Here is a 115,343-nt window from a genome sequence, read left to right on the forward strand (position 1 = left end):
AGTCTTAGCAGAACTCGGTAAATTTGTGATCTCAAATTTGCCATCCATGTCTGTAACTGTACCAATAGAAGTACCTTCCACTAAAATAGTAGCACCAATAATAGGCTCTCCATCGTCCGCAGACTTAACAACTCCAGTCACTTTCGAAATCTGAGCCGTCAAAAGACCTATGCTTATCAGCAAGTAGGTCAACAACAACACTATCTTCCTTTCCATAAACACTTTTTTATTTAGTTACACATTCAAAACGGTCGCAATTTAAACAAAAATATTTAAAACGCAATTTATATTGATGAAAAATGCAGGTTGAGATATAAAAAAATATTTGATATGCTATTTTTGTGAATAATTTTACGTGTATTGGAAAATGTGACTATATGATGTTTTCGAAAGCATACAACAGATAAACATTAAAATATATTACTGTAAAAGCAACAAATAATAAGTTTCTTGTTATTTGATCAGTGTTTAAAAGATTAAATTTGAAAGTTAATTATATTAAGTGTTTCGCAAACATAAAATCAATATAATACTGTAAAAATAGTGACGTAGTTCTGCTAAGACTATGGTTAAAACCATCACCTTGCAACACCCATAAACACCTCATAAACATGCGATTAAACAACATTTACCCTCACAACTTCATACAACTATCGATCAAAATATAACCGACCGTCATTTAAAGCGCCGAACCTTGATATTGCCAATCGGTTGAAACAATATCCGTAACAGTCCACACCGAACCGTATGCCCGTATCGTTTCCGTCAGGCTGGCAACCGGTTCGATATGAATTGCTTTCTTCCGTCTCATCCTTTCAAGGCTCCTACACCGCAGCCGTTGCCTACCAGCAAGACATCATCCCCGGAATAGAGAGAAGAAATCCGGTCACACAAAACATGATTAATGGCTTTGTGGTTTTCTGATTAAAATTCATGGTACTATTAATTATATTTTTATTGGTCTAATCAAAGGCGAAAATACAAAAGATATTCGAAAGGATATGCTCAAAAAAACCTAAAGTGTGCAGATTCCAGAAGAAAGTTCTTTGATATAAAGAATGTTTGATTACTTTTGCAGGTCAGTATTCAGAAGGTTAATTCGAACAAATATCCAATATAGAAATCTAATATTCCTATAATATGAGTTTAAAAATTATTGTATTGGCGAAACAGGTTCCAGACACACGCAATGTGGGAAAGGATGCGATGAAAGAGGACGGAACTATCAACCGTGCCGCTCTTCCCGCAATCTTCAACCCGGAAGACCTGAACGCATTAGAACAAGCCCTCCGCTTGAAAGATGCCTATCCGGGGACTACGGTAACCCTGTTGACAATGGGCCCGGGGCGTGCTGCAGAAATTATTCGTGAAGGTTTATACCGGGGAGCAGACGATGGTTATCTGCTGACCGACCGTGCATTTGCCGGCGCCGACACTTTGGCAACGTCTTATGCGCTTGCCACAGCGATCAAAAAAATAGGTGACTACGATATCATCATCGGAGGACGCCAGGCTATCGACGGCGATACAGCACAAGTAGGTCCCCAAGTTGCTGAAAAGTTAGGATTGACACAAGTCACATACGCCGAAGAAATCCTGAACGTAGACGAAAAGAATCGCAGTATCACAGTGAAACGGCATATCGACGGCGGTGTCGAAACAGTGGAAGGCCCGCTGCCTATCGTGATTACGGTTAATGGTTCGGCTGCCCCCTGCCGTCCGCGTAACGCTAAACTGGTGATGAAATACAAACGGGCATTGGGTGCACAGGAAAAAGCCCCCGCTCCCGCCTGCCACCCGGAAGGCGTATCGGCGCTGTCATACCCCGAACTGTATGAAAAACGTCCTTACCTAAATATTCAAGAATGGAGTGTTGCCGATGTGAACGGGGATCTCGCACAATGCGGTTTGTCCGGTTCGCCGACAAAGGTTAAAGCCATTCAGAACATCGTGTTCCAGGCAAAGGAAAGCAAGACGCTGACCGGCTCTGACAAGGATGTGGAAGATTTGATTGTTGAACTGTTAGCTAACCACACTATCGGATAAGATTATGAATAACGTATTTGTATATTGTGAGCTTGAAGGTACGACGGTTGCCGATGTAAGCCTCGAACTGCTGACCAAAGGTCGCAAGTTAGCAAATCAGTTGAACTGCCAACTCGAAGCCATCGTGGCCGGTTCCGGACTGGAAGGAATTGAAAAGCAAGTGATGCCTTATGGTGTGGACAAGGTGCATATTTTTGATGCTCCGGGTCTGTTCCCGTACACTTCGCTTCCTCATTCTTCTGTTTTGATCAACCTGTTCAAAGAAGAAAAACCGCAGATCTGCCTGATGGGAGCAACGGTTATCGGCCGTGACTTAGGCCCCCGTGTTTCTTCAGCACTGACAAGCGGTCTGACTGCCGACTGCACATCTCTCGAAATCGGTTCACACGAAGACAAGAGAGCAGGTAAGACATACGAGAACCTGTTATACCAGATCCGTCCGGCTTTCGGTGGCAACATTGTGGCGACGATCATCAATCCGGAACACCGTCCTCAGATGGCGACCGTACGCGAAGGTGTGATGAAAAAAGAAATCCTGGACGCTGATTATAAAGGCGAAGTGGTAAAACACGACGTTGCCAAATATGTTCCGGAAACGGATTATGTCGTAAAAGTCATCGACCGCCACGTAGAAAAGGCTAAACATAACCTGAAAGGTGCTCCTATCGTAGTAGCCGGCGGTTACGGAATGGGCTCCAAGGAAGGATTCGACAAGTTGTTCGAACTGGCCAAAGAACTTCATGCTGAAGTAGGCGCCAGCCGTGCAGCCGTTGATGCCGGTTTCTGCGACCATGACCGCCAGATCGGCCAGACGGGTGTGACGGTCCGTCCGAAATTGTATATCGCTTGCGGTATCTCCGGACAGATCCAGCACATTGCAGGTATGCAGGATGCAGGTATCATCATCTCTATCAACAACGACGAGAACGCTCCGATCAACACGATTGCCGACTACGTGATCAACGGCACCGTTGAGGAAGTGATCCCGAAGATGATTAAGTATTACAAACAGAACAGCAAGTAAAGAGATGGCAAATTATTATACAGACATTCCGGAACTCAAGTATCACTTGAACAATCCGATGATGGAACGTATTTGCGAACTGAAAGAACGCAATTACAGAGATAAAGAAGAGTTCGACTATGCACCGCAGGATTATGCCGATGCAATGGACTCGTTCGACAAAGTGCTTGAAATCACAGGTGAAATCACGGGCGAGATCATTGCCCCCAATGCCGAAGGTGTCGACGAAGAAGGCCCTCACTGCGCAAACGGACGTGTGGAATACGCTTCCGGGACGAAGCAGAACCTGGATGCAATGGTGAAAGCCGGCCTGAACGGTATGACGATGCCGCGCCGTTTCGGTGGCTTGAACTTCCCGATCACGCCGTACACCATGTGTGCCGAAATCGTTGCTGCTGCCGATGCAGGATTCGGAAACATCTGGTCGTTGCAGGATTGCATCGAAACATTATATGAATTCGGAAACGAAGACCAGCACAGCCGCTTCATTCCGCGTATCTGCGCCGGAGAGACGATGTCTATGGACCTGACGGAGCCGGATGCCGGTTCCGACTTGCAGTCCGTGATGCTGAAAGCAACTTTCGACGAAAAAGAAAATTGCTGGCTGCTGAACGGAGTGAAACGTTTCATCACAAACGGGGATGCTGACCTTCATCTGGTTCTGGCCCGTTCGGAAGAAGGGACGAAAGACGGACGCGGCTTGTCTATGTTCATCTATGACAAGCGTCAGGGTGGCGTGGATGTCCGCCGTATTGAAAACAAGTTGGGTATTCACGGTTCACCTACTTGCGAGTTGGTTTACAAGAATGCAAAAGCCGAACTTTGCGGAGACCGCAAATTAGGTTTGATCAAATATGTGATGGCGTTGATGAACGGTGCTCGCCTGGGTATCGCCGCCCAGTCTGTCGGTCTGAGCCAGGCCGCCTATAACGAGGGGTTGGCGTATGCGAAGGAACGTAAACAATTCGGCAAAGCTATTATCGAATTCCCTGCTGTTTATGACATGCTGTCTATCATGAAAGCTAAGCTGGATGCCGGTCGCGCATTACTGTACCAGACTTCCCGCTATGTTGATATCTACAAAGCGCTGGAAGATATCGCACGCGAACGCAAACTGACTCTGGAAGAACGTCAGGAGCAGAAAAAATATGCCAAATTAGCCGACTCTTTCACTCCGCTGGCAAAAGGCATGAACTCCGAATATGCCAACCAGAATGCATACGACTGTATCCAGATTCATGGTGGTTCAGGTTTCATGCTGGAATATGCTTGTCAACGTATCTACCGGGACGCCCGCATCACCTCCATCTATGAGGGAACGACGCAGTTGCAGACAGTTGCAGCGATCCGTTACGTGACAAACGGTTCTTATCTGGCTACCATCCGCGAATTCGAAACAATCCCGTGTTCTCCGGAAATGGAACCGCTGAAAGCCCGTTTGGTTGAAATGGCTAATAAGTTCGAAGCCTGCATGAACAAGGTGAAGGAAGCGCAGAACCAGGAATTGCTGGACTTCGTTGCCCGCCGACTGATGGAAATGGCTGCCGACTGCATCATGGCCCATCTGCTGATTCAGGATGCAACAAAAGCTCCCGGATTGTTCGCCAAATCGGCTGTTGTATATCTGAACTATGCCGAAGCGGAAGTTGAAAAACACTGCAGTTTCATCAACAGTTTCAATGCTGACGAATTAACAAGCTACAGACAATAACATCAGTTAAAAGTTGAAAAGTGAAAGTTGAAAGTGGCTACGCATCACTATTTACACTTTCAACTTTCAACTCTCAACTCTCAACTGATTGAAGGCGATGCCATAAGATCCATTGCATAATGCCACGTAAAGATAAGTAGGCCAGGAATGCCATCCATAACGCATGATTCCCCATAATCCCGAAAAAGAGGTAATAGACCAGAAAGAAAGTGCCGGAGGCGACCAGCATCGAATAGAGCATCAGGCGAGTGGCCGTCGCACCGATCAGGATGCCATCCCAAAGAAAAGCAGCAAAGCCGGCAAACGGGACGGCCAGCACCCAATAGAAATAGGTTCCGGCCTCTTGTATGACAGCAGAATCATTTGTCAGTAGGGACAAAAAACCTTTCCCCCCTACTCCATAAAGCAGGGTAAACGAAAGAGACAGGCCGATCCCCCAGCTAAACAACAAACGGATCATCCGGCTAAGGGCACTTTTGTTCCGGGCGCCGATATAACGTCCCGCCAAAGCCTCGCCTGCATAAGCAAAACCGTCCATGATATAGGAGAAAAGCGTAAACAACTGCATCAGCAATGTATTAACGGCCAAAACGATATCGCCCTGTCTCGCACCTGTAGAAGTAAAAAATGTAGTAACCGCGACTAAGCAAAGCGTACGAAAGAAAATATCGCCATTCACCTGGAAGAAACGACGCATGGCGACCTTATCCATGACCTCATGCCAGCAAAAACGAACTTTCAGCCGTTTCCGATAGAATGCGAACCACAAGAATACAGCCATCCCGAAGCCCCCATATTGGGCGATCAGCGTTCCCGTCGCAACCCCTTGCACCTTCATACCGAACACAAAAACGAAGATCAGACTTGCCACAATATTCACGATATTCTGGGTGATCGCAATAAACATCGGGAAACGGGAATTCTGCATTCCTATAAACCAACCGGAGAATCCATACAGTCCCAGCACAGCCGGTGCGCCCCAAACACAAATATTGAAATATAAGGTAGCCAAGCGTTCCACCTCATCCGTCGTATCCAACAAGGAGAAAGCTATTTCCCGTATCGGATACTGGAGCAGAAGCAAAGCCAAAGAAATCAGAATTCCGACACCGACCGACCGGAACAAAACCCTCGTTACCTCCCGTAGATCCCGTCTCCCCAAAGCCTGCGAAGTCATTCCGCTCGTTCCCATCCGCAGAAAGCCGAACAGCCAGTAAATAATATTGAACAACATCCCTCCTACCGCAATCGCCCCGATATAGGAAGCGGCTCCCAAATGCCCGACAATCGCCACATCGACCAACCCCAATAAAGGGACCGTTATATTGGAAACAATAGAAGGAATTGCTAACTGAAGTATCTTTTTGTTCATGGATTACCTATATATTATATATGCACTTAGGAAAATGGATTTGAAAAGGTCAGGATAAATGTCACCGAATAGCCCGGAACCGCCCGTTCCGCCAACCGGAGGTCTCCTCCTTGCCGCATCATCAACTGCCGCGAAAGCGACAGGCCGATACCCGAACCGCTCCGCTTGGTCGTAAAGAAGGGGATGAACATTTCACGTGCCACCTCGACCGGGATACGTGCCCCGTTGTTACTGACCCATAATTCCTCTTTCCAACGCACATCGATACGGGTTGCCCCGGCTTCGCAAGCATTCTTAATCAAGTTTATCAACACCTGACGCAACATATTCTCATCCGCCGAGAGCGTGACAGACGAATGAATAGCAATCTGCCACTCTAAGCCAGGATAGAACACCCGTATCCGCTCTAAAAAAGCCTGTAACGGAATCTCCACCAAGACCGATTCCTGCAATTCCGAGAGTTTCCGGTAGCTGTCGACAAAGAGGGACAACCCCCAGCATGTATCGTGGATGGTACGGATTCCCTCCTCGTATGCCGTCCCCGCAATGTTCGGATGTTCCAAATAGGCCTGACAAATACTGGTGATGGGGGTAGTGGCGTTCATGATTTCATGTGTAAGTACACGGGTCAGCTTTTGCCAGGACTCCACCTCGTTGCGGGCAAGCAACATGCCAATCTCCCGTCCCGTCTCATTGAAGGCCTCTTGCAATGCCCGTTCACCAAAGAACAGCCCCTTTACCGGCAACCGGAACGTGAACTCTTGGTTACGGATTGCCTCACGCATCAAATGCGCACGTTCTTTCAATAACATCTGGTGATGGTAGAACCAGCCGGCAATACCAATCACAACAATCAGAGTAATAAGCAACAAAGTCATGGTTTTCTCATTTTAGCGTAAAGCGTCTGGCGGGTAATGCCCAACAGTTCGGCCGCACGGCTGATATTGCCGTGGCAACGTTCCACCACCTTATGAACATGTTCCGTCTCGACCTGCTCCAAGGGAATGATTTCCCGGTTATTGTCAATCGCATCTTTCAAGACACGCACCAACTCATGATTGTCCCACGGCTTGGTGACAAAGTCTGCCGCCCCCATCTTCAAGCCACGCACCGCCAACTTCACATCGGCGTATGCCGTCACCAATACCACCGGAATAGCCGGATGTTTCTTATGAATCGCCTGCAACCAAAGCAAACCGTCCATGCCGGAGTTTACCCCCTGCACGAAATTCATGTCGAGCAAGATCACATCCACCACCTCCTGCGCCAATAATGTCAAAAGCGTATCGGGAACGGAGAGTGTCAATATTCTCTCAAAAGTTCCACTCAAACAAATCTTGACTGCCGTCAGGATGGCGGGATTGTCATCCACAACCAATATCGTACCGTAATTCATCCTCTCTGATTCTTTTTCGTTAAGCGAGCGTAAAGGTACGGAAAAAGGCTGTATGATTTTCATACAAGGAGGTGTATGAAAATCATACAATCTGCTCCGGCCGTGCTTTCCATCCATTGTCGAATGCCGGCAACCCTATACATTTGTAGCAAACAAAACAATAAACAAATATGAAATCGTACTTCACTTTTCTCAGCCGCAACAAGCTCTACACGGTTATCCAGTTCTCCGGTCTGGCTATCGCATTGGGAGTTGTTCTCCTCTTAACGCTATATGCTAAAACCGAATTCAATATCGGTAACAGACAGCCATACTCCCGCCAACTGTATGCCGTCGGCTATGGCGATGGTATCGGTATGACGGTCGGTACCGCCCCGGAATTATTCCCTTCTATTCCGGAAATAAAAGAATGGACACGCTTCATCAACAACGAAGAAACAGACCTAACTATTGATAACAACTACTACCAGGTGAACAGCCTTGCCGTTGACTCCAACTTCTTCCGGATGCTGGACTATCCGCTCATCGGATGCAACCGCGACAAGGGGCTGAGCGGAACAGATGAGGCCGTCATCTCCGAACCGTTCGCCCGTAAAATATTCGGCAATGAAGATCCTATCGGACGCACAATCATGTACCAAAACCAGACACCGCTACGGGTCATCGGAATTCTTCCGGCTTTCGGTCCGACAGAACTGTTGAAACCGGTCGACCTCCTAGTTCCTATCAAATTGATGGAAAAGAATTATGCCTGGATGGATAACTTCGGTTCAACCCAAACATTCGTCACGTTAGCGGAAGGGGCAACACCCGGCACCGTCACCCGAAAACTGCTCGACAGCTATAAAAGTTATTGGGATTATTGGAAAGAAGACAGCAGCACGAACACCTTTATATGGGGATCATCACTCACACGCATGGACGAAATATACTTTTCACCTTTGAATCATTACACTCCTTTCCGCAGCGGAACACGGAAACAGGTCCAAATCTTATTGACCATCGCGACGATCTTGCTCCTCTCGGCTGTCTTCAACTACATCAACCTGACCGTGTCGCAAACCGGAAAGCGGGCACATGAGATGGCGACTCGCCGATTGATGGGCGATTCTGCCGAGCAAATCGTATTGCGCTACCTCGCCGAGTCGGCAATCTTCACAACCGGGTGCTTCATCGGCGGATGCCTCATTGCTGTCATTGCCAAACCCTATTTCGAATACTTGCTCTCTACCCAAATCGCCATGTCGCTTTCTCCCGTAACAATCGCCTACACCCTGCTGTTGTTAGCCGGAATCTCCGGCATATCAGGGTTACTGCCGGCACTCATCATTCGTAAATACAGCCCGATCGATATTGTAAAGGGAAACTTCCGCTTGCAGAACAAGCAACTGTTCAGCCGCCTGTTCATCATCGTGCAGAACGTGATCAGTACGTTCCTCATTACGTTGGGGCTGACAATGGCCGTCCAAATGCACTACCTTGCTACTCTGCCGACCGGTTATAATACCGATCTGGTCTTTGTTCGGGCTTGGGATTTAGGTGCGACCTACGACAAACAAGCTATCCTCCAGAAACATTTACAGACATTGCCCCAGGTGGCAGAAGTGGCGCTGGCACGGAAACTACCTTTCATCAGCGGCCACGATGGCGTACGCCAACCGGACGAAGAGGGAATGTCATGGCTCCACCTCTCGGATATGGACAGCACAGCATTCCGGATGTTAGGCTTCGAAGTGGCAGAACGCTGGTCAGAGCCGCTACCCGGTATGGTCTGGGTAACGGAAGAGACCTGCCGCCGTTACAACCTTTCGGCCGACAACCCCCATTTCGGGAAGAACGATGACGAGGGTGGCTACCGGTATAACGTCTGTGGCGTTATACGTGATTACCGCTCACTCACGGCGTTAGACACTCCGACACCCGATTCGCACGGAGCAATCATAGTGACAGACCCGCAAGGCTATGTGATCTGCCAAGTCATCCGGACCCGAGGTGACCGGTCGGAAGCCTTAGCTGCCATCCGACGTACCTGCCGGGAAGTGTCCAATGAAATTATCGGGATGCCGAAAGACCTGAAGGCCGATTATATCGACGATTATTTAGACAAAGATTTGACACACGAAAAGAACATCGTAATACTCGTCCTTTGCTTCATGACCATCTCCATCCTCATCTCTGCCATGGGCCTGTTGGCCATGTCGATAAGCTACACCGAACAGCAAAGCAAGCGGATTGCCTTATGCAAAGTGATGGGAGCCGAAACAAGCGGTGCGGTATGGGAACTTTCCAAACGATTCATGACGCTTTCGTTGCTTGCCGCCTGCTTCGCCCTGCCCATCAGCATGAAAGCGGTTCAAATCAGTTTGGAGTCATTCTATAACCGCATCGCCTTCCCGTGGCATCTCATAGCCGTGGCTGTTTTGGCAACCGTAGTCATCGCTTTCGTGTCAATCATCAGCCAAACCTTGAAAGTCGCCCACCGCAACCCCATCGAAAGCATCCGGACGGAATAAAAGTAACACTATATAACAGATAACATCATTACAAAAAAACGAAACAAATCATGATTAAAATAAAGAACCTCTGCAAAAACTTCCGGACGGAAGAAGTAGAAACCATCGCGCTCAACGGCGTAAGCATGGATGTGAAAAAGGGCGAGTTCGTCGCCATCATGGGTCCCAGCGGATGTGGCAAATCGACCTTGCTGCATATTCTCGGTCTGCTGGACAATCCGGACGATGGCAGCTACCTGTTGGATGGGGAAGAAATGGGACACTTGAAAGAGAAAGACCGAACCCGTTACCGCAAAGGACGTATCGGGTTCGTGTTCCAAAGTTTTAACCTCATTGACGAGCTGACGGTGGAAGAAAACATAGACCTCCAACTGAAATACCTTGGCATACCTAAAGCCGAACGCAAGCAGCAGGTACTTGACATCCTGCGCAAAGTACGCCTCAGCCAACGTGCCAAACATTACCCGCAACAACTCTCCGGAGGTCAACAACAACGAGTAGCCATCGCCCGTGCCGTGGTAGGCAAACCTAAATTGATTTTAGCCGACGAGCCGACCGGTAACCTCGACTCCAAGAACAGCCTCGAAATAATGAAACTGCTCAGCCAGTTGAATATCGAAGGAACGACTATCGTCATGGTGACACACTCACAACACGATGCCACATACGCCGACAGGATCATCAACCTCTTTGACGGGCAAATTGTCAATGAGCTGGATGGAATACTTTAAAAATCGAGTAGGAGGTAAACGCTAATCGTAGGCGTCTGTCTCCTATTTTCACGTTTACCGATCTCTCACACCATCGTATCCAACAGGGAGAAAGCTATTTCCCGTATTGTCCCGATATAATAACATGATTACGCCTATGCTTCAATCATTCCACCTTCACCCTTGAATAATAAGTTCCTTTCATCATACAGCGCGAAAGGATTTTATTCTTTTGAAACAGGAGGCACGAAAATATTGCTGAAACGTCATTACTACGAGAATGTTTAGATCTCTTCTTCGGAAGTAAACCTATAACGTTCAACATTCTTTAAAGTAGCCACAGTCTGAGTTTGTCAGATCCCCGTCCCCAAACGTGAAGTGTCTACCTCTTTTGCCTTTTTCTCTTTGTAGCCACCGAAACTATACCGCAATGTCAGTGTCACATTCCGGCTATCCTGCCACAGTTTCATGCGGCTTTTCTGTCCCTGTTCATCCACGTGGGTGACGGGATTGCCTCCCTCGAACAAATCATTGCCCCGAACCGTCAGGCGCATCTTCTTTTTTGCGAATGTCCAGGTCAGGCCGGCCGACACATTGTATATCAGATCGACATCATACAATCCCTGTATGACCGGAGAGATACAATAGCCCCGCAACTCCAACGACAAGTTCCGGTCCTTGGTCAGGTAGAACGTATTGTTCAGTTCGGCCCGGCCAAACAGTTTTTTACGGTCGAAAGAGACATCATAAAGCGTCCCTTTGTTATGAATGGCACAGCCCATCAGCGTCAGCCTGGAACTCATAAAATCAAAAGGCCTGAAAGGGATGACGGCAACCGCTCCGTACATATTGTAGATATCCATATTCACCGTCTGGAATACGGACCTCAACTCATCGTGGCGCTGGTACGTCATCTGTTGTATTTTATCGGGCTGTATATTCGTAAATAAGCCGAATACATACTTGCTCTTCAGGATATAATTCAGTTGCATCGAATAAGAGAGCTGCGGCTTCAGGTCCGGGTTCCCGATTATAGAACTGTAGACATTCATATAATAGGTATTGGGAGTTGTCATCCAATAGGACGGATAGGTTTTATCACTCGAAAAGGAAAACATCAGCATACCGGACGGAGCCACCTTGTAAGTAAAATTCAATTGAGGGAAAAGGCTGACCCTGTTCCATAATGTTTTCTTCTTTCCTGCCGAATCGACGGATGCCTTATAATACTGTAAAGAGAGGGATGCATTCAATGAAACCTTTTTCCCGAATTGTTTCGTAAAACCGGCAAAAGCACCCATTGAATAGTCTTTTTGTTTAAGGCGGAAAGTTCCTTCAGGAGCTTTCCCGCCATTGATCGACTGGCCGGACTCGTTACGGGTATCGGAAAAAGAAGCATCCAATCCGTAATCCAACATCCATTCTTTTTTCAATTTACGGCTGTCGTTCATATAAAGATTAGCGCGTTGTACCTGCTGGGAAGACAGAGTTGAGATTGTCTGCTCTTCTTCTTTTTCAAAGTCATTAACCAAATGTTGCTTGTCGTCATTCTTATAAAAAGTATAATCCATCCCGGCACTGAACCCTTTATGACCGATATAATCCATCCGGGCATTATGCAGATTCGAAGCGCCGGACAATTCCAGCTCCGTCTCTACCTGCTGGATATCGACAAACTCGGTCAACGCGCCTCTTCTCGATACTTTATCCGGGTCGTAAAAACGGCCGGTATAGGAAAGTGACAAGCGGTCTTTATTCTTCAAATCGAAATCGAAAGCTCCCCGTATATTGTGAGAAAGGCTTACATTATTATACCAATCATCCTGCCTGATATCGTACGGGCGATCGTTTACAGTCGGTCGGGCAGTCATTTCCTCTTCCTGGCGTCTATGATTATAAGCGGCCGAATAAGAGATATCAGCCGAGTAATTCTTCCCGATATACGAAAGGTTCGCCTGACCGGATGGAGAAAAGAAATAGCCTTGCTTACCCGTCAAAGAGATTTCCCCCTTCAGCACGTCTTTCAAAGATTTGTCATTTTCTATTACGACATTGATGGATGCACCTTTCACGCCAAACCGGGGAGGCGTGCTATACATCACATCTATTTGTTTTACTTTGGATGAAGATGTGGATTTCAATAAGCCTGCCAATTGTTCCGCAGTCATCGAACTTTTGCGCCCGTTGATCAGGATCGAGGTCGAAGGGGTTCCGATAATCGACACCTTATCCCCTTCTTTTTGTATGCCGGGCAGTTCGCCTATTACATCAAAAGCGTTATCGACCGGTTTATCTTTTACCAGGTTCGGAATGTCGTACTGCAATTTGCCTTCCGACACCTTCACCAGCGGCCGTTCCGCTTTTACAAACACCTCCGGAAGGTCTACGGTTATGCTGTCGTTCACGAGGATGTGTTTCTTTTCCGTTGCGTTCTGTCCCCATACAGGTGCTTGCCCTGCCAGGAAAACGATCAACAAATAATGATAGAAGTGCTTCATCGTATTATTTTTTCTTGTAAAGGTTATATTCGGAAACGAGAGTTCCAAACTTTGCCTTTCTTTCGTAAGACTATATAACATCCCTCGATCCTAATGTTATTTAGTCTTACCAAATAAAGCGGATCAGATAAACTTTCCTTACATTTGTTTATATGAAATCTTCGTTCAAATATGTAATCATTCTCGTTATCCTGTCGTTGTCCGGCATCTTCATCTATCAGCTATTCTGGATAACCGGGCTCTACCACTCCCGGCAAAAGCAGAACCGGGAAGAGATCCGGATGGCGATCAAAAATGCAGATCATATCGAACTGTTCGACCGGGCCGATTTCCTCAGCAAGGTCACGCACAGGCAGAGAGAGACATCCGTCATTGCCGATACGAAAGGCGGTGCGGCTCTCAGCACCCGGTTTACGGACAAGGATTCGGTTATTCCCGAACTGAGCGTCCTACCTTTAGACACGAATATCTATCATCCCCGATACCGGAGTCAGGCACTCCGTAATGATGCGGGTAAAATGCTAAAAAACACGGCAGTGAAAGTCGGCAACGATTTCAGTTCGTTAGGAGAGTTAGGGTTACAGATGCAGCAAACCCTACATGAAGTGATCGACTCGGTCAAACCGATCGACCTTGCGAAGTTCGACAGCATCCTGTCTTCCCACCTGCAAAAAGGAGGATTGGATATTCGCCATTATACCGAAATGTGGAATTTAGAAGACAGTTCGATCATCGCCTCGTCCGTTCCGGCAAACCTGAACCGGACAGAATACGACCTGCACAAATGGGAGTACACGACCTATCATAAAAGGGCTTATCTGGTTTACACCGAACCGACCCGATGGGACACGATCCGGATGATGTCGGGCATCCTGCTCTCTTCTTTCCTGATCCTGTTGATCCTGATCCTCTCTTTCGCTTATATGTTCTGGTTCCTGATCCACCAAAAGACGGTGGAACAACTGAAAGATGACTTTACGCACAATGTCACGCATGAATTGAAAACCCCGATAGCGATCACCTATGCGGCAGTCGAAGCCATGATCCATTACAACATAACCGGCAACAAAGAAAAGACAAACAAATACCTGCATATCTGCCACGAGGAATTGCAACGTCTCGGCAATATGGTCGAACAAATCCTTTCGCTCAGCCTGGAACGTAAAAAAGATTTCAAACTCAAATACGAAAAAGTAAACCTGAACGAACTGCTCGATAAAATCGTCGAACAACAGGCCATCAAATCCTCCAAACCCTTTCATGTCCGGCAGGAATTTATACCGGACGGGATTATGCTGGAAGCCGACAGAACGCATCTTTACAACATCTTGAGCAACATCCTGGACAATGCCGTCAAATATTCCGGCAATAATCCGCAAATCCGGATAGAGGCAGAAGAAAGCGACGGTTCGGTCATCATCCGCATTACCGATAACGGCATCGGAATAGAAGAAGAACACCTGGCGCATATCTTCGATAAATTCTACCGGGTTTCGAACGGCAAGCAACCTCCCGTCAAAGGGTACGGCATCGGGCTGTTTTATGTCAGGACAATGATACACAAGCACAACGGTACGATCCGGGTAGAAAGCCAACCCGGAAAGGGTAGTCGTTTCATAATCATATTACCGCAAACACATGAAAGATAAGAAATCGATATTATTGGTTGAAGACGAAGTGAGCCTATCCATGATCATCAAAGATGCACTGGAAGAAGAAGGCTACCGGGTCATAACAGCCGGAAACGGCCTGCAGGGGATCGACTGTTTCTATAAGTATGCTCCCGACCTGATTATCGCGGATGTCATGATGCCGGAAATAGACGGGTTCGAAATGATCCGGCGGATACGGAAGGAAAACAAAGAAGTGCCCGTGCTCTTCCTGAGTGCCCGCTCCTCGACAGACGACATCGTCTCCGGCTTCGAATTAGGTGCTAACGACTATGTCCGCAAACCTTTCAGCCTGCGCGAACTGGTCGTCCGTGCCAAAGCCCTCCTGGTCAAAAATAAACAGGAGGAAGAAAGAGCCGGATTCTATGAGATCGGTCTTTACACCTTCTATCCTAAAACCCAGACCTTACTGATAGCCGGCGAAAGCAACAAGCTCTCCTACAAAGAATCCGAAATATTGAAACGCCTATGCGAAAACGAGAACCAGCCGATCTATAGCAAAGACATCCTGCTGAACCTATGGGGAGACGACAGTTTTTATAATGCGCGCAGCCTGCATGTTTTCATCACCAAGCTGCGCCATAAGCTGGACAAAGACCCTCGCATCAAGATATTGAACGTAAGAGGAATCGGCTACAAGTTAATATGCGAACTGCTTTAAGTCCTTTAATCCAGGTCTGCATATTCTATCTCCGGAAGCTATTTCTCAAATCTTCGATTGAAGGAATAAAGAACGAGGCAACTCCGATCAGCCCGACCAATACGCCACCGATCATAAAGGTGTTGCCGATCCCGATCGTATCCGCCAGAAATCCCGTACTCAACAGTCCGATCATGGAAGGAAGCATATTGACACTCATATAGAAAGAGAACACGCGCCCCATTACTACCGGATCGATACGGGTCTGGACTACAGTCGTGAAAGACGCCATATAAAGGGAACCTGATATTCCGCCGACAGCCGTCAACAGGACAAATAACGGATATCCGGAGACCGGCAAGATTCCGGACAGCACGAATGTAAACCCTAACAGGATATACATCCAGTTAATCAGTGAAATCTCATTCAACCGGAATTTCTTCAAGCCGAGGAAAGTCCCTCCCAACAGCGCCCCGATCCCCCAGGCAATCTCTACCAGGCTGATCTGATAAGCATTCCCCGAATAATGATTAAGCGTCATAAGCGGATAGAGCACACTCACCGGCATGATAAAGAATGTTCCTAAGATAGACACCAGGAATAACAATGACAATCCGTTTTGACGCCGGACTTCCATAAAAGCCTCCTTTGCCTCTTTCAGTAGCCGGACCTTCCGGGTTCTTTCCGCATTATCCGGATCAGGGATCGTCACAAATAATAGTGACGTACATGCCAATGCCGCTCCGATCACATCCAACATAAGAATATTTGTCATCTTCATAAAAGAGATGAAAAGAGCCGCCAACGCCGGACCGGCAATGTTACAAACCGACTGTATAATCTGGTTAATCCCGGCAATCCGGATCAACTCCGATTTAGGGGCCAGCAAAGGAACGGATGCCTGCATAGCCGGCATATGGAAAGCAGAACCGGCCGAACGCAGGGCCAGCAAAAGATAGACATGTCCTATCTTCGCTATATCCAGATAAAACAGGACTGCCAGGATCAGCGTACAGAAAGCGATAAAACTGTCGGCCAGGATCATCACCCGCTTTCTTTTCCATCGATCCACAAAAATACCGGTAAACAAGCCCAATACGGATTGGGGAAGCATAGCCATGATAGTAGCCAAAGCCAATACCTCCGCCGATTTAGTTTCAAAACTTAGCCATAAGACAATTGCAAAATTAACGATCGAACTGGTCAGGATAGAGAAAAACTGCCCGGTCCATATAATAGCGAATACTTTTTTCCAGTTATTCATAGGAAATGCAAGTATACGAATAAAATCCGAATTAACAAACCTGATATAAAAAAACGAAGGCCGCGGGATTCACATCCGACGGCCTCCTACACTAACCCTTAACTTTAACCAATGAAAAACAATAATCTACTTAATTAGTTTTTTAGCGAAGCGATTGCGGCTTCGTAATTCGGCTCGTTTGTTATTTCGGAAACCAGTTCCTCATAAACAACTTTACCTGCTTCGTCGACAACTATCACGCCACGGGCTAACAAACCCTTCAGCGGACCATCGACCATCAACATCCCGTACCCGTTTTCAAAACAAGAACAACGGAATGCAGAAAGTGGAATCACTTTATCGATACCTTCCGTGGTACAGAAACGTCCTTGCGCAAAAGGCAAGTCTTTTGACACGGCAAGCACCACAGTGTTCGGAAGAGAAGCGGCTTCTTTATTAAAACGTCTTACCGATGCGGCACACACAGCGGTGTCCAAACTCGGAAATACGTTAATCACGACTTTCTTACCTTTCAAATCTTTCAGATGCAATTCGGATAAATCGCTCTTTACACCTTTAAAATCAGGAGCCTCTACTCCAACTGCGGGCAATGAACCGTTCGTATTGACTTCATTACCTTTTAATGTTATCTTTGCCATCTTTTGTAGTATTTTATGTTCTTTATCAAAAGCGGCTTACAAATATAAGCTGCTTTGTATAACTTAAACAAAGGAATCTGAAGAATGTTTCTCCTTTTAACTCTTTTTAATTACTGCTCGCGATAACTCTTTTTCTATCTTTGATCCCAAAATAGAAAGAGATGGATTGGTTGATTATTTGTTTACTTGTCGTAATCATTGCTTTACAGGTCTTTTTCCGCCCTCGGAAAGACCATTCGGATATCGCGAGCGAGCTGAAACGGTTGCTCGACGAAATGCAACGCTCATTTGAACGTATCGAAAAAAACTTCCGGGAAGATTTTCGTCTGAACCGGGAAGAAGGCCGCATCGTCGCCAGGGATAACCGGGAAGAACTGACGCGCTCCATGAACGAATTCCGGGATGCTTTCGATCGGGGGATTGCTTCGTTCAACACCCTCCAACGGGAAAAGTTCGCCAACCTGGACGAACAGCAGCGCCTGCTTGTCGCCAACACGGAAAAACGGTTGGAAGAAATCCGCTTGACCGTAGATGAGAAATTACAAAAGACACTTAACGACCGGATCGGCCAATCATTCCGGCTTGTGACGGAACAACTGGAAAGCGTACAGAAAGGGCTTGGAGAAATGCAAACGTTGGCACAAGACGTCGGCGGCTTGAAACGTGTCCTCAGCAATGTAAAGACACGCGGCAACATCGGGGAAATCCAGTTAAGCATGCTTCTCGAACAAATCTTGGCGCCGGAACAATACGAGGCGAACGTACACACCCGCAAAGGATCGGATGCCGTCGTGGAGTTTGCCGTCAAACTTCCGGGGCGTGACGATGTCCGCGAATTTGTCTATCTGCCGATAGACGCAAAATTCCCCAAAGACGTCTACGAACAGCTGCTCGACGCATACGATCACGCCGACCCCCAGGCAATAGAGGTAGCCGGAAAACTATTGGAAACAACCATTAAAAAGATGGCAAAGGATATTTCCGACAAATATCTGGCTCCCCCCGCCACCACCAACTTCGGCATTATGTTCCTGCCTTTCGAAGGAATCTATGCGGAGGTCGTACGCCGTTCTTCCCTGCTGGAAGAACTACAACGCAACTATAAGGTGGTCGTCACCGGCCCGACAACACTTGCCGCGATCCTGAACAGCCTGCAAATGGGATTCCGCACGCTCGCGATCCAGAAACACTCCGGTGAGGTATGGACCATCTTAGGAGCGGTAAAGAAAGAATTCGAGAAGGTAGGCGGCATGCTGGAAAAAGCACAGAAGAACCTGCAGACAGCCAGCGGGCAGATCGAAGAAGTGTTAGGGACACGCACACGCGTGATCCAGCGCAAACTGAAAGATGTAGACACCCTCAGCGACAGGGAGGCACGTGCCATCCTTCCCGAAATCGGTTCATTAACGGAGGAAGAAGACGAAAACGGATTATGAAAAAAAGACAGATTCCACATACATACGCCATCATATTTTATATCATTCTTTTCTGTGCCGCCCTCACCTGGATCATTCCGGGCGGACAATACAAGGAAAGCATCAATGCCGCCGGAGAAAAAACGGTTGTCTACGAAGCGGTAGAACATGTTCCGCAAACCTGGCAGGTGTTCTCGGCTTTTTACAAGGGATTTGTCGACAAGGCAGATATCATCGTTTTCATCCTGATCATCGGAGGGGCGTTCTGGATCGTCAACGACAGTAAGGCTTTCGATATCGGAACCGTCAGCTTCCTGCGCCGTGCCCGCAAGATGGAAAACAACCGCTTCTTGCGTAAGATCGGAGTAGAGAATTTCTTACTTACATCCATCATGCTACTATTCAGCATATTCGGAGCTGTCTTCGGGATGAGTGAAGAGACAATCGCATTTTGCCTGGTGCTTGTCCCGATGGCGATCTCGATGGGATATGACTCCATTACAGGCGTTTGCATGGTCTTTGTCGCCGCCGGATTAGGATTTGCCGGAGCGATACTGAACCCGTTTACAATCGGTATCGCACAAGGGCTGGCAGGTATTCCGCTCTTTTCCGGGATCGAATACCGGATATTTTGCTGGGTCGTAATCAACCTGATCGGTTTCGCCTGGATACTGCGTTATGCCGCCAAGGTCAGGAAAGACCCGAAATCATCACCGGTCTACGAAGAGGACCAGTATTGGCGGGACCTGCACGGCAATAATTCGCCGGATGTAAGCTACCATACGCCACGTGCCGCCTGGATCAGTTTCGGGCTACTGGCAACCGTACAAATCATTTTCGCGGCTTATTATCCGACCACTACCTTACAAATCGGGAACAGCGTAATCAAAGGGTTGCCTCTCCTTCCCGTATTAACGGCAGCTTTCATCCTGACTTCCTTGTTCACCCTACGCAAGACAGTCCATCTTTATATCCTGAACCTCCTCTTCTTCACGATTTTTTATCTGATAACGGGAGTGATGGGATATGGCTGGTATATCATGGAGATAGCCACCCTGTTCTTTGCCCTCGGACTGGCTGCCGGCATCGCCAACAACCGGACTCCGAACGAACTGGTCAAACTGTTTCTGGACGGGTGCAAGGACATTATGAGCGCAGCCTTGGTAGTCGGCCTTGCAGGCGGTATTATCGTGATACTGAAAGACGGACTCGTCATCGACACCATTCTCTACAACCTGGCGAAAGGGATGGAAGGGCTCGGACAAGTGGCAACCGTCGGCATGATGTACGTGATCCAGACGCTGATCAACCTGATCATTCCTTCCGGAAGTGCCAAAGCGGCCCTGACCATGCCGATCATGGCTCCCTTCTCCGACTTGATCGGATTGTCAAAGCAAGCGACCGTGATGGCTTTCCAGTTCGGAGACGGATTCACCAATATGATCACCCCGACATCGGGAGTGCTGATCGCCGTTCTGGGTGTCAGCCGCATCCCTTACGATAAATGGTTTCGCTGGGCATGGAAATTCATATTGCTTCTGGTAATAGTCGGATTCCTGTTGCTAATACCGACAGTATTGGTTCCAATGAACGGATTTTAATGGAACGGAAGATCATACATATCGACATGGACGCCTTCTACGCTTCAGTAGAACAGCGGGATAATCCGGAACTTCGCGGGATTCCGCTTGCAGTCGGCCATGCGGAGGAACGGGGTGTCGTAGCGGCAGCGAGCTACGAAGCCCGGAAATTCGGCGTGCGCTCCGCCATGTCGTCACAAAGGGCAAAACGTCTATGCCCGCAACTCACGTTCGTGCCCGGACGGATGGATGTCTATAAAGCGGTGTCCCGCCAGATACACGAAATCTTCCACGAGTATACGGACATTGTCGAGCCGCTTTCACTGGACGAGGCGTTTCTGGACGTAACCGAGAATAAGCAGAATATCCCTCTTGCCGTCGACATAGCCAAAGCGATCAAGCTAAAAATCCGGGAAGAACTGCATCTGATTGCCTCGGCAGGAGTCTCGTATAATAAGTTTTTAGCCAAAATCGCCTCCGACTACCGCAAGCCGGACGGACTTTGCACCATCCATCCGTCCCAAGCGGAAGAGTTCATCAAACGCCTGCCGATCGAATCCTTCTGGGGGATCGGCCCGGTCACCGCCCAACGGATGCACTCGTTAGGCATCCATAACGGAGAACAGTTGAGAGCTTGTTCACAAGAAATGCTCACCCGGCAATTCGGAAAAGCAGGGATTTTATATTATGAGTTCTCAAGAGGGATAGACCTGCGCCCGGTCGAAGCGGTCCGAATCCGCAAATCCGTAGGCTGCGAACATACGCTTGAAAAAGACATTTCGCAGCAATCGTCCGTTATCATCGAATTATATCATGTTGCAACCGAACTGATCGAACGGCTGCAACGAACCGGCTTCAAAGGAAACACCCTTACTTTAAAGATTAAATTCCATGATTTCAACCAAAAGACAAGAAGCATCACCCAAAGCCACGAACTGACTACTTTAGCCAAAATACTTCCTTTAGCCAAAGGACTGTTGAAAGACATCGAATATACGACCCACCCGATTCGCCTGATCGGCCTTTCGGTCTCCAACCCTTACGAGAAGAACGAAGAAAAAGCCCGCTGGGAACAACTCAGTTTCGAATTCAGCGATTGGGATTACTCTAAATAAGTATATCCATACAAGCCGGAACGATAGTTGGAAAGGAACTCCTTGCCTTCTTCAACCGAAATCTTGCCTTCCTTTACAGACTTAGTCACCCAAGTTTCCAGCGTCCTCACCAGTTTTTTAGGATTATACTGAACATAATCGAGCACTTCGGCAACCGTTTCTCCGTCGATGACCTGCTCGATGTTGTAGCCTTTTTCATCCACTGTTACATGCACGGCATTCGTATCGCCGAAAAGATTGTGCATGTCTCCCAGAATTTCCTGATAGGCCCCCACCAGAAAGACACCGATATAATAAGCATCTTTTCCTTTCAGCGAATGGACCGGCAGATCATGAGAAACATTGCGCGTCGAAATAAAGTTAGCGATCTTGCCATCCGAATCGCAGGTTATATCCTGCAAAGTCGCCGTCCGGTCAGGCCGTTCATCCAACCGCTGGATAGGCACGATCGGGAAAATCTGATCGATCGCCCAAGAGTCCGGCAAAGACTGGAAAAGCGAGAAATTACAGAAATACTTATCAGCCAACAGCTTGTCCAGCTTGCGAAACTCATCCGGTGCATGTTTCAGGCCGGAAGCGATCTGGCTGATCTCGCGCGTCACAGACCAATACAACCGCTCGATCTGGGCGCGGGTCTTCAAATCGACAATGCCATGACTGAACAAATCCAATGCCTCCTCGCGTATCTGCTGCGCATCGTGCCAGGCTTCCAGCATACGGCTCTGATTCAGCTTATCCCAAATTTCATACAGTTCCTGCACAAGCTCATGGTCGGATTCACTCACTTCGAAGTCTTCATCCATTTCGGGAAGCGTAGCAGTTTCCAGTACTTCAAATATCAAAACAGAATGATGGGCTGTCAACGAACGTCCGCTCTCCGTTATAATATTCGGATGCGGGATGCCGTTCTTATCACTGACATCGACCATTGTTGAAATAGAGTCGTTCACATATTCCTGGATGGAATAATTGACACTGCTCTCGCTATTGGAAGAGCGGGTTCCGTCGTAATCGACTCCCAGTCCGCCGCCAATATCCACAAACTCTATATTGAAGCCCATTGCATGCAGCTGCACATAGAACTGCGACGCTTCACGCAAAGCCGTCTTAATACGGCGTATCTTGGTCACCTGGCTGCCGATGTGGAAATGGATCAGCTTCAGGCAATCTGCCAAATCTTTCTTTTCAAGGAAATCAAGTGCTTCCAGCAATTCGCTGGACGTCAAGCCGAACTTGCTGGCATCGCCCCCGCTCTCTTCCCATTTGCCACTGCCGGAAGAGGCCAACTTGATGCGGATGCCGATATTCGGACGGACATTCAGTTGTTTAGCCATCTTGGCGATCAAAGCCAACTCATTGATCTTCTCGACAACCAAAAAGATGCGTTTCCCCATTTTCTGCGCCAGCAAAGCCAGTTCGATATAGCTCTCATCCTTGTAGCCGTTGCAGATAATCAAAGAATCCGAATCCGTATTGACCGCAATCACCGCATGGAGTTCCGGCTTGGAACCGGCTTCCAACCCTAAGTTGAACTTCTTGCCATGACCGATAATTTCTTCCACTACCGGACGCATCTGATTTACTTTAATAGGATAGATAATGAAATTCTGCGCCTTATAACCATATTCATCGGAAGCCTGCTTGAAGCAGTTCGCTATCTTTTCAATACGGTTATCCAGAATATCTGGGAAACGGATCAGTACAGGAGCCTCCACATCCCGTAATTGCAGTTCGTCGACCAGCTCTCTCAGGTCTACACCGACGCCGTCTTTACGAGGAGTTACTACCACATGACCTTTGTCATTGATACCAAAGTACGAAGTACCCCAACCATTGATGTTGTAGAGTTCTTCTGAGTCTTCAATACGCCATTTTCTCATTTCTTCTTCAGTGCAAAAAATACATTTTTGTATTTGGAATAAATAAATAGATATTGTCCAGACGTTACAAGTCAATATATCTATCGACAAGCTCATCTTTCAAAATGGTTGTAAATATAAGCATTAGATATATAACTATGGCACATTTAGTCAAGAAAAACATCATACAGGGATAATCGTTCCATTTCAGCCGGCAACCGGCTGTCTCCCATACCTCATTCGACCTGTATCGCCTCGACCGTTTGTTGTTTCGTCACATCCATCGGTACTGCCTGATAATGAACCGAAGAGAAATCGATCGGAATGTTTAAGTTTTCGGAACGAAGATAGGTACGGACAAAAAAAGACTTTGACTACAACCTCACGGCCTGGTCAAAGTCAAACGCTTTTATGTAAAAAAAATTAATCTATCCTATTAGTCTATCCAACCTTCGTTCTGCTTCAGGTTCCCGTTCATTTGGATTTCTGTTCTCGGAATGGCCCAATTGTACAACTGGTCGCCTCCCCAAGAATAGGAATACTGGATCGTACCCCAGATCTGCTTCAAACCGGCACCTTCGTGAAACTTGCTTTCATGCAACGTCTTCCAACGCATTTCATCGAAGAAGTTGACACCTTCGCCGGCAAACTCCCAACGACGTTCGTTGCGGATACGTTCACGCATATTGTCCTGACCGGTCACCTGCGTATAGGTATTGCTGTTCAGCAACGCGATGCCGGCACGGGCACGTACCATGTTCACCCATTGCACCGCTTCGTCGGTCTTCCCCTGCTCGTTCAAGCATTCGGCCAGCGAAAGGACTACGTCTGCATAGCGGATGATAGGGATATCGATCGGTGAATACGTACGGTTCGGGATTTCAGAAGCACCCTCAGCCACGAACTTACGGAACAGATAGTAGAAACGGTTGTTTGTATCCGTCTTCACGTCGAACGGATCTGCCGTGTCATATCCTCTGTACGGCCAGCGAAGCGTATAAGTGTAGTCCGTCGCACTGTTAGCGCCGGCATACTGGGAATACGGGGTGATGACAGTTGCCTGCAAACGCGGGTCGCGGTTGGCATAAGCCGCCAAGATACGCGCCTCGTTGCCCGAATCCAGATATTTAGACAGGTCGGCACCGTCGTCCGTCATCTTCGTCTTTTCATCGTCCGTCATGCCATCGCGCAGGAAGTAGACAGAACGGGCACTTGCACTCATGCTGTTGTAGCCGGGGATATAGTCGTCCCAATCGAACGGCTTGCCGTCCACACATTCATACGTATTGACGAAGTCTGTGCTGACCAAGTAGGTATTCCAGCAAGAACCGAACGTCACACGCGAACCATAGCGGAAGGAGAATGAGTTACCGTAACCGCTCTCGCCGATGCACTGCATGGAGAAAATCATTTCATCGCTCTGCTCATTGGCTTCTTTGAACAATTGCTTGTAGCCACCCTGGAACAGGGCATATCCCAAATCGCCCACCTTGCGGAAGTCAGCTTCGGCCTTAGCCCATTCGCTCATCCACATATAGGCTTTTCCACGTAGGGCATAAGCGGCACCCTTCGTGGCACGTCCGTAGCTGGCATCGCCAGCGGCATACTTGTCGGGCAGGTCAGCCGTATTGATAGCATCCGTCAAGTCAGTGATGATCTGATTCCAGACCTCGGCTTCCGTATTGCGTCCTTTGGTAAAGTCGTCCAACTCGGTCGGTTCAAGATACAAGGGTACACCTTTGTACATCATGTTCAACTTGTAATAGAAGAATGCACGCAGGAACTTTGATTCAGCCATCAGGCGGTTCAGTTTCGATTCGCTCAGGGGCGCATTCGGCAGGTTGGCAATGGCGTCGTTGCAACGGCTGATGCCTTCGTAGTGGGCCGACCAATAGCCGGAGAACAGGCCGTCGCTCGTCGTGATGTTGCCGATAGTCAGCGCGTAGTCGCGGTCGCGGCAATCAGCCGATACGCCGAAACATTCGAACTTGTACAAATCGTAAGCGACATTGTCAGCAAGCAACCGGTTATAGATCCCCGTCACCCCCATGTCGGCCAAGTTTTCGGACGTCCACATGTTTCCGGAAGAAATGGAACTGTAGGGAGTCAAGTCCATCAAGTCTCCCCGGCAACCGGTCAACAAAGCGGTTACCACACCGATCAAACATATATTTTTAATGAGTTTCATATTCTTGATACCTTATTTTGATTAGAATGATACATTAACACCGAAAGCGAATTGTCTCAAAGAGGTGTATTCAGGAGTAGCTCCCAATTCCGGATCCTGACCTGGATACTTGGTGATATTGAATACGTTCTCGATAGACATATACAGACGCAGATTATCCATATAAGCTTTCTTGCTGATAGTAGCCGGCAATGTGTAGCCGACAGTCAGGTTTTTCAGCTTCAGATAGTTCCCGTTAAACAGATACAAAGAGCTTGTCTCTAAGTTCTGGAATCCGCTTTCCCCGTTCACCAAACGTCCGTATTTGGCATTGACGTTCGTGCGGGAATCGCTCGGATTTGTCGGATCGTAGAAGTAGTGGTCGTAAGCAATGTCCGTACCCAATGCCACCCCGACACGGGTACTCGGCGAGTTGTAGCCGGTCGAAGTGCCCCAATAGAGCTTGAATCCGGCAGCACCTGCCCAGTTCATCGAAACGTCGAATCCCTTCCAGGCGGCAGACAATTGCAAACCGAAGTTGTATTTCGGGTCTTTGGAAATGCCTTGGAACTCGCGGTCGTCCGAACCGCCATAAATACCGTCACCGTTGGCATCGGCATAGATGTAGTCACCATACCAGATCTTGTCCTTGCTGATCGTCTTGTTCGGCATCAGCGTATAGCCGGCATCGATCATGGCTTTCGCCCATTCCATATCGGTTTCCGTACGGATCATACCGTCGACCGGTCCACCGTTGATTCCGTCGGCAGCATAGCCCTTGCCACTACCCATATACGGGTTCTTCAGGAAATATTCGTTCTTGATATTCCCTTCGATAATCGGGTTTACAGCAGATGAGCTGGAAGCCACCTCACCCAAGTTACTCTTCCATTCGCCGTTTTCATCGTATCCGGCACTGAATTTGCCCTTATATTTGGTCACTTTGTTCGGCGTATAGGAGAAATTACCGCTTACCGAGTAAGAAACTTCACCAATCTTATCCTGCCATCCCAACGTCAATTCGACGCCTTTCTTCACCATCTCGGCCAAGTTCTGACGGGGAGCCGATTTACTACCGACCGTCAAGTAGATAGACGGCGTGTACAAGATACCGGTCGTATTGCTATGGAACGCATCGAACGTGAACGACAAACGGTTGTTGAGGGCATTCAAGTCGATACCGATGTTAGCCATCGTCGACGTTTCCCATGACAGCATGGAGTTGGCCAAAGAGGTACTGGCCAGACCGGAGGTCAGGATACCACCAAACGAGTAGCGGGAGCTACCATAAGTAGACTGGTATTCGTAGTTGCCCACATCATCTCCACCGTCATTACCTACGGAACCGTAAGAGACGCGGAGCTTCAAGTTATCCAACCAATTGCGCGTATTCTCCATAAAGGCTTCTTCCGAAACACGCCATGCGGCAGATGCGGAAGGGAACGTACCCCAACGGTAATCTCTGTGGTAACGGGAGTTTCCATCGTAACGCAAGTTGGCTTCAAATAAATATCTGGACTTGTAAGCGTAGTTGACACGTCCGAAGAACGAACGACGCGCCTTATCAATGGTACCACCGTTGATGCTCTGCATTTCAGTAGCCGATCCCGGCGTATGTACCGACGCATCAATCAACCCTTTCTTCTGTGCACTCCGGGTATCCTGGTTGTAGTAATATTCTTCGTAACCGGCCATGACACCCAAGTCATGATCATTCGCGATTGTCGTATTATAACGCAAAATATTCTGGATCGTATAGCTATAATCCGAACGATTGTAGAAATAGGTCGTCATCTCGGAAGGAGCTGTGGCGGGAGACATAACGGTTCCGTCACTGAAACGAACCTTTTCATACGGGTTGGTCCAAGTCGCATTGTCTTCCCAATACCGCTTGTAGTTCAGGTTGAAGTCCCACGAAAGGCCCTTCAACGGAGAGATAGTCGAATAGAGCGTAGTGTTGAAGTTCGTCTTCTGCTTCTTTCCGTCTTGCCCGTTCAAGAAAGCCCCGATGGAGTTGGCGGTAGCCGATTCTTCGGGAGCTTCCGGATAACCGTAAGCACCGTTCCATTCCGGATACAAGCCCGGCGTCGTCTGGCGCAGGTAGTTGTTGGCGTTATCGAAGTTTCCCGCCTCCTTGTCTTCCTGAGAAGCAAACGTTCGCGTTCCGACCGTCAACCAATCCGTCACCTTTGCCTCGATGTTGGCACGCAACGTATATTTCTTGATACCGGTATTTTCAACCAGACCGGGGTTATCCAAATAGCCGGCCGACATCAACACGCGGATCTTGTCTGAACCGCCGTTAACAGACACATTATGGTCGTTGATCAAGCCATGTCCGAACAGATAGTCCTGCCAGTTAGTGTTCGGGTAGGCGATGTAGTTGGGCACGCCGTTTTCGTTCACCCCGTTCGGATCTTTCGACTTCTCGCGCCAGAGGTCGATCGTGCTTTGTGCAAAGTGATTCGGCTGGCCGATGTTTTCAAACGACTCGTTGATCCATGTCATGTAGTCGGCATAATCGGTGATCTGGTCGATCAGGTTAGTCGGCTGCGCATAAGAGATACGTCCGGTATAGGAAACCGACAGTTTACCAGCCTTACCCTTTTTTGTCGTGATCAAGATAACACCATTGGCTGCACGTGAACCATAGATTGAAGAGGAAGCGGCATCCTTCAGGACGGAGATGTTCTCAATATCCTGTGGGTTCACCAAGTCCATCGAACCTTCCACACCGTCGATCAAGACCAACGGGTCCTGGTTGTTCAAGGTTCCGACACCACGGATACGGATCGTCGAACCGTCGCTACCCGGCTGTCCGGAGTTCTGCATGACCTGCACACCGGCACTGATACCGGCTAAGGCATTCGACACATTCGTGATCGGGCGAGACAAAGCCTGTTCTTCGAAGTTTACGGAAGAGACGGAACCCGTCAAATTCACCTTCTTCTGCGTACCGTAACCTACGACAACGACTTCATCCAACGCCTGAGAGTCTTCCTTCAGACTAATAGTCAGGTTCGCCTGTCCTTTTACCGGCACTTCCAGATTCTGATACCCGATATAGGATACCACTAAAATAGCATTAGCAGAAACTTCCAAGGAAAAATTACCATCCATATCAGTGATAGTCCCGTTGGTTGTTCCTTTTTCTACCACATTTGCTCCTGCAATAGGACCAAGTGCATCTTCCACCACTCCTTTGACAGTATGCTTAGCCTGTTGCGGAGAAGCAACAGGTACAGGCTCCGCAGAGCCTAATGTATCGGAGGATGGAGCAGCAGATGCTATCCCTATTGATGCCAGAAACATGGTAGCCCCTAAAAACATCGCCTTTGATACATCACAACGTTTTAAATCTTTTGTCATAATAAATCAGACTTACTCGATTAAATTTTATTAATTGATTAATTCACACAATGCTTTCCACTTTTACCCTCAGAGTATCATAGTACTCTAAGAACTATGGAATTTCTGGCCTGATTTGTACTGCGGATTTTCATTCAGGATATGGATAAATAGTTTTTACCGATTCCTTTTCTTTCGTTTTCCATTGGCTTGTTTTACCAAAAGGCCTTTTGATGATGGAATTTAAACACGCTAACAATATTTATTGAAAAACAGACTAAGCTTATTTAGTTCAAGTGAAAATAATAAAATAAGGATGCCTGTTCCAGAGGTAACCATAAATATGGTTTTATCTGTATTATTTACTTAAAGGAGAGATTTCTTGCAAATCATTTTTAGAGATATGACAATATTGGATTTGATTTAACTGTTTAAATAACAATACATTGGGAATATGTTAAAGAAATGTGTCTGGATAATTCATGCACATGAAATGGATAATTTTACACAATACTTCATCTTATTAACGACTACATTTGCAACGTTTCTACCATAGTTCTTAGAGAACTAAGAACAAACATTCACCCGATATTTTAGTGGAAAAGCCAGTATTCTTCGTCCGCTTCGAAGACTATTTGAATCATGGGGATGCGTCATCTGACCTGATTACCTTTGTATTATATCGTATCACAAAAATAATATACTTATGTGCGAACACAAAAAAAGCGCAAACTATTAACCGATAACAGTTTGCGCTTTATACAAGTGATTCCGGAGCGATTCGAACGCTCGACCCACGCCTTAGAAGGGCGTTGCTCTATCCAGCTGAGCTACGGAACCATCCTTATTTGCGGTGCAAAGGTAGTATTATTATTTAAATATGCAAAGGCTTTATGCCATTTTTTCACTTTAGAGGATATAAACCGGTTATTCCTGTCAGAAGCACTTCTGTCCCATCAATTTGGATATAACCATCATTCACAACATTCACAAAGCAATATATCGCTGAATAATAACAGGTTACAATATCTTTTCCTCAGCATTCTTTCCTTCACATCATCCACAACCTTCACACCACACTGCGATTCTATCTTCTATCCATTGCATTATCGAACCATCATATTTTGATCAGCCGGTAACAATTTCCGCGCCTGGTATGCACACAACGCAGACCGGAAGCGTTCAAGGTACGGGCAAAGGCCAATGAGGAGCGATTGCTGAATTTTCGTCCGGAAGTTACGGATATATAATCCAGCAACTCGACAGCCGTATACAATTCAAATTCCTCATCACTCCCCGGAACACGGAAATAGCTGTAGAGATATTGGATTTCAAGAGGGAGCTGCTGAAAATCCATATTCGCCTGCTCCATTGCCAACTCCTCCTCCTTGTCCAGCCAATAGCGTTCCCCGTTACGGATAGCAGCAAGCGCCTGAGCATAAAGCTGTCCATAATCGGGAGGAGTCGAGATGTCGATCGCACCGTTCACCTTCACACAAAGATATCGCCTGCTCCCGGTCGGGTCTGTCAGCAAATCCATCGGATTAGCCGTTGCCGAGAACGAAGCGAGCCGCCTCATCTGCCGGAACGTCTTTTGATGCGGAGCACGTACTTTCAAGTCAGGTTTCTGGATAAGATGTTTCAAATCGGCCTGATACTTACGGCTTAACCGATCGAACTCATCAATCGTGATCAACAGGTTACGTGCCATCAGCAACTCCGCTTCCGCCTTGTTCTCCAGATTGATACTTTCCGCATGATATTCCTGCAAAGACGGAGGCAGCAACAGACGGAAAAAAACCGATTTCGATATTCCTTGCCCGCCGACCAATACCGGAACCAAACTATTCGCATACAGCCGGTCGCGCTTATACCAATGCGCCACCATGCTGAGGAACCAGATGTAAAACCGGTCACGCCACAGCCGGTCACCCGTCGGCACCGTGTCGGCAAGCGGACGTATCCGGTCTTTACCGTCCCATTCCGGCAACTGGCCTAAAAACGATTCCAGCGGATTATAGGCCGGAACCCGCGGGGAATAGAGATACCGGCGCACATCCTTATCCCATATTTCCAGGCCTTCTTCCATCGCATTCAGACAAATCCCATTCAGCACCTCAGGCGTAACCGGACGGAAATGGAAACAAAACGATTGCCGTTCACGATATTCCACCTCGTCACGTATCTCATTCTTACGAAACTCATACCGGCGTTTCAGGAACTCCTCCATCCTGACCAGCAAATTCATGGAGGGCGGGACACAAGGTTTCCGCCCGAACACCTTCCGGCTGTCATACACATTATGCACGGTCAGCCGTACCAGCCGTTCATCGCTCCTATAATAAGTATGGAAATAGACCCATTTCACCACATCTTCTTCCGGGATTCCGGAAGCAAAACACAATTCCGCCACAGCAACCAGAAACCCTTTCGGCTCCTCCTCCTGCCAACCGGCCCCTTTCTCGCGAATCACTTGCGCCAGACAGTTCTCAAACATCATCTCAATCTTTTTATGCCGTTCGAATCCCGGCAGGACACGGTCGAGCGGATCGTCCGAACGCTCGACCAGCTCTGTGTACCCCGGTTCCTCAGGCATCCCTGCGGGTTGTTCCATCCGTACGGGCTGCGCTTCGGGATTGTAGAAACATCCCGGATCGAAAGAGAGGCGACACCCCCCGTCAAGCAGAGGTTCCCGATGTGTGACGGCACGCTGCAACTGCGTCTCGAAATGCAGCACCGCACGCCGATAAGCGTGGGCATGAAAGCAAGCCGCTTTTTCCTCCGTCTCCGGCAGGCGCCCGTCCGGCAACGTGTACCTCACAACCACTTTCACGCTCTGTCCGCCGGCCCCGACAAAAGCCAATAGCGGTTGGTTATACAAAACCAGGCGATCCCGTATCCGCCCGGCCTCCTCCACACTTGCCAAACGGTCTATCACAACCAGCACCAACCCGTTGTAATGACGCCAAAGACGATCCTTATAACCGGAAGAGAAAATTACAGACGGGATTTTCCCCGCTTCAACCGGACGGCTACCAGGCGAGCAATACGGAATCGACTGCCGTAAGGACAACACGGCGTTTTTCCTTTTCTCGTCTTTCAGCATTTCTACTACAGCCTGTAGCTCCATCAACTTATGGCTGCCGCCATTTCCTTTTACCCACGTAACTTTCATTTGGCCTCCTCCTTATTCGCCAATACATAAACCGCCACTTTCGGCCCCCCCAACCGCAGGATATTCCCTCCGGCTTTCAAGCGGTTCAAATCCGCCTGTGCCTGATAGCGTGAGCAAGCATTCAGTCCCATGCAGGTAGAGCTTCTGATTTCTCCGTTTCGCTGGAGATGCCGCAAGATACGCGCCAGCCGCTCTTCCTCCGGAAACGCATCCTGCTTCCGGAAGCCGGAAGCCCGTTCGAACTTCATCAGGTTCATTCTACGCCTCAACGATTTGGCAGCCCTGAATACCACACGCGAAAAACGAATACTTTCCGCCCGTATATCCTTTGCATCGGAAACAGGCGGACAAGAGGCCGTCGCCTCGAATATTCCGATATCTTCCAGTTCGACACGGTCTCCATCGGAGAGGGCGCTGACCATCTCTTCTTTGAACAGGGACATGATACCTTCCACTTCACCGGCATTAAAGGTGCTTCGTCCGGCAATCCGCCAGCATAAATCCTTAAAGGACAGCACATCCCGGTTCACGATCCGCACATGTAAAACAGGTTTCGCGCCTGTTTCGACCAGAGAGGAAGGGGGATTTTTGAAAAACTGATACTTTGCAGCCATTCTTTGTTGTTATTTGTTTACTCCCTATATCCTAAGACATTACGAGTTTATTTATATTGATTTAAGATCAACACCACATGTCATTCGATTTGCGACCTATATGGAAAAGCTTTGCGATATATATGGAGAAAGAAAGCGACATAGATCGTTAAGCTTTGCGACATGGGAGACAAGGCGACTCATACGTGTGTAAAGATATAAAATATACCGGACAAATCCTTAGATTTTCAAGAGAAATGCAATAAATAACAGAAGTTTCCGGGAATGTGAAAGTAGTGAAGGACGTGAAGGTTCGCATAGGGGTTAAAACAGCATATATCTGCATGATTAACAATTGCTTATATATGTGTGAAAGATGTGAATGATAAAAACAGATAAAAGATTGATATTGCCTTCTTTTAGGCGTATCAAAAAATAAAACATTTGCAAATAAAGACGATTTTTTGTTTCAGAACGGATATCCCACCGCAAAATGCCAAGCAAAGTTATTATGGAAGTTCGGATGCAGGATGGCCCACTTCCTTTTGCCGCTTTCCTGCGGGTTATAGGCTTTCATACCGGTATCGAAGCGGATCAGGAAGAAATCGAAATCGAGGCGGAGACCTAATCCATAAGAGACGGCAATCTCTTTGTAGAAGCGGGAGAAATCGAAGTTGCCGTTCGGACGGCTCTCATCCTTATGGAAAGTCCAGATATTACCGGCATCGATAAAGGCGGCCATTTCGAATTTCCAAAATAGCTTCGTGCGGTATTCCAGATTCAAATCCAGGCGGATATCACCGATCTGCTGGGCAAAGGACTTGACCGAATCGAGCGGCATACTACCGGGACCGAGCGAACGGACAGACCAACCGCGGACACTGTTTGCACCTCCTGAGAAATAGCTGCGCTCGAACGGCAGCATCTTCGAATTGCCATACGGATAACCGACTCCGACACCGACATGGAAAGCTAACTTGTTACGGTTGTCCAGCACGATACTTTTGCTGAAATCGATATCCCCTTTCACAAACTGGGCATAATTAATTCCAAACAATTTATAACGCCCTTCGTCGTCTTTATCCGCACCGGTCAGTTTGGAAAGCCCGTACAGCAAGTTACCCGCCATCTCGAAGGAGAAGCGAACGGAATGTGTATTCCTCAAACGGTTCTGAGGATCATAATTGTTAAAAGAATAGGTATAACCGGAACCGACAATAAACTGGTCGGTAAAATTATACCGAAGTGTGGATTCCGGCAATTCGCTCTTGAACGTCGAATCTACTTTCGGCAAATATACATAATCGATGTCCAACAACTTGAAAACATGGCGCGCCTGCATATTGCTCCGTTCCTGCCAGATATAATTCCATCCGGCAGAGAGAATGGACCTTTTGAACTCCGGACGCGTCTGCATGCTGTAGCTCACCTTCAATTCGGTCGTTGCACGAATCTTACGCCGGAAATTCTCATGCAGGAAGGGGAACAGGAAACGGGGAAACAAAACAGATGCTTCCGTACCGAACTCCCAAAAGTTGTTTCCTTCCGACTGGCTACCGGTTAGCGCCTCATAAGCGCCGCGGACTTTGGCCGAGAAAACCTCCGAGCCCTTGAACAAGTTCCGGTGCTGATAGTTCAAACTCGAAGCAAAGCCAAAATCACCTGCCGAGTTCGTTCCTTCCAGGTCGACTCCGAAGCCTTGCAGCTTGGCGGGAGAAGTCAGGATCGTACAGTTGAGCTTCATCGTGTCGTTCTCTTCGACCTCCGAAAAGCGGATATTCACGTTACGCAAAGCACGCAGCGTGGCAAACGAAGAATAGGTCTGCTCCACCGTCCGCTCGTTATACAGGCGTCCCGGCATGATATAATTGCTCTTGCGCAAAACTCCCGGACGGATACTTCTGCCGTTCTTGCCGTAGAGGACATTAATACCTCCGGTCCTGACCGTATCGTAGGGCATGGCGTTGTTTTCCTCCAACGTCAACGGGTTATAATCGGTCACAATCGAAACGTCTTTAATATAATACTGGCGATGCAACGTGTCGACCACCGTCCCGTCGGGCTTTTGCAAACGGTACGGCTTCAACAGCATATCCAGGTCTACGATATTGCGGTTCAAAGAGCTATCGGCAATATAAGACAGGTAATCCCGGTTGAAGGCATAATAACCGCGCCGGCGGAACAAAGCCGTGAGGCGTTGCCGCTCCTTGTCCAGTACATCGCGGTCAAACAGGGCACTGTCTTTTATCAGCGAAGTATAATCGTCGGAATAAGTACGGAAAGCCGAAGCCAGCACGGAACGGTGGGGCGGCTTGAGCTTGGCGATACTGTCGATCTTCGGATCGCTCAAATCAACCGAATAGTCGTGGATGCGGTAAGGAGTGTTTGGGACGATCTTATAGCTCACAACAGCCTTTTTGCTTCGCGAAGTATCGATAGAAGCCGAGACTTCGGCGTTCATATATCCTTTATTGATGAAGAAGCGTTTCAGCTCGTCGACCGACTGCGTTACTAATGTCGTATCCAGGATAACCGGCGCCTCTCCCATCCGGCGAAGCTGTTTATTGATCCATTTCTTCTCGTTCCGTCCCGACCAGTCGTACACGAACAACTGCCATTTCATCAATCCGAATGCCTTAAAGTTGGGCTGCTGGCGCAAATAAGGCTTCAAGTCGCTGTTTTTATAAGTCTTGCCATCCGACACGATCTCCACTTTGTCCAGCAGGTATTCTCCCTCGCCCACATATTTCGTCGAGCTACAGGAGACTAACAGCAATAGGAAACAAATGAAATATAGTGTTTGGATTCCCTTCATCATTCAAGCTTTTACGCACGCAAATGTAACTGAATTTAAAGAAATTCCCGTACATTTGCCGCATAAAAAGAGTAAAGATGCTAAGTAAGGGGAAAGTTAAATACATCCATTCGTTAGAAATGAAGAAATACCGGAACGAACTGAATGCATTCGTTGCCGAAGGGAACAAACTGGTTGCCGACATGATGTTTGCTTTCGAATGCGAACTGGTTCTCGCCAAACCATCCTGGATGGCGATGCAGGGGAACATTCCGGCGAAAGAACTGTTGGAAGCGGAAGACGAGGATATCCGCAAAGCCAGTTTCCTGAAAAACCCGCAAGATGTACTTGCCGTATTCAAACGTCCGGACTGGTCGCTCGACGAAGCCGATCCTTCTTCCTCGCTCGTTTTAGCATTGGACGGCATACAGGACCCTGGAAATCTCGGAACCATCATACGGCTTGCCGACTGGTTCGGCATCGAACATATCGTTTGCAGCCCCGACACCGCGGATGTCTTCAGCCCGAAGACCGTGCAGGCCACAATGGGCGCACTGGCGCACGTAAAAGTCCATTATACGGAATTGGAAGACTACCTGAAAGCACAAGCGGCAAAGCAGGTTCCGTTGTTCGGCACATTCCTCGACGGAGAAAATATGTACACGAAGGAATTATCGGCAAACGGAATTATCGTGATGGGGAACGAAGGGAACGGAATACGCCCGCAAATAGAAGAACTGATCGACCGGAAACTCTACATTCCGAGTTTTCCACCCGAAAGAGAGACTTCAGAGTCTTTGAATGTAGCCATCGCTACGGCTGTCATCTGCGCCGAATTTCGCCGTCGCCAGGGAAATGCCGCCCAATAACAGCAAACAAGCCGTTTCGCCGATCGCAGCCGCTTGCGGAAGCCCCAACTCCCGACAAGCATCGAAGCCGGGTTCCTTCTGCCTGAAAAGTTTGTCCCATCGCCACGGGATTTTTATTTCACCGACCGGAAACGCCTCTCCGACTTTACCGACCGGGAAAAGGATGCCGTCGTAGAACTCGGTCCCGGCGATCTCGCCTTCCAGCGGATAGACACCGGCCAAGCGCCCTTCGTCGTCCAGCTCGACGTAATGCATCCGAAGAAGTCCGTTCCAATAAACATAATGAGAAGCGACCCTGCGCATATCGATCTATTTCTCCTCCTGTTTCTGTACGGCTGACGAATCTTTCGCCATATCGGTCAGACGACCGTAATTATATTTCATGAGGTTCAGGCTGTCCAGATAAACCTTGTAGTAAGAGGAGTCGGCATTGTTCATAAAGATATACCCATACACGCGTTTGATCTGCTTGGTCGGAACCGTCTTCAAAACGGTTTCGTGATAGCCATCGCGAAGCACCTTGTCATTGACAGTCACGATCGTATCGCCCTGGTCGGCGCTTATGCGTATTTCCGGTTTATAGGTCATTCCCTTGTTGATGCCCCAGACATTCATGCCTAATACAAACGAGCTGCCGGACGAATAGTTCGTTTCCGGTTTGATATCGAACGTCACACCGTTAAACAAAGCATCGGGCTCCAGCCTTAAAGAGGTACGGCGAGGCCAGATATCCACCGAATCCTGTTTGGAAACTGGTGCTGCCGAAGCCTGCACATCGCCCAACGCTTTCTGCCGTTTATTCAAATCGGCCAGCACGCGGTCATACACCTTCATATAAATATCCAGATGCCGTCCATACCAAACGAGCGAACTGTCGTACTCGGCCTGTGTGATATCGTATTTGCGGAAGATGGACTGATATAAAGCCTCCTTATGGGCATTATCGGGAAACGCCTTGCTGTCCAGGCTAATCATGGCTTCCGCCAATTGCATATCCACCTGTACAGCTTGCATTTTCTTTTCCGAAAGAATGCCATCCGGTACTTTGCTACAGGCAACCAGCAAGGTTCCCAACAGCAAAACGACACTATATCTATGCAGTCTGTTCCGCATTAATTCTTTTATTTTTCTTTTGAGAGACTTGTCGACAATGTGTGACGGTAGAACAGCAACAACAAAAAGACACCTACGCAGATCGCCGAGTCGGCCAAGTTAAAGATCGGACGGAAAAAGATAAACTCTTCTCCTCCCCACACCGGGAGCCAGTCGGGCAACACCGTCTGTATCAACGGAAAATAGAACATATCGACCACCTTCCCGTGCAACCAGCCGGCATAGCCGCCACCTTCCGGCATAAACGAGGCAACCTGTCCGAAGCTATGATCGAACACCACCCCATAGAATATGGAGTCGATGATATTCCCGATAGCCCCCGCAAAGATCAACGAGATACAGGCGATAAAGCCAAAGGTGTAATTCTGTTTCACCAGCTTATACAGGTAATAACCGATAAAACCGACAGCGATAATACGGAATACCGACAAAAATAGTTTACCGATCACTTCTATCCCGAAAGCCATTCCCGGATTCTCGGTGAAGTACAGATAAAACCACGGAGTGATTTCAATGCTCTCATGCAGTTGCATGTGAGTTTTAATCCATATTTTAAGAGCCTGGTCAAGAATAAGGAGCAGCATCACAATCAACGCTGCTCCCCAACCTTTGGAATATCTCATTTACTTGGCACCTCCCTGTTTAGCTTCGATACTCAACGTAGCGTGAGGCACAGCACGTAATCTTTCTTTCGGGATCAATTTACCGGTTTCGCGGCAAATACCGTACGTTTTATTCTCAATCCGGATCAATGCTGCCTGCAAGTTCTGGATAAACTTCATCTGACGCTGTGCCAAACGGCCAGCCTCTTCCTTTGATAAAGTCGCAGCGCCTTCCTCCAATACTTTAAACGTAGGAGACGTATCAGCAACATCATTGCCGTCAGAATTCGTGACACCGGATCTCAACAGGTCATAATCTTTTTTTGCTTTCTCCAGCTTTTCCAATATTATGGCGCGGAACTCCTCGAGTTCGGCATCCGAATATCTTGTCTTTTCTGCCATGGTTCATTTAAATTAATAATTAACAATTAAGAATGATTAATGAATAATGAATAATTCAACAATGAGAAAGATTCCTCCTCTCTCTTGCCCACAAATATAAGCAATTCTTCCATTGTTCATTATTAATTATTCATTATTCATTGAATATTTACGCTTTTTCAATTCGGACCGAAAGCTTGAAGTCTTCGAAATCCAACTCGGTCGCATCGCTGATCACATCCGTAATTTCCACTGATACAGCCAACACCTGGTTTGCGATATACGAATTGAAGTCTTTGATCGCTTCATCTATCACATCGTTCGAAAGGACGGTGACGGATATCTTATCGGTGATGTCATAGCCGCTGCTCTTACGCAGGTTCTGGATACGGTTTACCAACTCACGCGCCAGCCCTTCCTTGCGGAGGTTTTCTGTCACGGTGATATCCAGCGCCACTGTCAGGCGGCCTTCGTTCGCAACCAGCCAGCCCGGTATGTCTTCGGAAATGATCTCGACGTCTGCACGTTCGATCACCGCCTCCTGTCCTTCGACGGCCAGCGTGAACGTTCCGGCTTTTTCGAACGCATTGATTTCGTCCTGGCTCATCGTCTGGATAGCGGCGGCCAATGCCTTCATGATCTTGCCGTAACGCGGGCCTAACTTCTTGAAGTCCGGCTTGATCTTCTTCACTAAAATACCGGCAGTGTTATCGACAAACTTCAGTTCCTTCACATTGACCTCGTTCAGGATCAGTGCTTTCACAGCTTCGATGCTTTCCTGCTGATGGGCATCCACAACCGGGACCATGATGGTTTGCAGCGGCTGGCGAACCTTGATATTCACCTTGCGGCGCAAAGCCAGCACCATAGAGGACACATCCTGTGCCATCTGCATACGTTCTTCCAGATTCTTGTCGATCAGTGCCTCGTTGCAAACCGGGAATTCGGACAGGTGGACAGATTCAACCTTTTCACGTCCGGTAGCAGCGATCAGGTCGCAGAACAACCGGTCTGCATAGAACGGCGCGATCGGAGCCATCAACTTGGCGACCGTTTCCAGACAGGTGTACAAAGTCTGGTAAGCGGACAACTTGTCGGTCGTCATGCCTCCACCCCAGAAACGGCGGCGGTTCAGACGCACGTACCAGTTACTCAGATTGTCGTTTACGAAATCGGAGATCGCACGTCCGGCACGGGTCGGTTCGTATGCATCCAGGAATCCATCCACATCCTTCACCAGCGAATTCAGCAACGACAGAATCCAACGGTCGATTTCGGGACGTTCTTTCCAGTCTACATCCGGTTCGGAATAATCGAAACCGTCCACATTCGCATACAAGGCGAAGAACGAATATGTATTATATAATGTACCGAAGAACTTGCGGCGAACTTCTTCGATACCGTCGATATCAAACTTGATGTTATCCCACGGAGAGGCATTCGTAATCATGTACCAGCGCAAAGGATCGGAACCATACTGTTCGATCGTGGCGAACGGATCGACGGCGTTTCCCAAGCGTTTGGACATCTTGTTGCCATTCTTGTCCAGCACCAGGCCGTTTGAAACGACTGCTTTATACGACACGCTGTCGAATACCATCGTAGCTATCGCATGCAAAGTGAAGAACCATCCGCGTGTCTGGTCAACGCCTTCGGCTATGAAGTCGGCCGGATAAACCTTGCGGTCGTCGAAAAGTTCCTTGTTCTCGAACGGATAATGAATCTGCGCATAAGGCATCGCACCTGAATCGAACCATACATCGATCAGGTCGGTCTCGCGCTTCATCGGCTTACCGCTTTCGGAAACCAAGATCACATCATCCACATACGGACGGTGCAGGTCGATCTTTTCGTAGTTTTCCTTCGTATATTCGCCCGGCTGGAATTTCAGTTCCTTGTAGGGGTTGGACTCCATCAGCCCGGCTTTTACGGATTTCTCTATTTCATTGTACAGTTCTTCAACCGAACCGATACATATTTCTTCCGCCCCGTCTTCGGTACGCCAGATCGGGAGCGGCGTTCCCCAGTAACGGCTACGGCTCAGGTTCCAGTCCTGCAGGTTTTCCAACCATTTGCCGAAACGTCCCGTACCGGTGCTCTGCGGTTTCCAGTTGATCGTATTGTTCAGTTCGATCATCCGTTCGCGGCAAGCAGTCGTGCGGATAAACCAGCTATCCAGCGGATAATACAGCACCGGCTTGTCCGTGCGCCAGCAGTGCGGATAGTTGTGTACCTGCTTTTCGATGCGGAACACACGGTTTTGCGCTTTCAGCATCATACAGATTTCGATATCCAGCGTTTCGTCTTTTTCACCTTTTGTCGCATCGTAAGCATTCTTCACGAACTTGCCCTGCCACGGGTCGTAGTCGGCTGCATTCATGTGAGCTTGCACATATTCCGGATCGAGGTCTTCCAACAGATAGAACTTACCTGTCATATCGACCATAGGACGGCGGTTCCCGTCTTTGTCGACCATCATCAACGGTGGTATGCCGCTTGCTTTTGCCACACGGTCGTCATCTGCACCGAAAGTCGGAGCGATATGTACGATACCCGTACCATCTTCAACCGTCACATAGTCGCCGGTGATTACCCGGAAAGCGCCTTCGCCCGGATTGACCCACGGGATCAGCTGCTCGTAGTGCATGCCAGCCAGTTCCGGGCCTTTCCATTCGCCGACCACTTTGAACGGAACCAACTTGTCGCCCGGTTTATAATCGGTCAGAGCCAGGTCGGCAGCTTTCGGATTGAAATACACATTCAACAAGTCCTTAGCCAAAACAGCCGTCATCGGCATGCCTGTGTACGCGTTGTACGTCTGTACGGCCACGTATGTAAAATTCGGGCCTACGCAAAGAGCCGTGTTGGAAGGCAATGTCCACGGAGTAGTCGTCCATGCCAGGAAGAACGGTTCGCCGAATCCGGACATTTCCGGTTTCGGATCGAGAATACGGAACTGAGCCGTACAAGTCGTATCCTTCACGTCGCGATAACAACCCGGCTGGTTCAACTCGTGCGAGCTAAGACCTGTTCCGGCTGCCGGCGAATAGGGTTGGATAGTGTAGCCTTTGTACAGCAAACCTTTCTTATATAATTCTTTCAGCAGATGCCACAATGTTTCGATATAACGGTTGTCGTAAGTGATATACGGGTTTTCCATATCCACCCAATAGCCCATCTTCTGCGTCAGGTCTTCCCATTCTTTCGTGAACTTCATCACGTCGCGGCGACAGGCTGCATTATATTCGGCCACAGAGATCTTTTTGCCGATATCTTCTTTGGTTATGCCCAATGATTTTTCGACTCCCAGCTCGACCGGCAATCCGTGCGTATCCCATCCTGCCTTACGGTTGACGAGATATCCTTTCATGGTCTTATAACGGCAGAAAATATCCTTAATCGAACGGGCAATCACATGGTGAATACCGGGCATACCGTTTGCTGAAGGAGGACCTTCATAAAATACAAACGAGGGATGTCCTTCGCGGATTTCAAGACTCTTATGGAAGATGTCGCCATCCTGCCATTTCTTCAGCACCTCTTTATTGACGTTCGACAAGTCAAGTTTCGAGTATTCGGCAAATTTCTTACTCATATGCGTTATATTTATCTATCTTCTCAAAAATTGCCGCAAAGGTAGTGATTTAATTCGAATTAGGCAATATGGAAACAGCAAGGCCTCAAATCTCTCCGGACGTATTTCCCAGTGCCATCAATAAAGCCACCACTTCCGAATAATTCTTCCGGCCGGAGGGGATGTTGTTTCCTTTCAGGAACCAGTTGTAAGCCCAACCTTGTACTTCACCGATAAGCGGGCTGTACAAATCCTGCCAGTAAGCGACTTTCCGGTTGTAAAGATCTTTTACTTCGGGGGAGATCGTTTCTTTCCATCGGTTAAATTCTCCTTCCGGCAAAAGTTGATATGCATTGCTCAGCACATAAGGCAACAAAGCGAAGTAAGCTGAAAAACGGATTTCCGGCACTTCCGAGCGGGAACAGACCAGAAAGCCGTACAAATTCGCTTCCGCCTCGCTGGATATTCCTAACACATGCGCCATTTCGTGTGCATAAGTAAACGGATACTGGACAGGCAACAATTCGGGATTCAAGTTATATTCGGTAAAGAACGGCCCCATATACCCCAAAACGCCCACACTGCTCATCAGCGAAGGGAGCAGCATCGGCTTCGGATGCAGATACCCGGCAGGAGCAACCAGTCCGAATCTTCCGGCAATTTCCTTGTAACCCTTTTCGGATTCCTCCGCTACAACCGCTCTATCGATCTCCTCTACCGGGACAAAAGATGCATTCAGAGAATCCGTGTAAGCAGACAGGAAAGAGCGGAACGCCTCAGCCGAATAAGCCGCATATGGGAGCTGTGTCCGGGTAAAGAAATCCTGCCGGAAATAATTCATTCCCCATGCCACATAAAACCAGACATACACCCACAACAGATATTCGACCGTCCGCCCCACTAACGTCTTCCACGAACATTTGCCGGCAACAGCACAGACCACATAAACAAGCAAACCGCCAATACTGCCATATATCAGGCAATCGCCCACCGAAAAAGGGAAAAGAGATGAGAAACGGGACAGGGCAGCCGATATATACGGATATACGTTCCGGGCATACGCTTCTTCGGCTTCCGGCGAACGCATGGCGAACCAGATAGCGATTAAAAGGAGAGACAAAACTGTCCAACGTATGTATTTCAATTTGAAATGCGACATTGCGATAAGGGGCGAGTAAACCTCGCCCCCACGGTATGTTTTACGATATGTTTTTATTCAATAACTTCCTTACTTCCGTTTCCGACAGATTCCGGCGACGGGCGTAGTCCTTCATCTGCTCCACGTCGATATTACCGATCATGAAGTATTGGGATTCAGGGTGAGCGATATAAATACCGCTAACCGTCGCTGTCGGGTACATCGCGCCGTTTTCCGTCAACCGGACGCCGATCTGTGACATATCCAACAATTTATCCAACGTATAGTTCAAAAGCTGGTCCGGCAATGAAGGATAGCCGACAGCCGGACGTATTCCCTGATATTTCACTTTGTACAGGTCGGAGATGGAAAGCGATTCATCCGGAGCATATCCCCAATATTCCTTACGGACTTTTTCATGGAGATATTCGGCGATAGCCTCGGCCAGACGGTCGGTCAGGGTTTGCAGCAACATGGAATTATAGGTGTCTCCCTCCTGCTCGAACCGTTCTTTCAGAGATTCGGCACCGACACCAGCCGTCACCACGAAAGCGCCGACATAATCCGTACGCCCTTCCGATACCGGCATCACATAATCGGCCAGCGACTTATAGATGCCCTCCTCTTTCTTCACCTGTTGGCGCAAAACAGGAAGCAAGACTTCTCCTATCCGGATATTATCCCCGTCGCTGTTTGCCGGGAAGAAACCATAAACCGCCTTGCAATACTCGGCTTTCGTCTCGACCAGACGATCCAGCAACTTGACAGCATCCTTATATAACTGCATGGCCTCCGACGCCTTCGCCCGGTCCGCTTCCGGGAACTCGGCCAGCCAGGCGGCGCGACAGGCGTCGCAGCCGTGGATTTGCGCAATTTCCGAGAAACGCCCGTTCAGTTTCCAAGCGCTGAAGAAGAAGGTCCAATGGATATATGGGATTATTTCTTCTAAAGGAATATAAGGAATCACCTGCACCCCGTTCCGGGCCGGGACGACCGGACTATAAGAAGCCCAATCGATCTCCGGACGATTCATCCGGGCTTCCGCCAACGGGACCAGTATCTCTTTTTTCTTATTCATGGAGGCACGCAAAGCCTCATACTCGCTGTTCAGCTGGGCAATATAAGCATCCCGCGTATCCGGGTTCAATAGTTTGGCCGCAATCAGCGGGTTTTGCGAAGCATCCAGCACATGAATGACAGGATAGTCATAATGAGGAGCGATTTTAATGGCCGTATGCAACTTCGAAGTCGTGGCGCCGCCCACCATTATGGGAATACCCAGGCCGGCTTTCTGCATCTCGTCCGTCACATGCACCATCTCTTCGAGCGAAGGCGTGATCAGACCGGAAAGACAGACCAGATCGGGCTTTTCCTCCATTGCCTTTTTTACGATCACGTCCGCCGGGACCATCACCCCCAAATCGATCACCTCATAGTTGTTGCAAGCCAGGACGATCGAAACAATATTCTTTCCGATGTCATGCACATCGCCTTTCACGGTCGCAAACAGGACCTTCCCCGCCTTAGCAGAATCGGAAGAGACCTTTTCCGCCTCGATCGCCGGTTGCAGGATGGCAACGGCTTTTTTCATCGTACGGGCAGTCTTGACAACCTGTGGCAGGAACATTTTTCCGGCGCCGAACAATTCGCCTACCTTATTCATTCCACTCATCAACGGTCCGTCGATAATATCCACCGCACGCGGATATTCCTTCAAGGCTTCCTTTAAATCTTCTTCCAAATGATCGCCGACCCCTTTTATCAGAGCGTTTTCCAAACGCTCTTCCAGTGGACAGTGGACAGTGGGAAGTGGAGAGTTATCGGAGTCGTTCTTCTTCACTTTCAACTCTCCACTTTCAACTGTCCACTGAATAAGTTCTTCCGCAGCCTCCGGACGACGCGCTAAAATGACGTCTTCCAACAACGTACGGAAAGAAGGTTCGATATCTTCATAGAGTACGGACGACGACGGATTCACGATCCCCATATCCATGCCTTTCTGAATCGCATGATACAGGAATACGGAATGCATAGCCTCCCGCACGTAATTATTTCCACGGAAAGAGAAGGAAAGATTGCTGACACCGCCGCTCACCTTCGCGCCCGGCAGGTTCTTCTTGATCCATTCCACGGCACGGATAAAGTCGAGGCCGTACCCGTTATGCTCTTCCATACCGGTAGCGATAGCCAGCACATTCGGATCGAAAATAATCCCGTTCGGATCGAAATCCACTTTCTCACGAAGGAGGCGGTAAGCACGTCCGCAGACCTCGATCTTCCGTTCGAACGTGTCGGCCTGTCCTTTTTCATCAAAAGCCATTACGACCGTAGCCGCTCCCAACTGTTTGATACGGGCTGCATGTTGCAGGAATACCTCTTCACCTTCTTTCAAAGAAATCGAATTCACGATGCTTTTACCCTGCACGCACATCAAACCTTTTTCGATCACCTCCCATTTCGAAGAGTCGATCATCACGGGAACACGGGAAATATCGGGTTCGGAAGCGATCAGGTTCAGGAAAGTCGTCATCTCCTTCACGGCATCCAGCATTCCGTCGTCCATATTGATATCGATCACCTGCGCACCGTCTTCCACTTGCTTGCGGGCAATCGTCAAAGCCTCTTCATAATTCTCCTCCTTGATCAGGCGCAAGAACTTACGTGAACCGGCCACATTGCACCGTTCGCCGACATTCACGAAATTATTCTCCGGCTTTATTTCGAGCAATTCCAACCCGGACAACCAAAGACAGTCAGGCTTCGAAGCCGGTACATGCGGCTTGGCCCCTTTTACCAGTTCAGGATATTTGGCGATATGGGCCGGCGTCGTACCGCAACAGCCTCCCAAGATATTCACCAGCCCTTCGTCGATAAAAGGTTTTACATGAACAGCCATCTTTTCCGGCGTCTCGTCATAGGAGCCGAAGCTGTTCGGCAGGCCTGCATTCGGATAAGCGCTTATATAATAAGGAGCATGTTTTGCCAGTTCAGCCAGGTAAGGTTTCATATCGGTAGCGCCGAAAGAGCAGTTCAGGCCGACACTGACAATATTAGTATGTTGCACGGAAGCCAAAAACGCAAGCAACGTCTGTCCGGAAAACGTACGTCCCCCCTGGGCAGACAACGTCAGAGAAAGCATAATCGGCAAATCCTTGCATTTTTCCTTCAGCACGGTCTCGGCGGCTTCCAGTCCGGCTTTCACATTCAGCGTGTCGAAAGTCGTTTCAAACAGGACGATATCCACGCCTCCGTCTACCAAGGCGTCCACCTGTTCCTTATAGGCGTCATACAAATCCATGTAGGTGACAGCCCGGTAAGCCGGATCGCTCACGTCGGGACTCATCGAGGCCGTCTTATTGGTCGGACCGACGGAACCGGCAACAAAGATCGTGCGATCCGGATGTTCCGCCATAAAGCCGTCAGCCACCTCGCGCGCCAACTTCCCGGCAGCTAAGTTGATATTCCGTACCTGCCCCTGCATGCCGTAATCTTCCATCGAGATGGCGTTTGCATTGAAGGTGTTGGTAGCAAAGATATCGGCACCGGCATCCAGATACTGTCGGTGGATCGATTTGATCACATCCGGCCGGGTGATACACAACAGATCGTTATTACCTTTCAGGTCGCTCGCCCAATCGGCAAACTGTTCTCCGCGATAGTCCTTCTCGGTCAGATTAAATCCCTGGACCATCGTACCCATTCCTCCGTCCAGAATCAAAATGCGTTCTTTCAGGGCATTCAAAAATATCTCTTTATCCATATAAAGGTTCGTTACCGTTTAAATGCACGATCCATCTCCCGGCGGTCGTCCCGTTCCTTGATAGAATCGCGTTTGTCATATTCTTTCTTACCTTTGGCGATAGCGACAACGACTTTGGCCAGTCCCTTGTCATTAATAAAAAGGCGTGTCGGAATAATGGTAAAGCCATTATTGCGGGCAGCCGTTTCAATCTTCCGTAATTCCTTTTTAGTCAGTAGCAACTTGCGGTCACGGCGGGCCGTATGGTTATTGTATGTCCCGTAGAAATATTCGGCCACATACATATTTTTCACCCACAATTCGCCCTTCTCCACAATGCAGAACGTGTCGACCAGGCTCGCTTTTCCCAGGCGGATCGATTTGATCTCCGTACCGGTCAGCACGATCCCTGCCGTAAACGTGTCGAGCAGCTCATAATCGAAAGTCGCCCGCTTGTTCTTTATCTGTATATTATTACTAATCTTCTCTTTCATCTTATTCTTCTATCAAAAACGCAAACCGGGCATCAGCATGGAAAGGATGATCTCGATCAGCCAGGGCGTCGCCAAAATCAGACCGGTCGCAGTCCCGACAAATTTTAGCCGGATCTTCTCCTCCACCTGCATATAAGGGCCTGCCCCTTCCCATACGATATAAAACGTATATAAAACGAATATACGCAAAAAGAAAAACTCCGGGAGCAGCATCAACACAATATTCAATGCAAACATCAACGAAGACGAATAGCCGACAAAGCGTTGGCACAGCTTCATGTCCTTCTCCCGTTTGAACCATCCCTGCCAAAGTTCGTTCAGCAAATAGGAAGCCAGGTAAAAACCGCCGAACGAAGCGACCAATGTCCGGATAGACGACTTCAGCGCCAGTTCGACATCAAACTCTTTCCGTGTGAACAGCACGCCTAAAAAAGCCGCTACCGTAACGAATCCGATCAGGGGATAGACAAACCGGGATAAAAACTCATCGTCATTTTCTTCCTTTCTCGTCAGAATATCCCACGCCTTTGCCGGCTGGGAGATGATGGCTACGACCAATTTAAATATCTCTTTATACATATTTTCAATACGCTCGTTTGCTATTTATCGTTTATTTGTCTTTTCCAGACAGGTCTATTGTAAACACGTCGGAGGAACTTTTCCATACAATAGAAAAAGAATCCTTTCCAAATGCAGAAGCATAATTAATCCGGAATTTCAACTCGTCTAAATTGTTCTTTTCAGCATCTTTCACCAAATCTTCGATGTTGAACGCACAAGGAATAATCATCGACTGGCCTTTTGTCGTGTCCGACTCTATCATGATCGTGCGGAGATAAAGGCTATAAATCTTATCGTCTCCCAATAATTTATCCGGATTATAAGATAAAGAGAAACTATCCACCTGGTTTGCCGGGTGATTGCTCATCTCCGTGAACAGGAACAAATTGCCTCTGATATAAGCGGAACGCGCCTGGAGGGAAGAAAGCAGCAGTTCATTCTTTTCAACGACGGAAGTATCGGTCAACGTATTGAAAAAGTTCCATCGATTGACCTCCGAAATCGTATTCTCATAGATAACAGCTTCGATATAACTGGTATCCGTTCCTGCCCCCATATTGTTTGCAGTCCCGTAATCGATGGAATAATCAAATAAGATACATTCTCCATCTTCTACATTGGCATTTTGGAAATCTTCCGAAGAGACCACAACGTTACCTTTGGTATAAATAGCCTTGCCCGGTCCGTATCCGGTCACCACAACCCCAGCCTGATTTGCCATCGTCAACTGGGTGGCCGGATCTCCCAAACAAGAACTCAACACAACCAAACAAAAGACCCAAACGCCATATAATACTGTTTTTCTCATTTCCATATACAAATTTGAAGTTGTATTTATCTCCCTCTCCTAATGGAGGAAACGCACAAAGGTAAGAAAAAAGGTTTATACGGCAAAAGCTATCCTTTTTGTTTAAGTAAACAAATCAGCGATGCACAGGAGGAAATAAGAAAGAGGGAGAGACGAAATAGACATGCCCCGAAAGTGTTAAAAACGGAATATTTTGCGGAAAGCATAAGCTTTTTTTGTCGAGACACGTTACTTTTTTAGGGCAAACGACTCATTATTTCATACAAAAAATAAAAAGATAGACACCTAAATAAATTCAGTGTCTATCTTCTATCTATTTTTACAGGATATTAATTCGAGGCTTCTTCAATTGAGAATTGAGAAATCTGGGAATATCCCCAAGTCGCGATCTTTGTCGAATCCGAATTAAATGTCAACGGATACTTCATACGATAATTTACAACCTTTTTTCCTGCTGCCGATTCTTTACTTTTCAACATGGAATAGAATTGACCACCTTCAATAGCGATCGGATCTATTGCATTGCTAATAGTAGGAGCTTTTCCTTCTTCCCTTTTTTGAGCACGTATACATAATGTATAAACACGTTCAGTGCCATCCACAGCTTCCGGCTCTTGATCATAGTCCATAGTTATTGTATAATCGTTCTTCTGGTCCGTCAATACAGATGCAAAATTAGGGATAGCAATGATTCTCTTATAATTATTAGAGACCAACAATCCTACATCAGAACCAGATAAAAGCAATTCATTATCCAGCGCCGTTGAATCTAAAGACGAAAAATTCAAATTATATTTAGCTAATGGAGACGATGCCACTCCTGTCGCTACATAAAAACCAGTTGTAGAGATATTCGCATTATCCGGTGAATCATAATCAATCTGAACATTAGCAATTACACAATCTCCAGCACTGTAGGTCGGGTCATTTGCAATTGACGAGATATACAAGGGCAGAGATTGGTTAGGATAACCGACAGGATAAAGCAATGTTTTCATCGTAGAAGAATAATCAACTATTGCAAAGAGATTAGGAATCGTCTGTTGATTACCGCCGCCATCCAAACAAGAGGTTAACGAAAACATGCCTGCAGCTATTGCTGCCAATCCTAAAACTTTAAGTTTCTTCATTTTAATTGTTCTTTAATTTTATATTGTTTATTATTTATTTATTCATGCTCAAAAGCCGAAACGGAAGCCAGCCTGCAAATTCACATTAAACGGTTTCTCGGAACGGATCGTTTCGATATCGCTTCCGTTATCGAAATAATAGCCGGCCCCCACTTCCGCATAAATACTTAAGAAACGGAGCAACGGATAGCTGGCCCCGGCACGGGCATTCACAGACCACATCCATTCTTTCATACGGATATGCTTCTTTTCGTGACGGATTTCATTTTGTTCCACAAATATTTTGGAATTCAGCTTGCCGGCTACATTGATCTCGGTCATGGCGCCTGCCGCTGCATAAAACTGTATACGCTTCCATTCCGCAATCTTATAAGACAAAGAAAGAGGGATTCCGATGAAATGCAGTTTCTGTTTCGTTTCACCATGATATACAGCCCCGGTCTCCCATTCGGAAGAAAGGAATGTATAGTTTAAACCTGACTGGAGGGAAAAACGGTCATTCAAAGAATAACCCACACCCAATCCGACCGAAACCGGTGTCTTATGGCGAATTTTCGTTTTCGGGGACTGGCTATTGAAATACGGGGAATTCAATTGCAACAGCTCCTGATCCGTCATCATCGTATTCTTCAGGGCATAGGCATTTATGGAGTTCGAGGTTCCGGCACTCACGCTACCGCCTCCCATTCCAAAACTCCACCTTTTTGCCGGCGCCTTCTTTTCTTCTTTTTTCACTGGCGTTGCGTCTGCAAGCAAAGAACGTGTTTCGACCACTTCGGCGGCCTCGGAAGAAACTACTGCGACAGTATCATCGTTTTCCGGCGAAAGAGCAACGTCGTCTTCCGTCATATCCGACCGGAATGCAGTAGCGGCGGCAACTTGTGCAACGGCACGTTTTGCCACCCGGTTAACCGGCACGGAAGCAGCAACAGCTATTTCATTTTGAGAAGGTCGGGCCGGAACAGCAGGTGTCGCAGATTCAGACTGTTCAGCCAGTCGGTTCTCCACAACCTCAGTCTCTTTCTGGATCGTTTCGGCTACCGGCAGACGTTCCCGGTCGTGGTTAAAGACATAAACGCCTCCCGTCACAACTAATAAGGAGATAACAGCGGCGGCGGCCCAATAGCGTAAAGTCCGCCGGAAAGGGACAGACTTTTTAACCGGCAGACGGTCGGCTATCGCCTCCCAATCGCCCGGCATCGTATCCGCTTCAAAGTCTTGCAACTTCGAACGGCACAAATCGTCAAATATATCTCTTTCCTTATCCTTCATTTCTTTTTTACTCAATACAATTCATTAATCCTGCGTTGCAATAATTGTTTGGCACGCGTAAACTGCGACCGGGATGTACTCTCCGTTATATTCATCATCTCGCTGATCTCCTTATGCGAATAACCTTCTATCGCGAACAGGTTGAACACCGTCCGAAAACCGGCAGGAAGTTCCTGCACCAGTTTCATCAACTCGACTGCCGACATATCGGAGATGGCTGAACTGTCCGGATGGATCAATTCCGCCGTGTTATCCAGATCGGCAGCCTCACGCAAAACATCCGATTTGCGCAAATACTCCAACGCACAATTGACAAAGATCTTTCGCATCCACCCCTCAAATGACCCAAGTCCCGAATAAGAGTCCATGCCGGTGAAGACTTTTACAAAACCGTCCTGTAACAAATCACGGGCAGTCTCCCTGTCGCTAACATAACGCAGACAAACTCCCATCATTTTACGGGAATACGTTTCGTACAGCTCCTTCTGAGCCAGCCTTTCCCCATTCCTACAACCCTCTATCAGTTGTTTCTCCGTCATTTAGTGTATGCCTTCATGCCCTTTCCAGGGCCGTACATTTATTATGATGTTCAGATTATCCGAAACGCTGCATTCCGGATAAAATATTTTTCTTGAGAACGCACAAAGATACTGTATTCCGGCAAATAATCAGATAAGGAAAGAGAAATTACCTTCTACTTCTTTTTGGCAGGGGTAACGGGGCAACCGGCTCCGTTATCTACCGGGGTCGCTTCCATCCCTATTTTCTTGAAGGCTGAGGCCAACTTCGTTTTGGATGTCTTATCCGCACGATAAGTAACGACTGCCGTGCGGGTGTTCAGATCGCACTTGAGATCGGTCACCCCTTTCTCGAAAGCGATGTTCTTCTCGATCTTCTTGACACAGTTTGCACAATCCATTCCTTCGACAAAGAAGGTTACTGTTTCCTTTTTCTTTTTGGCATCTTGCGCATAGGCCGTAGAAAAAGTAAATACGGCACAGATTAAAGCGACTAATAAACGTTTCATAATATAAATAATTTAATAATGTGACTATTTGAGAACGTGACTATTTGAGAATTTGATTTTCCCATTGCCACTTATCCTTAATCCCGGCTGATGTTGAAACGCAGTCCGGCATAAATCTTCCTGCCGTGGACAGGTCCCCAGACCATCGAGCCGTCAAAATTATCTCCACGCGGGTTCCCGGCGTCGATGATCGGATGCGGCTGCTTATAGTCGAAAAGGTTTTCCGCTCCGACATAAACAGACCAACGGCGGAAATATTTCGTGATCTGGGCATTCACGACCGTATAGGCTTTAAAATCGGGCTCCCACAAGGGATTTACGGCATCCGGTGTCGGCATTCTTCCGCCTCCGTTGAATTGTCCGGTGAGGTCGAACTGCCATTTCTTCAACGGAGTCTGATAAGAGGCGGTCAGCAAGCCTTTGTAGTCGCTGACCAACGGCTTTTTCAGCCGGCGGGTGACGCCTTCCGCATTCCGGTAGTCCGTTTTTGCATCCGTATAGCGATATGCGGCTGTCAGGGTAAACCCGCGGAAGAACGGATAAGTAGCCTCTACCTGGAAACTGTTGGAATAAGAACGGCCATCCAGATTGTAGAAACTGACTGCATGCGGATCGCTATCCATATCCACAACCACCTGTTTCCGGAAATCCGTATAGTACCACTCGCCGTTCAGAGTCAGCTCCTTTCCGAACAGCGGTATGTAAAACGAAAGGTTCACACCCGTATTCCAGGCTTCTTCCTGATCCAAGTCGGCAGCTATATTCATTTTGCGGCTACTGGACAAGAGGAAATTGTTTTCAGCCAGCACATTTGCCGTCCGGAATCCCTTCCCTGCCGAAGCACGTACGTGGAACCAGTCGAAAGGATTATATTTTATATGCAGGCGGGGCGTCACAAAGAAGTCGTACAGCGAGCTGTAATCCGCACGCAATCCTGTTAGGAGGATAAACTTGTCATTCAGGTTGTATGTATATTGCACATAAGCTCCGGGGACGACTTCGATCCGGTTGTAAGGCGTCCGCACGCCGTCGAGTGTCAGGTTTTCGTCAAAACCGTCGTAATTCATGCTCAATCCCGTGCTCAGGCTATGCGCCGGAGAAAACTCCTTTTCGTAGAGCAAGCTGGCGTATACGTTATTCTGATACACATTGTAAGGCGTCCGGTCATACATGGATTTCTGTTCGTGATAAGAGCCGGAAAGGATCAACGCCACGCTTTCCACCTTTTCCTTGTCGATTATATAGGCTTGCTTGGTGAACAGTTCCGCGCGGTTCGTTTGCAGACGCACACGGTAGGGATCGGCAAAATCATGGTGTTTCGTAGCCTGTCCGCCCGTACGGTTCTCATGCAGATAGCGCACGCCATACTGGGCGACATAATGGTCCAGTTTATGATACCAACGGTTCATCAGGTTCACCTGCTCTCTCAGGGGAGTGTCCAGAAAGCCGTCGTCGTTTCCGTCGTGCTGCATCTTGTCATTCGAATAATGTACCAGCAAACCGGTCGACACCTTGTCGTTTATATGCCAGGAGGCATCGGCATTCCCTTCATAGCGACCGGCATCGCTACCGAAGAGGTTGACGGAAAAGATATCGGCCGTAGGCGGTTTCTTAAATTCCACATTGATCTGTCCGGCCAATGCTTCGTAGCCGTTCTTGACCGAAGATGTTCCTTTCGAGACCTGGATACTTTCCATCCAGGCGCCGGGCACGTAATCCAGGCCATACAAAGAGGCGGCTCCCCGGAAGTTCGGGTAATTCTCCGTCAGCATCTGCACATAGGTTCCGGCAAGCCCCAACAGTTTGATCTGGCGGGCTCCGGTAGCGGCATCCGAATAGGAGACATCGACAGACGGGTTTGTCTCGAAGCTCTCCGCTAAATTACAGCAAGCCGCGCGGCAAATCTCGTCATAGGTGATCTTCTGGGTTTGCAACACGCTGGTGCGGGAAGCGATCGTCCCCATTTTGCGTTCGCTGATCACGACTTCCTGCAAAGCGACTTCGCCAACCAGCACGATGCGCAGAGGCTTGCTTGTGTCCTCGACCGGGACAATCGAGGTGGTGTAGCCGATATAACTGACGACCAGATTCTTCGCGTTTTCCTTTCCTTCCAGTTCGAAATAACCGTCGGCGTCGGAGGTCGTCCCTTGTTGAGTGCCTTCCCAGTAGATGTTCGCTCCGATTATCGGTTCTTCCTGTTCATCCAAAACATGTCCTTTCACCAGCTTCCCGGCAGAAACCGGAACCGCAATAAGAAATAATAAAATTGTAAGATAGAGTTGTTTCATCATAAATTCTTTTTTTGTTATCCTGACTTAGATCACTTACATGCATAAGGTTACACCATTGCATTCCTTTATTTTTGCACAAAAATAAGGCATTGCCAATGCAAACCGGTTGCAAAAACGGGCAAAGGCGATCCCACAAAAGAGATACGCCGGCTAAGACTAAATCAAAAGGACTGTCAAAAAAGAAAGGTATGTTCCGGAATCGAATCCGGGAGGAGATTCCTGCTCGATTTCTACCGCCTCGTTTATAAAAGGGACAGGGACAAGTGATAAATGCGAACTGACATGCGAAATCAAATCAATCGCCACTGGCTGCAAATTGAACAGATGACCGTGAAAAACATTCCAGTCGAAACTGACATACTCGACATCGCAACAGCAGCCATCTTCACTTGCACACTGTGCCTGTCCATGCATCTCGCAGCATTTGTTTTCCAGCAAAGCCGTGACACCCTCCGTCCGGCAATCCCCGCAGCAGTAGGTCACCAGACTGACACCGGCGCCCCCGTAAAACACAAGTGCCGCCAGGAATACGATAAACAGATATGTCACAGTCTTTTTCATCCGGCACAAAGATATAGCATTCCGGGATTCTCTTCCAAACCGTTAATATTATTTAGGATATTTGGAAAGATAATAATAGGTTTCTTTCGAAAGCCCGCTTTCGATATGGTAGCGGGTGGAAGATGAAACGGAAAATGTATATCCCCGCTCCGAGGCCGTATCGACAGGCAGATAGATGGAAGTATCCCGGATTCCCGTCATCAGGATATTCCGGGCGGATGCCGGGTCGATCGAATCCGTCAGCGAATAATAGACGGTATAAGTCAACACGTCCTTTTCCGAATCCGGTTTCTGCCAGGAGAGCTTCAACTCGTTCCCTTCCTTTTCCACCCGTATCTCTTCCGGGGCGGCGGGAACCGTATCGTTGAGCCAGGACAAAGGCGGAAGCTGTGCCGGATATTTATAATATTTATCCTTCAACTCGTCGTATAGCCCTTTCGTATTGTCGAGGATGTTCCCACAACGGAAGAATGTGCAGCCGGCCCCGCCGTAATAACGGCTGTAGTCGATCTGGTCCGTGATGTCGTTGACGGTCCAGTCCGCCTCTTCTTTCAGCATCCGGTATGCGCCCAATCCGGGAACCACAAGACGGTCGTTGCAATTATCGACCCAATTGTCTACAAACGGGAAAAAGTTATCATGCAGGTAATACATCATCGGGACGATCATATCCTGCTTTCCGTTCTGCATCCACATTTTCGGATCTTGGAAGACGCTTTCGTAAGCCGTCCATCCGGCGTTCGGGACACGTTCGATGCGATTATATTTGCCGAGCGGCGAACTGCTGACCTGCACCCAGGGTTTTACCGATTTCACCCAGTCGTAAATGCGGTAAACCATCTTATTGATATTCTCCCGGCGCCAGTCCGCCAACGGGCGTTTCTTGCCGTATTTAGTATACTGGGCTTTATCGGGGAAAGATTTTGCCTGTTCCGGATAGCGGATATAATCGAAATGGATACCGTCGATATCGTATCCGTTCACCAGCTCTTTCACTAAGGACAAAATATAGTCGGAAGTTCCGGGAACGCCGGGGTCCAGATACCATTCGCCGTTATGACGCTTGCAGAGTTTCGGCTGGCGCCTGACGACAGAGAGTTTTCCCTGCTCTTTCACGTTCTTGTCCGTTCCCAGCGGGAAAGTGACGAACCAGGCGTGGCATTCCATCCCGCGTTTGTGGCACTCGTCGATCACGAAAGCCAGCGGATCATAGCCCGGCATCGTTCCGTATTTTCCGGAGAAAGTCTTGCTTGCCGGTTCTATAGCCGAACGCCAGATGACGTCGCCACGCAAACGGACCTGCAAAAAAACAGTATTGAAATTCGCATCCTGCAAACGATCCAGAATGTCGCAGACGTCGCGTTGCTGCGCCTTCCGCCCCGCCTCCGTCGTTGCCGGCTTATGCGGCCAGTCCAGGCCATAGACGGTTGTCAGCCACACGCCTCGAATCTCACGTTTGGGAGGTTCGACCGCATTCGAGACTTGTATCGATAACAGGAGCAATAACGACAGGCAATACTTTCTCATTTCACACATTTATTCAGCGGTACAAATGTACTGCTTTTTGCGCTTCTTCGGGATAATCTGTTGTAAGGAAGTCCACGCCATTTTCAATCATTTCTTTCATCACCTGAGGATCATCGACCGTCCAGACATTGGTTTTCAGTTTCAGGTCTTTTGCTTCGGCAAACCATTCGGGATGTTTCTGCATGACCTTATAATTATAATCGAGACCGGCAAAACCGAGTTCTTTCAACTGTTTGGGAGACAAGTCGCCGTTCAGGTAGTAGACCGGCGTCTTCGGGGACAGGCGGTGCAGCTCTTTAGCGGCTTCCAGGCTGAAAGCTATATATTCGGTGCGCTTCGTCAATTTCTTGCCGTTCACCATGTCGACGGCAATCTTTGCCGCTTCCCGATCCCGCTGGGGAGTTGCATGGGATTTCAATTCGAAAATCAGTTTGGTCTTTTTCAGCTTCTTCGCCCTGTCCAAATACTGCTCCAATGTCGGGAGCGTTTCGCCATTCGGGAGTTTCAGGTCTTTCAGTTCCGCATAGGGAGTCGTCTGGATAGGCTTGCCCTGAATCTTGCTATCATGGAACACAACCGGGACATTATCTGCGGTCAGATGCACGTCGAACTCGGAACCATATACTTTGATTTCATTCGCCCGCTCCAACGAACGAATAGAGTTTTGGGCGGAACCTTCCGTTTTCCAATAACCGCGATGGGCAATCACCTTTGTCTTTCTTTTAGCCGACACGGGAACCGCCACCAACACACACAAAAGGAATAGAAGAGAGAGTTTTAATTGTTTCATAATATATATTTTATATGTTACTTTTGGCTTGATCCAAAAGTAACCAAAAAATCAAGGCTTAACCGGCTGGGCTACTCCGGGCAAAGACTACGCTGTCGCCTGCAAAACTCGCTTCGCTCAGACAGCGCAGGCTCCGGACGCTCCGTCTTTGCCCTCCGCTTGACGCCCACCCGCTTAGGCCTTTCTTAGAAAGCGGAGCTTTCTCTTAGGATGGCCGATACCTACCGTTCTTCTGCGGCCCCGTGTCAAGCACGGGGACAGGCCTGTTCCCGCACTTCGGAAATTGTCCCGTCATGGGCTTTAAGTTCCGACAGAATGGCAAAAAGCCGACATTACTACCATCCTCAACAGAGCCGTTAGGCTCTATCTCCGGCCTAAGCTGGTGAGCGTTAAGCGCAGCGAACGAAGGGAACGGAGTAGCGAAGCAGGTTCGGCCTTGAACTTTTGGTTACTTTTCTTTCAAGAGAAAAGTAACGGATTATTTTCCGATCTCCGACAAATACCGTTCCGCCTCGATTGCAGCCGCGCAACCGCTACCGGCAGCCGTAATGGCTTGGCGATAATGCGGATCGGCCACGTCACCGGCAGCAAATACACCCGGCACTCTTGTTTTCGGCGTGCCCGGAACCGTCTTGATGTAGCCGACTTCGTCTGTTTCCACCCAGGGTTTGAATATCTTGGAGTTCGGAGTATGGCCAATAGCCAGGAAGAAACCGTCGATTGCGATATCTACCTTTTCTTCGTCCGGTTCGCCCATCCGTTTTACCAAATGTGCGCCTTCCACACCGTCTTCACCGAAAAGACCGATCGTGTTATGCTCGAACAAAACCGTGATATTCGGAGTGTTCAGGACACGTTCCTGCATGACTTTCGATGCACGCAAATACGGTTTACGGACAATCAGATACACCTGTTTCGCCAAGCTGGACAGATAAAGCGCTTCTTCACAAGCCGTATCGCCACCGCCAACGACAGCCACAACTTTCTTACGATAGAAGAAACCGTCGCAGGTCGCACAAGCCGAGACACCCATTCCGGCATATTTCTGCTCATCCGGCAATCCCAAATATTTGGCAGTCGCCCCGGTCGAGATGATCAGCGTTTCCGTCTCGATCACTTTCTCGCCGTCGATCGTCACCTTATAGGGAGCGGCAGACAAGTCTGTTTCAGTCGCAATACCGATACGGATATCCGCACCGAAACGGGCAGCCTGCTGTTTCAAGTCTTCCATCAGTTCCGTACCGGTAACACCTTCGGGATAACCGGGAAAATTCTCGACTTCGGTCGTAGTCGTAAGCTGTCCGCCCGGCTGAATGCCTTCGTAGAGGACAGGAGACAGATTTGCACGCGAAGCATAGATAGCCGCAGTATAACCGGCTGGGCCCGAACCGATAATCAGGCAACGAACTTTTTCATTCTGAGTTGTATTCATCATCTTATTTTTTAATTTTCAATTTTTAATTATCTAAGGTCTACTATTTCAGCATCAGGATAGTCTTTTTCGTTAAAAACAAAAAAGCTGTCCGGTTGGTTTACTCCCGTTTTCATTTTACTGATACGGATCGTACTGCTGATTCCATTCTTTGAAAAAACGGCTATCGAGGCCGGAAGACCGGAAAACTTCTCTATCTGTAGTTCCACCCGTACGATATCGCTTTTCTTTTTGGGAACCAGCTCGATGTCGTAGGCGGCTTTGCCGTTCGGGGCCGTGCTCTCGCCCTTGTATTTGGCGGTAAAACCTTTCTTATAGGAACGAAGCAACAGGGCCGGATTCGTAGCCTGCAACTCCTCGCCGGTCGGGGTGGAAACGTTGACTTCCTCGTTGCGCTCGACAAACGACCATTGTGTCGTTCCATCGAACCAGGTGATCATGTCGGGAGTCTTCAGTACGAATTTATCGCCTTTGATATCGACCGTACCGTCAAAGCTTTCTGATACTTTCTGCACATCCGAACGTGTCTGCATCGTAAAAAAAGCAGTCAACCCGTTAGAGTCCTCATAAGCGGAAGCGGCCTTATCCAGGATGGAAGTGGCGTTCTGCGCCGATGCTCTCATACCGGATACAGCCCAAAGGCACAGGAAGACAGCAACTAAAACACGGTAAACTTTTATTTTATTCTCTCTTTTCATCTTATTCTTCACTATCAAAATGATTGATGATTTATCTTGTATTCAATCATCATTTATCTTTTATTTTAATGAATTCAACAACTGTTCCAGGCCGTATTCGTCCTGGATCAAGACCTGGCGGGCTTTGCTGCCTTCGAAAGGACCGACAATGCCTGCCGCTTCCAACTGGTCCATCAGGCGGCCTGCACGGTTGTAGCCGATTGCGAATTTTCGCTGGATAAGCGAAGTCGAACCTTGCTGCTGGATCACGATCAGACGTGCCGCCTCGTCGAACAACGGATCGCGGTCTGACAAATCCACTGTTCCCGCAGAAGAGGACTCGCCGCCTTCACCTATATATTCAGGCAACAGGTAAGCCGTCGGATAAGCCACCTGTGCACCGACATAATTCACGATATCTTCCACTTCCGGCGTATCGACAAACGCACATTGGACACGCGTCGGTTCACTGCTTCCGGTAATCAGGATCAGCATATCGCCCTTACCGATCAGACGGTTGGCGCCCGGAGTATCCAAAATCGTTCGGGAGTCGATCTGCGACATCACCTTAAATGCGATACGGCTTGGGAAATTACTCTTGATCGTACCGGTGATCACTTTCGTATCCGGACGCTGGGTCGCCAGGATCATGTGGATGCCGACCGCACGTGCCTTAGCCGCGATACGCGAGATCGGCAACTCGATCTCTTTGCCCGAAGTCGCGATCAGGTCGGCAAACTCATCGACGATCGCAACGATATAAGGCAGGAACCGATGCCCTTTCTCCGGATTCAGGCGGCGGGATATGAACTTCTCATTATATTCCTTTATATTACGCGCCGAAGCATCTACCAGCAACTTATAACGGTTTTCCATCTCGATCACCAAGGAGTTCAAGGTCGCCACCGCATCTCCCGGCTCCGTCACGATCGGTTTGTCGGCATTCGGCAGTTTCGCCAGATAATGGCGTTCGATCTTCGAGTAAATACTAAATTCCACCTGCTTGGGATCGACCATCACGAACTTCAGTTCCGCCGGATGCTTCTTATACAGCAAAGAGGTGATTATCGCATTCAAGCCGACCGATTTACCTTGTCCGGTCGCACCCGCCACCAACAGGTGGGGAGTCTTGCACAGGTCGAACATGAACACCTCGTTGACAATCGTCTTTCCGATCGCCACCGGCAAGTCGTACGTGCACTCCAGGAATTTGCGCGAAGCAACAACCGATTGCATCGAAACAGTCTGCGGCTTATTGTTCGGGACCTCGATCCCGATCGTTCCCTTGCCCGGCATCGGAGCGATAATACGGATCTGCAAGGCTGAAAGGCTCAAAGCAATGTCATCTTCCAGGTTCTTGATCTTGGAAATACGCACACCGGCTTCCGGGATGATCTCATAGAGCGTAACCGTCGGTCCGACCGTCGCCTTGATAGAGGCGATATTGATACCGAAATCTTCCAACGTCTGCTTGATCATCTGCTGGTTCTCTTCCAGTTCTTCGCGGTTCACCTCGACATTGCCCGAATCGTAAAATTTCAACAGGTCGAGCGTCGGGAACACATAGCGGGACAAGTCCAGGCGCGGATCATATTTCCCCAATTGGGACTGATCGAAAGTTTCCTCGTCTTCCGGCACTTCCACTTCAAAGGTCGTACCGCCATCGGCGGCCGTCCCGACAACCGGATCATCTCCCCTGGCTACTTCAAATTCAAAATCATTCTTTTGCAGAACCTCCTTTTCTTCCGGCATTTTCTCTTCTTCCGGCATTTTCTCTTCTACCTCGGCTTTCCGCATCTCGGTTTCCGTATCGAAAACATATTCGTCCGGCTCGACGACTTCTTCCATTGTCTCGTGATATGCCGCAGGCTGAGGAGCTTGCGGCACATCCTGTACTTCGCTCTTTTCATGTTTCAAACGGTTCTTCAACCATCCGAAAGAGAAGACATTTTGCAGGAACGGAATCGTCCGTTTGCTGGTGAAGATCGCAATAATCAGGAACAGGCCGACCAGCAGCAGGATCGTGCCCGGCACACCGATATTATTCATCATCACCTCCGACAAATAATATCCATGCTGACCGCCTAAATAAATAAATGTATCTTCATATCCGCGAATAAAGATAAAAGCAAAGAACAACGATCCCCATATCAACATGGCCGCACTGAACAGAAAACGTTTCATCAACGACACCCGGCTCAGGTTCATCAGCTTCGCCCCGACCGAACCGAGGAAAAACAGGATCAGGAATGAAGAAATCCCAAACCACCGGTTCATCAGCAAATCGGCCAGGAAAGCCCCGCGCACACCCGTCCAGTTCTCTACCGCTCCACGGTTAATCACCAGGTCCGACAACGGGATATTCTCGATCTTGCTCTGGTCCGCGCCTCCCGTAAAGAAGAACGAAATCAATGCCAGACCGACATATATGGTAACAATGGAAATAACTAATCCGGTAATAAAACGGGTCCGCTCGCCGGTAAAGAAATTCCGAATCCCTTTAAGTTTGCTTTCCCCGTTATTCGTATTTTGTTTTGCAGTCGTCTTTTTAGCCATTACACAATTAAATTTACAACTCGCAAATGTACATAGAAAATTTTAAGTTCCCTACGACATTCGCATTTTCCCCCGGCAACTGCATCCAATTCTTTCGAAGCTATCAGAAAAAAACAGTTTTTTCACCATTTATTCTGTAATCACCGCTGGCGATTATAAAATCAGCGACGATGATTATATAATTACCGACGCTGATTACATAATCGCCGGCGGTGATTACAGAATAAATGCTTACTAAAGTCAGAATCCATATTAGCTTTACAAAGAAAAAATTGCTACTTTTGCAGATTATAAACGCAAGGTATCTACTAAGATAATCAGCATGGAAAAAGAAAACAACCCGATATATGAACGCAACACGCTGGAATTTGTAACTGTTGCACTTGAATTTTGTACGTTTGTCGAGAACGCCGGCAATACCGGTCTTTTCGACTTTTTGGACAAGGCAGTCAAGATCTTGCCGTTGCTGTATCTGAAAGCCACCCTTCTACCCGAAGCGGAAGAAGACGAAGATGCAGAACCGGAGTTGACTGTCACGGAAGACATGTACGAATCGGTCCGCAACCGGATCGCCGGGCTGCTCGGAGAGAAAGACTCCTACCTCGAAACATTCCATCCGGATATGCAATACAGCGACACGCCGATCGCCGCCTTTATCTCGGAGAATCTGGCCGATGTCTATCAGGATACGGGTAATTTCATCTCTCTGTTCCGCCAGGGCAATGAAGAAGTTATGCTCGAAGCAATCGTTTTGTGTCGTAAAAACTTCCGCGAATTCTGGGGACAACAATTATTAAACGCATTAAAAGCACTCCACGCCGTGCGATACAGCGAAGAAGAGCTTTTAGAAACCAACGAAGAAGAATGACACAACAATATACACATTCAATAGCAAAAGAGGCTCTATCCGGGCTTCCCATAGAGGAATTTACCGGACGGATCATCGTGATCGACACATTGAGGAATGCGGAGAAAGCGATCAGCTACCTCTCCGAATTCCAGTCTGTCGGGTTCGACACGGAAACGCGTCCGAGCTTCAAGAAAGGGCAACGTTACAAAATATCGCTTATGCAGATATCGACCGAAGAAGCCTGCTTCCTGTTCCGCCTGAACCGGATCGACATCCCGGAAGCATTGGAAGAGTTCCTGGCGAACGAAAAGGTGCTGAAGATCGGCCTTTCGCTACGCGATGATTTCGGGGCGATGCGGAAGCGCACGGACATACAGCCCGCCAACTTCCTGGACTTGCAGAATTATGTCGGGCAGTTCGGCATCGAAGACGCCAGCCTGCAAAAGATATACGCCATCCTCTTCAACAAGAAGATCTCGAAAGGGCAGCGTCTGAGCAACTGGGAAGCCGATGTCCTCAGCGAGGCACAGAAAAAATATGCAGCCCTCGACGCATGGGCGTGCCTGAAAATATACAATCAATTGAAACAGATATAAATGAAGGAGTGTAAAGTATTTCTCAAACCTAAAAAAGAGGAATCGTTGCTGCGTTTCCATCCGTGGGTATTCTCCGGCGCCATCCAGACGATCGAAGGTGAACCGGAAGAAGGCGACTTGGTAGAAGTGTATGGTACGAACGGGCGTTTCTTAGGTATCGGACATTATCAGATAGGCAGTATCGCCGTACGCATCTTATCTTTCAAACCGGTCACGATAGATGCCGCTTTCTGGGAAGAACGCATCCGTATCGCTTACGCATTGCGCCAGGCACTGGAACTTGCCGGAGTGGAAAATAACAATACTTTCCGCCTGATACACGGCGAAGGCGATAATCTTCCGGGGCTGGTCATCGACATGTATGCCCACACCGCCGTCATGCAGGCGCATTCTGTCGGCATGCACTATGCCCGCCACCAGATTGCCGAGGCCCTGAAAGCCGTGTTGGGGGATTCTTTACAGAATATCTATTATAAATCGGAAGCGACTCTGCCCTATAAGGCCAACTTAGGCAGTGAAGACGGCTACCTCTACGGAGGCGAAGTGGAAGACATCGCATTGGAAAACGGCTTGAAATTCTGCGTCGACTGGCAGAAGGGACAAAAGACCGGTTTCTTTGTCGACCAGCGCGAAAACCGGTCGTTGCTGGAACGCTATGCCAAAGGGCGCTCCGTCCTGAACATGTTCTGCTACACTGGCGGATTCTCGTTCTACGCCATGCGCGGAGGCGCCAAGGTCGTCCACTCGGTCGACAGCTCAGCCAAAGCGATCTCGCTGACCAACAAGAACGTGGAACTGAACTTTCCGGGTGATCCGCGCCATGAGGCTTATGCGGAAGACGCTTTCAAGTATCTCGAAAAGATGGGAAGCAACTACGACCTCATCATCCTGGACCCGCCCGCTTTCGCCAAACATAAAAACGTATTGCGCAACGCTTTGCAGGGTTACCGCAAACTGAATGCCATCGCTTTCGAAAAGATCAAGCCGGGAGGCATCCTGTTCACCTTCTCCTGTTCGCAGGTGGTAAGCAAGGAAAACTTCCGCCTGGCCGTATTCAGCGCCGCCGCCCAGTCCGGCCGGAGTGTCCGCATCCTGCACCAACTGACACAACCCGCCGATCATCCGGTAAATATCTATCATCCCGAAGGCGAATATCTGAAGGGGTTGGTATTATATGTAGAGTAAGCGAATCAGCATCTTTAGCGATATTTAATAAAGGAAGGCGCAAAATATATACGGAAATATTTCTTTATTTCGTAATAGGTTGTACCTTTGTCTCGCTTTTAAGAGAGATGGAAATATTATTATAAGTAAAACATATAAAACTTATTATTATGTCTAAAGTAACAGTTGTTGGCGCCGGTAATGTAGGTGCTACTTGCGCAAATGTTCTTGCCTTCAATGAAGTGGCAGACGAAGTTGTAATGCTTGACGTTAAGGAAGGTGTTTCCGAAGGTAAAGCAATGGATATGATGCAGACTGCTCAACTGCTCGGTTTCGATACTACAGTTACAGGTTGCACAAACGACTACGAAAAAACAGCTAACTCTGACGTTGTTGTCATCACTTCAGGTATTCCTCGTAAACCGGGTATGACTCGCGAAGAACTGATCGGTGTTAACGCTGGTATCGTAAAGAGCGTAGCTCAGAACATCCTGAAATATTCTCCGAACGCAATCCTGGTAGTAATCTCCAACCCGATGGATACAATGACTTACCTGTCATTGAAGTCTCTGGGTCTGCCGAAAAACCGTATCATCGGTATGGGCGGTGCTCTGGATAGCTCCCGTTTCAAATATTTCTTGTCTCAGGCTTTAGGTTGCAACGCAAACGAAGTCGAAGGCATGGTAATCGGCGGTCACGGTGACACGACTATGATTCCGTTGGCTCGTCTGGCTACTTACAAAGGTATTCCTGTAAGCAAGCTGTTGAGCGCTGAAAAATTGCAGGAAGTTGTCGCTTCCACTATGGTTGGCGGTGCTACACTGACTAAGCTGTTGGGAACTTCCGCATGGTATGCACCGGGTGCAGCAGGAGCTTATGTTGTCGAGTCTATCATCCACAACCAGAAGAAGATGATTCCTTGTTCTGTTTACCTGGAAGGTGAATACGGAGAATCTGATCTTTGCATCGGCGTTCCTGTTATCTTAGGTAAGAACGGTATCGAAAAGATCGTTGAACTGGAATTGACAGCCGAAGAAAAAGAACTCTTCGCCAAGAGCGCAGCAGCCGTTCACAAAACAAACGAAGCTTTGAAAGAAGTCGGCGCTCTCTAATAATCGGAAAAAGGTTTGATAATTATAGAATGAGGATAATCCCGAAGGATTATCCTCATTTTTATCTTATACACCTTCTCTACCGTACAAAAGAACGATTTAAACAACCTCTAATTTATCCCCGATCAAGCCAGCAAATAACATATTATCCTCTAAATGATACGATTTTAAATATTAACATTACATTTGCACCTAATAGATAAGCAAAGCATGAAAACATCCATCAACTACCTTCCCGAACAGAAACGGGATGACCTCAGAAGAATCGTAAAGTGCGTACTGGAAGTACTTCCTGATTGCGAGATGATTATTCTCTACGGAAGTTATGCCCGTAACACATACGTTGATTATGATCAGCGCATCGAATATGGCGTACGTACCTGTTTCATGAGTGATTATGATATTCTGGTAGTGACCAAAACCCGTTTCCAAAGCCAAGTTATCAACAATATCTTGGACAAGGCCGCAAATAATTATTATAAAGGAAAGAACCGGTACGAATCGGCGACCATCCAGTTCATAAATGAAAACATCGACGACCTGAACAAAGCCATCCTTAAAAACCGTTATTTCTATACGGACATCAAACGTGAAGGTGTCATGCTTTACAATAGCGGGCGTTGCAAGTTGGCCCGCCGCCGCAAACTGAACTATCAGGAGATAAAAGAGCTGGCAGAAGAGTATTACAAAGAAAAGTTTGAAAAAGGTAATTTCTTTTTGGATGATGCTATAATAAATAAAGAAAGAGGGCGGTATAAAATGGCATCATTTTATCTGCATCAAGTTTGTGAGAATTACTATAATAGCATAATCTTGACTTTCACACTGTATAGCCCCAAAGAGCACAGCCTGAAAAAGTTGTCAGCCAGAGCCAAAACATATTCCCTGGAATCATCCAAAGCCTTTCCCAGGGATACAGAAGAAGAAAAACGCCTTTTTGATTTGTTGCAGGATGCATACATTCAAGCTCGCTATTATAAACACTTCAACATCACCAGAGAAGATATTGAAGCGCTTATTCCCAAAGTTGAACTACTCCGGGATATCACGAGGCAATGTTGTGAAGAGAGAATTAAGACTTATGTAATACAGAAAAAATAACTGTCTGTATACTTTGTTTCTTAGATTATCCTTTAAATATCCCTTGGTTGTTTTTATTTAATTAGGGTTCACACTGTCCGGGAAACTCTGTAGATCAGCATGTTGCTGTGAACCCTGTGAATGCAAGATAAAAAAAGGCGGGATTGACCGATAGGATTGGCTGATCGTAATCCGGTTTCACAGCCTTCACAACAAATCGCTGGCCATTAGCCTTTTACCGCCGTGAACCCTGTTTTTCAGTTTTGTCATATAAGGGATCGGGATTGGTTCCTGTCCCATAAAATATAGGTTATAGGCTAAAAAATACAGCCTTTAGCCTATCCGTGAAAAGCCTATAGGGTAGCAGGAAAAAGGTAGGCATCCATTCGGCAGCCGATGCCTACCTTTCTGGAAAGCGACAGGCATCTATAGGAACAACTTCACATACGAGGTTTGAGTCTGATAGACGCAGATTAAAATAAATAAACAGGATTTTTTGACGCGGATTGCGCGAATAACGCGGATGAAACACCTGATACATATTTTCTTATCCGCGTTATTCGAGTCATCCGCGTCAAAATTATATTTGCGTCTATCAGACTCATATTTTGGCAGATTTGAACCAGAAATGATGATTTACCGGTGTATAATATGGATGGCGTGCGTAGGCTCTCTTTTGCCGTCTGCTTCAGCAGACGGATAGATGATTGTTCCGGCTTTGCTGGTTCCTATGTGGGTTTTAACCCCTTTAAATATAATCCATAAGGGGGCTAAAGCCCACAAGGGAAGAGGCTTAGCCTCCAGACCTTTTAAACCGTCTGCTGAAGCAGACGGCAAAAGAGAGCCTGCGGCATAAGGCGCAGCTTTGTCTGTTAGCTCACTGATAAATCATTATTTGTGGTTCAAATCTTCTTAGACAATAACTTACTTCAATTCCCGAATCTTGATATTACGGAACCAGATGGGATAGCCATGATCCTGCAAGCCGATATAACCTTCACGGGAAATACCTTCCTGGAAACCCTGGAAATCCTTGAACTTGCTGTTGGCAACCAACTCATCCCATTCTTTGCTCCATAAAGTATACTGAACGACCTTTTTACCGTTCTGGGTATGCGTCACTTTGCCATCCTTCACTTTGATCACGATCGTGTTCCATTCGCCGGCAGGTTTCACCGTTTTCGGATCGGCAGGAAGCATATCATACAAAGAGCCGGCAAGGTGGTTCGCCAACTTGTTGTCGGTAGCATCCACATTATCCAAAACCTGCACTTCGGGAGCTGCATAATAGATCGGTTTGCCCGGAACTTCGCGTACATAATAGAAGATACCTGAATTTCCCATTTTGCTGGTTTTCCAATCTACAGACAGTTCAAAGTTCTTGTACTTCTTTTCCTTATACAGGATATCGCCTCCTGCACCGTGTCCCGGTTTCTTGCCCGGAGCGGTAAAGACTTTCATCGCCTCGTCTTCGATTACCCAGTTCGGGGCCATCCCGGTATTGTTGCATTGTCTCCAACCGGTAAAATCTTTCCCGTTAAACAGCAGGGTCCAGCCTTGTTTCTTTTCTTTTTCAGTCAACGTGTTATTCGCTTTTTGCGCAAAAGAAGGGACAGCAGCCATGACTGCCAAAAGGACCACAAACGATTTCAATAAGTTTTTCATGTTACATTCTTTTTAAATTAGACATTGAGAATATTAAAACGTAGCAAAGATAAAAAAAAAGAGCTGTCCCGTTAAGAACAACTCTTTCTTTTCTACCGGATAATCCTATTTTATTTGATGATCCCCAACTTCGAAGCATTGACAAAGTCGATGATATGCTGGATTTCGTCACTCATCGGAACCTGGTTCTTAATCATCAGCAAGGCATCGAATATGCTGGTGTTACCTTGATAGATGATGCGGTAAGCATGGCTGATATGTTTTACGATCTTTTCGCTCATGCCTTCGTGCATCAGGATTACGGAATTTACCCCGTAATAGGTCGTAGGCTCCAATGCTGCAACAATATAAGGAGGTACATCCTTGCGGAAGCGGCAACCGGTCTGTGTCATCGACCAAGTTCCGACACGGCATCCCTGGCTTACCAGTACGTTGCCGCCGAAAATCACATAATCTTCAATCATGCAGTTGCCGGATATCTTGCTCCCGTACCCGAACACGCTATGATTTCCGATATGCGTGTCGTGGGAAACATGTACGCCTTCATGCAGGAAATTACCATTGCCGATAACTGTCTTTCCATCAGGATTGGTCGCACGGTTAATCACCACGTTTTCACGGATCACATTGTCATCTCCGATTTCAACGACCGTATCGCCTCCTTTGTAGTTAAAATCCTGCGGTTCGGCAGCGATAACGGCGCCATTGAAGATGCGGTTTCTCTTTCCCATGCGGGTTCCGCTCATGATACTGGCATGAGGCATGATCTCGCAGTCATCACCTATTTCTACATTCTTATCGATGTATGCAAACGGATGGACGGTTACGTTCGCTCCTAATTTCGCGCTTGCATCTACATAAGCTAACGGACTAATCATAATAATTCAAATTTAAAAGTTTTTACTCTCTTCCGCCACCAACGGCACTATATAAATTGATAACAGCCTGCATACGCTGAACGTTGTCGGAAACTTCCGTCAACTGCGCACTGAGCAGACTCTGCTGGGCAGAAAGGATTTCCAGATACGTGGACTGTCCGGACTGGAACAAGGCGTTGGTATAGGTAACCGCCTTTTCCAACTCTTCTATCTGAGCCTGGTCCTGGACAAGTTTTCTATCGGTCGCATCATAGAGATGCAAAGCATCGCTCACTTCCTTTCCTGCTTCCAGGATAGCCTGCTGGTAGTTCATCCTGGCAATCTGTTCTTCCGCTTTCGATATCTTTAGATTAGCCACTAACTTACCATTGTTAAAGATAGGCTGTGCCAACGAAGCCAGAGCCTGGAACATAAACTGTCCCGGATTGGAAACCGTAACGCCTGAACCGTTCGTCCAACCGGCTGTCGCCGTAATATTGAGTCCCGGATAAAAAGCGGCACGGGCTTTGTTGGTCGTATAATAAGCGCCGGCCAATGCCATTTCAGCCATCTTCACATCCGGACGGTTTTCCAACAACTGCAAAGGAACACCTGCCATCAGCTCTTCCGGCATCACCTGGTCTTCGAGCGTGCTGCGATCGATATGCTGCGGTGCTTTCGCGAGCAATACAGATAAGGAGTTCTCCACTTCACGCACCTGGCGTTTGAGTTCGATCAACGAACCGGACACCTGATGGAACACGGCGCGCATCTGGACGACTGCGGCTTCTGTTGTCATGCCGGCAATCTTCATCGCTTCCATAACCCGCACATTCTCTTTGTAGATATCCACCGTCTTGGAAGTAATCTCCACTTGGCGATCCAACATCAACAGGGTGAAATAGGTATTGGCGATTCCGCCGATCAACTGCGAACGTATCGCTTGCTGCGTGTACTGGCTCTGCAAGTAAGCGGCTTTCTGTCCACGGCTCGCATTCAACAGTTTGCCGAACAAATCCACTTCCCAACTGGCTGCCGCCGGCAAGGTATAGGCCTTCACATAACCCGTATTTTCCATTTTGGTTATGGTTCCTTGCGGAGCCAGGTTCAAAGAAGGGAGGAAAGACAGGCGGGCGGAAGTCAGCAATAACTTAGCCTCCTCGACCCGCAGGATAGCGGCTTGCATGTCCACATTGTTTGCCAATCCTTCTTCGATCAGTGCCTGCAATTTCGGATCACGGAAAACTTCCTTCCAGGGCAGGTTGCCCATATTGGTCGTATCTGTTTCGGCCAACGTATCGGTAGCAGATACCGGATCACGATAGATACCGGAAGTTTCGATCGTATCCGGACGGTCATATGCTTTATAGATGTGGCAACTGCTCAAAAGAGCGGTTGCACACACCATATATATAATCTGTTTCTTCATTGTCATCTCTTATTTTGTTTTTGCGTACTGTTCTATTTCCGTATTCATATCGCTGTTATCCAAATCTTCCCATTCGATAGGTTTGAATCTCTCCTGCAAGTACTGGAATACCACAAACAGAACCGGAACGATAAAGATCTGGAAGATCATACCGATGAACATACCTCCGATGGCAGCAGTACCCAAAGTACGGTTACCGTGAGCACCGACACCGAACGCGAACATCATAGGCAACAGGCCGACTACCATAGCCAGTGATGTCATCAGGATAGGACGCAAACGGGCGGCAGCGCCTAAAACGGCAGCCCACGTGATGCTCATGCCCATACGGCGACGGTCGAGGGCAAACTCTACGATCAGGATGGCGTTCTTAGCCAACAGACCTACCAACATGATCAAGGCGATCTGCATATAAATGTTGTTGGACATCGTACCTAAGATCATCTTCAAAGCCGGGATATTGCCTAAAGCAGCCCAACCCTGCACGAACAGGAAGCTACCCATCAAACCGAACGGAATGGAAAGCAATACGGCCAACGGCAGGATATAACTTTCATACTGGGCGCTCAGCAGCAAGTAAACGAATACGAAACAAAGCAGGAAGATCAAACCGGTCGTGCTGCCGCTGGTTTCGGCCTCTTCACGTGCCATACCTCCCAACTCGTATCCGAAACCGGCCGGAAGCGTCGTACCGGCAACTTCTTCGATCGCTTTCAATGCCTGGCCGCTGGTGTAGCCGTCTGCCGGAGCGACCATCACCTTAATAGAGGTGTACATGTTGAAACGGCTGATGATATCCGGTCCGTACACTTTCTTGATGGATACGAATTGCGTAATAGGAGCCATTTCGCTTCCGTTGCGGACCTTGATATTCTTCAGCGATTCCAGATTGGTACGCAAAGCCGGATCGGCCTGGACCATTACACGGTACATCTTACCGAAACGGTTGAAGTTGGAAGCATACAGACCACCGTAATATCCCTGCATGGTTGCCAGGATATCGCTCGGACTGATCCCCACCTTCTTACAGGCAGCCGCATCGATATCGATCATATACTGCGGGAAGTTCGGATTGAAGGTACTCTGTGCCGACTTGATTTCAGGACGGGCAGTCAAGGCTGCCGTATACTGCTTCGTCACATCGAAGAACTTTTCCAGATCGCCACCGGTCTTATCCTGCATGTTCAACTCGATATCGCTGGAAGCGGAATAACCCGGAATCATAGGCGGAGTAAAGAACAGCACCTGTGCATCCTTCACAATCTTTTGCGCACGCATGAACAAACTGCCATACACGATATCCGAACTCTGCATCATAGAACGTTCCTCCCAGTCTTTCAACTTGATAATGAACGAACCGTAAGAAGGTCCCTGGCCACCGATAAAGCTGAAACCGATGACAGCCGTACGCGATTTGACTGCCGGATCAGAAGCGATCAGGCTGTCCACCTTGTTCATCACCTCGATCGTGCGTTCCTGGGAAGTTCCCGGCGGCAACGTCACCGCACCCATGATCGTACCGGTATCTTCATTCGGAACCATACCTGTCGGAGTCGCATTCATCAAAACAACGAGCAGGACGATACATCCGGCAACGATACCGAACGAAAGCCATTTCTTCTGGATAAAGAATACGACACGTTTTTTATAGCTGTTCAGCAAAGAGTCGTATGCGGCATTGAAGGAAGAGTGGAAACGGGAAACGAAAGTCGATTTCTTCTCATGTCCTTCTTCGTGCGGCTTCAGGAACATCGCACACAGAGCCGGACTCAGTGTCAAGGCGTTCAATGCGGACAAACCGATCGAGATAGCCATCGTCAAACCGAACTGGCGATAGAACGTACCAGCCGTACCGCTCATGAAACTTACCGGGATAAACACGGACATCATGACCAACGTGATGGAAACGATAGCGCCACCCAGCTCGTTCATGGCATCGATAGAAGCCAGTTTCGCCGATTTGTATCCCTGGTCCAGCTTGGCATGGACACCCTCGACGACCACGATCGCATCATCGACCACGATCGCAATGGCGAGCACCATAGCACAAAGAGTCAGCAAGTTCAAGCTAAAGCCGATCAGCGACAGCATGAAGAACGTACCGATCAACGCAACCGGGATCGCAATAGCCGGAATCAAGGTCGAACGTAAATCCTGCAAGAAGATATACACAACGATAAATACCAGGATGAAGGCTTCGATCAACGTCTTGAGCACCTCATGGATAGAGGCGTACAAGAAGTCGTTGGCGTTCATACCGACGTCGATCTTCAAGCCCGGAGGCAATATCTTTTCTGTTTCTTCCAGCAGGTTCTGGATATTATTGATGGTTTCCGTCGCATTGGTTCCTGCCATCTGATAAACGATACAGGTCACGGCGCTATGGCCGTTTACTTTATTGACAAAGTTATAAGTCAGACGTCCCAATTCGATATCGGCGATATCTTTCATACGGAGGACTTCACCATCCGGCAAGGCTTTCACGACCATGTCTTCAAATTCGTTTACCTCCTGCAAACGCCCCTTATAACGGATCGTGTACTGGAAACTCTGATTACCCTGTTCACCGAACGAACCCGGAGCGGCTTCCACGTTCTGCTCGGCCAGGACACCTGCAACGTCATTCGGGACCAGGTTGTACTGCGCCATCACATCCGGCTTCAACCAGATACGCATGGAGTAGTCGGTTCCTAACACGTTCGCATCACCCACACCGGGTACACGCTGTACTTCGGGGATCAAGTTGATCTTGGCATAGTTCTCGATAAATCGCTGGTCGTAACGGTCCTCGGCGTCATAGACGGAGAACACGATCAACATGGAGTTCTGACGTTTCTGGGTCGTCACACCGATCTTGGTTACTTCGGCCGGCAGCAAACCTTGTGCCATGGAAACACGGTTCTGCACGTTTACGGCAGCCATATCGGGATCGGTTCCCTGCTTAAAATAAATGGAAATATCGGCAGATCCGTTGTTGGAGGCATTAGAGGTCATGTACATCATGTTCTCCACACCATTGATCTGGTCTTCCAGCGGCGCAATCACACTATTCAATACAGTCTGCGCATTCGCACCCGTATAAGTGGCTCTCACCGAAACGGTCGGAGGGGCGATATCCGGATATTGGGTAATAGGCAAGGACAGCAAGCCTAATATACCCAGTATGACAATCAGGATGGAGATCACCGTTGAGAGCACCGGGCGGTTTATAAATCTATCTAATTTCATATTTTCTGTTTTTAACGAACAAATGGGAGTTATTAATTAAAAGCGGTCTTCAGGTTACCTTCGTTCTGATCTTTCAAGGCCTGATCATATTTCGCTTTCTGCTGTTCCGGGGTGATCGGCTCGATAGCCTGGCCGTCACGGAGGTTCTGTACGCCTTCAATCACAATCTTATCGCCGGATTTCAAACCATTCGTCACCAGGTAGTTCTTTCCGTCATCCAGATTGGAGATCTGAATCTCCGTATTCTTCACGGAATTATCCGCCTGCAAAACGAAAACGAACTTCTTGTCCTGGATTTCGACAGTAGCGGACTGAGGGATAATAATGATTCCATCCATCGTGTACGGGAATATGATATTACCAGTACCGCCGCTTCTCAGGATATTTTTATCATTCGGGAAAACAGCACGCATGCTGACAGACCCGGTAGACTGGTCGATTACGCCGCTAACGGCATCGATCTTGCCTTCCGACTGATAGGTCGTGCCGTCGGACAACTGCAAGCGGACAGCCGGCATCTTTTCCAACTGTTCTTTCAAAGTGCCTCCGGCTCTTGTCAGGCGCAACAGCTCTTTCTCCGTCATTGAGAAATAAACATACACATCGTTGATTTCGGACACGGTTGTCAACGGCTGTGAAACAGAAGGGCTGACCAAACTTCCGATACGGTACGGGAATGTGCCGACAACGCCATTCGACGGGCTTGTCACCGTACAGAAAGACAAATTCTGATTCGCGCTCACCAAAGATGCTTCCGCCTGGGCCAGGCTTGCCTTGGCGGACATAAGCTGGTTGACCGCTGTCTGATATTCAAAATCACTGATAATCTTTTGATCGAACAAAGCCTTTTTGTTCTTTTCGGTCAAAGTCAGAGTAGCGACATTGGCTTTTGCCATCTCGACAGCCGCTTTCGCCTGTCCTACCGCAGCAGCATACTGGGTCGGATCGATCTGGAACAAAGCCTGCCCTTTACGAACAGTTGCTCCTTCATCCACACATAACTTAACAATAAAACCCGAAACCTGGGGGCGCACCTCGATATCCTGCGTTCCCCTGATCGTGGCCGGATAGGAAGTAGACTGGTCACTCGTCGTCGAATTGACTGTTAGAACAGCAAATTCATTATCCCCTAATTTCATACCACTCTGGCTGTTTCCACAAGCAGTTAAAAAAGACACCCCGACTGCAAATAAGGCAATTTGCCTTAATTGGGTAATAGTAGTTCTCAACATTTGTTTATCCATATTCATTATTTAATATATATTCCGTTTGTAATCCACGTTGCGTTTCCTGCCCATGAAACTTTTGTTTCTTGCCCATGAAACTTTTGTTCCATGCTGATGGAACTCTTTCTTTCTGCGCAGAGTTTTTTCCTCGCTCTCTATGCAAATTCTCCTAACTGTACTGTTCAAAAATTATGAGATTGCAGACTATTTCTCATAAAAAACGTACAAATGTAGAATCTTTTTATTGTACTTTTCCCGTTTATACAATCTTTTATACTAAAAATTAGCTTATTTTCCATGTCAGTATCAGAGGTATATCAGGATTTTGACCGATCGAAAATAGATTCGTTCAAATTGCTACTTAATTTTAACATGGAATTTGTTTATTCAATAATTTATCCTAATTTTACGGCAGATATAACCTAAATAATCAATTCATATGGAACCAAAGTTTATGATATCGGAAGTGTTCGGCACTTCATGGAAGTACACTAAGTCTCAGATTTGGGTACTGGTAGGGCTGTTTATCGGGTATTTCATCCTGTCAATGATCATTAGTATTTTCGGCATGCCGGCACAAGGTTCGATGGTCGGTAAAGTCATCGTGTATCTGATAAGCGCTGCAATATCCAGTGCTTTTATGTTGGGATACATAAAGAATTTGTTCCAGACAATGGATGGAGAAGAGCCACAGTTTTCTGCTTATGGACAACAGTCCCGTAAAATCGTCACTTATTTCATCGCCAGCCTTATTATGGGTATCGTGGTAACTATCGGTACATTTTTACTGATCGTTCCGGGAATCTATCTGGGGATCCGTTTACAATTTTATGCCGCCTATATCGTGGAGGAAGATTGCGGAATCATAGAATCCCTGCAAAAAAGCTGGAACCTGACACAAGGACAGGTAATGCCGTTGTTCTTATTAATCTTGGCCATGATCGGTATCGCGATCATCGGCTGTATCCTGTTCTTCGTCGGACTCTTCGTCGCTGCTCCTCTTATCTATATGATGCAGTGCTACACATTCAGAAAATTAAATACAATTTCTACGGAAGAAGTACGACAACTATAATAATCAAATCAATAAAATAGACAACAGCCCGCAAAAATTAAAATTCTGCGGGCTGTATAGCTTTCCAACCTATGGGTAAGACATATAGAATTAAAGACATTGCTGAGATGTCCGGCGTTTCGACCGGAACCGTCGACCGCATATTACACAACCGAGGCAAAGTATCCGAAGAGGCACAGAAAAAAGTAGAAAAGGTTTTAAAAGAAATAGACTATCACCCGAACCTGATAGCCCGTTCCCTTGCACTAAAAAAGAACTATCATTTCATCACGCTGATTCCCTCTTTTGCTAAAGGCGAATACTGGGATAAGCTTTGTGAAGGAATAGACAAAGCGGAACAGGAACTTTTCAGCTACAACGTAGAAGTCGAACGCATGTGCTTCAACCAATACGACAAGAGCAGTTTCGACGAGCTCATTCCCCGGATCGAAGAAGCCGACTGCCAGGGAGTCGTTATCGCGACACAATTCCGGGACAGTGTCGTAAAGCTGACCTCCCGCCTGGATCAACTACAGATTCCTTATATACTGATAGACGCTTTCATCGAGAATACCAATTGCGTAGCCTACTACGGAACCAATTCGTACGACTCCGGATATATCGCCGGCCGATTATTATACGAACAAATCAATCCGACCGAAAACATCGCAATCTTCCGCTTTATCCGCAAAGGGGAAATGCAGGTAACCCAAGTCATGAAACGCGAGGAAGGCTTCAGGAATTATCTGACTGAGAAAAATTACGATGGGCGCATCTATTCCGTGCAGCTGCATGCTGACGAGCCGGAAAAGAACATAAGCATCCTGGATGCCTTTTTAGAAGAGCATAAGGAAGTGAACGCCGGTATCATATTCAACTCCCGCGCCCACTTACTGGGAAAATATTTCCGTGACAAAGGAGAAAGATTCAGATTGATCGGCTATGATGTGATCGACCCGAATATCATTTGCCTGAACGAAGGTTCCATCACGCACCTGATCGCCCAACGACCGGAAGTACAAGGATTCAATTGCATACGGGCACTGTTCCGCCATCTGGTCCTCAAGGAAAAAGTCGAACAGATCAATTATATGCCGATCGATATTCTGATGAAAGAGAATATCAAATACTATAACAATTATATTTGAAAACATAAAAAGGCATTTTTTCCCTGTTTTCTTTTTGTTTGATAAATAAATACTATACTTTTGTGCCCGATGTGTGCGCGAGCACAATGAGATAGCAACAATGAAATTATCACAATCATAAACAATAAAAATATGGCTAATTTATTTTGCGTTAAAGACAAAGTCGTCATTATTACCGGTGGAGCCGGAATCTTAGGCAGAGGTATTGCCGGTCACCTGGCAGAAGAAGGTGCTAAAATCGTTATTCTCGACCGTGCAGCCGAAGTTGGTGAACAAATTGTAGCCGACATCAAAGCAAAAGGCGGAGAAGCAAGCTTTTTCCTGACAGACGTATTAAACAAAGAAGTTCTGGAACAGAACAAAAAAGATATCATGGCCAAGTACGGTCGTATCGACGCGTTGCTGAATGCAGCCGGTGGAAATATGGCCGGTGCGACTATCGGACCGGACAGCACTATTTTCGACCTGAACATCGACGCGTTCCGTAAGGTGGTAGACCTGAACCTGTTCGGAACAGTTCTCCCGACAATGGTATTTGCCGATGTAATGGCTAACCAGAAAGAAGGTGCTATCGTCAACTTCTCTTCCGAATCTGCCTTGCGCCCGCTTACCCGCGTTGTCGGTTACGGTGCTGCTAAAGCTGCCATCTCCAACCTGACTAAATATCTGGCTGGTGAGCTGGCTATCAAGTTCGGCGAAGGTTTGCGTGTAAATGCTATCGCTCCGGGATTCTTCCTGACGGAACAGAACCGTACTTTGATGACAAATCCGGACGGTTCTTACACTCCGCGCGCCGAATCCGTTATTGCACATACTCCGTTCAGACGTCTGGGTACACCGGATGAATTGTTTGGTACAATCCAGTATCTGATCAGCGATGCTTCCAAATTCGTAACCGGAACAATCGCTATTGTAGACGGTGGTTTTGATGCATTCTCTATTTAATCTCACAATTAAAAACAAGACATTATGTATTTATGCGAACAAACATGGCGCTGGTACGGACCGAACGATCCAGTTAGCCTTTCCGATATCCGCCAGGCCGGTGCTACCGGAATTGTAAATGCCTTGCACCATATCCCGAACGGAGAAGTATGGACTGTCGAAGAAATCCAGAAACGCAAGGATATGATCGAAGCTGCCGGCTTGCGCTGGAGCGTAGTGGAAAGTGTTCCCGTACACGAACATATCAAGACACAGAGCGGAGATTTCCAGAAATATATCGAGAACTACAAAGAAAGCATCCGTAACCTGGCAGCGTGTGACATCCGTGTGATCACTTACAACTTTATGCCGGTTTTGGACTGGACACGTACAAACCTGGCCTACACCATGCCGGACGGCTCCAAAGCATTGCGTTTCGAACGTGCCGCTTTCATGGCATTCGATCTCTATATCCTGAAACGCCCTGCTGCAGAACAGGAATATACAGACGAAGAAAAAGCTATTGCAAAGGCTCGTCTCGACGAAATGAGCGAAGATGAAAAGGCATTGCTGGTGCGCAATATGATCGCTGGCCTACCTGGCTCCGAGGAAAGTTTTACATTGGATCAGTTCCGTGCAGAACTGGATCGCTACAAAGATATCGATGCAGAAAGACTTCGTGCTAATTTGATTTATTTCTTGAAAGAGATTACTCCGGTTGCCGACGAAGTTGGTGCGCGTATGGTTATCCATCCAGACGATCCTCCCTACTCGATCTTAGGCTTGCCCCGTATCTTGAGCACTGAAGAAGATTTCTGCAAACTGATCGAAGCCGTGCCGAACAAAAGTAACGGTTTATGCCTTTGCACCGGTTCATTCGGCGTTCGTGGCGACAATGACCTGGCCGGTATGATGAAACGTTTCGGCGACCGTATCGATTTCGTTCATATACGCAGCACTAAACGCGACGAAGCCGGAAACTTCTTTGAAGCAAACTTACTGGAAGGTGACGTGAATGTTTACGAAGTAATGAAAGCACTTCTCGAAATCGAGCAGGAACGCGGTTGCTCAATCGCGATGCGACCGGATCACGGCCATCAAATGATCGATGATTTGCACAAAAAGACGAATCCGGGTTACTCCTGTATCGGCCGCTTGCGTAGCTTGGCTGAATTGCGTGGTTTGGAACTGGGTATTGCCCGTTCTTTATTTAAATAATGAGTGACAAGTAATCACAAATAGTTTGGCATTGAAAGGCGTTCGATTCTTTTTCGGGCGCCTTTCTTTTTTTTCGTTTCCCGCTTTTTTCAAAACAAAAATAAATATGAAGAAATCAGAATGATATGTAAACAAAGAAAAAGAGGATCGCGATTTTAACCGTTTTTGCGTATTTTTGTGGCGCAAACAATTTCACAAAATGTCTAAAACACACTATAGCATACTGTCAGTCATATCATTACTTGTGTTAAGCGCGTGCCATTCTTTGTGGACTGCCCAGACACAACCAGCCCCGCAGCAGGAATCGATCCTGGTCCTGCCGGTAACGGATATTCCTCTTCCAAACGCAGACTTTGCTTTTCTGTTTCCGGAAGAACCGAAACTGAACGAACAAACTTCTCCCCGTAAAAATATAACGGAAAACTTCTCCAACAGAGAAAAAAATGATATTGCCGTAACAGACCCGCTCCTGATGGCTGATGAAAATTCGATGCTTATCGATTTAAGCCTGATACAGAAAGAAGACTATGCTTTTCCTTTACCCGGCGCTAAAGTAATCTCTCCATATGCCGGACGCAGAAAACACCATTCGGGTGTGGACCTGAAAACCTGCGCCAATGACACGATCATATCGGCATTCGACGGAATTGTCCGTTTAGCTAAGCCTTATTATGCATACGGGAATGTGATTGTCGTACGCCATTACAACGGATTGGAAACAGTCTACAGCCATAATTCCAAGAATCTGGTTAAGCCGGGAGATTATGTAAAAGCCGGACAACCGATTGCACTGACCGGACGCACAGGACGAGCAACGACCGAACACCTTCATTTTGAAGTACGGGTAAACGGGCAACACTTCAATCCGAATCTGGTATTCAACCTTCAAGAACGGAAACTTAACGACCAATGTCTGGTGTTCACTAAAAAAGGCAACAAGATTGCTGTGAAGTCCGTTGAGCTAATGCCTCATCAGCTTGCAGGCGACTACAGTTATTCACCTGCCGCCCGTAAAAACAAAGGACAGATAGAAAGCGAAAAGGAAACTTTGTAATTCCCTTTTCAATGTCCTTGCAAGGCTTCTATCAGAAGATTGATATTAACGGTAAACAAGCGGACTGATATCGCCAACAAAATAATGCCGAAGAACTTCCGGACAATATAGATTCCGCCTTTTCCGAAAAAACGTTCAATACGGGCTGTCATGCGAACGACAAAATAAACCCATATCATATTCAGTATTAAAGCTATCACAATATTGACACTGGCATACTCAGCCCTCAAAGACAATAATGTGGTAAACGAGCCGGCGCCAGCCAGCAGAGGAAAGACCAGCGGAACCAGTGTCGCCTCTTTTATCGGTCCCTGGTTTTTAAAGATTTCGATATCGAGTATCATTTCCAACGACAACAGGAAAATAACAAACGAACCTGCCACGGCAAACGATTCGATATCCACATGGAAAAGCCTCAGCAGAACATCGCCTGCATAAAAGAACCCGATCATCAACAAAAAAGAGATAACCGTCGCCTTTGTGGCATTCACATCCTTACCTTTTTCTTTCAAATTGATAATAATTGGTATAGAGCCAATAATATCAATCACAGCAAATAATACAATAAACGCACTGATCATTTGCTGAAAATCAAAACTTTCAAACATAATACACTCTTTTAATTGCTCTAAAGGTACAAAATCTTTCCCAACAACCGACTGGCAAATAGTAACAATCACCCCGACGAATAACGTTTTTTTATACCAAATCAGATTCTCTTCACGAAAAAATAACGAACTTTGCATACACTTATAATTGCTCCAAGCAAGAAAGTAAGATTAATAGTATTTTTTCGTATTTTTGTACCCCATTAGAAAAGAAGATCTGTTTTTAAGTGAGTAAAATAGGCGAACACGAAGAAGATCCGATCCTGTTATTTTCATTTCTGAAAGGAGACAACAATGCTTTTTCATCGATATACAATAAATATGTCGATGAACTATTTGCATATGGCATGGGGTTAGGATTCGAACGTGAAACACTCAAAGACGCCATACAGGATACTTTCTTCAAATTTTATACTAACAAGAAACAGTTGGAAGGTGTCACCCATCTGAAATATTACTTATTTCGTATGCTTAAAAATCGCCTGTTCGATATATATAAGTCTTCAAACAAAGAAAATATCATAGACGTAACCGATTTGCCTTTTTTAATCGAACCGTCCGTCTTAGATGAACTGATAGCAAATGAGGATAAAGCAACGATTGAAACAGAAATAAAAAATTTGCTGAAAATACTAACCGATAGGCAAAAAGAAGCTGTTTATTTACGTTTTATACAAGAATTGGAGTACGAAGAAGTCGCAAATTTATTGGATATGACTGCTCCCGCAGTAAGAAAACTTATCTCCAGAGCGATAAAACGCATGCGCGACGAAAATTTTTAGAAAAAAATGGGAACAAAAAAAATCCCGGATCGTCTATACTATAAAAATTGATTTGAAAGTATGTTGTCGAACCAGTGGTTACAAAATAAATCTTTTATACAATGGAGATTATTCCCTTCCGAAGAAGATAATCTCTATTGGGAGAAGTTTATCCAAGACAACCCGCATTTCCAAAATGAAATAAGGATATTAAAATCAATAAAATTGAATACTCAAAAACTTTCTCCGGAAGAGAAACAGGAAATATTTGCATTCATACAAAAAGATATAGAAAAGAGGGACAAACAACGTCGCTTCCGGATATATCTGACCGTATCGGCAGTTGCCTGTATCGCACTACTTCTGGTTTTACTACAACCATTATTTATTGGCAAGAACGAGATTCCGCACGAAAACATGCTCGTTGTTGCAGACACAACCTCTGTCAATCAAAAAGATATACAATTGGTGTTGGCCAACAACAGGACTATTACTTTTGAAGAAGATGCTGACATCAAGTATGATAAAAAAGGTGGTATTACAGCAAACACAGGAGTCGAACAAATAAAAGTATCAAAAGAGGCCACAAAAGAAACCTCCTTAAATACCTTGATCGTTCCTAAAGGGAAACGATCAAGCCTCACTTTGGCCGATGGTTCCAAAGTGTGGGTTAATTCTGGGTCTACACTCAAATTTCCTTCTACATTTAAGGCCGATAAAAGGGAAATCTGGGTAGATGGGGAGATTTATATAGAAGTTGAAAAAAATAAAACGCATCCCTTTTATGTAAATACTTCCCATATGGTGATCAACGTCGTGGGAACTCAATTCAATGTTACAGCCTATGACGAAGATACGGATTATTCAGTCGTATTGGTCGAAGGATGTGTAGATGTCAGCATCGACAAAGAAAAAGCCCGTTTATTACCCAACCAGATGCTATCGGTATCGACAGATCAGATTTCTGTAAAAAAGATAGATGTCAACAACTATATAAGTTGGAAAGAAGGATATCTTCAATTTACAAGTGAACCGCTATCCAATATACTAAAACGTTTGTCCCGTTATTATGATACCCCTATTGATTGTGATAGCAGTATTGCACAACTAAAATGTAACGGGAAATTAGTGTTGTTCGATAATATAGAAGATGTCATGAAAACCATATATAACACAATACCGATCAAATATTCGCACGAAGCAGACCGGATATTGGTTCGAAAGAAATAAAGAGAGTCATAATTGCTAACTTATAAGTCTAATTAAAAAATTAAAATGCCTATGAAACATATATCATGAAAAATAAAAAAATGCCGGACAATATTGGCGTATTCCCCGGCATAAGATTTCAAAGTTATTATTGCGTACTAAACTTTTAAAATCACTACAAATATATGAAAATAAATCATTATCTTGATAGATCGTGGTTTAACGGTCTACGTTATACCTTACATATTATGAAAATCATAATCATTTTACTGGTCTTAAGCATTGGGAACTCCTTTTCTATGACCTACTCTCAGAATACGTTACTTTCGCTTGACATCAATAAGCAGTCCATAAAAGAAGTAATTGGCGTCATAGAGAAAAAGTCGGAATATGTTTTCTTCTTTTCGGACAATGTCCGTCAGGATTTAGAAAAAAGAGTTGACATCAAAGTCAATTCTAAAACACTTGATGTGATCTTGAATAACCTTTTTGCCGACACAGACCTGGAATATACGATTAACGATCGCCAGGTATCAATCGCAAAGTCGAAAAAAACAGGTTCTTCATATCCTGCACCGCAACAACAGACAAGAACAATTACAGGTACAATTGTCGATAACACAAAAGAACCTCTAATCGGAGTTAATATTGTTGTGAAAGGAACTTCCACAGGGACAGTAACCGATATCGACGGTAAATTTTCTTTACCTGTTACCGAAGCAAACGCTGTTCTCGTCATTTCTTATATCGGCTATAAGTCGCAAGAAATAAAAGTAGGCAATCAATCCAGTCTGAATGTGACATTAGAGGCGGAGACATTAGGGTTGGAAGAAGTCGTTGTGGTAGGATATGGGACCGTTAAGAAAAAGGACCTTACCGGTTCAGTATCATCCGTAAACTCGGAAACGATCTCCAAATCACCTGTGACAAGTGCGACTCAGGCAATTCAGGGACGCCTCCCCGGTGTGTTCATTTCCAATTCGACAACGAAACCGGGTGAAAGTGCATCCGTTGTTATCAGAGGTAAACGTTCCATCAGCGGTAGCAGCGATCCTCTTTACATAGTCGATGGAATTCCTGTTGTAGGAGGTATCAATGAAATCAGTCCTTCAGACATCGAAACAATAGATATCCTCAAGGACGCCTCTGCTACGGCTATTTATGGTGCACGCGGTTCAAACGGTGTTATCCTGATAACCACCAAAAAGGGAAAAGCCGGAAAAACCCAGGTCGACTATAATGGATATGTGGGGTTCCAAACAGTGCTGAACCAGTTGGAATACATGGATGGTGCAGCCTATGCCGAAACAGTCCGTGAATCTTACCGTGCAACCGGAAAATATCTCTCTGATAAACCGAGCTGGGAAGAAGACCAAAAGATCGGTTCTTTTTCCAATGACCCTTATACATTGGAATCCTTGAAAATGGCATACGATGAAAATGGGAATTATGATCCTTCAAAGGTTCGCTCAGGTAGTAAATGGTGGGAAGCCGTACAACGTACAGGTATGGTCACCGATCACCAGTTAAGCGTTCGCGGAGGCAACGACAAAACCAACTTCACTTTTAGCGGTTCCTATTATGACTATAAAGGTCTTGTTAAAGATGAAGAATTCTCCCGCTATTCTATTCGTCTGAATCTCGAACATTCCGTAAACAAATACATCAAACTGGGGGCATTCACAGGATATACCCATTCTGTACAAGAGAGAGGATCTACCCTGTTTAATTCTTGGCGTGTCATGCCTATGGGCCGTTTCTATGATGACAACGGCGATTTATTGGAAAAAGTTTCAGGCACAGACGACCAGTGGCGTAACCCGTTACTTAGATTAGCGGAAGGAGCTGTTTCCAACCCTTTAAAAATAAACAGATTCATCGGCAGTTATTATGCCGATATCACGTTACCACTGAAAGGACTCCGGTTCCGTACGAATTTAGGTATAGACTATGAAACCAGACAAGATTATAATTTCCAATCGGCCGAAGCACGGGGAAATACCATGAATTATGCCCGGAACGGTACGGAAAACAGGTCCATGTTTACCTGGGAAAACCTGTTGTTCTATGACAGAACGTTTGAAGATCATACGATCGGAGTGACTTTGCTTCAGTCTATAAACGAATACCTCCGGGAATACAACAAAATTCCGGTTCAAGGAACACCTGCTGATGAACTATTATATTATGATGTAGGTTCAGCCTCCAATCCCGAAAAAACGGAAAGCGGTAAAAGCCAGTGGAAATTAGCTTCCTTCATGGCTCGTTTGAACTATAGCTTCAAAGGAAAATACCTGGCTACCATTTCTGCCCGATATGACGGTTCCTCACGTCTTGCGGAAGGACATCAATGGGTCGCTTTCCCGGCTGCTGCTTTAGCTTGGCGTATCAATGAAGAATCATTCATGCAAAATGCTCATTTCCTCAGCAATCTGAAACTGCGCGCCGGATATGGTGTCGTTGCCAGCTCGGAAGTAGATCCTTATGAAACCAAGGGCACATTGTCGCAAAAACCATATAATTATGGTAGCGAGTCGATCTTCGGTTATGCACCCGACAAAATGCCTAATACGATGTTAACCTGGGAAACAACAGGACAATGGAATGCCGGATTTGATTTCGGATTTCTCGGAAACAGACTGAACGGTACAATCGACGTTTATTTACAAAACACAAAAGATTTGCTATTAGACAGACAATTGCCTATCGTGTCCGGTTTCAATCAAATAAAATCGAATGTTGGAAAAACGCGTAACAAGGGACTCGAACTTACCTTGAACTCATTAAATATCAACAATAAGAATTTCACATGGTCTACAGACCTTATGATGTACACCAACAAGGAAGAAATCGTTGAGTTATATAACGGCAAGGAAGATGATCCCGGAAGTTCCTGGTTTATAGGTGAAGCGATCAACGTGTTCTATGATTACAAGAAAATCGGTATCTGGCAAGACACGCCGGAAGATCGTGCCGAAATGGAGAAGTTCAACCAGAATGGAAGTAACTTTGCTCCTGGTACTATCCGTCTGTGGGATAACGGCGATTACAAGATCACTTCGGAAGACCGCGTTATCCAGGGCCAGCAGAGACCTAAAGTAATATTGAGTTTGAATAACACATTCAGATATAAGGACTTCGACTTCAGTTTCTTCTTCGAAGGCAATTTCGGAGCGATGATCAAAAATAACATCAGTTATCTGAATCAGGCACACAGAAACGGCAATGTGAAAGTTGATTACTGGACACCGACAAATCCGACTAATGCTTTCCCACGTCCGATTGAAGGCGTCGATTATCTCCCTTATTACGAAACATTGCATTATGAAAAAAGTGACTTTATCAAACTTCGGAATGTCACTTTAGGATACACCATTCCAAGCCATATCACTAAGAAATGGGATATATCACGCTGCCGTGTCTACGTCCAGGCACAAAACTCATGGATGTGGACCAACTTCTCCGGAGTGGATCCTGAAAGCGCTCTGAATAAAGATGTTGATGGAACATACGCGGGCTATACACGTCCAACTCCCTCAACCTGGTTAGTAGGTCTTAATATAAGCTTTTAATCTAAAAAATCAGAAACAATGAAAGAATCAAATAACATAAAGAAAATTGTTCTTTTGAGCCTGGCAAGCGCATGTATCGGGCTTACAAGCTGTGATGATTATCTGAAGGAGAAAGACCTTCCCCGTTTAACACCCGACTATTATGGAACCGTTGCCGGTGTGGAATCTGCCGCAACAGCTACATATAGCTTCATGCGTTGGGGGGCTGGTAATGAAAGATATAATGTACTCACAGAATACGGTACGGACCTCTTCACCCAGGGAGAAGATCCGGGAAAGCAGGCTGATGCTTTTAATAAATATGGAAGCCAGTTGAACCCCGATGCAAGTGTCTTATACGAATTCTGGGAAAATCATTATAAAGCGATCAATACTGCAAACCTGGTTATTCAGCAAGTAGAAGGCTCTACATCGATGTCTGAGGCACAAAAGCAAGTAGCTCTCGCCGAAATGTCCTTTTTACGTGCCTTCTTCTATTTCGAGTTGGTACAGCAATTCGGAAGCATTCCTTTGGTATTGGATGTGTCTTTCGATGTGAGAACCGACTTTCCACGTGCTTCTATTGCCGATATTTACAATCAAATTATCAAAGATCTGGAATATTCGGTACAATATTCTCCTGAGAAACCGGCAAAAACAGGGAAAGCAGCCAAATATGCTGCTGCTCACCTGTTGGCTAAGGTCTATCTGACCAGAGGGAGTGCCGTAAGTGATCAACGTGGACAGCAGCCTTCAGATATGGAGAATGCTCTGAAATACGCCAAAATGGTAATTGATTGCGGACAATACGAATTACTGACAGACTTCGCCGATCTGTGGGATATAAATAACCAGGGTAATAAAGAAGTGATTTTCTCCGTTCAATTCACAACTGATCCGGTTTACCGTGGAGATGGAAATTCCTTCCACTTATATTGGGGTTCCTGGTATGAAGATCAACCGGGTATGACGAGAGACCTCGAAAACGGACGTCCGTACAGGAGGCATCTTCAGTCGCAAAAGACAATGTTGCAACTGTTTGACCGCAAAAACGACTCTCGCTTCTATAAAAGTTTCAAATGGGCATATTATGCCAATCGTGAAGGTGCAGGACTGGAATTGGGAGATACAGCCATTTATTACAGCATAAACCCGACCACGGAAACATATCGTTACAAATATTTTGCCTGGGATAAGGAAGATGTTACTAAAAACAATCGCTACTATCCTCCCCTGCTTAAATATTTCGATCCCCTGCGTCTATCCGTTAATGACGGTCAGGGTGGCCGCGAATGGGTAAAAATGCGTTTGGCCGAAACGTATCTGATTGCTGCGGAAGCTGCCGGCCGAAACGGTGATTACCAGACCGCAGCCGATTACATCAATATTGTCCGCAAACGTGCCGCGTGGCAGGATGGTGAAACCAAGATGCCTCAATACTGGCGTGAAGAAGGGGGACAAATGGGAAATACCAATAGCACCTTTGCTGATATCCAGGTCACGGCAGCAGATATCCAAAGTAATTTTATCGATTTCATGTTAGACGAACGTGGACGCGAGCTGTTGGGTGAAACTTGCCGTTGGAATGATCTGGTACGGTGTGAGAAACTAGAAGAATACGTTAAGAAATGGAATTCAGAAGGAGCCGTTACCTTTAAATCCCATCACAAACTTCGTCCGATTCCTCAAAAGCATATAGACCGCTTGAACCCAAGAGGAACGGATGCTGAAGAACAAAACCCCGGTTATTTCTAATTACACGATATTTATCTGAAGCTGCCCTGTTGAAAACGGGCAGCTTCTCATTTATAAACGATATGAAAACAAAGTATTTTATTCCCATAATATTTCTGTTGCTTTTCACCCGATGTTCGACAAATTCCGACACAGATCTTAAGAACTTTCCTGAAGGTTATACACCGGAAGAGGTAGGAACACGAATAAGCAAACGTTTTATTTCCGGCAAACATATGCTTCACAAGAAAAACGGAAAAGACGGCATTCACTACGCAGAAGTTTGTACATGGTATGGAGCCTTAAAATATGCAGTTGCCGCTGATGACACTGCGTTGATCAAGCAACTTCAGAACAAGTTTGAGCCGCTCTTTACCACCGAGGCGGATTATCAACCGCGTATGATTCATGTAGATTTGAATATGTTTGGTTGTTTACCGCTTGAGTTTTATCAGATCACAAAGGATAAACGTTACTATGACATGGGTATTCCTTACGCAGACACGCAATGGCAAGTACCGGACACGGCAACAACGGAAGAAAAGGACTGGGTCCGAAAAGGTTTCTCCTGGCAAACCCGCTTATGGATCGATGATATGTTCATGATCACTATTATCCAATCCCAGGCATATAAAGCCACTGGAAAACGGGAATATATTGATCGTGCCGCCCGTGAAATGGTGATGTATCTGAATGAACTCCAACACCCTAACGGTTTGTTCTACCATGCACCTGATGTTCCTTATTATTGGGGGCGCGGCAATGGCTGGATGGCTGCCGGCATGACAGAGCTACTGCGCTACTTGCCCAAAGATAATCAGGATCGTCCCCGTATCCTGGAAGGGTATCGCTTGATGATGAAAAATCTGAAAGATTACCAACTGCCTGACGGCATGTGGAGCCAACTGGTAGACGATCCCGCCTGCTGGGCAGAGACATCAGGAACAGCAATGTTCACGTATGCCATGATTACAGGGGTTAAGCAAGGGTGGCTGGATAAAAAAGAATATTCTCCGGTAGCCCGTAAAGCTTGGATGGCATTAATTCCCTATATCAATGAAGAAGGGGACGTGACAGAAGTGTGCATCGGAACCAATAAAAAGAATGATAAACAATATTACTATGACCGTCGAAGGATAGTAGGAGATTATCATGGACAGGCTCCCATACTTTGGTGCTGTTTTGCATTAATAGAATGATCTATTGCCCAAACGAGGCTGCCTTAAAACCTAAAACAGGCAGCCTCAATAGAAAGAGGCTGTCGGTGATAAAATACATTTTCCTTTTAATTTTCAGATTCATCTTCAAGGCGAATATTAATCGCATTCATTCCCCTCAGACCGCGTTCAAGGTCAAAGGTAACGATATCGCTTTCGGAAATATTGGTCAGCGTATTATTACTTACATGGAAAAAATACTTCTCTGCACTATCAAGGTCTTTGATAAAACCATACCCTTTCGACTCGTTAAAATAGTCAATCCGTCCTCTCAATACGGCAGGTGCTTCTATTTCCTCTTTTTTAGGAGTCGAAATGAGAATTTCTTCTTGCTTAATCTCTTCTTTGTTAGGATTCAATTCGGGGGGCGTTGATGTAATTACACCATTTTCATCCACATAAGCTATCATATCATCAAAACTATTCACTTTACCGGATAGTTTTCTATCTTCTTTCTTCTTCTGCTTTTCTGCTCGTCGGGCTTGTTTCTTTTTTTCGTTTTCTCGTTTATTGTATGTTACGGATTTTGCCATATAATTTTATTTTTACTAATTATCAATCTATTACGTAAAGATTATCTTGAGTAGAATGCAAAACAACTTCTAAAAACAGGAATATACAGGATTAAAGAGTCTGGGATTGCATTAAAGAACCGGTTCAATGGGAGATCGGAAGAAAATCATAGAGACAGAAGGCGCGGCCTTCTGTCTCTACCTATTAAGAAATCAATATCTTCTGGAATTGCCATAGCCACCGCCTCTGTTATTGCGGAAACCACCGCGTGAAGGTTTGTCTTCACGAGGACGTGCAACACTTACCGAAATTACTTTACTCTCAAGTTCGGCTCCATTAAGCGCCTCGATAGCTTTTTCGCCATCAGCGTCGTTTACCATTTCAACAAAACCGAATCCTCTGGATCTTCCAGTTTCTCTGTCCATGATAACTCTTGCAGACGTAATTTCTCCATACTCTGCAAATAAATCATTTAAATCAGCATCATTAATGCTATAATTTAAGCCTGTAATGTAAATGTTCATTTAAAATTTCGTTTTTAATAAATACTAATAGGGTATGAGAGGAAAATTAATGGAGAGGCCTACTTAATAATAAAGAAGAACTATACGCTAATAATACGTAACTCAAACTCTGATTCAAAGATAATACTATTAATCGGATCGGCAAGTATTATCACCCTATAAAAAAACAGAAAGCACCATACTGTTTCTAAATTTTCATTCTTCCTTCCTTATTTTCAAGAGATTAGACACAACAACAGACAGATCGAATATCTGGACGTTACTTTCCAAACAACACAGATCGAGTTGCCCGCCGACCGAATAACTTTGCCGTACTTGTTTATAATTGCAGAACAATATAAATTTACACCCATAAAAAATCGCAGGGAACGTTCCACATAGACTAAGTTCTTAAGCAAGAATATCTAATAATTATTTAAAATAAGATTAAAAATGGCAGCAACAGCATTAGCATTAGGAATAAATACCCTTTATGCACAAAATGAGACAATTCGTTTGATTTACCCGCAATGGCAAGGCGCCGAGATTGCCAAGTGGATAACAGAAGTACCTAATCCCGAAGAAGCATCGAGAGGTTACTATTTAGGTGCGCAATTACTAAATTTTCTTGCGCCTGACAACGGGCAGAAAACGTTCACGGTTCCGGTTGCTACGGCAATTACAGAACGCAAAATTACCGACGGTGTACTCGACCGGGATGTTCTCGTAAACCAAACAAAAGCAGCATTGGATATATTGAAGATTGAAAATCCCGATAAGATAGTGACGCTTGGAGGCGAGTGTTCCGTTAGTGTCGTGCCTTTCACCTACCTTGCGGACAAATATAAAGATGATGTCGCCATGATTTGGATCGATGCACATCCCGATATAACGCTGCCGGGTGACGTATATCCTGCTTATCATGCAATGGCCGTAACAGCTTGCATGGGCTTGGGCGATAAAAAAATCATCGGCGAATTACCGGCTAAATTTGATCCGGCTAAAATATTGTTCATCGGTCTACGGGATTGGGAACGGGACGAAATCAAAGCCCGCCAGAAGCAATATGGCATAAAACACCTTACGCCCGAAGATGTTGCAGAAAACAGCAATGCTATAAAAGAGTGGTTAAAATCATGCGGAGCTTCAAAAGTTGTCGTGCATTTTGATATGGACGTACTTGACCCTGCTGAAATCATCGCAGCCGTAGGTGTTGTTTCAAATGGAATGAAGATAGCAGAAGTTATTCGCGTCATAAACGACATCGCCAATGAAAAAGAACTCGTCGGACTAACCGTTGCCGAACCCATGCCACGTACCGCCATCCGTATTAAAGAGATGTTACATCGACTGCCTTTATTAAAATAGTACACATAGCGGGAAAGCTAATTTGAAGAATACCCACAGCCGAATGGTTTCATCATAAATAATATATTTTGCTGAAGCGGGGGAAATAAAAAAAGATCTGAAATCCTTGAATTTCAGATCTTTTTTTATTTGCTTTCGCGGTGCGTACGGGACTCGAACCCGTGACCCCATGCGTGACAGGCATGTATTCTAACCAACTGAACTAACGCACCAAAATGTTTTTGGCGGTCCGGACGGGACTCGAACCCGCGACCCCATGCGTGACAGGCATGTATTCTAACCAACTGAACTACCGAACCATTATTTTATTTAACTGCTATTCCTCTGAATTGCGATGCAAAAGTAGATGGTTTATTTGAATTATGCAAGAGATGCGCGCATATATTTTTCATTATTTTTCAATCATATCTGATAATAAACCTCTTACATCTGAACTTTTTTATTCATATTCTGAAAAGTGCACCCGTTTTCTGGTCTTGCTATTATCCCGTGTTCCGTCTGTTATGTTTTGCAGCGTCTTTGCAGGGCGAAGATGCAAGGACAGGAAAGTTTGCTTCTGCCAAAAGGTGAACGGATTCCAAGCGGATTCATACTCGAAAAAATACAACAACCCCTCCTAAACGGAGGAAATCCGTACTTCGCTAATGTTCAGCGCTTTGAAAAATACCATGTTTATTAAAAAATATTACCCCTGCGGATAATCCGGAATAAATGGGGTAGAAAATCAAAATTCATGCGCTACTGTTTCGATTCAGACCAGCGGGTATTTGAGGAAACTATACAATAAGTCAGGAATGGTGAACCAGCCAGTTTATCACAAATAACATCTATTCTGCAACTTTTCATAAAGCAGACATCTATATGTCATGATAATTTGTTAGTTTTGCAGCTCAATATAAAAAAGGAAGCAACAATGGATGTCGCCATTATCAAATACAATGCCGGAAATATTTATTCTGTGAGTTACGCACTGAAGAGATTAGGAGTCGAAGCAACGATCACAGCAGATCCGGAACTGTTATGTAAAGCGGACAAAGTAATCTTTCCGGGTGTCGGTGAAGCACAGACCACGATGGAGCACCTGAAAGAGTATAAACTGGATGCGATTATAAAAGGATTGAAGCAACCTGTTTTAGGCATTTGCCTCGGCATGCAACTGATGTGCCGCCATTCGGAAGAAGGGGACGCGGATTGCTTGGACATTTTCGATACGGAAGTAAAACGTTTCATCCCGCAGCAACATGCGGACAAAGTCCCGCACATGGGATGGAATACGATTACGGATGTTAAAGGCGGACTGTTCAACAAGCAATTGGAGAACAAGTTTGTTTATTTCGTACATAGTTATTATGTACCCGTAAACGAATACACCGCCGCGACAACCGAATATATCCTTCCGTTCAGCGCATCCTTGCATAAAGACAATTTCTATGCAACCCAGTTTCATCCGGAAAAAAGCGGTTCGGTCGGCGAGGTTATATTAAGTAACTTTTTAAAACTGTAAGGTGATATGATAGAGTTGATTCCGGCAATAGATATGATCGACGGGAAATGCGTACGCCTCACCCAGGGCGATTACGACACCAAGAAAGTGTATAACGAAGATCCCCTGGAAGTAGCCAAGATGTTTGAAGATCATGGCATCCGACGCCTGCATGTGGTAGACCTGGACGGAGCGCGGCAAGGGCGGATCATCAACTACCGCACGTTGGAACGGCTGGCTACGCGCACATCGCTGATCATCGATTTCGGGGGCGGGCTGAAACAGGAAGGAGACCTGGAAATAGCTTTCGAAAGCGGTGCGCAGATGGTTACGGGCGGAAGCATCGCCGTGAAGAACCCGGAAGTGTTCACCTCCTGGATCACCAAGTTCGGTCCGGAGAAAATCATCCTCGGAGCAGATGCCAAAGATAAAAAGATCGCGATAAGCGGATGGGAAGAGACGACAGACAAAGAGCTGATCCCTTTCATCCGGGATTATCACGACAAAGGGATCACAAAGACAATCTGCACGGACATCAGTCGCGACGGCATGCTGCAAGGGCCTGCCATCGGATTATATAAAGAGATACAGGAACAAATACCTCTGCTTTACCTGATAGCCAGCGGAGGTGTCAGTTCCATACAAGATATTGAAAAACTGGCTGAAGCGGGTATTCCGGCTGTCATCTTCGGTAAAGCGATTTACGAAGGGAAGATACAGCTGAAAGATTTGATCCGCTTCACCTGATAAAAAACAATGATTATATATGCTTGCCAAGAGAATAGTACCCTGTTTGGACATAAAAGATGGAAAAACCGTTAAAGGAATCAATTTCGTAAACTTCCGCGATGCCGGCGACCCGGTCGAACTGGGCGCACAATACAGCCGGGAGGGAGCAGACGAATTGGTATATCTGGATATAACCGCTTCGCACGAAGGACGTAAGACATTTACGGAACTGGTAAAGAAGGTTGCGGCCAATATCAGCATTCCTTTCACGGTTGGCGGCGGCATCAACGAGCTGAAAGATGTGGACCGCCTGTTGAGTGCCGGAGCCGATAAGGTTTCCATCAACTCGGCAGCCCTGCGCAATCCGAAACTGATCGAAGAGATTGCCAAGAACTTCGGCAGCCAGGTATGTGTGGTCGCCATCGACGCCAATTTCGAAATGGGCGACTGGATATGCTACTTGAACGGCGGACGTATTCCGACGGAAAAACATCTCTTTCAGTGGGCGGCAGAAGCTGAAAGCCTGGGAGCCGGAGAAATCCTGTTTACCAGCATGACACACGACGGCGTGAAAGACGGCTATGCCAACGAAGCCTTGGCTACGCTGGCCGACAACCTCCACATTCCGGTCATCGCTTCAGGGGGAGCCGGGAAAATGGAACACTTCCGCGACACTTTTGCTCTCGGAAAAGCAGACGCGGCTCTGGCCGCAAGTGTCTTTCATTTCGGGGAAATCGGCATGGGAGCTTTGAAACAGTATCTCCACGAAGAAGGGATCAACGTCCGTCTCTGATGCCCACGGCAGAGAGCTACCGTTTCCTTTAAAAGAAACTTTTGTTTCATGCAGGTGAAACTTCCGTTCCATACAAGTGAAACTTTTGTTCCATACCTATGAAACCGGAAACAGATACCGAAGGGCCAAGAGACGCATACGGATGAATTAAGAACAATATAATAGTCAGATAAAAAATGAAATTAGATTTTGAAAAAATGGGCGGCCTGATTCCCGCCATCGTTCAGGACTACAACACAAACAAGGTATTGATGTTAGGTTTTATGAACGAAGAAGCATACGAAGAAACGAAAGCAACCGGTAAAGTAACCTTTTTCAGCCGCACGAAAAACCGTATCTGGATGAAAGGCGAAACCAGCGGAAACACCTTGCAGGTAGTCACCATCGCAGCCGATTGCGACAATGACACGCTGCTGATCAAGGCTATTCCCGCCGGTCCCGTATGCCATACAGGCGCCGATACTTGTTTCGGCGAAAAGAATGTGGAAGACATCATGTTCATCAAATATTTGCAGAACTTCATCGAACAGCGCCGCCAGGAAATGCCGGAAGGTTCCTACACCACTACCCTGTTCCAGAAAGGCATCAACCGCATGGCACAGAAGGTGGGCGAAGAAGCTGTCGAAACAGTTATCGAAGCCACCAACGGAACAGACGACCGCCTCGTTTACGAAGCAGCCGACATGATCTACCACCTGATCGTATTATTGACAAGCAAAGGACTTCGCATCGAAGACCTCGCACGCGAATTAAAAAGCAGACATAAAGCCTGATAGCAATGGAAGAGACAACCCTGCTCAAACTGGATAAAGTGGAAATCTGCCGTGATGAGAACGTAATCCTTCACGAAGCCTCCTTTACGCTCCACAACGGAGAATTTGTGTATGTGATCGGAAAAGTCGGTTCCGGCAAGAGCAGCCTGTTGAAATCTTTGTACTGCGAAATCCCCATCAACCAAGGGGAGGCATGGCTGTTAGACTATAACCTCTGCAAGATGAAACGGAAAGACATCCCCTACCTGCGCAGGAAATTAGGCATTGTCTTTCAGGATTTCCAGCTTCTGACCGATCGCTCGGTACACAAAAATCTCGAATTCGTCCTGAAAGCGACCGGATGGAAAAAGAAAAGCGAGATAAACGAACGCATCGACAACGTGCTGTTTCAAGTCGGGATGCAGGATAAAGGCTACAAGATGCCGCACGAGCTTTCGGGCGGCGAACAGCAGCGTATCGTGATCGCCCGCGCCTTGCTGAACGACCCGGTATTGATCCTTGCAGACGAACCGACCGGAAACCTGGACCCGGAAACAAGCGGGCAAATCGTACAGTTGCTGCACGACATTTGCCGCAAAGGAACGGCAGTCGTCATGACGACCCACAACTACACGCTGGTACATAATTATCCCGCGCGTATAGTAAAATGTGAGAATGCCTGCCTAAGTGATGTTGGAGAATAATTTTTTATGTAACTTTGCACACGCATTTAAAGCGAAGAAGAACAAATTAATATAGTAAAAGAAAATGAAAGTTTTAAAGTTTGGCGGTACTTCTGTGGGATCTGCACAGAGAATGAAAGGTGTAGCAAAACTGATTACGGGAGAACGTAACATTGTAGTCTTGTCTGCCATGTCCGGTACAACCAACTCATTGGTTGAAATCTCGGATTACTTGTACAAGAAAAACCCTGACGGAGCAAACGAGGTCATCAATAAACTGGCGCAGAAATATTACGGCCATATTGAAGAACTCTACAGCACAGACGAATATAAGCAGAAGGCCAAAGAACTGATAAAACATCATTTTGATTATATCCGCACGTTCACGAAGGATCTTTTCACGCTGTTCGAAGAAAAGGTTGTCCTGGCCCAGGGCGAACTGATCTCTACGGGCATGATGAACCTCTATCTGAACGAATGCGGCGTAAACTCCGTCCTGCTTCCGGCACTGGATTACATGCGCACGGACAAGAACGCAGAACCGGACCCCGTGTATATCAAAGAAAAGCTCGTCAAGCTATTGGACGAACACAAGGATGCAGACCTCTTCATCACACAAGGCTACATCTGCCGCAATGCTTACGGCGAGATCGACAACCTGCAACGTGGCGGCAGCGACTACAGTGCCTCTCTGATCGGTGCGGCTATCGGTGCGGAAGAAATCCAGATATGGACAGACATCGACGGTATGCACAACAACGATCCGCGCATCGTTGAAAAGACATCGCCGGTCCGCCACCTGCATTTCGAAGAAGCTGCCGAACTGGCTTACTTCGGGGCCAAGATCCTGCACCCGACCTGCATCCTGCCGGCCAAGCTGAACAATATCCCTGTCCGTTTGTTGAACACGATGCAGCCGGAAGCTCCGGGCACTATGATCTCCAACATGACGGAAAAAGGGAAGATCAAAGCTGTCGCCGCAAAAGACAATATCACTGCCATCAAGATCAAGAGCGGCCGTATGCTGTTGGCTACCGGCTTTCTGCGCAAGGTGTTCGAAATATTCGAAAACTACCAGACTCCGATCGACATGGTAACGACTTCCGAAGTAGGCGTTTCCGTTACGATCGACAACCGCAAGCATTTGGAAGAGATCGTCGACGACCTGAAAAAATACGGAACGGTTACGGTGGACGAAGATATGGTTATCGTTTGCGTAGTCGGCGACCTGGAATGGGACAACGTCGGTTTCGAAGCCCGCATCGTCCAGGCGATGAAGGATGTCCCGGTACGAATGATCTCGTACGGAGGCAGCAACTACAACGTCTCGCTCCTTGTTAAAGCCTCCGACAAAACGAGGGCATTGCAGGCTTTAAGCGATCACTTATTCAACAACTAACAGTAATTCCATAAGAAAATTCCAGGCACGGATTACACGGATTACGCAGTTTGAGCAAACTCAGAAAACAGTGAAATCCGTGTAATCCGTGCCAATTTTATATACTAATTATCATATATGCTCAAAGGAACATTTCCAATAGACAAATTCAAGGCTCTGGCAACGCCTTTCTATTATTATAACATCGAGTTGCTGAAGGAAACGCTCAATATGGTGAAAACGGAAGCCGGAAAGTATGGCTATCATGTCCATTATGCTGTCAAGGCGAACGCCAATCCCCGTATCTTGTCTGTTATCGCAGAATACGGCTTGGGAGCCGACTGTGTGAGCGGCGGTGAAATACAAGCGGCACTCGATGCCGGTTTCCCTGCCGGCAAAATCGTTTACGCCGGTGTCGGCAAAGCGGACTGGGAGATCAATTTAGGACTGGACAACGATATTTTCTGCTTCAACGTAGAATCGGCTGCCGAACTGGAAATCCTGGATGAACTGGCTGCCGCCAAGAACAAAGTGGCCTCGATCGCCCTCCGCATCAACCCGGAAGTAGACGCGCATACACATGCCAAGATCACGACCGGCATGAAGGAGAACAAATTCGGTATCAACCTGAGCCAGCTCGGACAGGTGTTAGACTTGGTCAGCCGCCTGGAACATGTCAAACTGATCGGCATCCATTGCCATATCGGTTCACAGATTACAGATATGGCCGCTTTCCGTGGCCTGGTAATCCGTGTCAATGAAATTCAGGAAGAACTGGAGGCGCGTGGAATAAAAATTGAGAATCTGAACTTCGGCGGCGGCCTCGGCATCGATTATTATCACCCGAACCATTTGCCTATCCCGGCATTCGACAACTATTTTGCCGTGTTCAACAAACTGTTGCAGCTTCGTCCGGGACAGCAGGTTCATTTCGAGCCGGGACGTTCCATCGTCGCACAATGCGGTTCGCTGATCTCCAAAGTGCTGTATGTAAAAGTCGGCGAGACGAAGAAATTCTGCATCTTAGACGCCGGTTTCACCGAGCTGATCCGCCCGGCCATGTACGACGCATACCACCGCATGGAGAATATCACCAGCAACGAAGAAGTTGAAGCTTATGACGTTGTCGGCCCGATCTGCGAATCGTCCGACGTCTTCGGCAAAGATATCGAACTGAACCGCGCCCATCGCGGCGACCTGATCGCCCTCCGCTCCGCCGGCGCTTACGGCGAAGTGATGGCCTCGCAATATAACTGCCGGAAACTGCCGGCGGCTTATTATTCGGACAGGTTGTAAAAGGCTGAAAACCGAATGTATATGTAAAATCCAATCTTCTTATTTTAACAAAGAAGATTGGATTTCATTTTTTACACAATTTTAGGGTTATTCTATTTAAAACCTTATATTTGTATTCATTATTTTTTAAATGACTAACATACAACCTGAAAATTAAAAACATGAAAAAAATCATTCTTCTAATTTGTTTAATGGTTTTTGCCTTAAACGAATCTATGGCCCAGAGCCAATGGTCTTTCGGTCCTCGCCTCGGTATCGGTTTTTCCAACAGAGCCGAAGGTTTTGACTACTGTAACCACTTCGTCGGAGGTATTTTCGGAGAATACAGGATAAACAACTTTGCTACCGAACTGGATCTTCTGTTCACCAAACAAGGCATGAAATATCCTTTAGAATCCCACGGTAATGCTTCCCGGAAAGACAAATGCCTGCTAATTCCCTTGAAGGCTAAGCTATACATGCCCTACCTCCTGAAAGGATTGAACATCTTTGCAGGACCTCAATTGGATATATTCCCGAATAGGCATTCTCCTTATATCCCTACAAGTTCTTTTGGTACAAATGCTTACCGAAAAGCAGGAATCTCCATCGTTATGGGGCTTGGTTACCGTTTCGACTTCGGGCTGGATCTGGCGTTCAATTATAACGCAGGAGTAACTTCCAATGTAGACAGAGAAAACATTTCCGACAAGAACCGCGTCTTCCAGCTCACCGCCGGTTACGACCTTTGCAAGCTGTTTAAGCTATGCGGGAAGAAATAGGATTTGCATCTTTATCCATAAAAAAAGCGGAGATCCTGCCATCTCCGCTTTTTCTTTTTCAGAACGCCGGGTTTACAATTCGCCGGGACGCTCCTCTTCACCGCCTCCGGAAGGAGGAGTGGGCGTGATGTCGCCGGAACCTGTGCTGCCACCCTTTCCGGCTCCGAGGCGTCGGGAAGTGACAGTCCGGTAATGATCCAGACGCGTGTTCCAATACGTAATCAGTGCAGCATATTTCGCGTCGCCATTAAGCAGGCAACGTGCGTTGATATGCTTGACCACGCCTGCATAAGCCGCATCACATACCGGACGCGTTTTGGAGGTCGTCAATTTCTTTACCTGTTCCGTCCGTTCGCCCGTACGCTCCGAACTCAACGAGGCGCATAGGTCGTTCGCCTTTTTCAAGGCATCGATCCAGCCGGAAAGGTTCAGTTTTTCCACATCATCCTTGTACTTGTCCGACTGCAATTCCTGCAGGAAGTTGTTCGTCATCCCCGTCTGGTCGTCATACGCACGCGTCTGCCCTCCCTGGAAAGCAGCGACCAACGGGTCCATGTGAATGCCGACAGCCTTGACAAGCGGGTCAAAATGCCGCTGGGCTGTCAGGATCTGTTCGATGATACCGATATGGTAATCGTCGCGATCCGCATCCGCAGCGTTCATCTGAGGTGTCATGGCACTCTTCCTAACCTTCACGATACTATCGTCGAAAGCCTGGAGAGCCAGCTTGAACGCATCGAAAACGTCACTTATCTCCAATACCGTCGGATCGGCCTTCTCTATCAGAGCCTCGAACTCGCGGCAAAGAGCCAGATATTCGTTATTGAGCAGTTTTCGTAAACTATAATCTTGTATTTCCATTTTACACCTTGTAAAATTAAATAGAGATGTTCAACATGATAAAAACACACCCTGTAAAACGGGCATTTGTATCGAGAGAGATCTTTCTTCCATAGGGTGTGGAACGGGTCAAACGGCAGGGAAAAACCTATATCACACCTTACAAAACTGATCGGGAACCGTCCTGCAATATATTTACAGGATATAAAATGGATAAAAGGCCAAGCGTTCAGTCGTTTCACAGTATGTAAAACAGGTTAACAGGCAGGCAAATATGCATTTTATCAGCAAGAGGCGAATTTTCATGCGCCCTATCAACTATTTGACAAGGGCAAAGATAGTCTTTTATATGGGCTGGCAACCATTTTTTAACAAACCTTTCGGCTTTTCTTTCGTACATTTGCACCACCAAAGACAAAATATCGATGAGCGAAAATTTACTTGTATTCTCCGGCTTCGAGCTATTCCTGGCCGGGATGACGGTGGGGCTGTTTATTATTCAGCTATTTTATTATTTAGTTACGTTTACGCGTCCGTTGCGTGCTGCAAAGAGGACGGAAAAAACGGCAACAGGCAGGGATGTCAAACCCGTCTCCGTCATTGTCTATGCACATGGCGAACCGGAGGATCTGCGCCGTAACCTGCCGGCATTGCTTACACAGGACTATCCGGATTATGAAGTGATCGTCGTCAACGACGGTTCCGATGCCGACAGTGAAGATGTTTTGAAACTTTTTTCAAATGAATACAAGAACCTCTATTATACATACGTGCCTGTAGACACTCAATACCTGAGCCATAAGAAACTTGCGCTCACGATGGGAATCAAGGCTGCCCGGCATGACATCCTCCTTTTCACCGAAGCAGACTGCCGCCCGCTCGGCCCGAAATGGATCGAGGCGATGGCCGACCCATACAACCCCGAAACGGATATTATTTTAGGCTTTTGCGCCTACCGGCATACAAAAGGGTTCCTGCACAAGCTCATTGCTTATGATAACCTGACGGATGGCTTGCAAATGATATCTTCCGCCCTCTCCCATCATCCTTTCACGGGAAACGGCCGGAACCTTTCCTATCGCAAGAAACTGTTCTTTGCCCACAAAGGTTACTCCAAATCACTCAACCTTCATGCCGGAGCTGACGATCTGTTCATCAACGAAGTCTCGAATCCCACCAATACACAGGTGCAACTCTCGTCTGATTCCATCATTGAGATGAACAAAATAGAAGGCTCCGGGATCTGGAGAGAGATGAAAGCCTCCCGTGCCGCTACCAAACGTTTTTACAAAGGGTGTTCCTTAGCTTTTTACCGGATGGAGACCGTCACTTATCTGCTCTTCGGGATTGCGGCGATCGCCACCTTCATCTTCGGGCTTTCAGGTAACTGGCTGCTCTCGATATTGGCCGGATCGCTTTTGCTCCTTCGATTCACGGCCAAAGCGCTCGTCTATAAAAAATCAGCTCTGCTCCTGCAACAGAAACCGTTGACCGCCTGGCTCCCCCTGTTGGAAATCGCCCAACCGGCCTATGACATATATGTCCGCATTTACAGGGTGTTCAACGGGAAAAAAGATTTTACGAATAATGCTTAATCGGCCACATCAACCAATTGGCGCATTTTTACTCGAACCGGATGCTTTTTGCCGGATGGATTTTGGTTATCAGGTAAGAAGGTCCGAGCATCATTAACATGGCGGCGGCCAATGTTCCGATGTTCAGCAAAACGATAGAAAAGACGGTGAGGTCGATAGGAACCGCATCTAAGTAATAAACGGACGGATCGAGCTTTACGACACGGAAATATGATTGGACGAGACAGAGCACGATCCCGATCACATTGCCCCAGATCATCCCCTTGCCTATCAGGAAAAAGGATATATAGAGGAATATTTTGCGAATGCTGGTGTTGTTTTCACCCAATGCTTTCAAAATGCCGATCATGTTCGTCCGTTCCAGGATGATGATCAACAATCCCGAAATCATGGTGAAGCCGGCAACGGCAAGGATCAGCACCAGGATCACCACCACATTGATGTCCTGCACATCCAGCCAGTCGAATATCATCGGATTCAGTTCCTTGATGGAACGCGTATAATAGGTATTACCATTCCGGTCCTGCTTCTCGGCAATATCAAAATATAGATCTTCGGCTATCCGGTCCAGATGCCCGTAATCATCTACCTGCAATTCCAGGCCGCTCACCTCGTCGGGCGCCCAACCATTCAGACGGCGTATCTGGCGGATATCGGCTATCACAAACAGCTTGTCATAATCGACAAAGCCTGTCTCATAAATACCTGTTATACGGAATTTACGGGCACGCACTTCGTCCTGCACAAAATAAGTCAAAAAGGAATCGCCTGCTTTCAGCCCCAGCAGGTTAGCCAGATAGCGGGAGATCAATACATCCGTAGACGCCTTATCGGCAGGAAGGGTAAACAGTTCGCCCTCTTTCAGGTTATTGCGGAAGAAAGTCCAGTCGTAGTTCTCATCCACACCTTTCAGGACAATCCCCTGAAAATCGCTATCTGTTTTCAGGATTCCCGGCTTCGTGGCAAAAGCCTCCACATGCGTAATGCCGGGAAAGGATTTCAGATGATCCAGCAACGTGTCGCTTACCGCGATCGGAGTCGATTCGTAGGAAGCATTATTATCGAAGTTCGTGATCTGGATATGGGAGCCGAAACCGATCACCTTGTTCCGGATCTCCTTCTTAAAACCAATGACTATAGCCACCGAAAGGATCATGACAGCCAGTCCTAAGGCTATTCCGATCATAGCGATACGGACAACGGGAGGAGTAGCCTGCCGGTCCCCCTCTTTGCTGAAATAGATGCGTTTAGCTATAAAATATTCGAGACTCAAAATATTACACCGTTTTTCCCGGATAAGCCTCCAGTGCCTTCTGAAGCACCGTGAGCGCTTTCGCCAGGTCTTCTTTTTTCAAGACATACGCCATACGGACTTCGTTCTTCCCCAATCCCGGAGTCGTATAGAAACCGGAAGCCGGAGCCAACATGACCGTCTGCCCTTCATATTCGAAATCACTCAGACACCAGGCACAGAACTTATCGGCATCATCCACCGGCAACTTGGCTACCGTATAGAAAGCTCCCATCGGAATCGGAGAATACACGCCCGGAATACGGTTCAGGCCGTCGATCAAACATTTACGCCGTTCGACATATTCATCATACGTCTCACGGGCATATTCTTCGGAAGCATCCAAAGATGCCTCGGCAGCAATCTGGCCGATCAGAGGCGGACTCAAACGGGCCTGGCAAAACTTCATAACGGCATTGCGGACTTCGGCATTCTTCGTGATCAGTGCGCCGATACGGATGCCACATTCCGAATAGCGCTTGGAAACCGAGTCGATCAGCACCACATTCTGTTCGATCCCTTCCAAATGGCAAGCCGAGATATAGGGCGAACCGGTGTAAATAAACTCACGGTACACCTCATCCGAGAAAAGATAAAGATCATATTTCTTCACGATATCCCGTATCTGGTTCATTTCACGGCGGGAATATAAATATCCGGTCGGATTATTGGGATTACAGATCAGGATCGCTTTGGTACGCTCGTTGATCAGTTCCTCGAACTTCTCCACTTTAGGAAGGGAAAAACCCTCCTCGATCGTCGTCGTCACCGTACGGATCACCGCCCCCGCCGAAATGGCAAAGGCCATGTAGTTGGCGTATGCCGGTTCGGGCACGATAATTTCATCACCCGGATTCAAGCAACTCAGGAAAGCAAACAATACGGCTTCCGAGCCACCTGTCGTAATGATTATATCATCCGCCGTCAGATTTATATCATACTTCTTATAGTATCCCACTAACTTTTCACGATAACTGCGATATCCCTGGCTGGGACTGTATTCCAACACCGAACGATCGATCGTGCGGATCGCATCCAATGCCGCTTGCGGGGTAGGCAGGTCAGGCTGACCGATATTCAAGTGATAGACGTGAACACCTCTCTGTTTGGCAGCATCAGCCAACGGGGCAAGTTTCCGAATAGGGGAAGCCGGCATATCGACTCCTCTTTGTGAAATATTAGGCATTACTTTTACAGTTTGTTTTTAGAATGAGGCAAAGGTATATATTTTAGTTGAAAATTGAAAGTTGAAAGTTGAAAGTTGATAGCGAAAATAACTTTCAACTTTCAACTCTCAACTTTCAACTCTTCAGATTCCCGGACGCGGCGAATCCTTACTTGCATGCATAGTCGAAATAAAGGCATTCGGATCGATTTCCTTCACTTCGTCTTTCAGGCGGGGCAGGTCTTTACGCTCGGCAATGGTAAAAATGATCTCTTTTTCCTTGCCTTCATACATACCGCGGCCATGCAGGAAAGTACCGCGCATTCCCATCTTTCCGACAATCAAATCTTTTATAGCCTGTGTTTTCTGCGATACGATAAACACAGCCCGGTTGGGATTCTCGGTCTGGAACATTTCTACCACTTTCCCGAATACGAAGATTGCAAACCAGGAGTACAAAGGGACTGACCAATCCTGGAATACAAGCAGGCCCAACATTACCACGGTCGAATCTATGACGATAATCATATTGCTTACCTTCAAATTAGAATTTTGGGCGATCACGCGGGCCAACACATCCGTACCGGCACTCGTACTTTGCGCACGGAACACGCAAGTCACTCCAAGCCCCAAGATCGCACCACCGTAGAAGCAAGCAATAAAACTGTCATTCTCAACCAAAGGCTGATTTGCGAACAAATATGAAAAACTGTCCGTGAAAATAGATATCAAAACAAAAGTCACAATCGTTTTCGGGCCGGACGCCAGTCCGAGCTTTTTCATGGCCAAAAGCAGCAAAGGCACATTAAAAAAGAGGGCAGTCGCACCCATCGGCAATCCTTCGGGCATAAAAGAGAAAAGCCCCTGCGTCACGTGGTGCAAGACGATCGATATACCATACACCCCTCCCGGTACGATTTTATAAGGTGCAAGAAATAAACTATAACTAAGTGCCTGTAAAAAAGCACCGATAACAATCAAAGTGTAGTCTGCTACATTTCTTTTCAGAGTGGCATTAGAAACCAGTTTAAGCGGTTGTTCCATGTTTGCGTTGTTGTTCGATTTTTGTGTTGTTTATTATTTGTTAAAAACAGCGCAAAGATAGATAAAAAAGAAGAGATTGCACACATAAAGCATACAATCTCTTCTACTATCAAAAATAACCCGATTCAGATTGAATTATCAGAAATTCAACGCGCGGTTATTATTATTTGTCACATTCAACAGAACCACATATTTGCGGTACTGTTCCGGTGTAAGAACCTTCTTCATCAACTTCAGATTTCCATAAACAGCCTGACGCATCTTTTTGTCACGCATTTTTTCACTTGCCCGGAGACTTTCTCCCTGCATATCCAGAAAATACTCGTTGATGTTTGCTACTTCATTGGCCTGGTAAGAAGACAACTGTAAATAGTTGCTCAATTTTTCAAAGTTAATAGCAAACGGTTCTTTACTCACATTGTTACGGTTCTCGCGTGCAAAACCCATCGTTGCACATAATAAAACGGCTGCTACAGCCATACCTAAACGTCTCATAATACCTAAACATTAAATTGTTAAACCTAAACATCGGAGGCCCTTTGCCTCCTCTTTTTACCTTTTCTCTTTTCGTTACTGCAAATATAACAATGTGTTTTATAACATTGTTCTTGGATATATTCAAATATTGTTAACGATTAGCAAATTGGATATTATTTAACAATTAAGAAATCTTTTTGAAGCATAAACGAGACATTTATTACAAATAAGACACAATATCCCTCATTTATAGACCGAATCGATAATCACATAAACGCTGTCTATCAAAGCCTGTTTACTCCGATTGTAACGCCTTTGCGTCCCGGTTCTTATTCCCAGGCTACAGGTCTTTCAGATTAAACAACCAGAAAGTCAAATAATCGTCATCCTCCGGTTCTGTCCCGATGCGTTCGATATTCAACCCCTCTTTCGTTACAAAAGAGTTTTTCCAGTTCCATTCCTGCCCGGTTCCTATTTCGCTCTCGCCAAGATAACGGAATTGTTCGTCCATCACGACAATGGTGAGCGGCTTACTGTCGATAGGAGTCTTCAACGTTGCGCCAGGCAAGCCGTGCAACAGATAACGATAGTAGACTTTGCGATATGGGTCATGGATGATGGCTGCATATAAATCCTGTTCCATATAACAAGCATAGGTCAATTCATCCGGGGTTCCCTTCGCTTCGTGATCGATAGGGGCGATAGTTCCGGCATTGTTGCTACCGCCATACACTGTTGTCGAGGCATCGCTATTCCAATCCGAGATATAGAGGGAGTGGGAATTGGGGAAACTATGAACCATTTTTGCATCCGGCGTGATTGCCGGGTAAGGAAGCTGAAGCAAATCACCTCCCCAGTTTAAACCCGAACCAAACAGTTCTTCCGGATAGAGATGGTGATATTCCGTCTTATTTGTAGCCAAGTCGATAGAAGCGGTAAACCGGAAATTCTCCCGGTCTGCCAACATTTCCGGGAAAGGAGCCAAGCCGGGTAAAAGCAAATGGTTGTCCACCAACATCAACGGCGTAACGGTGGAAAGCAAATATTGCGGATTATGCGAAGCCCATTCCTTATCATTCTTATCTAAAAACGTAACGCGGTTATGTACCCGTCCCAGGCTATCCGACAAAGCGACTTCGATCATCGGGCGGTTGAATACATAAATAGAATCGGGGCTTTTGATATAATAGGCACCGGCGCTCAGAATAGCATCCGCACCTTCCCGCTCGAAAACGATTTGCTTGACATAAGCCGTATCTGAATAGTCATAGAAATAAATAGAGTTTTTCCGGGGATTCAAAAATGTAAGTTGATTACCTCCTGCCCTATCCGTATAAATCTGGATATAAGGCGGCTTGACTTTCGTATCCGTATCCAATTGAAACCGTTTTTCTCCGGTCTTTACCAATTGTTTGGTAGCCGTCAACTTGCCTTTAAACTCGTTCTTCACACTTCCTCCGTTGCCTGAACAAGCAACCGACAACAACAATGCCAACAAATAAAAACAGCAGTTCTTCATATCATTTTCATTTTATTTTCTCATTACTCTGAATTCGCATTTACCGGAACCAAGCAATCCTGTTCCGTCAACCCCTTCCACCACTCCTGTAAATCCGGTATTGATATCGGAACAATAGAAAGAAACTTCCGCTTCTCCTTTTTCATCCGTTATCACAGAAGGTTCCCATAATAAAGTGTTGCGGGCATCAGGAGTTGACAATTGCATATCGATTTCGTCCGGCTTGTAAAATTCACGGGCAGCATAGTAGCCTTTGGTACGCCAAAGATTGTTCATACGAAGAAGCTCTTCTTCGCTGAACTTAGACGCATGATAAATTACATATTGTTCGTCTATAACACGAAATGGAGTTCCGGAACCATTGGAAGCATAATGTTCAAATTTCGAAATCAAATATGTTTTACCATCAATTGGCGGCGTACGTCCTTCTGCCGGGCAACCGTTAATTGCGTGATGCGCATCATATCCGGTTCTATAATTTAATAAACGCCCACAAGAGGTACAAACATAGGCACTATTTAGATTCATTTGCGCCAAACTATCCAGCCGCCCCATAAACTTATCCCGGAATACTCTACGCCTTTTCCCCGTCACGGTCACTCCATCCAACAGAATCGTGCTGTCTTTGCTTACAATCGGCTGCACAAATGTTCTCTCATTATCCTCTTGTGCCAGCTCGATTACAGGATAATAATTCGTTCTACTTTTCCTTACCGTATCAATGGCCCGAAACAAATCATCTATTTGAAGTTCAGCCTTAAACTCTTTCGACAACATCGGTTTCAAATACACATATCCACCCTGAAGTTCTTTCATCATAGGTGGTTCAATAGAAAACTGTCCGGTCGAATCAGCCCAAACAAACATAACCTTCCCTTCAGCTCCCGAAATCTGAATAAGCTGTTCCGTTCCCGGTTCTTGTTTTCTTTTCTTTTTATTTTGCACCCATTGGACACCAGTTATTCCATCAGCCAGAAATTCCGGTCCATGATTAGCCAAAGACTCACCGTTCCAAACATACCGTCTCCACCCTTGTGTTAACAGAAGCAGGTCTAAAGCCTGCAAACGACCTGTTTTTTTCTCATCGAAATAATAAAGCGGATTATGGACCCTTCCCCGTATCTGGGAGGATAAATAACAATACGTCAGTATATTCACCGGGTCTGCCGGGTTGATATATGCCTTATCAAATACGCTGATGCCCAGATTCGCTTTTACTGGCGCCCCATCCTCATCCGTAACCTTTATTTTTAATGTCGCTTTTTCACGGATGGCATATGCTTTTTTATCCGGTTCTATATTTACCCGCAGTTTCTTTTCCGGATTCACATAAACCAACCTCTCGGCAACCGGTTGCATACTGCCATTAAATAAGGTGAACTCTGCGATCCCCTGATAAGGGAACTCGCTAAGCGGCATTTTTATTTTAAGCCGGTCCTTCAACATCCCCTTTGCCACACAGCAAACCATTCCGCGGATTTGCCCTAACAAGCAAATCTCCTGATCAGGCGAACCTTCCGTTTGAGAAATAAAAAACTCCAGATATTTCTTGTTCTGTTTAGATAAACGCAATGTCATTCCTTGAAGATAAATCTCCGGTAAAGAATAATCAGAACCATTATCTAACGCTATATGGTATTTCTTCTCCGAATCAGGAGTAAAGAAGAAATCGCCCATTCCGTCATGACTACTTGCAAACCGGACGACCGGAGTATTACCTTCATATAAAAGCCCCTTTACCTCTACCGGATAGCCGCTGCCATTTGTAGCTTTAAATGCCACACGGGAAGGCAACCCCGAAACCAGGTTTCCCCCTTCCGGAAAAACAGCAAACCGTAAACTGTCTTTCTTATCGTTCTCCGTCTTTTGATTGTCATGGGCGATATTTTTGACAACTCTTAATTTACGGGAAGAAACAATGCCTGTTGTGTCATTGTGAAAAGAGTGCCGGCTATAGGCTTCCAGGAAATAATCGCCCTCGGCCAGTTTCTCATCTATATAAACGTGCCCTAATGCCAGACCGTTTTCTACCGGATACTTTTCTTGCCAAACCACACTGTCCTTGCTATTTATCATTTGCAAATACAATGTCCGGCTCTGACCGGACATAACGAAAGATTGGGCATTCAACTGATAGGCTTTAAACCAAAGGTCTTCACCTGTCTCATAAATGCCTTTACTGGTCTGGAGATAGATAAGTTCGGAAGGTAAACCGGCATATTCTTTACTGACAGAAGCAACCCATGCTTCATCAACAGCTTCCTGGCAAAAACACGGCAAACAGGTATATGTCAGTAAAAAGAGGATCAACAAAGTGCTTTTCATACTTCCCTGTATTACGGATTAATTCGTTTTCATATTATAGGCTTTCCTCAGTCCGGCAATTTATGCTTCTCATACGACGGTTTGACCCAACGCAGATAAATACAGAGTGATGCCAGACAGCAACCGGCTCCCACGCCATAGGCTGTAGCCAGTCCGGCACAGGAAGCGATAAAACCGGCTGAAAGCATTCCGATACCGACACCCAAATCAAAAGAGGTCAGATAAGTAGAGGTTGCCGTACCGCGCATATTGTGCGGAGCGACATTGATAAAGAGGCATTGGAAAGCAGGAACCCCCACTCCGTACCCAATGCCGATCATCAAGGCGCAGGCAAAGAAAACCCAAGATTGGTGGACAGTCGCAAACACGGCAAACGTCACCAGCAAGCAGACGGAAGAACAGACCGACACCCAGTGGATTTTCCCATGATCGACCAGCTTCCCGGAGACCAGGCGCGACGTTCCCACACCGATCGCCATATAAATAAAGAAGTAACCCGGATCGGCCACCATTATTTCCTTCCCGTACAAAACGACAAAAGAGGTAATCATCCCGTATGGAATCGCAACCAGGATATAGGCGAGCGCCGCCGGCAACGCCTTTACAAGAATAAAGCGGTCGAGTGAAAAATGCGGACGCGGAACCTTTTCCCGTTTCGGATAACGGATCAGGCAGACGGAGCCGACTCCGACAAAAGCCGCCACCCATCCAACCGAGACAACCGGATAAAACCCTCCTTTCCCATAAATAGTAACGGCCACCAACGGAGCCAGCGACATCGCTAAGTTGATCGTCAGGCCGTAAAACCCCATTCCTTCGCCACGACGGGAAGAAGGGATCACGTCGATCGCGATCGTATTGCCGGCAACCGAAGTCAACCCCATAAAGCCGCCCTGAATGAAACGGACAGCCATAATAGTCAGCATGGCCGTGGCAACCAGATACCCGCCGAACATGAAAGCAAAAACAAAGAAAGCGAAAAGATATAACGGCTTACGCGAAAAGCAATCCACTAAAAAACCTGAAAAAGGCCGGACACAGAGCAAGCCGATCGTATAACTGGACAAAGCGATCCCCACATTTGCCGTATCGATTCCTAAAACTTCCACCAGATAGACCGGCATCGTCGGCATCAGCATATAGAAAGAGAAGTTCATCAGGAAATAGGAAATGCAGCATTGCACGAAATTCCGGTTCCACAATATAGGTTTACGATCTTCCATTTTATTCACGCCAGCTCACTTAACTCCAGCCAGCGCATCGTTTTTTCGTCTATTTCTTCTATTACTTTTGCGATTCGTTCGGATTTGGCCAGCAGTTCGTCGTTGCTCAACGTTCCGCTGCTCATGGCCGTCTCCAACTCGGCTTTTTCGGCTTCGAGCTGAGGGATCTCGGTTTCGAGCGCTTCAAACTCCTTGCGTTCCTTAAAAGTCAGTTTCTTTTTCTGTTCCTTTTCAGGACGCGATGTTTTCTCCACGGCGGGAGCCATTTTTGCCTGGCGTGCCGCTTCAGCTTCTTTTTCCAACTGATCCTGCACCTCTTTCCATTCGCGATATTGCGTGTAGTTGCCCGGAAAATCCTTTATATCGGCATTTCCCCGGAACACCAACAGATGGTCGACCACCTTATCCATAAAATAGCGGTCGTGCGACACGACGATCGCACATCCTTTGAAGTTCCGCAGATACTCTTCCAGCACATTCAGGGTGACGATATCCAGATCGTTCGTCGGCTCGTCCAATACCAGGAAGTTCGGGTTGCGCATCAGGACCGTACAGAGATACAAGCGGCGTTTCTCTCCCCCGCTCAGTTTGTAAACATAGCTATGCTGTTTCTCCGGAGCGAAAAGGAAATAGTTCAGGAACTGGGAGACGCCCATCTTCTTCCCGTCACCCAAATCGACATACTCCGCGATATTCTGAACCACATCGATCACCTTCATCTGCTCGTCGAACTGGAGGCCGTCCTGGCTGTAATAACCGAACCGGACCGTCTCGCCCACGTCAAAACGGCCGCTGTCAGGCTCCACTTCCCCCATCAGCATCTTGATAAAAGTAGATTTTCCTGTTCCGTTATTCCCGACAATCCCCATCTTCTCGTAACGGGCGAATATATAGTTGAAATCTTCCACGATCTTCAGATCACCGAAACGTTTCGAGACATGCTCCGCCTCGAAAATCTTCGATCCGATATACGAAGCCTTTACGTCCAGGTTGACGTTCCCGGCTTCGTGCTGTTGTTTGGCTTTCTTTTCCAGTTCATAGAAAGCGTCGATCCGGTATTTCGCCTTTGTCCCGCGTGCCTGCGGCTGACGGCGCATCCAGTCGAGCTCCTTGCGAAGCAGGTTGCTGGCCCGGTCCACCTCGGCATTCAACGCGTCCATGCGTTCCTGGCGTTTTTCCAGATAATAGCTGTAATTCCCCTTATACTGGTAAATCTGTTTCCGGTCTATCTCGATAATCTCGCTACAGACACGATCCAGGAAATAACGGTCGTGCGTCACCATCAAAATACTAATGTTCGCGCGCGAGAGGTATCCTTCCAGCCATTCGGTCATTTCCAGGTCCAGATGGTTGGTCGGCTCGTCGAGGATGATCAGTTCGGGATCGGTGATCAGCACGTTTGCCAAAGCCACGCGTTTCAACTGCCCGCCGGAAAGCGTCTCCACCTTCTGGTCGAAGTTATGGATCTTCAGCTGTCCTAAGATCTGCTTGGCACGCTGTTCATAATCCCAGGCTTTCAGGTTATCCATCCTGAGCAGAATATCTTCGAGGTTGGAATGATCGCCGCTTGTCATCGCCTGTTCATATTCGGCGATCAAACGTACCGTTTCGTTCGGCGAGTAGAAACAAGCCTGCAAAACGGTCAGGCCGTCGGGATAATGTGGCGTCTGTTCCAGATATCCGACCCGCAGACCGCCCCGGAACACGACCGCCCCGCTGTCATAATCTTCTTTTCCGGCTATAATATTCAGTAAAGTTGTTTTCCCCGTACCATTCTTGGCTATCAGTCCGACCTTTTGCCCCTGCGCGATTCCGAAAGTGATGTCTTCGAATAAAACCAGATCCCCGAAGCTTTTAGTCAGCTTGTCTATTTGTAAATAGCTTATCATATATTCATATCTGCTTTAAATGCAGGACAAAGATACAAAAAGATTAAGCACAATGAACGGGATTATTTCGTATATTCACGCCAGGACGGTTGGAGGTGTGTCAAAATATACTTGTCCCCGCGCTTGACGCGGGGCCGCAAAAGAACAGGCCTTATCAATCAGATATTTATACGGTCAGTTTTCATGCGATCCCGCGTCAAGCGCGGGAACAAGGTAGTTTTGACACACCTCCCTGCCGATAATTGTGAGCAAACCTGCCGACAATTGTGGGCAGGCCTGTCTACGGTTGTCGGCAAGCAACTACCTGCCGGGAAAATTCCGATTACCTGCCGGGCGATTTTGAGCTATATGCCGGGCAATTCTAAACAAACCCCTTAACAAATGTGTTTCCCTTATAAATAAATTCTTAATTTTGTCACATTGAATTAAATTTAATAGACACACTATGTTGACAGCAATGATCATCGTGTTCCTGGTAGGATATTTACTTATCGCCCTGGAACATCCGCTAAAAATCAATAAAGCGGGAACGGCACTCCTGACCGGAACAATCCTTTGGGTTTTATATACATTCGGTTCGCCCCAATTCATTCCGACCGCTTCGGCTGATGAATTTAAACTTTTTTTAGACGCGTTCCCCTTTATGAAGGATCTGCCATACGCAGACCAATGCATCCGCTTTGTCATCGACCACCAGATACTAAACAGCATCGGCGAGATAGCGGAAACCTTGATTTTCCTGATTGGGGCGATGATCACCGTGGAGTTGGTCGATTCCCACGGAGGATTCATGTTCATAACTAACCGCATCACCACCAACAGCAAGCGGAAGTTATTGTTCGTCATTGCCACGATCACCTTCTTCATGTCGGCTGTCCTGGACAACCTGACTACTTCTATCGTAATGGTCATGCTGATCCGGAAACTGATCGGCAACTATAAAGAGCGTTGGGTTTTCGGCAGCATCATCGTGATTGCCGCCAACAGCGGCGGAGCCTGGTCGCCTATCGGCGACGTGACAACGATCATGCTGTGGGTAAGAGGAAATATCTCGACTTCGGCAACGATCCCGCATCTGTTTCTGCCGAGCCTTGTATCGGCCTTAGTTCCGGTTTTGATCATATCCCGCTATTTGCACGGGAAAGTTACGCCTCCCAACGCTTTCGCGGAAAACAGGGACAACCTTTTATTAAAGGTGTTGAAGGCGAACGAGAAACTGGCGATCCTCTGTATCGGCGTGTTCTGCCTGCTGTTTGTCCCGGTGTTCAAGACGATCACACACCTGCCTCCGTTCATGGGGATTCTGATGGGAGTCGGTTTCCTGTGGGTATTCACCGAGCTGATGTACCGGCGGACTCCTATCAACGAAGACTTGAAACTCCGCTTGTCGAAGGTCGTAAGCCGTATCGACGGGGCGACCCTGATGTTCTTCCTCGGCATCCTGCTGGCAGTGGATGCCTTGCGGTGTAGCGGCGTGTTGGGAAGTTTCTCTCTCTGGCTGGACGATACGATCGGCAATGTATATGCGGTTAACCTGATTATAGGAACACTCTCTTCCATCGTCGACAACGTTCCGCTCGTCGCCGGCGCCATCGGCATGTATCCCGTTGCCTCGGATGCGATGGTTGCTACGGCTGCCGACCCGGTCTATATGGCCCATTTCGTTCAGGACGGCGTGTTCTGGCAATTCCTTGCCTACTGTGCCGGCGTAGGCGGCAGCATGCTGATCATCGGTTCTGCCGCCGGAGTCGTCGTGATGGGATTGGAAGGGATCAATTTCATCTGGTATCTGAAACGGATCTCGCTGCTTGCTTTGGCGGGCTATTTGTCGGGAGCCGCTGTTTACATCCTGCAAAATACAATTTTAGGCATATAGATTTAAATATTTATCTTCCGATATCCCCATATCCTGATAAATTATTGTTATATTTCAGCTTCTGAACAATAAACAAGATTTATCA

89 protein-coding genes, 3 tRNA genes and 1 pseudogene (1 of these 93 running past the window's edge) are annotated in these 115,343 nt (G+C 46.9%); 38 read left to right on the forward strand and 55 right to left on the reverse strand.

Annotated features, from left to right (window positions below):
- Window positions 1-216, reverse strand: a 216-nt coding sequence (locus H8S65_RS03995) for a carboxypeptidase-like regulatory domain-containing protein (protein WP_186928663.1), incomplete at its 3' end; no start/stop codon positions are given.
- 466 nt (window positions 217-682) lie between these two features.
- A pseudogene (locus tag H8S65_RS04000) lies at window positions 683-864 on the reverse strand (DUF4861 family protein); the annotation flags it as partial.
- A gap of 276 nt (window positions 865-1,140) precedes the next feature.
- Here H8S65_RS04000 and H8S65_RS04005 point away from each other — a divergent pair.
- The 3 genes from H8S65_RS04005 to H8S65_RS04015 are packed head-to-tail and all read left to right on the forward strand — an operon-like array spanning window position 1,141 to window position 4,781.
- Window positions 1,141-2,046 carry an electron transfer flavoprotein subunit beta/FixA family protein gene (locus H8S65_RS04005; RefSeq protein WP_186928664.1) on the forward strand — a complete coding sequence of 302 codons (906 nt, stop codon included), beginning with the start codon at window positions 1,141-1,143 and terminating at the stop codon, window positions 2,044-2,046.
- Window positions 2,047-2,050: 4 nt separating this feature from the next.
- The gene (locus tag H8S65_RS04010) at window positions 2,051-3,070 is read left to right on the forward strand and encodes an electron transfer flavoprotein subunit alpha/FixB family protein (protein WP_186928665.1); all 1,020 of its coding nucleotides are present in this window, start codon (window positions 2,051-2,053) and stop codon (window positions 3,068-3,070) included.
- Between the two features lie 4 nt (window positions 3,071-3,074).
- Window positions 3,075-4,781, forward strand: a complete 1,707-nt coding sequence (locus H8S65_RS04015) for an acyl-CoA dehydrogenase family protein (protein WP_186928666.1) — start codon at window positions 3,075-3,077, stop codon at window positions 4,779-4,781.
- Between the two features lie 73 nt (window positions 4,782-4,854).
- Here H8S65_RS04015 and H8S65_RS04020 read toward each other — a convergent pair whose 3' ends face one another.
- The 3 genes from H8S65_RS04020 to H8S65_RS04030 are packed head-to-tail and all read right to left on the reverse strand — an operon-like array spanning window position 4,855 to window position 7,549.
- Window positions 4,855-6,153 carry an MATE family efflux transporter gene (locus H8S65_RS04020; RefSeq protein ID WP_186928667.1) on the reverse strand — a complete coding sequence of 433 codons (1,299 nt, stop codon included), beginning with the start codon at window positions 6,151-6,153 and terminating at the stop codon, window positions 4,855-4,857.
- Window positions 6,154-6,179: 26 nt separating this feature from the next.
- The gene (locus H8S65_RS04025; protein WP_186928668.1) at window positions 6,180-7,031 is read right to left on the reverse strand and encodes a sensor histidine kinase; all 852 of its coding nucleotides are present in this window, start codon (window positions 7,029-7,031) and stop codon (window positions 6,180-6,182) included.
- Entirely contained in the window at window positions 7,028-7,549 is a 522-nt protein-coding gene (locus H8S65_RS04030) for a response regulator (protein WP_186928879.1), read from the reverse strand. Before H8S65_RS04030 ends, H8S65_RS04025 begins: the two co-directional genes overlap by 4 nt.
- A 170-nt stretch (window positions 7,550-7,719) precedes the next feature.
- On the opposite strand from H8S65_RS04030, the gene H8S65_RS04035 reads away from it, so the two are divergent.
- On the forward strand, window positions 7,720-10,062 hold the full coding sequence (locus H8S65_RS04035; RefSeq protein WP_186928669.1) for an ABC transporter permease: 2,343 nt from the start codon (window positions 7,720-7,722) through the stop codon (window positions 10,060-10,062).
- A 50-nt stretch (window positions 10,063-10,112) separates the two neighbouring features.
- Complete coding sequence (locus tag H8S65_RS04040; RefSeq protein WP_186928670.1) at window positions 10,113-10,793, forward strand: ABC transporter ATP-binding protein; 681 nt, start codon at window positions 10,113-10,115, stop codon at window positions 10,791-10,793.
- 332 nt (window positions 10,794-11,125) lie between these two features.
- On the opposite strand, the gene H8S65_RS04045 is transcribed toward H8S65_RS04040, so the two are convergent.
- Window positions 11,126-13,270: an outer membrane beta-barrel family protein gene (locus H8S65_RS04045; RefSeq protein ID WP_186928671.1), complete on the reverse strand. Its 2,145-nt coding sequence runs from the start codon at window positions 13,268-13,270 to the stop codon at window positions 11,126-11,128.
- A gap of 152 nt (window positions 13,271-13,422) precedes the next feature.
- On the opposite strand from H8S65_RS04045, the gene H8S65_RS04050 reads away from it, so the two are divergent.
- Together H8S65_RS04050 and H8S65_RS04055 are read left to right on the forward strand one after the other, a co-directional pair.
- Window positions 13,423-14,919, forward strand: coding sequence for a sensor histidine kinase (locus tag H8S65_RS04050; RefSeq protein ID WP_186928673.1), 1,497 nt, complete (start codon window positions 13,423-13,425; stop codon window positions 14,917-14,919).
- Window positions 14,909-15,601 carry a response regulator transcription factor gene (locus H8S65_RS04055; protein ID WP_186928675.1) on the forward strand — a complete coding sequence of 231 codons (693 nt, stop codon included), beginning with the start codon at window positions 14,909-14,911 and terminating at the stop codon, window positions 15,599-15,601. Before H8S65_RS04050 ends, H8S65_RS04055 begins: the two co-directional genes overlap by 11 nt.
- Window positions 15,602-15,626: 25 nt before the next feature.
- Here H8S65_RS04055 and H8S65_RS04060 read toward each other — a convergent pair whose 3' ends face one another.
- Both H8S65_RS04060 and tpx read right to left on the reverse strand, forming a co-directional pair.
- Window positions 15,627-16,844 (reverse strand): MFS transporter, encoded by a 1,218-nt coding sequence (locus H8S65_RS04060; RefSeq protein ID WP_186928677.1) that lies wholly within the window; start codon window positions 16,842-16,844, stop codon window positions 15,627-15,629.
- A gap of 134 nt (window positions 16,845-16,978) precedes the next feature.
- Window positions 16,979-17,482 carry a thiol peroxidase gene (tpx, locus tag H8S65_RS04065; RefSeq protein ID WP_186928679.1) on the reverse strand — a complete coding sequence of 168 codons (504 nt, stop codon included), beginning with the start codon at window positions 17,480-17,482 and terminating at the stop codon, window positions 16,979-16,981.
- 161 nt (window positions 17,483-17,643) lie between these two features.
- Between tpx and H8S65_RS04070 the strand changes: the two genes are divergently transcribed.
- Genes H8S65_RS04070 through dinB form a run of 3 tightly spaced genes read left to right on the forward strand, consistent with a single transcriptional unit; the run spans window position 17,644 to window position 21,592 of the window.
- Window positions 17,644-18,918, forward strand: coding sequence for a DNA recombination protein RmuC (locus H8S65_RS04070; RefSeq protein ID WP_186928680.1), 1,275 nt, complete (start codon window positions 17,644-17,646; stop codon window positions 18,916-18,918).
- Window positions 18,915-20,498 (forward strand): YfcC family protein, encoded by a 1,584-nt coding sequence (locus tag H8S65_RS04075; protein WP_186928681.1) that lies wholly within the window; start codon window positions 18,915-18,917, stop codon window positions 20,496-20,498. Before H8S65_RS04070 ends, H8S65_RS04075 begins: the two co-directional genes overlap by 4 nt.
- Entirely contained in the window at window positions 20,498-21,592 is a 1,095-nt protein-coding gene (dinB, locus tag H8S65_RS04080; RefSeq protein ID WP_186928683.1) for a DNA polymerase IV, read from the forward strand. The genes H8S65_RS04075 and dinB overlap by 1 nt, the downstream gene beginning before the upstream one ends.
- On the opposite strand, the gene speA is transcribed toward dinB, so the two are convergent.
- The 7 genes from speA to tamL form a co-directional block, all read right to left on the reverse strand.
- Entirely contained in the window at window positions 21,580-23,472 is a 1,893-nt protein-coding gene (gene speA / locus H8S65_RS04085; protein ID WP_186928685.1) for a biosynthetic arginine decarboxylase, read from the reverse strand. The genes dinB and speA overlap by 13 nt on opposite strands.
- A gap of 415 nt (window positions 23,473-23,887) precedes the next feature.
- Window positions 23,888-25,639 (reverse strand): RagB/SusD family nutrient uptake outer membrane protein, encoded by a 1,752-nt coding sequence (locus H8S65_RS04090; protein ID WP_186928687.1) that lies wholly within the window; start codon window positions 25,637-25,639, stop codon window positions 23,888-23,890.
- A gap of 21 nt (window positions 25,640-25,660) precedes the next feature.
- Window positions 25,661-28,987, reverse strand: a complete 3,327-nt coding sequence (locus H8S65_RS04095) for a SusC/RagA family TonB-linked outer membrane protein (RefSeq protein WP_186928689.1) — start codon at window positions 28,985-28,987, stop codon at window positions 25,661-25,663.
- A gap of 745 nt (window positions 28,988-29,732) precedes the next feature.
- Window positions 29,733-29,806 (reverse strand) — tRNA-Arg (locus tag H8S65_RS04100).
- A 277-nt stretch (window positions 29,807-30,083) separates the two neighbouring features.
- The gene (locus tag H8S65_RS04105) at window positions 30,084-32,141 is read right to left on the reverse strand and encodes a VapE domain-containing protein (protein ID WP_186928690.1); all 2,058 of its coding nucleotides are present in this window, start codon (window positions 32,139-32,141) and stop codon (window positions 30,084-30,086) included.
- Entirely contained in the window at window positions 32,138-32,755 is a 618-nt protein-coding gene (locus H8S65_RS04110; protein ID WP_186928692.1) for an HU family DNA-binding protein, read from the reverse strand. Before H8S65_RS04110 ends, H8S65_RS04105 begins: the two co-directional genes overlap by 4 nt.
- Before the next feature lie 448 nt (window positions 32,756-33,203).
- The gene (gene tamL, locus H8S65_RS04115) at window positions 33,204-35,552 is read right to left on the reverse strand and encodes a translocation and assembly module lipoprotein TamL (RefSeq protein WP_186928693.1); all 2,349 of its coding nucleotides are present in this window, start codon (window positions 35,550-35,552) and stop codon (window positions 33,204-33,206) included.
- A gap of 74 nt (window positions 35,553-35,626) precedes the next feature.
- Here tamL and H8S65_RS04120 point away from each other — a divergent pair, with 74 nt between their 5' ends.
- Window positions 35,627-36,397, forward strand: a complete 771-nt coding sequence (locus H8S65_RS04120) for an RNA methyltransferase (protein ID WP_186928695.1) — start codon at window positions 35,627-35,629, stop codon at window positions 36,395-36,397.
- Here H8S65_RS04120 and H8S65_RS04125 read toward each other — a convergent pair.
- The 21 genes from H8S65_RS04125 to H8S65_RS04225 form a co-directional block, all read right to left on the reverse strand.
- On the reverse strand, window positions 36,317-36,700 hold the full coding sequence (locus tag H8S65_RS04125; protein ID WP_186928697.1) for a hypothetical protein: 384 nt from the start codon (window positions 36,698-36,700) through the stop codon (window positions 36,317-36,319). The two genes, H8S65_RS04120 and H8S65_RS04125, sit on opposite strands and share 81 nt — an antisense overlap.
- Before the next feature lie 6 nt (window positions 36,701-36,706).
- A complete protein-coding gene (locus tag H8S65_RS04130) occupies window positions 36,707-37,510 on the reverse strand; it encodes a DUF4296 domain-containing protein (protein WP_186928699.1) in 804 nt (267 codons plus the stop codon).
- 8 nt (window positions 37,511-37,518) lie between these two features.
- Window positions 37,519-38,133 carry a lipoprotein signal peptidase gene (locus tag H8S65_RS04135; RefSeq protein WP_186928700.1) on the reverse strand — a complete coding sequence of 205 codons (615 nt, stop codon included), beginning with the start codon at window positions 38,131-38,133 and terminating at the stop codon, window positions 37,519-37,521.
- On the reverse strand, window positions 38,134-38,514 hold the full coding sequence (locus H8S65_RS04140; RefSeq protein ID WP_005641525.1) for a TraR/DksA family transcriptional regulator: 381 nt from the start codon (window positions 38,512-38,514) through the stop codon (window positions 38,134-38,136). It abuts the gene before it with no gap.
- 148 nt (window positions 38,515-38,662) lie between these two features.
- Entirely contained in the window at window positions 38,663-42,088 is a 3,426-nt protein-coding gene (ileS, locus tag H8S65_RS04145) for an isoleucine--tRNA ligase (protein ID WP_186928702.1), read from the reverse strand.
- Window positions 42,089-42,173: 85 nt separating this feature from the next.
- Window positions 42,174-43,226 (reverse strand): DUF3810 domain-containing protein, encoded by a 1,053-nt coding sequence (locus tag H8S65_RS04150; RefSeq protein WP_186928704.1) that lies wholly within the window; start codon window positions 43,224-43,226, stop codon window positions 42,174-42,176.
- A 40-nt stretch (window positions 43,227-43,266) separates the two neighbouring features.
- Window positions 43,267-46,965 carry a methionine synthase gene (gene metH / locus H8S65_RS04155; protein WP_186928706.1) on the reverse strand — a complete coding sequence of 1,233 codons (3,699 nt, stop codon included), beginning with the start codon at window positions 46,963-46,965 and terminating at the stop codon, window positions 43,267-43,269.
- Window positions 46,966-46,976: 11 nt separating this feature from the next.
- Complete coding sequence (gene smpB, locus H8S65_RS04160; protein WP_186928708.1) at window positions 46,977-47,438, reverse strand: SsrA-binding protein; 462 nt, start codon at window positions 47,436-47,438, stop codon at window positions 46,977-46,979.
- Between the two features lie 12 nt (window positions 47,439-47,450).
- Window positions 47,451-48,017: a YIP1 family protein gene (locus H8S65_RS04165; RefSeq protein WP_186928709.1), complete on the reverse strand. Its 567-nt coding sequence runs from the start codon at window positions 48,015-48,017 to the stop codon at window positions 47,451-47,453.
- A 31-nt stretch (window positions 48,018-48,048) separates the two neighbouring features.
- The gene (locus tag H8S65_RS04170; protein ID WP_186928710.1) at window positions 48,049-48,807 is read right to left on the reverse strand and encodes a BFO_2992 family lipoprotein; all 759 of its coding nucleotides are present in this window, start codon (window positions 48,805-48,807) and stop codon (window positions 48,049-48,051) included.
- 329 nt (window positions 48,808-49,136) lie between these two features.
- Entirely contained in the window at window positions 49,137-49,937 is an 801-nt protein-coding gene (locus H8S65_RS04175) for a BFO_2992 family lipoprotein (RefSeq protein ID WP_186928712.1), read from the reverse strand.
- Window positions 49,938-49,985: 48 nt separating this feature from the next.
- Window positions 49,986-51,209 carry a porin family protein gene (locus tag H8S65_RS04180; protein ID WP_186928714.1) on the reverse strand — a complete coding sequence of 408 codons (1,224 nt, stop codon included), beginning with the start codon at window positions 51,207-51,209 and terminating at the stop codon, window positions 49,986-49,988.
- Between the two features lie 11 nt (window positions 51,210-51,220).
- Window positions 51,221-51,748: an RNA polymerase sigma factor gene (locus tag H8S65_RS04185; RefSeq protein WP_186928716.1), complete on the reverse strand. Its 528-nt coding sequence runs from the start codon at window positions 51,746-51,748 to the stop codon at window positions 51,221-51,223.
- Window positions 51,749-51,903: 155 nt separating this feature from the next.
- Window positions 51,904-52,236 (reverse strand): cation transporter, encoded by a 333-nt coding sequence (locus tag H8S65_RS04190; protein ID WP_186928717.1) that lies wholly within the window; start codon window positions 52,234-52,236, stop codon window positions 51,904-51,906.
- 77 nt (window positions 52,237-52,313) lie between these two features.
- Window positions 52,314-54,527: a TonB-dependent receptor gene (locus H8S65_RS04195; RefSeq protein WP_186928719.1), complete on the reverse strand. Its 2,214-nt coding sequence runs from the start codon at window positions 54,525-54,527 to the stop codon at window positions 52,314-52,316.
- Window positions 54,528-54,683: 156 nt separating this feature from the next.
- Complete coding sequence (locus H8S65_RS04200) at window positions 54,684-55,088, reverse strand: HYC_CC_PP family protein (RefSeq protein WP_186928721.1); 405 nt, start codon at window positions 55,086-55,088, stop codon at window positions 54,684-54,686.
- Window positions 55,089-55,136: 48 nt separating this feature from the next.
- Window positions 55,137-56,615, reverse strand: coding sequence for a glycoside hydrolase family 10-like protein (locus H8S65_RS04205; protein ID WP_186928723.1), 1,479 nt, complete (start codon window positions 56,613-56,615; stop codon window positions 55,137-55,139).
- 13 nt (window positions 56,616-56,628) lie between these two features.
- On the reverse strand, window positions 56,629-57,405 hold the full coding sequence (locus H8S65_RS04210; protein WP_186928725.1) for a glycerophosphodiester phosphodiesterase: 777 nt from the start codon (window positions 57,403-57,405) through the stop codon (window positions 56,629-56,631).
- Between the two features lie 478 nt (window positions 57,406-57,883).
- Window positions 57,884-58,837 carry a thioredoxin-disulfide reductase gene (gene trxB, locus H8S65_RS04215; RefSeq protein WP_186928880.1) on the reverse strand — a complete coding sequence of 318 codons (954 nt, stop codon included), beginning with the start codon at window positions 58,835-58,837 and terminating at the stop codon, window positions 57,884-57,886.
- Between the two features lie 29 nt (window positions 58,838-58,866).
- On the reverse strand, window positions 58,867-59,535 hold the full coding sequence (gene lolA1, locus H8S65_RS04220) for an outer membrane lipoprotein periplasmic chaperone LolA1 (RefSeq protein ID WP_186928727.1): 669 nt from the start codon (window positions 59,533-59,535) through the stop codon (window positions 58,867-58,869).
- A gap of 60 nt (window positions 59,536-59,595) precedes the next feature.
- Window positions 59,596-62,070, reverse strand: a complete 2,475-nt coding sequence (locus H8S65_RS04225) for an FtsK/SpoIIIE family DNA translocase (protein WP_186928730.1) — start codon at window positions 62,068-62,070, stop codon at window positions 59,596-59,598.
- A 322-nt stretch (window positions 62,071-62,392) separates the two neighbouring features.
- On the opposite strand from H8S65_RS04225, the gene H8S65_RS04230 reads away from it, so the two are divergent.
- The 5 genes from H8S65_RS04230 to H8S65_RS04250 all read left to right on the forward strand — a co-directional run bounded on the left by H8S65_RS04230 (window position 62,393) and on the right by H8S65_RS04250 (window position 66,893).
- Window positions 62,393-62,938 (forward strand): DUF5063 domain-containing protein, encoded by a 546-nt coding sequence (locus H8S65_RS04230; RefSeq protein WP_186928732.1) that lies wholly within the window; start codon window positions 62,393-62,395, stop codon window positions 62,936-62,938.
- Window positions 62,935-63,516: a 3'-5' exonuclease gene (locus H8S65_RS04235; RefSeq protein WP_186928734.1), complete on the forward strand. Its 582-nt coding sequence runs from the start codon at window positions 62,935-62,937 to the stop codon at window positions 63,514-63,516. The genes H8S65_RS04230 and H8S65_RS04235 overlap by 4 nt, the downstream gene beginning before the upstream one ends.
- Complete coding sequence (locus H8S65_RS04240; RefSeq protein WP_186928736.1) at window positions 63,517-64,701, forward strand: class I SAM-dependent rRNA methyltransferase; 1,185 nt, start codon at window positions 63,517-63,519, stop codon at window positions 64,699-64,701.
- Window positions 64,702-64,850: 149 nt separating this feature from the next.
- Window positions 64,851-65,792, forward strand: coding sequence for a malate dehydrogenase (gene mdh, locus H8S65_RS04245; protein ID WP_046452366.1), 942 nt, complete (start codon window positions 64,851-64,853; stop codon window positions 65,790-65,792).
- Window positions 65,793-66,002: 210 nt separating this feature from the next.
- Complete coding sequence (locus H8S65_RS04250) at window positions 66,003-66,893, forward strand: HEPN domain-containing protein (protein ID WP_186928738.1); 891 nt, start codon at window positions 66,003-66,005, stop codon at window positions 66,891-66,893.
- Window positions 66,894-67,796: 903 nt separating this feature from the next.
- On the opposite strand, the gene H8S65_RS04255 is transcribed toward H8S65_RS04250, so the two are convergent.
- The 5 genes from H8S65_RS04255 to H8S65_RS04275 all read right to left on the reverse strand — a co-directional run bounded on the left by H8S65_RS04255 (window position 67,797) and on the right by H8S65_RS04275 (window position 75,295).
- On the reverse strand, window positions 67,797-68,537 hold the full coding sequence (locus H8S65_RS04255) for a 3-keto-disaccharide hydrolase (protein ID WP_186928740.1): 741 nt from the start codon (window positions 68,535-68,537) through the stop codon (window positions 67,797-67,799).
- 110 nt (window positions 68,538-68,647) lie between these two features.
- Window positions 68,648-69,415 carry an acyl-ACP--UDP-N-acetylglucosamine O-acyltransferase gene (gene lpxA, locus H8S65_RS04260; RefSeq protein ID WP_186928742.1) on the reverse strand — a complete coding sequence of 256 codons (768 nt, stop codon included), beginning with the start codon at window positions 69,413-69,415 and terminating at the stop codon, window positions 68,648-68,650.
- A gap of 22 nt (window positions 69,416-69,437) precedes the next feature.
- Window positions 69,438-70,829 carry an efflux transporter outer membrane subunit gene (locus tag H8S65_RS04265; protein ID WP_186928744.1) on the reverse strand — a complete coding sequence of 464 codons (1,392 nt, stop codon included), beginning with the start codon at window positions 70,827-70,829 and terminating at the stop codon, window positions 69,438-69,440.
- A 3-nt stretch (window positions 70,830-70,832) separates the two neighbouring features.
- Window positions 70,833-74,051 carry an efflux RND transporter permease subunit gene (locus tag H8S65_RS04270; RefSeq protein ID WP_186928746.1) on the reverse strand — a complete coding sequence of 1,073 codons (3,219 nt, stop codon included), beginning with the start codon at window positions 74,049-74,051 and terminating at the stop codon, window positions 70,833-70,835.
- 32 nt (window positions 74,052-74,083) lie between these two features.
- Window positions 74,084-75,295: an efflux RND transporter periplasmic adaptor subunit gene (locus H8S65_RS04275; RefSeq protein ID WP_186928748.1), complete on the reverse strand. Its 1,212-nt coding sequence runs from the start codon at window positions 75,293-75,295 to the stop codon at window positions 74,084-74,086.
- A gap of 421 nt (window positions 75,296-75,716) precedes the next feature.
- Here H8S65_RS04275 and H8S65_RS04280 point away from each other — a divergent pair, with 421 nt between their 5' ends.
- The 5 genes from H8S65_RS04280 to H8S65_RS04300 all read left to right on the forward strand — a co-directional run bounded on the left by H8S65_RS04280 (window position 75,717) and on the right by H8S65_RS04300 (window position 80,675).
- Window positions 75,717-76,352, forward strand: coding sequence for a DUF7847 domain-containing protein (locus H8S65_RS04280; RefSeq protein ID WP_186928750.1), 636 nt, complete (start codon window positions 75,717-75,719; stop codon window positions 76,350-76,352).
- Between the two features lie 71 nt (window positions 76,353-76,423).
- Window positions 76,424-77,479, forward strand: a complete 1,056-nt coding sequence (locus H8S65_RS04285; RefSeq protein WP_186928751.1) for a LacI family DNA-binding transcriptional regulator — start codon at window positions 76,424-76,426, stop codon at window positions 77,477-77,479.
- Between the two features lie 132 nt (window positions 77,480-77,611).
- Window positions 77,612-78,424, forward strand: a complete 813-nt coding sequence (locus H8S65_RS04290; RefSeq protein ID WP_186928753.1) for an SDR family oxidoreductase — start codon at window positions 77,612-77,614, stop codon at window positions 78,422-78,424.
- Between the two features lie 24 nt (window positions 78,425-78,448).
- Window positions 78,449-79,621, forward strand: coding sequence for a mannonate dehydratase (uxuA, locus tag H8S65_RS04295; protein ID WP_186928755.1), 1,173 nt, complete (start codon window positions 78,449-78,451; stop codon window positions 79,619-79,621).
- Between the two features lie 199 nt (window positions 79,622-79,820).
- The gene (locus H8S65_RS04300) at window positions 79,821-80,675 is read left to right on the forward strand and encodes a M23 family metallopeptidase (RefSeq protein WP_186928756.1); all 855 of its coding nucleotides are present in this window, start codon (window positions 79,821-79,823) and stop codon (window positions 80,673-80,675) included.
- A gap of 8 nt (window positions 80,676-80,683) precedes the next feature.
- Here the strand turns inward: H8S65_RS04300 and H8S65_RS04305 are convergent, their stop codons facing one another.
- Complete coding sequence (locus H8S65_RS04305; RefSeq protein ID WP_186928758.1) at window positions 80,684-81,283, reverse strand: MarC family protein; 600 nt, start codon at window positions 81,281-81,283, stop codon at window positions 80,684-80,686.
- Window positions 81,284-81,510: 227 nt separating this feature from the next.
- Here H8S65_RS04305 and H8S65_RS04310 point away from each other — a divergent pair, with 227 nt between their 5' ends.
- The 5 genes from H8S65_RS04310 to H8S65_RS04330 all read left to right on the forward strand — a co-directional run bounded on the left by H8S65_RS04310 (window position 81,511) and on the right by H8S65_RS04330 (window position 89,737).
- Window positions 81,511-82,065 (forward strand): RNA polymerase sigma factor, encoded by a 555-nt coding sequence (locus tag H8S65_RS04310; RefSeq protein WP_186928760.1) that lies wholly within the window; start codon window positions 81,511-81,513, stop codon window positions 82,063-82,065.
- A gap of 60 nt (window positions 82,066-82,125) precedes the next feature.
- Window positions 82,126-83,274, forward strand: coding sequence for a FecR family protein (locus H8S65_RS04315; protein ID WP_186928762.1), 1,149 nt, complete (start codon window positions 82,126-82,128; stop codon window positions 83,272-83,274).
- Window positions 83,275-83,438: 164 nt separating this feature from the next.
- The gene (locus tag H8S65_RS04320; RefSeq protein WP_186928763.1) at window positions 83,439-86,825 is read left to right on the forward strand and encodes a SusC/RagA family TonB-linked outer membrane protein; all 3,387 of its coding nucleotides are present in this window, start codon (window positions 83,439-83,441) and stop codon (window positions 86,823-86,825) included.
- Between the two features lie 18 nt (window positions 86,826-86,843).
- Window positions 86,844-88,559, forward strand: a complete 1,716-nt coding sequence (locus tag H8S65_RS04325) for a RagB/SusD family nutrient uptake outer membrane protein (RefSeq protein ID WP_186928765.1) — start codon at window positions 86,844-86,846, stop codon at window positions 88,557-88,559.
- Between the two features lie 62 nt (window positions 88,560-88,621).
- Entirely contained in the window at window positions 88,622-89,737 is a 1,116-nt protein-coding gene (locus H8S65_RS04330; protein ID WP_186928767.1) for a glycoside hydrolase family 88/105 protein, read from the forward strand.
- Window positions 89,738-89,823: 86 nt separating this feature from the next.
- On the opposite strand, the gene H8S65_RS04335 is transcribed toward H8S65_RS04330, so the two are convergent.
- Window positions 89,824-90,288, reverse strand: coding sequence for a cold-shock protein (locus tag H8S65_RS04335; RefSeq protein WP_186928769.1), 465 nt, complete (start codon window positions 90,286-90,288; stop codon window positions 89,824-89,826).
- 192 nt (window positions 90,289-90,480) lie between these two features.
- Complete coding sequence (gene rbp / locus H8S65_RS04340) at window positions 90,481-90,792, reverse strand: RNA-binding regulator (protein WP_186928771.1); 312 nt, start codon at window positions 90,790-90,792, stop codon at window positions 90,481-90,483.
- A 432-nt stretch (window positions 90,793-91,224) separates the two neighbouring features.
- On the opposite strand from rbp, the gene H8S65_RS04345 reads away from it, so the two are divergent.
- Window positions 91,225-92,139 (forward strand): arginase family protein, encoded by a 915-nt coding sequence (locus H8S65_RS04345; RefSeq protein WP_186928773.1) that lies wholly within the window; start codon window positions 91,225-91,227, stop codon window positions 92,137-92,139.
- 138 nt (window positions 92,140-92,277) lie between these two features.
- Here H8S65_RS04345 and H8S65_RS04350 read toward each other — a convergent pair.
- Both H8S65_RS04350 and H8S65_RS04355 read right to left on the reverse strand, forming a co-directional pair.
- Window positions 92,278-92,351 (reverse strand) — tRNA-Asp (locus tag H8S65_RS04350).
- Window positions 92,352-92,361: 10 nt separating this feature from the next.
- Window positions 92,362-92,438 (reverse strand) — tRNA-Asp (locus H8S65_RS04355).
- Window positions 92,439-93,052: 614 nt separating this feature from the next.
- On the opposite strand from H8S65_RS04355, the gene hisH reads away from it, so the two are divergent.
- From hisH to H8S65_RS04395, 8 genes are all read left to right on the forward strand, one after another.
- A complete protein-coding gene (gene hisH / locus H8S65_RS04360; protein WP_186928774.1) occupies window positions 93,053-93,643 on the forward strand; it encodes an imidazole glycerol phosphate synthase subunit HisH in 591 nt (196 codons plus the stop codon).
- A gap of 6 nt (window positions 93,644-93,649) precedes the next feature.
- On the forward strand, window positions 93,650-94,369 hold the full coding sequence (hisA, locus tag H8S65_RS04365; RefSeq protein ID WP_186928776.1) for a 1-(5-phosphoribosyl)-5-[(5-phosphoribosylamino)methylideneamino]imidazole-4-carboxamide isomerase: 720 nt from the start codon (window positions 93,650-93,652) through the stop codon (window positions 94,367-94,369).
- 19 nt (window positions 94,370-94,388) lie between these two features.
- Window positions 94,389-95,144 carry an imidazole glycerol phosphate synthase subunit HisF gene (hisF, locus tag H8S65_RS04370; protein ID WP_186928778.1) on the forward strand — a complete coding sequence of 252 codons (756 nt, stop codon included), beginning with the start codon at window positions 94,389-94,391 and terminating at the stop codon, window positions 95,142-95,144.
- A gap of 176 nt (window positions 95,145-95,320) precedes the next feature.
- A complete protein-coding gene (hisIE, locus tag H8S65_RS04375; protein WP_186928780.1) occupies window positions 95,321-95,917 on the forward strand; it encodes a bifunctional phosphoribosyl-AMP cyclohydrolase/phosphoribosyl-ATP diphosphatase HisIE in 597 nt (198 codons plus the stop codon).
- 5 nt (window positions 95,918-95,922) lie between these two features.
- A complete protein-coding gene (locus H8S65_RS04380; RefSeq protein WP_186928782.1) occupies window positions 95,923-96,600 on the forward strand; it encodes a cell division ATP-binding protein FtsE in 678 nt (225 codons plus the stop codon).
- A gap of 64 nt (window positions 96,601-96,664) precedes the next feature.
- Window positions 96,665-97,978, forward strand: coding sequence for an aspartate kinase (locus H8S65_RS04385; protein WP_186928784.1), 1,314 nt, complete (start codon window positions 96,665-96,667; stop codon window positions 97,976-97,978).
- 117 nt (window positions 97,979-98,095) lie between these two features.
- Window positions 98,096-99,253: a diaminopimelate decarboxylase gene (gene lysA / locus H8S65_RS04390; RefSeq protein ID WP_186928786.1), complete on the forward strand. Its 1,158-nt coding sequence runs from the start codon at window positions 98,096-98,098 to the stop codon at window positions 99,251-99,253.
- 161 nt (window positions 99,254-99,414) lie between these two features.
- Window positions 99,415-100,014 carry an outer membrane beta-barrel protein gene (locus tag H8S65_RS04395; protein ID WP_186928787.1) on the forward strand — a complete coding sequence of 200 codons (600 nt, stop codon included), beginning with the start codon at window positions 99,415-99,417 and terminating at the stop codon, window positions 100,012-100,014.
- Between the two features lie 72 nt (window positions 100,015-100,086).
- Here the strand turns inward: H8S65_RS04395 and H8S65_RS04400 are convergent, their stop codons facing one another.
- Window positions 100,087-100,875 carry a DUF6261 family protein gene (locus H8S65_RS04400; protein ID WP_255489026.1) on the reverse strand — a complete coding sequence of 263 codons (789 nt, stop codon included), beginning with the start codon at window positions 100,873-100,875 and terminating at the stop codon, window positions 100,087-100,089.
- A 404-nt stretch (window positions 100,876-101,279) separates the two neighbouring features.
- On the opposite strand from H8S65_RS04400, the gene H8S65_RS04405 reads away from it, so the two are divergent.
- A complete protein-coding gene (locus tag H8S65_RS04405) occupies window positions 101,280-102,449 on the forward strand; it encodes a glycosyltransferase (RefSeq protein ID WP_186928789.1) in 1,170 nt (389 codons plus the stop codon).
- A 28-nt stretch (window positions 102,450-102,477) separates the two neighbouring features.
- Here H8S65_RS04405 and H8S65_RS04410 read toward each other — a convergent pair whose 3' ends face one another.
- From H8S65_RS04410 to H8S65_RS04445, 8 genes are all read right to left on the reverse strand, one after another.
- The gene (locus H8S65_RS04410) at window positions 102,478-103,722 is read right to left on the reverse strand and encodes an ABC transporter permease (RefSeq protein WP_186928790.1); all 1,245 of its coding nucleotides are present in this window, start codon (window positions 103,720-103,722) and stop codon (window positions 102,478-102,480) included.
- A 4-nt stretch (window positions 103,723-103,726) separates the two neighbouring features.
- Window positions 103,727-104,926, reverse strand: a complete 1,200-nt coding sequence (locus H8S65_RS04415) for a pyridoxal phosphate-dependent aminotransferase (RefSeq protein ID WP_186928792.1) — start codon at window positions 104,924-104,926, stop codon at window positions 103,727-103,729.
- A 123-nt stretch (window positions 104,927-105,049) separates the two neighbouring features.
- The gene (locus H8S65_RS04420; RefSeq protein ID WP_186928793.1) at window positions 105,050-105,949 is read right to left on the reverse strand and encodes a YitT family protein; all 900 of its coding nucleotides are present in this window, start codon (window positions 105,947-105,949) and stop codon (window positions 105,050-105,052) included.
- A gap of 138 nt (window positions 105,950-106,087) precedes the next feature.
- Window positions 106,088-106,444, reverse strand: a complete 357-nt coding sequence (locus H8S65_RS04425; protein ID WP_186928795.1) for a hypothetical protein — start codon at window positions 106,442-106,444, stop codon at window positions 106,088-106,090.
- A gap of 322 nt (window positions 106,445-106,766) precedes the next feature.
- Window positions 106,767-107,945, reverse strand: a complete 1,179-nt coding sequence (locus tag H8S65_RS04430; protein WP_186928796.1) for a DUF4221 family protein — start codon at window positions 107,943-107,945, stop codon at window positions 106,767-106,769.
- Between the two features lie 12 nt (window positions 107,946-107,957).
- A complete protein-coding gene (locus tag H8S65_RS04435; RefSeq protein ID WP_186928798.1) occupies window positions 107,958-110,270 on the reverse strand; it encodes a hypothetical protein in 2,313 nt (770 codons plus the stop codon).
- 47 nt (window positions 110,271-110,317) lie between these two features.
- A complete protein-coding gene (locus tag H8S65_RS04440; RefSeq protein WP_186928881.1) occupies window positions 110,318-111,493 on the reverse strand; it encodes an MFS transporter in 1,176 nt (391 codons plus the stop codon).
- A gap of 5 nt (window positions 111,494-111,498) precedes the next feature.
- Window positions 111,499-113,382 (reverse strand): ABC-F family ATP-binding cassette domain-containing protein, encoded by a 1,884-nt coding sequence (locus tag H8S65_RS04445; RefSeq protein ID WP_186928800.1) that lies wholly within the window; start codon window positions 113,380-113,382, stop codon window positions 111,499-111,501.
- Between the two features lie 445 nt (window positions 113,383-113,827).
- Between H8S65_RS04445 and nhaD the strand changes: the two genes are divergently transcribed.
- On the forward strand, window positions 113,828-115,258 hold the full coding sequence (nhaD, locus tag H8S65_RS04450; protein ID WP_186928801.1) for a sodium:proton antiporter NhaD: 1,431 nt from the start codon (window positions 113,828-113,830) through the stop codon (window positions 115,256-115,258).
- An 84-nt stretch (window positions 115,259-115,342) separates the two neighbouring features.
- On the forward strand, window position 115,343 holds a 1-nt sliver of the coding sequence (locus H8S65_RS04455; protein ID WP_186928803.1) for an MgtC/SapB family protein. 662 nt of this gene lie beyond the right edge of the window; a 1-nt sliver of its 663-nt coding sequence is all that appears in the window; the start codon is cut by the window's right edge — 1 of its three bases falls inside, at window position 115,343; its stop codon lies off the right edge, out of view.

It is taken from the genome of Parabacteroides hominis, from assembly GCF_014287585.1.
Classification (GTDB): domain Bacteria; phylum Bacteroidota; class Bacteroidia; order Bacteroidales; family Tannerellaceae; genus Parabacteroides; species Parabacteroides hominis.

Coding starts and splice junctions, on each gene's coding strand:
- H8S65_RS04005 (WP_186928664.1), top strand. CDS start 1,141: ATGAGTTTAAAAATTATTGTATTGGCGAAACAGGTTCCAGACACACGC.
- H8S65_RS04010 (WP_186928665.1), top strand. CDS start 2,051: ATGAATAACGTATTTGTATATTGTGAGCTTGAAGGTACGACGGTTGCC.
- H8S65_RS04015 (WP_186928666.1), top strand. CDS start 3,075: ATGGCAAATTATTATACAGACATTCCGGAACTCAAGTATCACTTGAAC.
- H8S65_RS04020 (WP_186928667.1), bottom strand. CDS start 6,153: ATGAACAAAAAGATACTTCAGTTAGCAATTCCTTCTATTGTTTCCAAT.
- H8S65_RS04025 (WP_186928668.1), bottom strand. CDS start 7,031: ATGACTTTGTTGCTTATTACTCTGATTGTTGTGATTGGTATTGCCGGC.
- H8S65_RS04030 (WP_186928879.1), bottom strand. CDS start 7,549: ATGAATTACGGTACGATATTGGTTGTGGATGACAATCCCGCCATCCTG.
- H8S65_RS04035 (WP_186928669.1), top strand. CDS start 7,720: ATGAAATCGTACTTCACTTTTCTCAGCCGCAACAAGCTCTACACGGTT.
- H8S65_RS04040 (WP_186928670.1), top strand. CDS start 10,113: ATGATTAAAATAAAGAACCTCTGCAAAAACTTCCGGACGGAAGAAGTA.
- H8S65_RS04045 (WP_186928671.1), bottom strand. CDS start 13,270: ATGAAGCACTTCTATCATTATTTGTTGATCGTTTTCCTGGCAGGGCAA.
- H8S65_RS04050 (WP_186928673.1), top strand. CDS start 13,423: ATGAAATCTTCGTTCAAATATGTAATCATTCTCGTTATCCTGTCGTTG.
- H8S65_RS04055 (WP_186928675.1), top strand. CDS start 14,909: ATGAAAGATAAGAAATCGATATTATTGGTTGAAGACGAAGTGAGCCTA.
- H8S65_RS04060 (WP_186928677.1), bottom strand. CDS start 16,844: ATGAATAACTGGAAAAAAGTATTCGCTATTATATGGACCGGGCAGTTT.
- tpx (WP_186928679.1), bottom strand. CDS start 17,482: ATGGCAAAGATAACATTAAAAGGTAATGAAGTCAATACGAACGGTTCA.
- H8S65_RS04070 (WP_186928680.1), top strand. CDS start 17,644: ATGGATTGGTTGATTATTTGTTTACTTGTCGTAATCATTGCTTTACAG.
- H8S65_RS04075 (WP_186928681.1), top strand. CDS start 18,915: ATGAAAAAAAGACAGATTCCACATACATACGCCATCATATTTTATATC.
- dinB (WP_186928683.1), top strand. CDS start 20,498: ATGGAACGGAAGATCATACATATCGACATGGACGCCTTCTACGCTTCA.
- speA (WP_186928685.1), bottom strand. CDS start 23,472: ATGAGAAAATGGCGTATTGAAGACTCAGAAGAACTCTACAACATCAAT.
- H8S65_RS04090 (WP_186928687.1), bottom strand. CDS start 25,639: ATGAAACTCATTAAAAATATATGTTTGATCGGTGTGGTAACCGCTTTG.
- H8S65_RS04095 (WP_186928689.1), bottom strand. CDS start 28,987: ATGACAAAAGATTTAAAACGTTGTGATGTATCAAAGGCGATGTTTTTA.
- H8S65_RS04105 (WP_186928690.1), bottom strand. CDS start 32,141: ATGAAAGTTACGTGGGTAAAAGGAAATGGCGGCAGCCATAAGTTGATG.
- H8S65_RS04110 (WP_186928692.1), bottom strand. CDS start 32,755: ATGGCTGCAAAGTATCAGTTTTTCAAAAATCCCCCTTCCTCTCTGGTC.
- tamL (WP_186928693.1), bottom strand. CDS start 35,552: ATGATGAAGGGAATCCAAACACTATATTTCATTTGTTTCCTATTGCTG.
- H8S65_RS04120 (WP_186928695.1), top strand. CDS start 35,627: ATGCTAAGTAAGGGGAAAGTTAAATACATCCATTCGTTAGAAATGAAG.
- H8S65_RS04125 (WP_186928697.1), bottom strand. CDS start 36,700: ATGCGCAGGGTCGCTTCTCATTATGTTTATTGGAACGGACTTCTTCGG.
- H8S65_RS04130 (WP_186928699.1), bottom strand. CDS start 37,510: ATGCGGAACAGACTGCATAGATATAGTGTCGTTTTGCTGTTGGGAACC.
- H8S65_RS04135 (WP_186928700.1), bottom strand. CDS start 38,133: ATGAGATATTCCAAAGGTTGGGGAGCAGCGTTGATTGTGATGCTGCTC.
- H8S65_RS04140 (WP_005641525.1), bottom strand. CDS start 38,514: ATGGCAGAAAAGACAAGATATTCGGATGCCGAACTCGAGGAGTTCCGC.
- ileS (WP_186928702.1), bottom strand. CDS start 42,088: ATGAGTAAGAAATTTGCCGAATACTCGAAACTTGACTTGTCGAACGTC.
- H8S65_RS04150 (WP_186928704.1), bottom strand. CDS start 43,226: ATGTCGCATTTCAAATTGAAATACATACGTTGGACAGTTTTGTCTCTC.
- metH (WP_186928706.1), bottom strand. CDS start 46,965: ATGGATAAAGAGATATTTTTGAATGCCCTGAAAGAACGCATTTTGATT.
- smpB (WP_186928708.1), bottom strand. CDS start 47,438: ATGAAAGAGAAGATTAGTAATAATATACAGATAAAGAACAAGCGGGCG.
- H8S65_RS04165 (WP_186928709.1), bottom strand. CDS start 48,017: ATGTATAAAGAGATATTTAAATTGGTCGTAGCCATCATCTCCCAGCCG.
- H8S65_RS04170 (WP_186928710.1), bottom strand. CDS start 48,807: ATGAGAAAAACAGTATTATATGGCGTTTGGGTCTTTTGTTTGGTTGTG.
- H8S65_RS04175 (WP_186928712.1), bottom strand. CDS start 49,937: ATGAAGAAACTTAAAGTTTTAGGATTGGCAGCAATAGCTGCAGGCATG.
- H8S65_RS04180 (WP_186928714.1), bottom strand. CDS start 51,209: ATGAAGGATAAGGAAAGAGATATATTTGACGATTTGTGCCGTTCGAAG.
- H8S65_RS04185 (WP_186928716.1), bottom strand. CDS start 51,748: ATGACGGAGAAACAACTGATAGAGGGTTGTAGGAATGGGGAAAGGCTG.
- H8S65_RS04190 (WP_186928717.1), bottom strand. CDS start 52,236: ATGAAACGTTTATTAGTCGCTTTAATCTGTGCCGTATTTACTTTTTCT.
- H8S65_RS04195 (WP_186928719.1), bottom strand. CDS start 54,527: ATGATGAAACAACTCTATCTTACAATTTTATTATTTCTTATTGCGGTT.
- H8S65_RS04200 (WP_186928721.1), bottom strand. CDS start 55,088: ATGAAAAAGACTGTGACATATCTGTTTATCGTATTCCTGGCGGCACTT.
- H8S65_RS04205 (WP_186928723.1), bottom strand. CDS start 56,615: ATGAGAAAGTATTGCCTGTCGTTATTGCTCCTGTTATCGATACAAGTC.
- H8S65_RS04210 (WP_186928725.1), bottom strand. CDS start 57,405: ATGAAACAATTAAAACTCTCTCTTCTATTCCTTTTGTGTGTGTTGGTG.
- trxB (WP_186928880.1), bottom strand. CDS start 58,837: ATGAATACAACTCAGAATGAAAAAGTTCGTTGCCTGATTATCGGTTCG.
- lolA1 (WP_186928727.1), bottom strand. CDS start 59,535: ATGAAAAGAGAGAATAAAATAAAAGTTTACCGTGTTTTAGTTGCTGTC.
- H8S65_RS04225 (WP_186928730.1), bottom strand. CDS start 62,070: ATGGCTAAAAAGACGACTGCAAAACAAAATACGAATAACGGGGAAAGC.
- H8S65_RS04230 (WP_186928732.1), top strand. CDS start 62,393: ATGGAAAAAGAAAACAACCCGATATATGAACGCAACACGCTGGAATTT.
- H8S65_RS04235 (WP_186928734.1), top strand. CDS start 62,935: ATGACACAACAATATACACATTCAATAGCAAAAGAGGCTCTATCCGGG.
- H8S65_RS04240 (WP_186928736.1), top strand. CDS start 63,517: ATGAAGGAGTGTAAAGTATTTCTCAAACCTAAAAAAGAGGAATCGTTG.
- mdh (WP_046452366.1), top strand. CDS start 64,851: ATGTCTAAAGTAACAGTTGTTGGCGCCGGTAATGTAGGTGCTACTTGC.
- H8S65_RS04250 (WP_186928738.1), top strand. CDS start 66,003: ATGAAAACATCCATCAACTACCTTCCCGAACAGAAACGGGATGACCTC.
- H8S65_RS04255 (WP_186928740.1), bottom strand. CDS start 68,537: ATGAAAAACTTATTGAAATCGTTTGTGGTCCTTTTGGCAGTCATGGCT.
- lpxA (WP_186928742.1), bottom strand. CDS start 69,415: ATGATTAGTCCGTTAGCTTATGTAGATGCAAGCGCGAAATTAGGAGCG.
- H8S65_RS04265 (WP_186928744.1), bottom strand. CDS start 70,829: ATGACAATGAAGAAACAGATTATATATATGGTGTGTGCAACCGCTCTT.
- H8S65_RS04270 (WP_186928746.1), bottom strand. CDS start 74,051: ATGAAATTAGATAGATTTATAAACCGCCCGGTGCTCTCAACGGTGATC.
- H8S65_RS04275 (WP_186928748.1), bottom strand. CDS start 75,295: ATGGATAAACAAATGTTGAGAACTACTATTACCCAATTAAGGCAAATT.
- H8S65_RS04280 (WP_186928750.1), top strand. CDS start 75,717: ATGGAACCAAAGTTTATGATATCGGAAGTGTTCGGCACTTCATGGAAG.
- H8S65_RS04285 (WP_186928751.1), top strand. CDS start 76,424: ATGGGTAAGACATATAGAATTAAAGACATTGCTGAGATGTCCGGCGTT.
- H8S65_RS04290 (WP_186928753.1), top strand. CDS start 77,612: ATGGCTAATTTATTTTGCGTTAAAGACAAAGTCGTCATTATTACCGGT.
- uxuA (WP_186928755.1), top strand. CDS start 78,449: ATGTATTTATGCGAACAAACATGGCGCTGGTACGGACCGAACGATCCA.
- H8S65_RS04300 (WP_186928756.1), top strand. CDS start 79,821: ATGTCTAAAACACACTATAGCATACTGTCAGTCATATCATTACTTGTG.
- H8S65_RS04305 (WP_186928758.1), bottom strand. CDS start 81,283: ATGTTTGAAAGTTTTGATTTTCAGCAAATGATCAGTGCGTTTATTGTA.
- H8S65_RS04315 (WP_186928762.1), top strand. CDS start 82,126: ATGTTGTCGAACCAGTGGTTACAAAATAAATCTTTTATACAATGGAGA.
- H8S65_RS04320 (WP_186928763.1), top strand. CDS start 83,439: ATGAAAATAAATCATTATCTTGATAGATCGTGGTTTAACGGTCTACGT.
- H8S65_RS04325 (WP_186928765.1), top strand. CDS start 86,844: ATGAAAGAATCAAATAACATAAAGAAAATTGTTCTTTTGAGCCTGGCA.
- H8S65_RS04330 (WP_186928767.1), top strand. CDS start 88,622: ATGAAAACAAAGTATTTTATTCCCATAATATTTCTGTTGCTTTTCACC.
- H8S65_RS04335 (WP_186928769.1), bottom strand. CDS start 90,288: ATGGCAAAATCCGTAACATACAATAAACGAGAAAACGAAAAAAAGAAA.
- rbp (WP_186928771.1), bottom strand. CDS start 90,792: ATGAACATTTACATTACAGGCTTAAATTATAGCATTAATGATGCTGAT.
- H8S65_RS04345 (WP_186928773.1), top strand. CDS start 91,225: ATGGCAGCAACAGCATTAGCATTAGGAATAAATACCCTTTATGCACAA.
- hisH (WP_186928774.1), top strand. CDS start 93,053: ATGGATGTCGCCATTATCAAATACAATGCCGGAAATATTTATTCTGTG.
- hisA (WP_186928776.1), top strand. CDS start 93,650: ATGATAGAGTTGATTCCGGCAATAGATATGATCGACGGGAAATGCGTA.
- hisF (WP_186928778.1), top strand. CDS start 94,389: ATGCTTGCCAAGAGAATAGTACCCTGTTTGGACATAAAAGATGGAAAA.
- hisIE (WP_186928780.1), top strand. CDS start 95,321: ATGAAATTAGATTTTGAAAAAATGGGCGGCCTGATTCCCGCCATCGTT.
- H8S65_RS04380 (WP_186928782.1), top strand. CDS start 95,923: ATGGAAGAGACAACCCTGCTCAAACTGGATAAAGTGGAAATCTGCCGT.
- H8S65_RS04385 (WP_186928784.1), top strand. CDS start 96,665: ATGAAAGTTTTAAAGTTTGGCGGTACTTCTGTGGGATCTGCACAGAGA.
- lysA (WP_186928786.1), top strand. CDS start 98,096: ATGCTCAAAGGAACATTTCCAATAGACAAATTCAAGGCTCTGGCAACG.
- H8S65_RS04395 (WP_186928787.1), top strand. CDS start 99,415: ATGAAAAAAATCATTCTTCTAATTTGTTTAATGGTTTTTGCCTTAAAC.
- H8S65_RS04400 (WP_255489026.1), bottom strand. CDS start 100,875: ATGGAAATACAAGATTATAGTTTACGAAAACTGCTCAATAACGAATAT.
- H8S65_RS04405 (WP_186928789.1), top strand. CDS start 101,280: ATGAGCGAAAATTTACTTGTATTCTCCGGCTTCGAGCTATTCCTGGCC.
- H8S65_RS04415 (WP_186928792.1), bottom strand. CDS start 104,926: ATGCCTAATATTTCACAAAGAGGAGTCGATATGCCGGCTTCCCCTATT.
- H8S65_RS04420 (WP_186928793.1), bottom strand. CDS start 105,949: ATGGAACAACCGCTTAAACTGGTTTCTAATGCCACTCTGAAAAGAAAT.
- H8S65_RS04425 (WP_186928795.1), bottom strand. CDS start 106,444: ATGAGACGTTTAGGTATGGCTGTAGCAGCCGTTTTATTATGTGCAACG.
- H8S65_RS04430 (WP_186928796.1), bottom strand. CDS start 107,945: ATGAAGAACTGCTGTTTTTATTTGTTGGCATTGTTGTTGTCGGTTGCT.
- H8S65_RS04435 (WP_186928798.1), bottom strand. CDS start 110,270: ATGAAAAGCACTTTGTTGATCCTCTTTTTACTGACATATACCTGTTTG.
- H8S65_RS04440 (WP_186928881.1), bottom strand. CDS start 111,493: ATGGAAGATCGTAAACCTATATTGTGGAACCGGAATTTCGTGCAATGC.
- H8S65_RS04445 (WP_186928800.1), bottom strand. CDS start 113,382: ATGATAAGCTATTTACAAATAGACAAGCTGACTAAAAGCTTCGGGGAT.
- nhaD (WP_186928801.1), top strand. CDS start 113,828: ATGTTGACAGCAATGATCATCGTGTTCCTGGTAGGATATTTACTTATC.